At 52.5% G+C, this 91,530-nt stretch carries 83 protein-coding genes, 2 tRNA genes and 2 pseudogenes (1 of these 87 cut by a window edge); 61 read left to right on the top strand and 26 right to left on the bottom strand.

All coding sequences use genetic code 11. The features are described from left to right. Positions 1–255 carry the end of a YitT family protein gene (locus ACLTX1_RS04710; RefSeq protein WP_308448394.1) on the top strand. Its footprint begins 699 nt before the window's first position, so only the last 255 of its 954 coding nucleotides appear in the window; its start codon lies beyond the left edge, outside the window; the stop codon is at positions 253–255. 58 nt (positions 256–313) lie between these two features. Here ACLTX1_RS04710 and ACLTX1_RS04715 read toward each other — a convergent pair whose 3' ends face one another. Then, entirely contained in the window at positions 314–454 is a 141-nt protein-coding gene (locus tag ACLTX1_RS04715; protein WP_308448393.1) for a hypothetical protein, read from the bottom strand. Positions 455–540: 86 nt separating this feature from the next. Between ACLTX1_RS04715 and ACLTX1_RS04720 the strand changes: the two genes are divergently transcribed. Together ACLTX1_RS04720 and ACLTX1_RS04725 are read left to right on the top strand one after the other, a co-directional pair. After that, the gene (locus ACLTX1_RS04720) at positions 541–1,866 is read left to right on the top strand and encodes an RsmB/NOP family class I SAM-dependent RNA methyltransferase (RefSeq protein ID WP_395506371.1); all 1,326 of its coding nucleotides are present in this window, start codon (positions 541–543) and stop codon (positions 1,864–1,866) included. Between the two features lie 153 nt (positions 1,867–2,019). After that, positions 2,020–3,102, top strand: coding sequence for a branched-chain amino acid aminotransferase (locus tag ACLTX1_RS04725; RefSeq protein WP_308448495.1), 1,083 nt, complete (start codon positions 2,020–2,022; stop codon positions 3,100–3,102). A 101-nt stretch (positions 3,103–3,203) separates the two neighbouring features. Here the strand turns inward: ACLTX1_RS04725 and ACLTX1_RS04730 are convergent, their stop codons facing one another. Further along, positions 3,204–4,397: a nucleotidyltransferase family protein gene (locus ACLTX1_RS04730; RefSeq protein ID WP_308448391.1), complete on the bottom strand. Its 1,194-nt coding sequence runs from the start codon at positions 4,395–4,397 to the stop codon at positions 3,204–3,206. A gap of 178 nt (positions 4,398–4,575) precedes the next feature. Here ACLTX1_RS04730 and ACLTX1_RS04735 point away from each other — a divergent pair, with 178 nt between their 5' ends. After that, positions 4,576–5,781 (top strand): acetate kinase, encoded by a 1,206-nt coding sequence (locus ACLTX1_RS04735; RefSeq protein WP_308448390.1) that lies wholly within the window; start codon positions 4,576–4,578, stop codon positions 5,779–5,781. A gap of 249 nt (positions 5,782–6,030) precedes the next feature. Further along, positions 6,031–9,423, top strand: a complete 3,393-nt coding sequence (locus ACLTX1_RS04740) for an SH3 domain-containing protein (RefSeq protein ID WP_308448389.1) — start codon at positions 6,031–6,033, stop codon at positions 9,421–9,423. Positions 9,424–9,598: 175 nt separating this feature from the next. On the opposite strand, the gene ACLTX1_RS04745 is transcribed toward ACLTX1_RS04740, so the two are convergent. Then, positions 9,599–9,745: a hypothetical protein gene (locus ACLTX1_RS04745; protein WP_308448388.1), complete on the bottom strand. Its 147-nt coding sequence runs from the start codon at positions 9,743–9,745 to the stop codon at positions 9,599–9,601. A gap of 254 nt (positions 9,746–9,999) precedes the next feature. Here ACLTX1_RS04745 and ACLTX1_RS04750 point away from each other — a divergent pair, with 254 nt between their 5' ends. The 4 genes from ACLTX1_RS04750 to ACLTX1_RS04765 are packed head-to-tail and all read left to right on the top strand — an operon-like array spanning position 10,000 to position 14,631. Beyond that, complete coding sequence (locus tag ACLTX1_RS04750; protein ID WP_412330534.1) at positions 10,000–10,452, top strand: CtsR family transcriptional regulator; 453 nt, start codon at positions 10,000–10,002, stop codon at positions 10,450–10,452. 29 nt (positions 10,453–10,481) lie between these two features. Continuing rightward, entirely contained in the window at positions 10,482–11,018 is a 537-nt protein-coding gene (locus ACLTX1_RS04755) for a UvrB/UvrC motif-containing protein (protein WP_412330535.1), read from the top strand. After that, positions 11,011–12,051 (top strand): protein arginine kinase, encoded by a 1,041-nt coding sequence (locus ACLTX1_RS04760; RefSeq protein WP_176819978.1) that lies wholly within the window; start codon positions 11,011–11,013, stop codon positions 12,049–12,051. Before ACLTX1_RS04755 ends, ACLTX1_RS04760 begins: the two co-directional genes overlap by 8 nt. A 57-nt stretch (positions 12,052–12,108) precedes the next feature. After that, positions 12,109–14,631: an ATP-dependent Clp protease ATP-binding subunit gene (locus ACLTX1_RS04765; protein WP_176819977.1), complete on the top strand. Its 2,523-nt coding sequence runs from the start codon at positions 12,109–12,111 to the stop codon at positions 14,629–14,631. Between the two features lie 96 nt (positions 14,632–14,727). Here ACLTX1_RS04765 and ACLTX1_RS04770 read toward each other — a convergent pair whose 3' ends face one another. Beyond that, positions 14,728–15,648: a S1 RNA-binding domain-containing protein gene (locus ACLTX1_RS04770; RefSeq protein ID WP_308448385.1), complete on the bottom strand. Its 921-nt coding sequence runs from the start codon at positions 15,646–15,648 to the stop codon at positions 14,728–14,730. A 210-nt stretch (positions 15,649–15,858) separates the two neighbouring features. Between ACLTX1_RS04770 and ACLTX1_RS04775 the strand changes: the two genes are divergently transcribed. From ACLTX1_RS04775 to ACLTX1_RS04785, 3 genes are read left to right on the top strand one after another with little or no spacing between them, the layout of a single operon-like run. Continuing rightward, positions 15,859–16,695 carry a peptidylprolyl isomerase gene (locus ACLTX1_RS04775; protein ID WP_308448384.1) on the top strand — a complete coding sequence of 279 codons (837 nt, stop codon included), beginning with the start codon at positions 15,859–15,861 and terminating at the stop codon, positions 16,693–16,695. A 53-nt stretch (positions 16,696–16,748) separates the two neighbouring features. Beyond that, on the top strand, positions 16,749–17,066 hold the full coding sequence (trxA, locus tag ACLTX1_RS04780) for a thioredoxin (RefSeq protein WP_308448383.1): 318 nt from the start codon (positions 16,749–16,751) through the stop codon (positions 17,064–17,066). Between the two features lie 9 nt (positions 17,067–17,075). After that, a complete protein-coding gene (locus ACLTX1_RS04785; RefSeq protein WP_308448382.1) occupies positions 17,076–17,501 on the top strand; it encodes a thioesterase family protein in 426 nt (141 codons plus the stop codon). Between the two features lie 78 nt (positions 17,502–17,579). On the opposite strand, the gene ACLTX1_RS04790 is transcribed toward ACLTX1_RS04785, so the two are convergent. From ACLTX1_RS04790 to ACLTX1_RS04805, 4 genes and pseudogenes are all read right to left on the bottom strand, one after another. Next, positions 17,580–18,833, bottom strand: coding sequence for an ABC transporter permease (locus ACLTX1_RS04790; protein WP_308448381.1), 1,254 nt, complete (start codon positions 18,831–18,833; stop codon positions 17,580–17,582). Then, positions 18,830–20,722, bottom strand: coding sequence for a biotin/lipoyl-binding protein (locus tag ACLTX1_RS04795; protein ID WP_308448380.1), 1,893 nt, complete (start codon positions 20,720–20,722; stop codon positions 18,830–18,832). The genes ACLTX1_RS04790 and ACLTX1_RS04795 overlap by 4 nt, the downstream gene beginning before the upstream one ends. Beyond that, positions 20,719–21,416, bottom strand: a pseudogene (locus ACLTX1_RS04800) (ABC transporter ATP-binding protein). Before ACLTX1_RS04800 ends, ACLTX1_RS04795 begins: the two are co-directional and overlap by 4 nt. Then, the gene (locus ACLTX1_RS04805; RefSeq protein ID WP_412330536.1) at positions 21,413–22,861 is read right to left on the bottom strand and encodes an efflux RND transporter periplasmic adaptor subunit; all 1,449 of its coding nucleotides are present in this window, start codon (positions 22,859–22,861) and stop codon (positions 21,413–21,415) included. Before ACLTX1_RS04805 ends, ACLTX1_RS04800 begins: the two are co-directional and overlap by 4 nt. Positions 22,862–23,051: 190 nt before the next feature. Here ACLTX1_RS04805 and cysK point away from each other — a divergent pair, with 190 nt between their 5' ends. Then, the gene (cysK, locus tag ACLTX1_RS04810) at positions 23,052–23,987 is read left to right on the top strand and encodes a cysteine synthase A (RefSeq protein ID WP_412330537.1); all 936 of its coding nucleotides are present in this window, start codon (positions 23,052–23,054) and stop codon (positions 23,985–23,987) included. A 20-nt stretch (positions 23,988–24,007) separates the two neighbouring features. Next, on the top strand, positions 24,008–24,631 hold the full coding sequence (locus ACLTX1_RS04815; protein WP_412330538.1) for a viroplasmin family protein: 624 nt from the start codon (positions 24,008–24,010) through the stop codon (positions 24,629–24,631). Positions 24,632–24,711: 80 nt separating this feature from the next. Here ACLTX1_RS04815 and ACLTX1_RS04820 read toward each other — a convergent pair. The 4 genes and pseudogenes from ACLTX1_RS04820 to nth form a co-directional block, all read right to left on the bottom strand. Then, a pseudogene (locus ACLTX1_RS04820) lies at positions 24,712–25,680 on the bottom strand (MalY/PatB family protein); the annotation flags it as partial. Between the two features lie 27 nt (positions 25,681–25,707). Then, entirely contained in the window at positions 25,708–25,899 is a 192-nt protein-coding gene (locus tag ACLTX1_RS04825; RefSeq protein ID WP_412330539.1) for a hypothetical protein, read from the bottom strand. A gap of 48 nt (positions 25,900–25,947) precedes the next feature. Next, entirely contained in the window at positions 25,948–27,741 is a 1,794-nt protein-coding gene (gene ade / locus ACLTX1_RS04830; protein ID WP_395506380.1) for an adenine deaminase, read from the bottom strand. 66 nt (positions 27,742–27,807) lie between these two features. Then, positions 27,808–28,446: an endonuclease III gene (nth, locus tag ACLTX1_RS04835; protein ID WP_176819964.1), complete on the bottom strand. Its 639-nt coding sequence runs from the start codon at positions 28,444–28,446 to the stop codon at positions 27,808–27,810. 146 nt (positions 28,447–28,592) lie between these two features. On the opposite strand from nth, the gene ACLTX1_RS04840 reads away from it, so the two are divergent. The 5 genes from ACLTX1_RS04840 (at position 28,593) to ACLTX1_RS04860 (ending at position 33,834) form a co-directional block, all read left to right on the top strand. After that, entirely contained in the window at positions 28,593–29,267 is a 675-nt protein-coding gene (locus ACLTX1_RS04840) for a TraX family protein (RefSeq protein ID WP_176819963.1), read from the top strand. A gap of 80 nt (positions 29,268–29,347) precedes the next feature. Further along, complete coding sequence (gene glyA / locus ACLTX1_RS04845; RefSeq protein WP_395506381.1) at positions 29,348–30,604, top strand: serine hydroxymethyltransferase; 1,257 nt, start codon at positions 29,348–29,350, stop codon at positions 30,602–30,604. A 12-nt stretch (positions 30,605–30,616) separates the two neighbouring features. Then, positions 30,617–31,888: a replication-associated recombination protein A gene (locus tag ACLTX1_RS04850; RefSeq protein ID WP_412266185.1), complete on the top strand. Its 1,272-nt coding sequence runs from the start codon at positions 30,617–30,619 to the stop codon at positions 31,886–31,888. Between the two features lie 34 nt (positions 31,889–31,922). After that, the gene (locus tag ACLTX1_RS04855) at positions 31,923–32,585 is read left to right on the top strand and encodes a flavin reductase (protein ID WP_412266188.1); all 663 of its coding nucleotides are present in this window, start codon (positions 31,923–31,925) and stop codon (positions 32,583–32,585) included. Between the two features lie 76 nt (positions 32,586–32,661). Beyond that, positions 32,662–33,834, top strand: coding sequence for a glycosyltransferase (locus tag ACLTX1_RS04860; RefSeq protein ID WP_412266190.1), 1,173 nt, complete (start codon positions 32,662–32,664; stop codon positions 33,832–33,834). A 48-nt stretch (positions 33,835–33,882) separates the two neighbouring features. Here ACLTX1_RS04860 and ACLTX1_RS04865 read toward each other — a convergent pair whose 3' ends face one another. Continuing rightward, positions 33,883–34,182, bottom strand: coding sequence for a DUF3892 domain-containing protein (locus ACLTX1_RS04865; protein ID WP_308448368.1), 300 nt, complete (start codon positions 34,180–34,182; stop codon positions 33,883–33,885). 278 nt (positions 34,183–34,460) lie between these two features. On the opposite strand from ACLTX1_RS04865, the gene ACLTX1_RS04870 reads away from it, so the two are divergent. The 18 genes from ACLTX1_RS04870 to ACLTX1_RS04955 all read left to right on the top strand — a co-directional run bounded on the left by ACLTX1_RS04870 (position 34,461) and on the right by ACLTX1_RS04955 (position 54,318). After that, positions 34,461–35,306 carry a transketolase gene (locus tag ACLTX1_RS04870; protein WP_412330540.1) on the top strand — a complete coding sequence of 282 codons (846 nt, stop codon included), beginning with the start codon at positions 34,461–34,463 and terminating at the stop codon, positions 35,304–35,306. A gap of 1 nt (position 35,307) precedes the next feature. After that, positions 35,308–36,252: a transketolase family protein gene (locus ACLTX1_RS04875; RefSeq protein ID WP_308448366.1), complete on the top strand. Its 945-nt coding sequence runs from the start codon at positions 35,308–35,310 to the stop codon at positions 36,250–36,252. Between the two features lie 411 nt (positions 36,253–36,663). Further along, positions 36,664–37,767 (top strand): glycosyltransferase family 4 protein, encoded by a 1,104-nt coding sequence (locus ACLTX1_RS04880; protein ID WP_412330541.1) that lies wholly within the window; start codon positions 36,664–36,666, stop codon positions 37,765–37,767. A gap of 10 nt (positions 37,768–37,777) precedes the next feature. Next, positions 37,778–38,872, top strand: a complete 1,095-nt coding sequence (locus tag ACLTX1_RS04885) for an EpsG family protein (protein ID WP_412330542.1) — start codon at positions 37,778–37,780, stop codon at positions 38,870–38,872. A 15-nt stretch (positions 38,873–38,887) separates the two neighbouring features. Continuing rightward, positions 38,888–40,021 (top strand): glycosyltransferase family 1 protein, encoded by a 1,134-nt coding sequence (locus ACLTX1_RS04890; protein WP_395506385.1) that lies wholly within the window; start codon positions 38,888–38,890, stop codon positions 40,019–40,021. Next, complete coding sequence (locus ACLTX1_RS04895; protein ID WP_343284398.1) at positions 39,987–40,898, top strand: glycosyltransferase family 2 protein; 912 nt, start codon at positions 39,987–39,989, stop codon at positions 40,896–40,898. Before ACLTX1_RS04890 ends, ACLTX1_RS04895 begins: the two co-directional genes overlap by 35 nt. After that, positions 40,895–41,605 (top strand): glycosyltransferase family 32 protein, encoded by a 711-nt coding sequence (locus tag ACLTX1_RS04900; RefSeq protein WP_343284397.1) that lies wholly within the window; start codon positions 40,895–40,897, stop codon positions 41,603–41,605. Before ACLTX1_RS04895 ends, ACLTX1_RS04900 begins: the two co-directional genes overlap by 4 nt. A 28-nt stretch (positions 41,606–41,633) precedes the next feature. Then, on the top strand, positions 41,634–42,878 hold the full coding sequence (locus ACLTX1_RS04905) for a glycosyltransferase (protein ID WP_343284396.1): 1,245 nt from the start codon (positions 41,634–41,636) through the stop codon (positions 42,876–42,878). After that, positions 42,814–43,827 (top strand): glycosyltransferase family 2 protein, encoded by a 1,014-nt coding sequence (locus tag ACLTX1_RS04910; protein WP_308448359.1) that lies wholly within the window; start codon positions 42,814–42,816, stop codon positions 43,825–43,827. The genes ACLTX1_RS04905 and ACLTX1_RS04910 overlap by 65 nt, the downstream gene beginning before the upstream one ends. After that, entirely contained in the window at positions 43,820–44,839 is a 1,020-nt protein-coding gene (locus ACLTX1_RS04915; protein WP_308448358.1) for a glycosyltransferase family A protein, read from the top strand. Before ACLTX1_RS04910 ends, ACLTX1_RS04915 begins: the two co-directional genes overlap by 8 nt. Further along, positions 44,820–46,031 (top strand): polysaccharide pyruvyl transferase family protein, encoded by a 1,212-nt coding sequence (locus tag ACLTX1_RS04920; protein ID WP_412330543.1) that lies wholly within the window; start codon positions 44,820–44,822, stop codon positions 46,029–46,031. The genes ACLTX1_RS04915 and ACLTX1_RS04920 overlap by 20 nt, the downstream gene beginning before the upstream one ends. Further along, positions 45,991–47,004, top strand: a complete 1,014-nt coding sequence (locus ACLTX1_RS04925; RefSeq protein ID WP_412330544.1) for a glycosyltransferase family 2 protein — start codon at positions 45,991–45,993, stop codon at positions 47,002–47,004. Before ACLTX1_RS04920 ends, ACLTX1_RS04925 begins: the two co-directional genes overlap by 41 nt. Then, entirely contained in the window at positions 46,970–47,932 is a 963-nt protein-coding gene (locus ACLTX1_RS04930) for a glycosyltransferase family 2 protein (RefSeq protein WP_412330545.1), read from the top strand. The genes ACLTX1_RS04925 and ACLTX1_RS04930 overlap by 35 nt, the downstream gene beginning before the upstream one ends. A 2-nt stretch (positions 47,933–47,934) precedes the next feature. Further along, complete coding sequence (locus ACLTX1_RS04935; RefSeq protein ID WP_412330546.1) at positions 47,935–49,506, top strand: polysaccharide biosynthesis C-terminal domain-containing protein; 1,572 nt, start codon at positions 47,935–47,937, stop codon at positions 49,504–49,506. Positions 49,507–49,750: 244 nt separating this feature from the next. Then, positions 49,751–51,142 (top strand): MATE family efflux transporter, encoded by a 1,392-nt coding sequence (locus ACLTX1_RS04940; protein ID WP_308448353.1) that lies wholly within the window; start codon positions 49,751–49,753, stop codon positions 51,140–51,142. A gap of 476 nt (positions 51,143–51,618) precedes the next feature. Beyond that, complete coding sequence (locus ACLTX1_RS04945) at positions 51,619–53,085, top strand: alpha-N-arabinofuranosidase (RefSeq protein ID WP_308448352.1); 1,467 nt, start codon at positions 51,619–51,621, stop codon at positions 53,083–53,085. Then, on the top strand, positions 53,085–53,339 hold the full coding sequence (locus ACLTX1_RS04950) for a DUF6171 family protein (RefSeq protein WP_308448351.1): 255 nt from the start codon (positions 53,085–53,087) through the stop codon (positions 53,337–53,339). Before ACLTX1_RS04945 ends, ACLTX1_RS04950 begins: the two co-directional genes overlap by 1 nt. Positions 53,340–53,478: 139 nt before the next feature. Then, positions 53,479–54,318 (top strand): putative manganese transporter, encoded by an 840-nt coding sequence (locus ACLTX1_RS04955; RefSeq protein ID WP_308448350.1) that lies wholly within the window; start codon positions 53,479–53,481, stop codon positions 54,316–54,318. 119 nt (positions 54,319–54,437) lie between these two features. Here ACLTX1_RS04955 and mtaB read toward each other — a convergent pair whose 3' ends face one another. Both mtaB and abc-f read right to left on the bottom strand, forming a co-directional pair. Next, positions 54,438–55,730: a tRNA (N(6)-L-threonylcarbamoyladenosine(37)-C(2))-methylthiotransferase MtaB gene (mtaB, locus tag ACLTX1_RS04960; protein ID WP_308448349.1), complete on the bottom strand. Its 1,293-nt coding sequence runs from the start codon at positions 55,728–55,730 to the stop codon at positions 54,438–54,440. 19 nt (positions 55,731–55,749) lie between these two features. Beyond that, the gene (abc-f, locus tag ACLTX1_RS04965) at positions 55,750–57,678 is read right to left on the bottom strand and encodes a ribosomal protection-like ABC-F family protein (protein ID WP_308448348.1); all 1,929 of its coding nucleotides are present in this window, start codon (positions 57,676–57,678) and stop codon (positions 55,750–55,752) included. Between the two features lie 243 nt (positions 57,679–57,921). On the opposite strand from abc-f, the gene nrdR reads away from it, so the two are divergent. After that, positions 57,922–58,383, top strand: coding sequence for a transcriptional regulator NrdR (gene nrdR / locus ACLTX1_RS04970; RefSeq protein WP_176821179.1), 462 nt, complete (start codon positions 57,922–57,924; stop codon positions 58,381–58,383). A gap of 54 nt (positions 58,384–58,437) precedes the next feature. Here nrdR and ACLTX1_RS04975 read toward each other — a convergent pair whose 3' ends face one another. Both ACLTX1_RS04975 and ACLTX1_RS04980 read right to left on the bottom strand, forming a co-directional pair. Next, positions 58,438–58,818 (bottom strand): DUF4363 family protein, encoded by a 381-nt coding sequence (locus ACLTX1_RS04975; protein ID WP_343284392.1) that lies wholly within the window; start codon positions 58,816–58,818, stop codon positions 58,438–58,440. Further along, positions 58,815–59,510, bottom strand: a complete 696-nt coding sequence (locus ACLTX1_RS04980; protein WP_343284391.1) for a DUF421 domain-containing protein — start codon at positions 59,508–59,510, stop codon at positions 58,815–58,817. The genes ACLTX1_RS04975 and ACLTX1_RS04980 overlap by 4 nt, the downstream gene beginning before the upstream one ends. Positions 59,511–59,620: 110 nt before the next feature. Between ACLTX1_RS04980 and ACLTX1_RS04985 the strand changes: the two genes are divergently transcribed. The 3 genes from ACLTX1_RS04985 to ACLTX1_RS04995 are packed head-to-tail and all read left to right on the top strand — an operon-like array spanning position 59,621 to position 63,245. Further along, a complete protein-coding gene (locus ACLTX1_RS04985; protein ID WP_412330547.1) occupies positions 59,621–61,078 on the top strand; it encodes a spore germination protein in 1,458 nt (485 codons plus the stop codon). Beyond that, a complete protein-coding gene (locus ACLTX1_RS04990) occupies positions 61,075–62,178 on the top strand; it encodes a GerAB/ArcD/ProY family transporter (RefSeq protein WP_412330548.1) in 1,104 nt (367 codons plus the stop codon). The genes ACLTX1_RS04985 and ACLTX1_RS04990 overlap by 4 nt, the downstream gene beginning before the upstream one ends. Next, a complete protein-coding gene (locus ACLTX1_RS04995) occupies positions 62,175–63,245 on the top strand; it encodes a Ger(x)C family spore germination protein (protein ID WP_412330549.1) in 1,071 nt (356 codons plus the stop codon). The genes ACLTX1_RS04990 and ACLTX1_RS04995 overlap by 4 nt, the downstream gene beginning before the upstream one ends. A gap of 135 nt (positions 63,246–63,380) precedes the next feature. Here ACLTX1_RS04995 and ACLTX1_RS05000 read toward each other — a convergent pair whose 3' ends face one another. Beyond that, positions 63,381–63,908: a DUF1836 domain-containing protein gene (locus ACLTX1_RS05000; RefSeq protein WP_412330550.1), complete on the bottom strand. Its 528-nt coding sequence runs from the start codon at positions 63,906–63,908 to the stop codon at positions 63,381–63,383. Between the two features lie 244 nt (positions 63,909–64,152). Between ACLTX1_RS05000 and ACLTX1_RS05005 the strand changes: the two genes are divergently transcribed. Continuing rightward, positions 64,153–64,241 (top strand) — tRNA-Ser (locus tag ACLTX1_RS05005). 23 nt (positions 64,242–64,264) lie between these two features. Next, positions 64,265–64,354, top strand: a tRNA-Ser gene (locus ACLTX1_RS05010). A gap of 171 nt (positions 64,355–64,525) precedes the next feature. On the opposite strand, the gene ACLTX1_RS05015 is transcribed toward ACLTX1_RS05010, so the two are convergent. From ACLTX1_RS05015 to ACLTX1_RS05025, 3 genes are read right to left on the bottom strand one after another with little or no spacing between them, the layout of a single operon-like run. Then, positions 64,526–65,152, bottom strand: coding sequence for a response regulator transcription factor (locus ACLTX1_RS05015; RefSeq protein WP_308448341.1), 627 nt, complete (start codon positions 65,150–65,152; stop codon positions 64,526–64,528). Continuing rightward, the gene (locus ACLTX1_RS05020) at positions 65,133–66,101 is read right to left on the bottom strand and encodes a hypothetical protein (RefSeq protein WP_308448340.1); all 969 of its coding nucleotides are present in this window, start codon (positions 66,099–66,101) and stop codon (positions 65,133–65,135) included. Before ACLTX1_RS05020 ends, ACLTX1_RS05015 begins: the two co-directional genes overlap by 20 nt. 6 nt (positions 66,102–66,107) lie before the next feature. Further along, the gene (locus ACLTX1_RS05025; protein ID WP_412330551.1) at positions 66,108–67,718 is read right to left on the bottom strand and encodes a hypothetical protein; all 1,611 of its coding nucleotides are present in this window, start codon (positions 67,716–67,718) and stop codon (positions 66,108–66,110) included. A gap of 263 nt (positions 67,719–67,981) precedes the next feature. Here ACLTX1_RS05025 and ACLTX1_RS05030 point away from each other — a divergent pair, with 263 nt between their 5' ends. Beyond that, positions 67,982–68,365 carry a hypothetical protein gene (locus ACLTX1_RS05030; RefSeq protein WP_176821169.1) on the top strand — a complete coding sequence of 128 codons (384 nt, stop codon included), beginning with the start codon at positions 67,982–67,984 and terminating at the stop codon, positions 68,363–68,365. Positions 68,366–68,850: 485 nt separating this feature from the next. Here ACLTX1_RS05030 and ACLTX1_RS05035 read toward each other — a convergent pair whose 3' ends face one another. Beyond that, positions 68,851–69,195 (bottom strand): hypothetical protein, encoded by a 345-nt coding sequence (locus tag ACLTX1_RS05035; RefSeq protein ID WP_412330552.1) that lies wholly within the window; start codon positions 69,193–69,195, stop codon positions 68,851–68,853. A gap of 69 nt (positions 69,196–69,264) precedes the next feature. On the opposite strand from ACLTX1_RS05035, the gene ACLTX1_RS05040 reads away from it, so the two are divergent. The 15 genes from ACLTX1_RS05040 to ACLTX1_RS05110 all read left to right on the top strand — a co-directional run bounded on the left by ACLTX1_RS05040 (position 69,265) and on the right by ACLTX1_RS05110 (position 82,396). After that, positions 69,265–69,534: a hypothetical protein gene (locus tag ACLTX1_RS05040; RefSeq protein WP_412330553.1), complete on the top strand. Its 270-nt coding sequence runs from the start codon at positions 69,265–69,267 to the stop codon at positions 69,532–69,534. Between the two features lie 455 nt (positions 69,535–69,989). Next, the gene (locus tag ACLTX1_RS05045; RefSeq protein WP_412330554.1) at positions 69,990–70,484 is read left to right on the top strand and encodes a DUF6935 domain-containing protein; all 495 of its coding nucleotides are present in this window, start codon (positions 69,990–69,992) and stop codon (positions 70,482–70,484) included. A 25-nt stretch (positions 70,485–70,509) separates the two neighbouring features. Continuing rightward, the gene (locus ACLTX1_RS05050) at positions 70,510–71,928 is read left to right on the top strand and encodes an SPFH domain-containing protein (protein WP_412330555.1); all 1,419 of its coding nucleotides are present in this window, start codon (positions 70,510–70,512) and stop codon (positions 71,926–71,928) included. Then, positions 71,925–72,584 (top strand): hypothetical protein, encoded by a 660-nt coding sequence (locus tag ACLTX1_RS05055; RefSeq protein ID WP_412330556.1) that lies wholly within the window; start codon positions 71,925–71,927, stop codon positions 72,582–72,584. The genes ACLTX1_RS05050 and ACLTX1_RS05055 overlap by 4 nt, the downstream gene beginning before the upstream one ends. 14 nt (positions 72,585–72,598) lie before the next feature. After that, positions 72,599–73,006, top strand: a complete 408-nt coding sequence (locus ACLTX1_RS05060; RefSeq protein WP_412330557.1) for a hypothetical protein — start codon at positions 72,599–72,601, stop codon at positions 73,004–73,006. A 43-nt stretch (positions 73,007–73,049) separates the two neighbouring features. Beyond that, the gene (locus tag ACLTX1_RS05065) at positions 73,050–73,820 is read left to right on the top strand and encodes a DUF4428 domain-containing protein (RefSeq protein WP_412330558.1); all 771 of its coding nucleotides are present in this window, start codon (positions 73,050–73,052) and stop codon (positions 73,818–73,820) included. Between the two features lie 40 nt (positions 73,821–73,860). Then, positions 73,861–74,190, top strand: a complete 330-nt coding sequence (locus ACLTX1_RS05070) for a DUF5640 domain-containing protein (protein ID WP_308448333.1) — start codon at positions 73,861–73,863, stop codon at positions 74,188–74,190. Between the two features lie 58 nt (positions 74,191–74,248). Next, on the top strand, positions 74,249–74,905 hold the full coding sequence (locus ACLTX1_RS05075) for a TM2 domain-containing protein (protein WP_316518943.1): 657 nt from the start codon (positions 74,249–74,251) through the stop codon (positions 74,903–74,905). A 104-nt stretch (positions 74,906–75,009) separates the two neighbouring features. Beyond that, entirely contained in the window at positions 75,010–76,863 is a 1,854-nt protein-coding gene (locus ACLTX1_RS05080; protein ID WP_308448331.1) for a DUF5067 domain-containing protein, read from the top strand. A gap of 66 nt (positions 76,864–76,929) precedes the next feature. After that, positions 76,930–77,784 (top strand): hypothetical protein, encoded by an 855-nt coding sequence (locus ACLTX1_RS05085; protein ID WP_308448330.1) that lies wholly within the window; start codon positions 76,930–76,932, stop codon positions 77,782–77,784. A gap of 98 nt (positions 77,785–77,882) precedes the next feature. Beyond that, complete coding sequence (locus tag ACLTX1_RS05090; RefSeq protein ID WP_308448329.1) at positions 77,883–79,043, top strand: hypothetical protein; 1,161 nt, start codon at positions 77,883–77,885, stop codon at positions 79,041–79,043. A gap of 13 nt (positions 79,044–79,056) precedes the next feature. Then, a complete protein-coding gene (locus tag ACLTX1_RS05095) occupies positions 79,057–79,848 on the top strand; it encodes a TPM domain-containing protein (protein ID WP_412330559.1) in 792 nt (263 codons plus the stop codon). A gap of 11 nt (positions 79,849–79,859) precedes the next feature. Beyond that, positions 79,860–81,092, top strand: coding sequence for a hypothetical protein (locus ACLTX1_RS05100; protein WP_412330560.1), 1,233 nt, complete (start codon positions 79,860–79,862; stop codon positions 81,090–81,092). Between the two features lie 649 nt (positions 81,093–81,741). Further along, positions 81,742–81,909, top strand: a complete 168-nt coding sequence (locus ACLTX1_RS05105) for a hypothetical protein (RefSeq protein ID WP_176820918.1) — start codon at positions 81,742–81,744, stop codon at positions 81,907–81,909. Positions 81,910–81,919: 10 nt separating this feature from the next. Next, positions 81,920–82,396 (top strand): LURP-one-related/scramblase family protein, encoded by a 477-nt coding sequence (locus ACLTX1_RS05110; RefSeq protein WP_343284379.1) that lies wholly within the window; start codon positions 81,920–81,922, stop codon positions 82,394–82,396. Positions 82,397–82,472: 76 nt separating this feature from the next. On the opposite strand, the gene ACLTX1_RS05115 is transcribed toward ACLTX1_RS05110, so the two are convergent. From ACLTX1_RS05115 to ACLTX1_RS05130, 4 genes are all read right to left on the bottom strand, one after another. Next, positions 82,473–83,045, bottom strand: coding sequence for a chromate transporter (locus ACLTX1_RS05115; RefSeq protein ID WP_412330561.1), 573 nt, complete (start codon positions 83,043–83,045; stop codon positions 82,473–82,475). After that, complete coding sequence (locus ACLTX1_RS05120) at positions 83,042–83,617, bottom strand: chromate transporter (RefSeq protein WP_412264981.1); 576 nt, start codon at positions 83,615–83,617, stop codon at positions 83,042–83,044. The genes ACLTX1_RS05115 and ACLTX1_RS05120 overlap by 4 nt, the downstream gene beginning before the upstream one ends. A 123-nt stretch (positions 83,618–83,740) precedes the next feature. Next, positions 83,741–86,140 carry a hypothetical protein gene (locus tag ACLTX1_RS05125; protein WP_412330562.1) on the bottom strand — a complete coding sequence of 800 codons (2,400 nt, stop codon included), beginning with the start codon at positions 86,138–86,140 and terminating at the stop codon, positions 83,741–83,743. Between the two features lie 28 nt (positions 86,141–86,168). Next, complete coding sequence (locus tag ACLTX1_RS05130) at positions 86,169–88,259, bottom strand: efflux RND transporter permease subunit (RefSeq protein ID WP_308448322.1); 2,091 nt, start codon at positions 88,257–88,259, stop codon at positions 86,169–86,171. 246 nt (positions 88,260–88,505) lie between these two features. Between ACLTX1_RS05130 and ACLTX1_RS05135 the strand changes: the two genes are divergently transcribed. Beyond that, complete coding sequence (locus ACLTX1_RS05135; protein ID WP_308448321.1) at positions 88,506–89,096, top strand: TetR/AcrR family transcriptional regulator; 591 nt, start codon at positions 88,506–88,508, stop codon at positions 89,094–89,096. Positions 89,097–89,292: 196 nt separating this feature from the next. Then, a partial coding sequence (locus tag ACLTX1_RS05140; RefSeq protein ID WP_412330563.1) for an ATP-dependent helicase occupies positions 89,293–91,530 on the top strand: 2,238 nt, incomplete at its 3' end.

Raw genomic sequence — 91,530 nt, forward strand, 5'->3', positions numbered from 1 at the left:
TTTCTCAAGTCCCGCAGCGGCTATTTGAAGCAGGACGGCGAGGTGCTCTTCTGCGCCGTGCGTCGCTTCGAGGTGTTCCGTATCAGCGAGATCATCCGCGAGGAAGACCCCGATGCGTTCGTCATCGTCGGCGATGCCGGTGAAATCGCCGGTGAGGGCTTCAAACCCGTGCGCTCCGACGACCGCACGCTCGGCGAGATTATCAAAGCTATTCGCAAGACGGGCGATAAGCCGGTCAGCGAGCCGAAAGAATAAATCCGCATAGAAAAAGCAGACAAGCGCATCGCCTGCCTGCTTTTTCCGGTTTTTTGTGTTACCGGCAGCTTTTTTCACTGCGGTTTTCCGTACGATTTTCCGTGCCGTTATTCACGCGGTCGGTTGTCTGACGATCGCTCTTATTGCGGCTTTGTTTCTGGCTTTTGTTTGTGTAATTCTTGTTTTCGGAATTTGCCATGTGATTCACCCCTTCCGAAAGCTATTATGCGCACGGTACGCGCGTTTATGTACCGAATTTATGAAATTAGGAAAGGTGGGGCGGCCATGGAATTGCCCGCAGCTTTTGAAAAACGAATGCAGGATATGCTTGGGGCAGAATATACGGCGTTTCGGGCGTCTTACAACGAACCGCACAAACGCGGCATTCGTTTGAACACTGTAAAATGCACAAAAGAGCAGCTTGAACGCGCACTGCCGTTTACACTGGTTCAAACGCCGTTTTCGCCGCTCTCGTTTTATGCGCCGACAGATACCAAAATGGCGGCGCTGCCGCTCTATCATGCAGGCGCGTTTTATTCGCAGGAGCCGTCCGCGTCTTCGGCCGTCACGCTTTTGGCGCCGGAGCCGGGGGATAAGGTGCTCGACCTCTGCGCCGCACCGGGCGGTAAATCCACGCAGATTGCCGCGCTGACCGGCGACACCGGGCTTTTGTGGTCAAACGAAGTTGTGCGCAATCGCGCCGCAATTTTATCCTCCAATTTGGAGCGCATGGGCGTGCGTAATACAGTCGTTTCCAGCGTATACCCGGAGATGCTTGCGGAAAAGCTCGGCGGGTATTTTGATAAAGTGCTCGTTGATGCGCCGTGCTCCGGCGAAGGCATGTTCCGCCGCGATCCCGTTGCCGTGCAGGAATGGAGTCCTGAGCACGTGGAGACCTGCGCTGTACGTCAGCTCGCAATTTTATCCTCCGCCGCACAGTGCGTGCGCGAAGGCGGCATTTTGGTGTACTCTACCTGCACATTCTCCACGGAAGAAAATGAGGGCGTTGTGCAGAAATTTCTCGAGAGCCACCCGGAATTCGTGCTCGAAAAGCCGAATGTCACATTCGGTCGCCCGGCCTATGGCGTAGACGCTGTGCGCATTTTCCCGATGGACGGAGGTGAGGGGCACTTTGCCGCGCGCTTCCGCCGCGTTGCGCCATGTGAAGAACGTTTTGCGCCGTTTAGCTTTAAGCCCGACCGAGAGACGCAGGCGCATGCCGAAGAATTGTACACATCTCTGTTTACCGATGTACCGGGCAGATTCCAGCGCGTGCGCGACCGTGTGATCTTATTGCCAAATGAGCTGCCGGACATTGCAGGACTTTCCGTTCTGCGCGCCGGTGTGGAATTCGGCGAGGCAAAAAAGAACCGCATCGAGCCCGCGCATGGCATTTTCATGGCAAGCCGTGCGGAAAACTGCCGCAGCGTGCTGCATCTCACATCGAACGATCCTGCTTTATTCGCGTTTTTGCGCGGCGAAGAAATCCCCGCAGAGGGGCTTTCCGGTTACACCGCCGTCGCCGCAGACGGTATTGTAACGGGCTTTGGCAAGGCATCGAACGGTGTTTTGAAGAATCGTTACCCAAAGGGGCTGCGCACACACCTGTAAAGGTGCATTCGTTTATACAAAAAGAACAGAAAGCTTCGCAAAGCCAAATGGTTATTTGTGAAGCTTTTTTTGCAATTTAAACCTCGGTAACTTGCAAAAAAGGCAAATACGTGCTAAAATGTGTATAAGCAAACAGGAAAGAAGTGTTTTTTGATGCAGAAAATCCAGATTGAGCGTACCACTGCGCCTAAAGCGAAGCCGGCAGACGAAAGCAAGCTCGGTTTCGGTAAAATCTTTACAGATCACATGTATGTGATGGAATATAACCCGGAGCAGGGTTGGCACGATCCGAAGATCATGCCGTATCAGCCGATCGTCCTTGATCCGTCCGCTATGGTTTTCCACTACGGTCAGGAAATGTTCGAGGGCATGAAGGCTTATAAATGCGCAGACGGTCGCATCCGTCTGTTCCGCCCGAACAAGAACATCGAGCGTGCAAACAACTCCAACAGAAGACTTTGCATCCCGGAGATCCCGGCCGATGATTTCCTCAATGCGATCAAGACGCTCGTCGCCGTTGACGCAGATTGGATTCCGAGCCGCCCCGGCACTTCTCTTTATATTCGTCCGTTCGTCATTGCAACGGATCCGTTCCTCGGCGTACGCCCGTCGAACACCTATAAATTCATCATCATTCTTTCCCCGGTCGGCGCTTACTACGAGAGCGGCCTCGACCCGGTAAAGATTTGGATCGAAGACGACTATGTACGTGCAGTCCGCGGCGGCATCGGCGAAGCAAAGACCGGCGGCAACTACGTTGCAAGCCTCGCGGCACAGGTAAAGGCACACGACGAAGGTTACTCTCAGGTTCTGTGGCTCGACGGTGTTGAGCGCAAGTACATCGAAGAAGTCGGTGCTATGAACATCTTCTTCAAAATCAACGGCACCGTTGTCACCCCGATGCTGAACGGCAGTATTTTGCCGGGCGTTACCCGTGCATCCTGCATCGATCTCTGCAAGCACTGGGGTCTCCCGGTCGAAGAGAGAAGAATCTCCGTTGACGAACTCGTTGAGGCGGCCCGTACCGGTGCACTTGAAGAGTGCTGGGGTAGCGGTACCGCAGCCGTTATCTCCCCGGTCGGCGCACTCCGTTACGAGAACGAAGTCATGCAGATCAAGGACGGCGGCATCGGCGAATTCAGCCAGAAGCTGTACGACACCGTCACCGGCATCCAGACCGGTAAGGTAGAAGATACCCTCGGTTGGACTGTGGAAGTCACACCGCTTGAGAAGTAATTCGAATATTTGAACATTCAAAAGGCCGAGCCCGCGTGGTTCGGTCTTTTTGTATAAAAGAAGAGCTCTGCGACCGGCAAAAGCCAAATGCAGAGCTCAGTTTATATCCGAATCAGTTTTTCTGTATAATCCATGTTCGCAGGGCGGCGATGCTCTGTGCACAGGCTGTAAAGATTATCCGCGCGCGCTTCCAACGCAAACACACGTCTGGCTTCCGGCGAAAGCTTCTTCACGTCCGCAGGGCGTGCGATGATTGGCAGCATCGGCTTCGCTTTGTGCAGGATCTCCGCGCCGCGGCTCGTCATACCTAAAATGCGCAGGTAGGGAGGCAAATTGGGCAGATCGTTCGTGATGCCCAAATACGCGCTTAAAACAATACGCCGAATACGCGCGTGACTGTACCGCTTGGTTTTCACCGCATCAAACAGCCCTGTGCACGTTTCCGCCGTTTCGGCAGCCGCCAAAATGCGGTTTTCAATGCCCTCTGAAACATCCGGCACGCGGCGCAGGTCTTTGGGTGACATGGCAGAGACAGCCGCCAGTACCGCACGGTCGAGATACGAAAGGGAAGTGGGGTACTGTTTTTTGTTTTGCAGCGCGCGAATACACACCGCCGTATTTTCCGGGACATACGAGGAAATCTCTTCACCCTCGATGCTCCTGCTGCGGATCAGGCTCGCCGATGCAAACGCGCCGTGCACTTGGTCGCTGTCGTGGCCAATCGCGATACGCTGCACAGTCTGCGGCACGATATTAGAATTCAACGATAAGATCGCCTTGCAATACTCTATACCCAAAATGCAATTTGGCTTTGTGAGCAGCTCTGCGGTTTCTGCGCCGAGCGCCTTTTTCACAGCCTCCGTACGCGCCGCCGCAAACGAAACGCCTTTTGCAACCTCCGGGCGAATATCCGAATTAAACACATCGGAGTGCAAGTATTCCGCGCAGTGCATGAGGGGAGCGGTATCGCCGGTTTCGCTGCCAAACGTCAGTGTATCTACGCAACCGAGCGCATTTAATAACGAAATGCCGCCGAGCGCAAATTTTTCTGCGCCTGCTACAGCCCACGGCAAGGGCAGCTCCAGCACGAGTGCCGCGCCGTTTTGAAGTGCCAGCCGTGTGCGAGACCACTTATCGAGCACAGCCGCCTCGCCGCGCTGCACAAAATTTCCGCTCATCACACAGACAATGTCGCTGCCGAACTCCTCCGAAATGCGGGAGAGCAGTGCCGCGTGGCCGTTATGCAGCGGATTAAACTCGCAAACAACGCCCGAAATCTTGTTTTTTCCAATCATTTTATAGGAAACTCCTTGAAATTTACATGATTTTGTATTATCATAAGTATAAAGCAATGAAGATCAATTTACAAGCCGCGTTTCCTTATTTATAATTTTGGAAGTGTCGTGCTTATTTTTTGTGCGTTTGCACAGATGATCCAATTCAAATTTAACCATGATTCAGGGGGAAGACGAAATGAAAATTCTGGTCATCAACGCCGGCAGCTCCTCACTTAAGTATCAGCTGATCGATATGGACAACGAGCAAATGCTTGCAAAGGGCAACTGCGAGAAGATTGGCCTTGAAATGGGCATTTTCGGCCACAAGACGGCAGACGGCAGAGAGAAGAAGATCGAAATCCGCATGGCGAACCACACCGAAGCGTTCGAGCAGGTCAAGAACGCACTTCTCGACAGCGAAGTCGGCGTCATTAAGGATCTGAGCGAAGTCGCTGCTATCGGCCACCGTATCGTTCAGGGCGGCGCGCTCTTCAGCGAGTCCGTTCTCGTTGACGAAAAGGTCATCGAGGGCATCGAAAGCCTCATCCCGCTTGCACCGCTGCACAACAGCGCACATGTACAGGGCATTCGCGCCTGCATGAACGTTTTCGGCAAGGAAGTCCCGGAAGTTGTCGTGTTCGATACGGCTTTCCATTCCACCATGCCGCAGAAGGCTTACATGTTCGCTGTGCCGTATGAGTACTATGAGAAGTACAAGATCCGCCGCTATGGCTTCCACGGCACCTCCCACCGCTATGTCAGCCACCGCGTTGCAGAGCTCATGGGCAAGGACATCAAGGATCTGAAGCTTATCACCTGCCACATCGGCAACGGTTCCTCCATCACCGCCATCAAGAACGGCAAGGTCATCGACACCAGCATGGGTCTCACCCCGCTTGACGGCTTCATGATGGGTACCCGTACCGGCACGCTTGATCCGTCTGTTGTCACGTTCATCGCAGAGAAAGAGAACCTCACTCCGGCACAGCTTTCCGACCTCTTCAACAAGAAGTCTGGCCTGCTCGGTATCTCCGGCATCTCCAGCGATGACCGCGACATCTGCAAGGCAGAGGACGAGGGTGACGAGCGTGCACACCTCGCACATGAGATGCTCGTTTATCAGATTCAGAAGTTCATCGGCAGCTATGTCGCTGCGCTGAACGGCGTAGACGCAATCGTCTTCACCGCAGGTCTTGGCGAGAACCAGGATACCCTGCGCGAGCGCATCTGCACCAACATGGAATACCTCGGCATCAAGTTCGATCACGAAGCCAACAAGGGCGTTCGCGGCAAGGAGAAGAAGATCTCCGCGCCGGACAGCAAGGTCGCTGTTTACATCGTCCCGACCAACGAAGAACTTGTCATTGCACGCGATACGAAAGCCATCGTTGAAAAGCTGTAATTTCACCTGAAATTCGATACCGGATCCGTTTTTGCGGGTCCGGTATTTTTCATATTTAAATTTTAAGTGAAAATCGCGGGTTTATTTTCTGTTTTTGGCTTTTGAACCGCAAAAATGGTTGCAAATTTGTAACTATTGTGTTATGATTGTAACTGTATAAAACGATCTGTACCATATTCTGCCGCAACAGGACAGAAACCGGCTTTTGCTTCTACAGGTCGATGCCTTGATAAGGATAGGTGAAAACACATGCAATATAGAAAAAGAATGCTCCAAAAGAAGGGCACGGCTCTGTTGCTTTCCGCGCTGCTATTGGCTTCTGCGCTGCCGCTTGCGGCTTATGCGGAAGAAGTTTCCGCAAAAACGACCGAATACGTGAACTTCCGCTCCGGCCCCGGTACGAATTACAGCTCGCAGGGGATCATCGCTTCCGGCACGACCATCACGGTAACGGATACGAGCAATTCCGAGTGGTACGCCGTGCGTCTCTCGAACGGCTCTACAGGTTATATCTACGCCGAGTATATTTCCATGTCTACCGGCGGCAGCACAAGCAACGGGGAAGAACGCAGTGCCAAAACGACGGAATATGTGAATTTTCGTTCCGGACCGGGCACAAATTACAACTCTAAAGGCGTCATTGCATTAGGCACCACCGTTACGGTCACCGACACGAGCAATGCCCAGTGGTACGCCGTGCGTCTTTCTAACGGCTCTACAGGCTATATTTTTGCCGAATACATCAGCTTCACGGGCAGCAATACGCCGTCTGCTACGGCGGCACCTACACAGGCGCCATCCAACGGTTCCGAGCAGACCGCAAAAACGACCGAATACGTAAATTTCCGTTCCGGCCCCGGTACGAATTACAGTTCTAAAGGCGTCATTGCATTGGGCACCACCGTCACGGTCACCGACACGAGCAATTCCGAGTGGTACGCCGTGCGCCTCTCGAACGGCTCTACGGGCTACATTTTTGCACAGTATTTGAAGCTGAACAGTTCTTCCTCCGCAACGGCAACGCCCGCACCGACACAGGCACCGAGCGGTTCCGAGCAAAGCGCGAAAACGACGGAATACGTAAACTTCCGTTCCGGTCCCGGCACGAATTACAGTTCTAAAGGCGTCATTGCATTGGGCACCACCGTTACGGTCACCGACACGAGCAATTCCGAGTGGTACGCCGTGCGCCTCTCGAACGGCTCTACGGGCTACATTTTTGCACAGTATTTGAAGCTGAACAGTTCTTCCTCCGCAACGGCAACGCCCGCACCGACACAGGCACCGAGCGGTTCCGAACAAAGCGCGAAAACGACGGAATACGTAAACTTCCGTTCCGGCCCCGGCACGAATTACAGCTCTAAAGGCGTTATCGCTTCCGGCACAACCGTCACGGTCACAGATAGGAGCAACTCTCAGTGGTATGCCGTGCGCCTTGCAAACGGCTCCACGGGCTACATCTTTGCACAGTATTTGAAGGTCACCGGCACGTCGTCCGCAACGCCTACACCTACGCAGGCACCGTCCAATGATGGCACTGTGCAGGCTAAGCTCACCGCAGACGTAAACCTGCGCCGCGGTGCAGGTACGAATTACGGCGTCATCAAGGTCATCGGCACCGGCACCACCGTTACGGTCACGGACGCGTCGAACAGCCAGTGGTACAAGGTAAAGCTTTCGGACGGCACAGAGGGCTATCTGTTCTCCGAATATCTGAAAGTTACTTCCGGCAATATTGATTCTGCCAAGCCTTCCGCAACGCCCACGCCGACCCCGGCGCCGAGCAACGGAACCGTACAGGCCAAGACCACATCCGATTTAAATGTGCGCAAAGGCCCCGGCACAAGCTATGGCATCATCAAGGTTATCGATATGAACGTTAACGTTACCGTTACGGAAGCCACAAACAGCAGCTGGTACAAAGTGAAGCTTTCCGACGGTACAGAGGGCTACCTTGCTGCGCAGTACTTGAAGATTACCTCCGGCGATATCAACTCCGTAAAGCCCGGTAACAGTGGAGATGATAACACCAATAACGGCAACAACTCCAATGCACCCGCAACAGACGAATACGTCCGCGTTACGGTCGGCCTCAACCTGCGTTCCGAGCCGAACACGAGCTGTAAAGTACTCACCGTTTTGAGCACCGGCACCGTGCTGAACGTGCTTGACCGCAAAACGAGCGGCTGGGTGCATGTGCGTACGACCGGCGGCGCAGAGGGCTATGTCTCGGCAGAATATGTCACAGCATATGACCCGTCTTCGTCCAGTGCATCGATCTCTGTTTCTTCCGTCGATCTCGCACAGTATAAGACCATCTACATTCAGGCTTCTTCTTCCGGCTCTGTCACGTGGGAGAGCAGTGATGCTTCCGTTGCAACGGCAAAAGCCGGTGTTTCCGGTCAGCTCTTCATTTACGGCGCTGCGCCGGGCACGGCCAAGATCACCGCAAAGAGCGCAAATGGCACTGCACTTGCCACCGTTTCCGTCACGGTCTCCGCGCCGGAAGCTGTCCGCTTTGCGTACACAACACCGAATATTATCACAGCCGGTTCATCCTTCAATTTGAAGGCGGTTACGGATACGCAGAAATCCGCCGTGCGCTTTGAGATTGATGGCGTCGGCACCTACGATACCACGTCCTACGATTCCGAAAGTCAGGGCGACAACAACGTCCGTATTTTCTCTGCTTCGGCTACAATCAGTACACCTGGCACCTACACGGTGCGTGCGTATTCGTCTTCCGGCGGCGGTTATTCCTCCGATTACAGAGAGTTCACCATCCTCGTCGTCTCTACAACGGATTCCGATACGACAACAGGCGAGAGCCGCCGCGTAAGTGACAGTATGCTCGACAACATCGCCTCTTATGAAGGCTATGTCCCACAGGTTTCGCCGGACACGCTTGCCGGCAATATCCCGACCGTCGGCTACGGTTACGTTGTTTCCAAGAACACCACATTCTACAATAACCTGACCCGCTCGGAAGCAAAGGCCATGCTGGCCGATACCGTCAACCGCGGCTCTTACACCACAGAGATCAACCGTTTCATCTCGAGCAACGGCCTTTTGATGAGCCAGTGCCAGTTTGATGCGCTTGCAAGCTTCTCTTACAATGTCGGCGCAGGCTACTGGAACGGCTCCGGCAACTGCTACGTGCGTACAGTCATCATGAACACCGTTGTTCCGCCGCAGGATCTGTCTTCTTCCAATCCGTACGGCGGTAAGGTAACGGCTTCCACACTACCCATGTATCAGGACCACAGCGCTTCTTCCACGCAGATTACTACGCTTAAGATCAGCACAAGTGTGAACATCCTCGATTATTACCGCGACTCAAGCACGAAGCAGAGCTGGTACAAGGTCTCTGCAAGCGGCAAGAGCGGTTGGGTGCGCGCAGGCGATGTTGCTTTCAACAGCACCTCTGGTCTCACGCATGACCTGAACTATGTGGACGCCTACACATTCGGCAGCAATCTGCTGGATTGGCATGTGGCAGGCGGCAACTGCTACATCGGCCTGTATTATAGACGCCTTGCAGAAGCTAAGGTATTCTCCTACGGCAACTACGCCGAGGCATCGCCCTCTAACGGCAACTATAAGAAGAATACATACGGTTACAAAGTCCCGAGCTGTCTGTAAAGCTAAACTACTTTTCATAGTCCTAAAATTAAGCTGTGCATTCTAATGGAGTGCACAGCTTTTCTTTATATGCTCGGCAATGTGTAAAGTTTTGTCACTTTACGTGTTATTTATAAAACGGCAAGCCGACTGCTTTCACACAGTCGGCTTGCTTTTATATTATGCGATCGACCGATCAGCAGCCACAGCCGCCGCAGCCGTTGTTGCAGCCACCACAGTTGTTGCAGCCGCAATCGTTACCGCAGCCACAGCCGCCGCAGCACAAGAGGATCAGTATGATAATGATGATCCAAGAGCAACCTCCGCCAAAACCGTTACACATGATTGAACGCCTCCTTTCGTTTACAGTACAGAATATGAAAGTGGGGGAAATGTGTGATGGTCAAAACAAAACTTCAAAAACTTTTTAAGTTTAGGCGTTTCAGTTAGTATTATTGAGAAATAATTTTAAATAGAGAGATAATTTAATGTAATTCCTGAAAATCGACTAAAATCGCGCTTGACAATACATCCGTTTTGCTTATAATTAAAGTCAAAGAAAGTCAAAGACAAAGAAAGGACAAGAGGCGATCAGAAATGCGAATCAGCGACAGCGTTGCGAATTACATCTTACAAATGCTCAATGATGAAAACGGCATCGCGGAGATCCAGCGTAATGAGCTTGCAAACACGCTGGGCTGCGTACCGAGCCAAATCAACTACGTCATCACGTCCCGTTTCACACCGGAGCAGGGATATATCGTAGAGAGCAGGCGAGGCGGCGGCGGTTACATTCGCATCATTCGCCGGAGCATGACAAAATCCGATTTAATCATGCACATTGTCAATTCCATCGGGCCTAAGCTGGACGCAGCTTCTATGCGCGCCATGCTGCGGAATCTTGTGGAAACGGGCGTTGCGTCCGAATCCGACGCTCACCTGATGATGGCAGGGCTTTCGGATTCGGCACTTGCACCGGCGCCAAAAGAAATTCGAGATCAACTGCGGGCATCGATCTTCAAAAACATGTTGCTCGTACTAAATGCATAAAAAGCCATTTTGAAAGGACGGGATGACTTATGATGTGTCAGAACTGCGGAAAGAATCCGGCAACGACCCACATTAAAACCATCGTCAACGGCAAGTTGGCGGAATATGACCTTTGCTCGGAATGTGCAAGGGCAAAAGGCTACAAGAGCTTTTTTAACTTTGATGATATGGACTTTGATTTCAACAATCTGCTCGGCAGCTTCATCGGTGCGCCGACCGGGCGCAGTAATGCGGTGCGCTGCCCGAAATGCGGTGCTTCCTTTGAGGAGATTGCAGAAAGCGGCAAGATCGGCTGCGCAGAGTGTTACAATGTGTTCCGTGACCGCCTGATGCCGACTATCCACCGCATCCACGGTGCAGCAAAGCACAAGGGCAAAGTACCCGGAAGCAATGCGCTGCGCATTGTGGAACCGGCAGGTAAGATTGCCGTTGTGGAAGAACCCACGCCGATTGAAAAGAAACGTGCGGAACTGAAAGAAGCAATCGAAAAGCAGGACTTCGAGCATGCAGCTGAGCTGCGTGACGAAATCAAAGAAATGGAGAAAGGAGATGGGAAACATGCTTAACGAAGAAAAGAAATGGTATGAAAAAGCAGGTAAAGAAAGTGACGTTGTCATCAGCACGCGTGTGCGTCTGGCGAGAAACCTTGCAGATATGCCGTTCCCAAACCGCATGACGCCTGACCAGAAAGCAGCCGTAGAGCGCCGCGTACGCGATGCGATCCTCAGCGGCAACAGCGCCATCGCATCGGATTTTGACTTCGTGCAGATGGACGACCTCAGCAACGAGCAGGCGGTGTCACTTGTGGAACGCCACATCGTCAGCCCGGAGTTCATCGCAAACGCAAAGGGACGCGGATTCCTCATCTCAAAGGACGAGCGCATCTCCATTATGGTGAACGAAGAAGACCACGTGCGTATTCAAGTGCTGCATGAGGGCCTTGCGCTCAGCGAAGCTGCCGAAATGGCAGACCGCATCGATACGCTTTTAAACGAATCGTTGCGTTTTGCGTTTGATTCCGAGCTCGGCTACCTCACCCAATGCCCGACGAACCTCGGCACCGGCATGCGGGCTTCCGTAATGCTGCATCTGCCGGCGCTCACCGAAAACGGCGCAATGTCCAGAATCTCCACAAATCTTTCGAAGCTCGGCCTTGTGATCCGCGGTACATACGGAGAAGGCAGCAATGTCATCGGCGCCATGTATCAGCTTTCAAACCAGATTACACTGGGTCTCAGCGAAAAAGAGGCTGTGGAAAATTTGCAGAACATTACGATGCAGCTCATTTCCGAAGAGCGCAAAACGCGTGCTTCGCTCAGCAAGAACATCAATGTGCAGGACAAAGTAGGCCGCTCCGCCGGCGTGCTGAAAAACGCACGGTTGCTTTCCTGCGATGAATATATGAAGCTTATCTCCAATGTACGTTTCGGCATTGCAGAAAAGCTTTTAAGCGGTATAACGCTTGAAGATATTCACACACTGACCGTAGCGGTACAGCCGGCCACCATGGCAGCCGCACACGGCAGCAATCTTTCGGCGGGGCAAAGAGACATTCTCCGCGCAGACGAGGTGCGCAAAGCCCTCAAAGCGCTTCAATAACAGAAAATCAGTAAAGAGAACTGCGATACGGCAGTGATCGAAAGGACGGGAATTTATATGTATAGATTCACAGGTTTTACAGAGAAAGCAAACAATGCCATGAACCGCGCCATCGAAAAGGCGGAGGAACTTGGCCACAATTACATCGGCAGTGAGCACGTGCTCTACGGCTTGATTGCAGAGGGCAGCGGCGTTGCGTTCAACGTGCTGAATAAGCTCGGCATCACGGCAGACGATTACGAACGCCTGATGCAGGAGAAGATTGGCACTTCTTCGCCGACGAACCTCACCACCGCATATTTCACCCCGCGCACAAAGCGCATTTTGCAGATGGCAAAGCTCGCGGCCTCCAAGCTCGGCAGTAACTACGTCGGCACGGAGCACCTGCTCATCGCCATCATTGAAGACGGTGAAAGCTTTGCGGTGCGTTTCCTGCAAATGCTCGGCGTTGACCCGCAGAGCGTTGCAAATGCGTTGTCCTCGGCGCTTTCCGACGGTTATACCGTCGATAAAGCTTCCGGCAATGCGTACCCGAAGGACGAAAACGGCGAAAAGGAAGGCGGCAGTGCACTTGAAAAGTTTGGCCGCGACCTGACAAAGCTCGCAGCCGAAGGCAAGATTGACCCGGTCATCGGCCGTCATAACGAGATTGAACGTGTCATTCAGATCTTGTCTCGTCGTACGAAGAATAATCCGGTGCTCATCGGTGAACCGGGCGTCGGCAAGACCGCCGTTGCGGAAGGCTTGGCGCTGAAGATTCATGAAGGCGAGGTGCCGGAGCTGCTGAAAGGCAAGCGTCTGGTGGCGCTTGATCTTACCGGTATGGTCGCAGGCTCTAAGTACCGTGGCGATTTTGAAGAACGTATCAAGTCCGCCATCGACGAAGTGAAGAAGGACGGCAACGTCATTTTGTTCATCGATGAGCTGCACACCATCATTGGTGCAGGCTCCGCAGAGGGCTCTGCCGATGCCGCCAATATCTTAAAGCCGGCTCTGGCGCGCGGTGACTTCCAGGTCATCGGTGCGACGACCATCAACGAGTACAGAAAGTACATTGAAAAAGACGCCGCGTTGGAGCGTCGTTTCCAGCCGGTACATGTCGGTGAGCCGACCGAAGAAGAAGCGGTGCAAATCCTTGAAGGTCTGAAAGATCGCTACGAGGCGCACCATAAAGTACAGATTACCGATGAAGCCATTGAGAGCGCCGTTAAGCTCTCCTCGCGCTACATTGCAGACCGTTACCTGCCGGATAAGGCCATCGACCTCGTCGATGAAGCGGCGTCCCGTGTGCGTCTCAGAACATTCACTGCGCCGGAAGACCTGCAGGAGATGGAAAAGCGCATCAAGGAAGTCGAGATTGATAAGGCGGCTGCCGTCAACGAGCAGGACTTCGAGCGCGCGGCCGAGTTGCGTGACAAGCAGAAAGCCCTTACAGATGAGCTGGAGCAGAAAAAGAACGAGTGGGCTGCAAAGAATGAGCGCAGCAACAGCGTCGTGAAGGCAGAAGACATCGCCGAGATCGTCGCCATGTGGACCGGCATCCCGGTCGTACAGCTGACGCAGGAAGAAAGCGAGCGCCTGCTGCATCTTGAAGATACGCTGCACAAGCGTGTCATCGGTCAGGACGAAGCCGTCACGGCCATTGCAAAGGCCATCCGCCGCGGCAGAGTCGGCCTGAAAGATAAGAATCGCCCCATCGGCTCGTTCATTTTCCTCGGCCCGACCGGCGTGGGCAAGACCGAGCTGTGCAAGGCGCTTGCGGAAGCCATGTTCGGTGACGAAAAGGCCATGATCCGTCTCGATATGTCGGAGTACATGGAGAAGCACACGGTGTCTCGTCTCGTCGGTTCGCCTCCGGGATATGTAGGCTTTGATGAGGGCGGTCAGCTGACCGAGGCAGTGCGCCGCAAGCCGTATTCCGTTGTGCTGTTTGATGAGATCGAAAAGGCACACCCGGATGTCTTCAACATGCTGCTGCAAATTCTCGATGACGGCCGTCTGACGGATTCGCAGGGCAAGGTGGTCAGCTTCAAGAACACCATCATCATCATGACCTCCAACATCGGTGCGCGTCTCATTACAGAGAAGCAGCAAGAGCGTCTCGGCTTTGCCACCGCGGACAACAAGTCGACAGAAGAAGACAGCGCAGTCGCCGATTTCGAGCGCACAAAAGAGCTCGTCATGGGTGAGCTGAAGAAGGTGTTCCGTCCGGAATTCATCAACCGTGTCGATGACATTATTGTGTTCCGTAAGCTCCTGCACGACGACATTCAGAAAATCGCCGGCAAAATGCTCGAGGGTCTTAAGGGTCAGCTGCGCGACATGGACATCGCGGTCGAGTTCACCCCGGCTGCTGTGGAAGCTGTTGCAAACGCCGGTTTTGACCCGGTTTACGGTGCAAGACCGCTGCGCAGAGCGATCCGCAGCAAGATGGAAGACCCGATTTCCGAAGAGATGCTCGAGGGCAACATGAAAGCGGGCGGCTCGTATGTCTGCGACTTCAAAGACGGTAAGTACGTCATTGAAGACAAGGCAAAGAAGAGCGGCGACGAAAAGTCGAGCGAAAGCGAAGCAAAGTAATCACACCCGTTAAGGCAAATGTCCTTTAAAGGCACATAGAAAGGCGGTCTGCCGGGTAGAAAATTATCCGTGCAGACCGCCTTTTGCTGCCCTAAATCACGCAAACACCGTCTCAATGTGCTTTGCGCACTCGGGCGGAGAATACGTGAACTTATCAATATGGTCGCCCTGAAAGAAATATACAGGCGGCTCGGGTTTATAGGTGTAATCAAAGCATTCCACAAGCACGAGCTTCACCTTCATGCGGTTCGGCAGAATACTTTTGATGAACACGCTGGCCTGCTGTCCGGCATGGACGTTTTCTTTCAGCTCGGCAAGTCCTGCAAGGTTTGGGGTCAGCTCCACAAAAATGCCGTAGCTTTCCACGCTGCGCACGATACCTGCGACCGTTTCGCCGACACGAAAGCGCTCCGCGTTTTCCGTCCACGTGCCGAGCAGCTCGCGGTGGCTGAGCGTAATGCGGTTCTCGTCCTTCATGCGCACCACGGCGCGAATATCCATGCCGACCGTGAACCGCTCCTTCGGGTGGTCGATGCGCGAAACAGAAATGGCATCGATAGGCAGTAGGGAAACAATACCGCAGCCGATATCCGCAAACGCACCGAACGGCTCCAAATGCGTGATGCGCACCGGGATCACATCGCCGCAGGTAAGCCCCGCTATGTACTCTGCCATGCAGCGCTCCTGTGCTTTTCGACGCGACAACACCGCTGTGATCCTGCCGAACGCATCACGAATAAAATCCGTGATGATAAAGCACACAGGCTTATTCACACGTGAAATGATGGCGATGTCCCGCACGGTGCCCTCGCGTATGCCGAGCGCGCCTTCTTCGCGCGGGATAATGCCCCGCATACATTTGAGATCTACAATGAGGTTGTGCTCGTTGTCGCAGATGATACTGCGCGCCTCTAAGATCTTTCCGTCGCGCATTGCGTCGGAGAGGGCGGCAGGCGTCTGCATACTGGCTTTGTTTTCCGCTTTGTCGATCAAATGACCTTCCGGGTAAAATTTCATGTACTTCACTCCTTTTTAAGGCCGTGCCGCGCAAAAAACGCTTTCGGCTGCGCCTTAACTACGCCGAAGTATATGAACCTAAACTTTCATTTATGCGTTTCTGAACTTTTCATGAAGATAAACAAAAGGGCTTGCATGTTTTTACCGTGTATATTAAAATAGATATACAGATGCAAAGTATGTCTTTGCAAAAGAAAGGAAACAGAAAAAATGAAGAAAATGAAACTGCTGTGTGCGGCGTTGACCGTAATCATGCTGCTCACAGCTTGCTCCGGCAGCACCTCTTCTGCCGCAGAAAAGGTCATCGGCACTACGGATAAAGTTGTTGCGGCAGATACCTTAAAACCCTTGGCAAAGGCCGACAAAGAAAAGCTCGGCTATCAGCTCGATATGCCGGAAAAAGGCGAGGAGATTTGTGTGCTGACAACGAACTACGGCACCATTCGCATGCGCTTTTTCCCGGATGCCGCACCGAAAGCCGTGTACAGCTTTAAATCTCTGGCGCTTTCCGGCTACTATGACGGCGTCACTTTCCACCGCGTCATCGATGACTTCATGATTCAGGGCGGTGACCCGCTTGGCAACGGAACCGGCGGCGAGAGCATTTGGGGTGAGAATTATGACGACGAATTTCACGAAAACCTCGTCAACATCACCGGCGCGGTCTCTTGTGCAAACAGCGGTGCCAACACAAACGGCAGCCAGTTTTTTATAAACTGCACGGAACCGGGCAAAATAGACTGGGATACCTACGACCAGTATTATCAGGTCTATAAATCTGCACCGGAAAAGTTCACCTCCATGTACGGCGGCACGCTCGATATGGACAAAGTAACGGATGCCTACAAAGAACTTTACGATAAAAACGGCGGCAACACACACCTTGACGGTGCATATTCCACCGCAGGTACCGGACACACCGTGTTCGCACAGGTATTTGACGGCATGGACGTGGTGCGCAGCATCATGGGCGTTGAGACCGACTCGAACGATAAGCCGCTTGAAGACGTCACCATTCTCTCCGCAGAAATCGTACCCTACGAATAAATTTCTTAAACAAATTTAGTATAATCCCAAATCATTTTAAGGAGGAAGTTTCCATGGCAATCGTACATCCCACAGCTGAAAATTTCGACGCATTGATCCGCGATAACAAGCTTGTTCTTGTAGACTTTTTTGCAACATGGTGCGGCCCGTGCAAAATGATCGCACCGTTCATTGAGGAAGTTGCAGAAGAATACGAGGGCAAGGCCGTCGTCGCGAAGATCGACGTTGACGAAGCGCAGGAAATCGCCGCCGAATACGGCATCTCCAGCATTCCGACCGTCATCCTCTTTAAAGACGGCGCCCCCATCCACACCGAAGTCGGCGCACACGATAAGGCTTTTTACGCAAACCTCATCGAAATGCACCTGTGAGGCCGCGCCATGTTCACCTTTGAACGCAAAGCGAATTACTACGAGACCGACCAAATGGGCATCGTGCACCACTCGAATTACATTCGTTGGTTTGAGGAAGCCCGCTTGGAGATGCTACGCGCTATGGGATTGCCGTACAAAAAAATGGAAGATAACGGCATTCTGATCCCCGTGCTGGATGTTTCGTGCAGCTACAAGCACCCAATTCGCTTTGATGAGACGCTTGTGCTTACACTGCGCATTCAAAACTACAACGGTGTACGCTTTGAAATGGCGTATGAGGGGCACAGCAAGGAGACTGGGCTTTTGAGTTGCACCGGTACTTCGCAGCACTGCTTCACAACACCCGCGTTAAAGCCGATCCGTATGCAGAAGCATTTTCCCGCATGGCACGAAGTATTTCTTCAGGCCGCAGAGCAGGACAAAGCAGAGTAATTCAAAACACAAAAATGCCCGCCGGGCTGACCGATGTGATCGGAAAGCCCGGCGGGCATTTTTATAAATCTTTAGTTTTTATTCATGTCGCAAAGCATCGATCGGGTTCAGGTTTGCCGCCTTGAAGGAGGGGAGAAGCCCGAAGATGATGCCGATGACCATGGAGAACACAACGGCAATAATGATGGATGGCACGCTGATGGCAACCGGAGCAGACGTCACGCGCGATATGATTGCCGCAAGACCGATACCGGCACCCACGCCCACAATGCCGCCAAGGCTTGTCAGCACAGCGGCTTCCGTTAAGAACTGCCACAGAATGCGGCTCTTTTTCGCGCCGATGGCTTTTTTCAGACCGATCTCTCGCGTACGCTCCGTAACGGAAACGAGCATGATGTTCATAACGCCGATACCGCCGACGAGCAGGGAGATGCTCGCAATCCAGATGAGCTGCGAATTTGTGGAGCTGCTGAGATCCTGCAAGTCCTGCGCCTGCTTTAAAAGATCCTGTGCCTGATACTTGATCTCGCTGTTCGTTACGTTCGTGTTCATGATCTCCGCCACAGCCTTGCCGGCATCCGTCATGGCTTCCGTATTGGAAACGCGAATGGCCACGTTCTGCGGCTCATCGAACGAATAGAGCGCCGGCCACATGGAGCTTGGCACGAAAATACGAGAGGCAGAGCTATCCGAGTAATACGTATAATACTCATCGATGGAGTTGATGACGGGCTCAAACTTGCTGTCTTCATCTACAACGCCAACCACCGTAAACGGAATGCTGCTGATCTCGATCGTTTTTCCGATGGGGTTTTCGCCGTCAAACAGCGAATCCGCCGTATCGGCATCGATGATGGCTGCCGCGTGGAAATCCGTAAAATCACTGTCCACAAAGGTGCGACCGCTTTTCAGCACCAACCCATTCGTCGTGAAATAGCTGTTATCCACGCCGAAGACCTGCGAGCCGGAAATGCCGTTGTTGCCGTAGTAAACGGAGTTGTTGTAGTCGCTGCGGCTGGTATAGAACGCCGCATCTTCCACGTTTTTTACGGACTTGATTTTTTCCATCGTGGTCTCGTCACGCACAGGAATGCCGTCCGGCAAGCCGTTATACAGCATTTCGTACTGATAATCGCCCTGATACAGCTGAATCTGCACCGTGTTTGTGCCGGAGCCGATGAGGTTCTTTTTGATTTGCTCATTCGTGCCCTTGATGGTGGACACGATGGAGATGATAGAGGCGATACCGATGATGATGCCGAGCATCGTCAGGAACGAGCGCATTTTGTGCGACCAGATTCCCTGAAATGAAAGTCTGATATTTTCAATCATGCGTCAAGCCCCCTTGCGTCGATGCCGTCATTTTCGTCTGTGTTTTCTTCCATGCCGTTCGCCTTGGCACCATCAATTGCCGAAGTGCCGTAGGGGAAAGCCACATAATCTTCTTCCGTCAAAGTATCGCTCTTGATCTCCAGATACTGGTTGTAGATCGTCTTGCCGGTTTTGATATACGTTTTATGCACACGGTTATCGTCGCCGACCTTCAAAACATACTTGCCGCCGTCATCGCTGCGAATATACGCTTTAAAAAGATATATTGCATTGCTTGCGTTATCCGAGGCCGCCTGCAAAGTAATATCAAGGCCCATGCCGTTTTTCAGGCCGTCCGCATCGGCAATGCGCGCTGTAAACTGGTACGTGGAGCTGTTTGGGTTTGAGGAGCCGTCATAGTAATAATTGGAATTGTCATTCGGAAAATCGGAGATCTGTACAATCTCTGCCTCATACATTTGTCCGTTCTCCCAAGAGCTCGCCATAACCGTGTCGCCGACATGCACCTTGCCGAGCAGCGACTCGTTTAAGGATGCCGTTATATAGAAACCGTCGCCGCCCGAAACCACGAGGAACGGGGAGCTTGTGGACATCGCCGTATCGAGATCTGTGAGCGACTTCACAACGCCGTTCACGGTCGATTTTATTGTAGCGTTTTCAAGATCCAGCTTCGCTTTTTCAAGGTCATGCGCCGCTTGTTTCACATTCAGCTTTAAATCTTGAATCTGCTGCTTTTTATCGGCGATCATCTGCTGCAATTCTTCCGCCGTATACATGGAGCCTCCGGTATCGTAGCTGATGCCCGGATCGGCGTAGGAGAGATCCGGCATTTGAATGTCATCCGGCTCGCTGATAACTTCATTAAAGAAGCCCGCGGAAATCTTATCGCCGTCCATCTGCCAGCCCTTTACAAGCGGCAGATTTTCGTTATCCTGTTCATGCACTTCAAAGCGTGCGACAAACGGGCCGTCCGGCAATGTGAAATCAGGCTCCGGCGTGGGTACGCTTTCGCCGCCGGTCTCATTCGTTTTTGTGAATGTCATCTGCTTGAACCACGCCATACCGGAAACCGTTGGCGCTTCCGTGGGTTCTATGGGCGGCGCGGGAGTAGGGGCTTCCGTCGGCGCTGTGGTGGGCTCCGCAGTCGGTTCGGGGGTAACCATCGGCTGCGGCGCCGCCGTGGGCACTTCACTCGGCTGTGCCGTAGGCTCTGCGCTCGGTGTGGGGGTCGGAGTGGGGGTAGGGGTAGGGGTCGCACGCGGGTCTGTCACGCCGAGCAGCTTCAAGAGAAAGCCCTTCGTCAGCACAGCATCTTCCGTGCAAAGAAAGACATACGGGTCTTCCTCCGTACCGGCACCTTTAAACGGCTTCGAGTGCTCTGTAATCTCCGTATACAGTTCCGCCTGCGATTCCGGCACCGGCGTGGGAGTGGGTTCCGGCTCGGGCTCCGGGATAGCCGGCTCCACATACGGCGCCGTATTCTGGAGCTTCGTAAGTTCTTTTTCGGCCTGCTCCAGTTCGTATTTCTTCTTTTTTTCTTCAAGCTCCTTGCTCTCTACCTTCAGCTGGAGCTTTGTCGTATCATACTGCAAAAGCGTATCGCCAATCTTGACAGTATCGCCCTCTTTGACGAAAATCTTAGAAATAGCTTTTTCTTTATCGGGGTAAAGTTCCTGCACAAAGTCACTTGTAGCATTACCGTAGGTGCTGGACTGGTCGCCCCAATACTGCGTGGAGATATTTGAAACCTGCTCCACATCCACCGTGGCATTTGCCGCCTTGCCGTTCACCGCGACCGTCACGCCGGTGATGATCAGCGCGATCACGATCACTACGGAGACCACCGTGATAATGACTTTTTTAAGTGGGAAATTTGCCGGCAGATTCATGCTTCCGCCTCCTTTTCCTCGGGGATATGCTGTTCCGCAAACTGACCGTCGCGAATATGCAGCACACGCTTTGCGTGGTTTGCCACATCAATGTCATGCGTGATCATCACAACGGTCACACCCTCGTCGTTGAGCGTCTGGAACAGCTCCATAATCTGCGCGCCGGACTGACTGTCGAGCGCGCCGGTCGGTTCATCGGCTAAAAGAATTTTCGGATTGTTGACGATGGCGCGGGCGATCGCGACGCGCTGGCACTGACCGCCGGAAAGCTGGTTCGGCTTAAAATCCACACGGTCGCCGAGACCTACACGCTCTAAAGCACGCACGGCACGCGCACGTCGCTCTTTTTTCGGCACACCTGCGTATAAAAGGGAAGCGCCACGTTTTCCGCCGCGCTCTGGCGAGGCAAAAGATGAAAGCTCTGGAACACGAAGCCGATGGAGTTGAGGCGAATTTCCGAAAGCTTCGATTCGCTGCTGCCGATGATACTTTCGCCCGCAAGTGCATACGTGCCTGAAGTCGGCAGATCAAGGCAGCCGATGATGTTCATCAGCGTCGTTTTGCCGGAGCCGGACGGACCCATGATGGCGACATATTCTCCCTCATTCACAGAAAGAGAGATGTCTTTTAGAACCGGCACTTCCATTTTGCCTTGAATATACGTTTTATAAATGTTGTGCAGCTCTAAGATCATGCCGTAGCACCCCCGATAACGGTTCCAAGACTCGCCGCGCCGTCATTTTCATAGGTGGTCACGCCATCTGCCGTGCTTGCTTCTCCGGCTGCCGTGTCTGTTTCGCCCTCTGACTCCGTTACGGCACTTTCTGCGGGCATGGGGCTGTAGCCGTTCGGGTTGCCGTCCATATCGCTGCCGTTTTCTGCGGGCATAACACCGTTTGCATCGTCCGTTTTGGCATCGTTCATGTCACCGGAATCATTCCCCTGATTCTTATAAGAAATATCATCCGTAGCATACATGCCGCTGTGCACGCGGTCTTCCACAACGGCCAAGCGATCGTCTGCCGTCACGCCGGACGTAATCTCATATTCGGAAAGGGTATCGTCAAACTTGCCGAGCTGCACTTCACGCTTTTCGATGCGATTCTTATCGTTTACGGCCCAAACGTAGTTTTTGCTGCCTTCGTTGAGAATATAGTAGCTTGGCAGCCAAATTCCGGTCTTCACGTCTTCGGCCTCATCCGGCTCCACGTAAACGTGCTGACCGAGCATGAGACCTTTGAAATCATCGAGCACAAGGTAGAAGTTATACTTTGTCGCCTTTGTAAACGAGCTTTCGGAACCGTAGGAAACGCCGCTGTTGTTATTATCGTTTGCGGCTTCGCGTTCAATGCTCTCCACGGTGCCCGTCCAAGTCTGCTCCGGGTCTACGCGGGAGACGACCTTCATTTTCATGCCCTCCTGCAAGGAATAGACATTCAGCTCCGTTGCCGTGCCTTTTACACGGTAAGAACCCGTCGCGAGAATCGTAATATACGCGTTCGTAGAATCGCTGCCGCTTGTGTTGGTATTGGAACCGTCATTGATCTGCTTCACAACGCCGGCCATTTCTGCCATGACATCCGCATTTTCAAGCGATTTCTTGAGGTTCTCGATCTCTTTCGCCTTCGTAGACTGATCGTATTCCGTCGATTTCACTTCAAGCTGCGCAGACTGGATTTGCAGGGTATAGGAAAGCTGTTCGTCGGAAGACGCTTTGTTCTTTTCCTTCTGCAGGGAATCAATCTGCTGGTTCAGCGTGGAAATGCGGTTTTTAAGGCTTTCCAGCTGTAACTGCGCCTCTTCAAGCTGCATTTGCAGGTCGTCCGTATCGTAGCTGAATAACTTATCGCCAACTTTCACTTCCTGGCCGACCGTCACATACAGCTCTGCGATTTTCTTTGTGTCGTCCTTCTGCACGGAGAGCGTCTTTTCCGGCTCCACAACGCCGGAATATTTCGCCGTCATACCAAGTGAACCCGTGCCGGTGATGTCCGCAACGCTCGTCACATACACCATCTCATTTGGGTCGCTCGGCGCAACGCTGCCGCCGCGGAAGAAAATGAGCCAGATTACAATGCCGATCACGATCACAGCGCCGACGGCAATACCGGCGATTGTGAAAATCTTTTTCTTAGTCATAAAGTCAGTCCTTTCCTCCGCGCAAAACACCCGGCGCGGACTCTCTGATGGTTCTATTATACAGGTAAGACAAAAAATAAACAACTTAAGAAACTCTTACAAACGCAAAAGATTTGCAAAAATCGCGCTCTTGACCGCGCGTAAAATCGGGGGTACAATGGTAGCAATATAGAAAGGGAGGATCTGTCTTATGAAAAACGAACACATCGCTTCATCTGTAACCGAACTCATCGGCAAGACGCCGCTTTTGCGTGCGTCCCGCTTTGCGGCAGCTGCGGGCATTTCCAACGCGCCGCTTTTGAAGCTTGAATATTTAAACCCCGCCGGCAGCGTAAAAGACCGTGCGGCACTGAAAATGATTGAAGACGCCGAAAAAGCCGGCAAATTGAAGCCCGGCGCGGTTATTGTAGAGCCAACCTCCGGCAACACGGGCATCGGCCTCGCATCTATTGCAGCGGCGCGCGGCTACCGCGTGGTGCTCACCATGCCGGAAGCCATGAGCGCCGAGCGCCGCAAGCTGCTTTCCGTATACGGCGCGGAAATCGTACTCACACCGGGCAAAGACGGCATGCGCGGTGCGATTGAAAAGGCGGACGAGATCGCGAAAAGTACACCCGGCAGCTTCATCCCCGCGCAGTTTGAGAATCCCTCAAACCCTGCCGCACATTATGAAACGACCGGTCCGGAGCTTGTACAGCAAACAGACGGCAAACTCGACATTTTCGTTGCGGGCATCGGCACCGGCGGCACCATCACCGGCACGGCGCGCTATTTAAAAAAGCATCTGCCACAGGTACACACCGTCGGTTTGGAACCGGCGACTTCACCGCTCATCACACAGGGCAAAAGCGGTGCACACGGCTTACAGGGCATCGGCGCAAACTTCATCCCGAAGAACTACGATGCTTCCGTTGTGGACGAAGTGCTGACCGTCACGGATGAAGAAGCGTACAAAACGGCAAAATTATTGGCACGCACCGAGGGCATCCTCGTCGGCATCACGTCCGGCGCGGCACTTGCCGCAGCTGTGCGCCTGCTGCGCATGCCCGAAAATGCAGAAAAAACGCTCGTGGCACTTCTGCCCGACAGCGGCGACCGCTATTTTTCCACCCCGATCTTTGAATAAACGAAAAGGAATTTCATTTTATGGCAAAAAAATACTACGCCGTCCGCGCCGGGCGCAAAACCGGCATTTTTGAAACGTGGGACGAATGCCGTGCGCAGACGACCGGCTTTAAAGGCGCGTCGTTCAAAAGCTTTCCAACGCTTGCAGAAGCCGAAGCCTATATGCGCGGTGAAAACGATCTGACGAAAGCCACTCCGGCAGAAAACACGACCGCAGCGCCTGAAGAAGACAGCGCCGTGGCTTACGTAGACGGCAGCTACCACATCGGCACAAAGGAGTTTTCCTGCGGTGCTGTGCTGTTTTTAAACGGCGAAGAGCTGCATTTTTCCGAAAGGTTCACCGACCCCGACCTTACCGAAATGCGCAACGTGGCAGGGGAGATCAAGGGCTCCGAAACTGTTCTGCGCTACTGCATCGAGCATGATGTGCCCTTCGTGACAATCTACCATGATTACGAGGGTGTAGCAAAATGGGCAACGGGAGAATGGAAAGCAAAAAAGCCCGGCACCATCGCGTATCGCGAATTCTGCGCCGCAGCCGCAAAGCACATCCGTTTCCGCTTTGTGAAAGTCAAGGGGCACTCCGGCGACAAATACAACGACCTCGCCGACCGTTTAGCGAAAGACGCGCTCGGCATTCAGTAAAACAGCATAGCAAAAAGGCGAGCTGCACGGAGTTGTGCAGTTCGCCTTTTGTTATACATTACGGAATTTCAGGCGCAAGCTTACGCGTATTTCGCTTCGTCGTACGCGTCCTTAAAGCGCTGCATCGCGGCGTTGAGCATCTTTTCGGGACCTGCGAGGTTTACACGCGTATGCATGGTGCCGCCTTGCGAGAACAGCGTGCCGGCGTCGCAGAAAAGATCATGCTTGCGCAGGAGCTTATCGAGCGCTTCATCATCGAGACCGAACGTCGTGCAGTCGATCCACATGAGGTACGTGCCCTGCAAATCGCTGTATGTAACACCCGGGCAGTTTACGTCGATAAACTTGCAGAAGTTCTTGTAGTTTTTGTAGATAAGGTCGATGACTTCTGCAAGCCAACCTTCGCACTCCGTGTAGCCGAGACGGCAGGCCTCAAGGCCGAGCGCACCGGCGGACGGCGTGAAGTGTTGCTGTAAAATACTCTGGAATTTTGTTCTCAGTTCTTCATCGGGAATAACAATATTCGAGGTCTGGAGCGTCGCAAGGTTAAACGTCTTGCTCGGCGCGGTGCAAACAAGATACTTCGGCAGTGCATCCTTGCAGGCGTTTGCAAATGCCACGTGCTTATGACCCGGCATGATGAGGTCGGAATGGATCTCGTCGCTGACAACAATCACATTGTGCTTTGCGCAGATGGCGCCGAGCTTTGCGATTTCGTTTTCCGTCCAAACGCGGCCAACCGGGTTGTGCGGATTGCAGAAGATAAACATCTTGTTTTTTTCTTCTGCGCACAGCTTCTCAAAGAGGTCAAAGTCAATCGTGTATGTTTCGTTCGTGTTGATGAGCGGGCACTCCACGTTTTTTCTGTTATTGTGCTCAATGGTCATTCTGAACGGATAATAAACCGGCGGCATAGTGATAACGCCGTCGCCGGGATCGGTATAGGCCAGAACCGAAACAGCCAGAGCCGTTACGACGCCGTGTGTAGAAACAATTTCTTCTTTCTTAATATCCCAGTCGTTGCGACGCTTCATCCAGCCGCATACCGCATTGAAGTATTCCTCTGTGGGGCCGGTCTAGCCGAGGATATGCGTATCGATGTACTTTTTCAGACCCTCTACAATCTCCGGCGGGTTTTTCAGCTCCATATCCGCAACGGAAAGCGGTGCAACGTTTTCCGGCAGGTTCGGATGCTCTTTCGTCATCTCGTCCCATTTGCCGGAGCCAGTGTTTTTTCTGGAAACCAGCGTTTCAAAATCATAGATCATTGGTAATTCCTCCTATTCTAAAATAAGGTAATCTACTTTCAAACGGTCTTATTCAACCTCAAGGTCTGCAAAAGAGAAGGTGGTGCAGTCTACAAGACCGCGGTCGGTCAGGCGCAGCTCCGGCAGGCAGGCGAGGGGGATTAAAGCCATCGTCATAAACGGAGACTGAATGTCGCAGCCGATCGTTTCCCAAGCTTTGCCGAGGTTCTCGACGAGTTCGTCCATTTCTTCAGCGGACTTTGTGTTCATGAGACCCGCAAACGGCAGAGGAACACAGCCGAGCACCTTGCCGTTCTGCACAATACACTCACCGCCGCCGCATTGAATGAGTGTGTTTGCAGCAAGTGCCATATCTTCGTCATTCGTGCCGACAACGAGCAGGTTGTGTGCATCGTGTGCAACGGTGGAAGCCATTGCGCCGCACTTGACGTGGAATCCCTTGACAAAGCCAACGCCGTGCTTGCCGGTCTTATTGTGGCGCTCGAAGACGAATGTCTTCAAAACATCCTGCTCCACATCGCTCTTTAATTCGCCGTTTTCAACCTTGAGTTCAACGTGACGCTCATAGTCGCCGACATGTACCGGGATAATCTCGATCGCACGGACGGTTGCCGTGCCAACCTTATCGGTATGCACCTTAAAGGTTTCCGGGGTGATCGTCTCGCCGACGTGCATCGTGTCGAGCGCCCATGCGGGAAGCTCAGACTTCGGCAGGTCAATCGTCAGCTTGCCGTTTTCTGCAACAACGTCGCCGTCGATGAGCACGCGGGTGACACGGATGTCTTTTTCGTTATCAATAAATACGATGTCCGCGCACTTGCCCGGAGTGATGGAGCCGAGCTCGTGATCCATCTGGAAGCATTGTGCGCAGTTGAGCGTGACCATCTGAATGGCCGTGACAAAATCGATACCGAAGGAGACGGCACGACGCACGATGTGATCGAGATGACCGTTTGCAACCAGCGTATGCGGGTGGGTATCATCAGAAATCATGGTCGCAAATCGGCTGTCTACTTTGTGCTCCGTGATGGCCTTGGAGACCTCCTGCAGATCGTGCCAAGCGGAGCCCTCGCGCAGCATGGCATACATGCCGAGGCGCATTTTTGCGAGTGCGTCCTCCGCACGGGTGGATTCATGACAGCAGCGCACGCCGCTTGCAATGTATGCATTGAGGCCGCGACCCGTCTCCGGGATGGAATAGTGACCTGTGATGATTTTGCCGGCTTTCAACGTTTCGCCGGTAATGTTGTGCGTCGGCTCCGCGGAAGCGGTGATGCCCGGGAAGTTCATCATTTCGCCGAGACCAACGGTATAATCGTGCTTCATTTCCGAGGCAATATCCGCGGCGGTGATCTCCGCGCCGGAATCCTCAAATCCCGGAACAGCCGGAACGCAGGAGGGGGTCGTCAGCATAGCCTTCAGCGGAGTCTTTTCCGCCTCTTCCGCCATCAGGTCAACGCCTTTGAGGCCAAGCACATTGCAGACTTCGTGCGGGTCATAATAAATCCCGACGGTGCCATGGGGGATAACGGCCTTTGCATATTCAATCGGCGTCATCATGGAAGACTCAATGTGGATATGACCGTCAAGGAAACCCGGGGCGATAAGCTGACCCTCGGCATCGATGACCTTTGTGCTTTCACCGATGCAGTGTGCGGCATCGCCGACAAGTGCGATACGGCCGCAGGAAATTGCAACATCGGTGTTGTCGAGGATTTCATGCGTGCAGACGTTTACGAGACGCGCATTGCGAATGACCGTCTCTGCGGGCTTTCTGCCCATTGCAACATCGGAAAGCGTGCGGGAGCACTCCCAAAGCTGGGTCTTACAAAACTTGAACATAAAAAGTAGCTTCCTTTCTTTTATCAAGAACAACACAACGGAAAAGCGCTGCGTTTTTAGCTTTATTTACTCTATCGGGTTCACGGGATTTTTGCAGAACGAATTCATGCAGCACAAAGCACATTTCGGATTACGAGCTGTACAGACCGCTCTGCCGTGTAAAACGGTACGGTGACAAAAGTCGTTGCTTTCCTCCGGCGGCAAGACTGCGCGCAGGTCTTTTTCAACTTTGAGCGGCACGTTGCTTTCGGTCAGACCGAGTCGTCCCGTGATACGGATGCAGTGCGTATCCGTCACAACGGCAGGTTTTTTGTAAATGTCGCCCACAACGAGATTTGCGGTTTTGCGTCCCACACCGGGCAGCTTTGTCAGCTCATCCACCGTGTCCGGAATCACGCCGTTATACGAATCGCGCAGCACATGGCACATAGCAAAAATATCACGAGCCTTTGTTTTATATAACCCGCAGGAGCGGATGAGTTCCGCAATTTCTTCCTCGCTGCCCGCGCAGAAGGCTTCCAGCGTAGGGAAGCGGGCAAAAAGCGCCGGTGTAACGAGGTTCACACGGGCATCCGTACACTGTGCGGAAAGTCGCGTTGCAATAAGTAATTGCAGCGGATCCTGATATTCAAGCGAACATACCGCGCCGGGATATTCTTTTTTCAGCGCTTCCACAGCAAGAAGCGCACGTTCCTTTTTTGTCATACAGACCTCCGAAAAAGCGGCGGGCAAACCCGTCTGAATGCTTTACGTTTATTCTACAACTTTTTCATTCGGTTGACAATACCGGAAAAGGGTGGTAAATTTATTTTTATTGAAAGACTGACAAATAACCGCAAAGGGGAAAAAGAATGTCTGCGTTTACCTTAAAGCTCCTCGCGCTCGTCACCATGATCATCGACCATGTCGGGGCGATTTTCTTCCCGCAGTTTATCTGGCTGCGCTATATCGGGCGGCTTTCCATGCCGATCTACGCGTTTTTGCTCGTGCAGGGCTACATGCACACACGCAATTTTAACCGCTACGCACTGCGCATGGGTATTTTTGCTTTGCTCTCCGAAGTGCCGTATGACCTTTTATTTCAGGGTACATGGCTTGAGTTTCAGCGGCAAAATATCCTGTTCACGTTTTTAACGGCGCTTTTTGTGATGAAACTTTTAGATGCTTCCGCGAAAAGCCGCAATATTTTCATGTTCATCGGCGCAGTGATCTTGACAATCCTGCCGTATTTCCTGCATTTCAGCTATGGTGTTTACGGTGTTTTAACGGTACTTTGTTTTTATTTGTTCCAGAAGTACCGCGGTATTGATGCCGTGGCGTTTGCGGCGCTGACCTACGGGCAATATACGCAGGACGGCAACACGACACAGCTGTATGCCATCGCCGCCGCGATCCCCGTGCTGCTCTATAACGGCAAGCGCGGCGCGCTTTCGCTCAAATATTTTTTCTACATCAGTTATCCGGCACATATGTTATTGCTTTACGCCATCCACTATGTGCTTGCAAATCATCTATTGCCATTTTAAATGGAATAGGGTATAATTTAGTGAAGTACTGCGGCACATAAATCGCAGAGCATATTATTTTTAGAAGGGAAAGATGAAGTATGTACGGTGATCTTCTGAACACGATCGGTTTTGTTGAAACCGCAGACCCCGAGGTCGGCGAAGCGATGGAGCTGGAACTCAAACGCCAGCGCCGCAATCTGGAGCTGATTGCTTCCGAAAACATTGTGTCTCCTGCCGTTATGGCTGCGATGGGCACGGTACTCACAAACAAATATGCTGAGGGCTACCCGGGTCACCGCTATTACGGCGGCTGTGCAGATGTAGACATTGTGGAAAACATCGCCCGTGAGCGTGCTTGCCGTCTGTTCGGCGCAGAGCATGCCAATGTGCAGCCGCACTCCGGCGCACAGGCGAACCTTGCCGTATATTTCGCGCTGCTTCAGCCGGGCGATACCGTGCTCGGCATGAACCTTGCAGAGGGCGGCCATCTGACCCACGGTTCTCCTGTCAACATGTCCGGCGCCTACTATAATTTTGCGGCTTACGGCGTTGACCCCGTTACGCACCGCATCGATTACGATAAGCTCATGGAGCAGGCGTGCGAACTTAAACCGAAGCTCATCGTTGCCGGCGCAAGTGCATACCCGCGCGCGATCGATTTTAAGAAATTCCGCGAGATTGCCGATGCATGCGGCGCGTACCTCATGGTCGATATGGCGCACATTGCGGGTCTTGTTGCGGGCGGCTGCCACATGAACCCGGTGCCGTATGCCGATGTCGTCACCACAACAACACACAAAACGCTCCGCGGCCCGCGCGGCGGCATGATCCTCTGCCGTGAGGAGTACGCGAAAAAAATCGACAAAGCCATTTTCCCGGGCACGCAGGGCGGCCCGCTGATGCACATTATCGCCGCAAAAGCCGTGTGCCTCGGCGAAGCGCTGAAGCCGGAGTTTAAGACCTACGCCGAGCAGACCGTAAAAAACGCTAAAGCGCTTGCCGAAGGCCTTACAAAACGCGGCATGAAGCTCGTTTCCGGCGGCACGGACAACCATCTGATGCTGCTCGATCTTTCCGACGGCGAGCTGACCGGCAAAGAGCTGGAGCGCCGCCTCGACGAAGTGTATATCACCGCAAACAAGAACACGATTCCGAACGAGCAGAGAAGCCCGTTCGTCACAAGCGGCGTGCGCCTCGGCACACCGGCCGTCACCACGCGCGGCCTGAAGGAAGCCGATATGGACGTCATCGCGGAGTGCATCCACCTGTGCGCGACCGACTTTGATAGCAGTGCCGACGCCATCCGGGTAAAGGTCACGGAGCTTTTGAGCAAATATCCGCTTTATAACGACTAAAAGGAGAACACGATGAACGCACCGCTTGCAGACCGCATTCGTCCGAAAACGCTCGATGATGTGGTAGGACAACAGCATATTCTCGGCCCTAATAAGGTACTGCGGCGCATCATCGAATCCGGCACCATCCCGAATATGGTGTTTTACGGGCCGTCCGGCGTAGGGAAAACTACCGTGGCGTCCATCATTGCAAAGCAAAGCCACATGCACCTGTGCAAGTTAAACGGCACCACGGCCTCCACCGCCGATATTCGCGACGTGGTGGCGCAGGTAAACACGCTGCAAGCGGTAAACGGCGTTTTGCTGTACCTTGATGAGATCCAGTATTTCAACAAAAAGCAGCAGCAAACGCTCTTGGAGTTCATCGAAAACGGCAGCATCACGCTGATCGCTTCCACAACGGAAAACCCCTATTTTTACGTATATAACGCCATTTTGAGCCGCTCCACGGTGTTTGAGTTCAAGCCCGTGGAAAAAGAGGAGGTCGCCCGCGCCGTAGACCGCGCATTCCGCATTTTGTCGGAAGACCGCGGCGAAGAAATCCGGCTCGAAGACGGCGTGACCTCGTATATCGCTTCTGCTTGCGGCGGCGATGTACGCAAAGCAATGAACGCGGCAGAGCTTTGCACGGCTGCCGTACGAAGCGAGGACGAGCCGCGCATCACCATGGAACTTGCAGAGCAGCTTACACAGCGCAGTGCCATGCGGTATGACCGAGACAGCGACGCGCATTACGATATTCTTTCGGCGTTTCAAAAATCCATGCGCGGCTCCGACCCCGACGCGGCGCTGCATTATCTCGCACGGCTTTTGGAAGCGGGCGATCTCGCCTCTGCATGCCGCCGCTTGATGGTGTGCGCCTGCGAAGACGTGGGCCTTGCGTGGCCACAGATCATCCCCATCGTGAAAGCGGCCGTAGATGCCGCCATGATGGTCGGTCTGCCGGAAGCGCGCATCCCGCTTGCGGATGCCGTCATTTTAACGGCGACGGCGCCGAAATCGAACAGCGGTGAATCTGCCATAGATGCCGCCATGCGCGACGTGAAGGCCGGCAAACTCGGTGTGATCCCGCGCACGCTGCAAAACGTGCATTATGACGGTTCAGATGTCGCTAAAAAAGGCCAATTTTACCGCTATCCGCACGATTACCCGGATCATTGGCTCGACCAGCAGTATCTTCCGGATGCCTTGCTCGGCGCTTCGTACTATCACTACGGAGACAACAAAAACGAGCAGGCGTTTAAAGCGTATTGGGAAAACATAAAACGAAAGCACAGCTCATAAACTCTATTAACATAACGGAAGGAAGTGCACCGCCATGAACCCGGCAGTCCTTAAAAATTTGTCATACGGCATGTACGTCATCGGCACAAAATACAACGGCCGCCCGAACGCCTGTGTGGCAAACTCGGTCATCCAAATTTCCAGCAGCGACCCCGAAAAAGTGCTCATTGCGCTGACAAAAGATACGCACAGCTGCACCGCGATTCGCGAAAACGGCATTTTTACCATTTCTGTACTCTCCACAGATACACCTGCCAGCGTCATCGGCGCACTCGGTCTTGTCAGCGGTAAAAATGCAGACAAGCTGAAAAACATTCGCCACAAGGTGCTCATTGAAGGCGTGCCCGTCGTAAAGGAGAACACCTGCTGCTGGTTTTTATGCAAGGTCATCTCCGGCATGGACGTAGGGCAGGAGATGGTCTTCGCCGCCGAGATCACAGCGGGCAGCGACAGCGCCATCGGCACGCCGATGACGTATGATTTCTACCGCAGCGAAATGCACGGTCTGTCGCCGGTCGGCTCGCCGACCTATGTGCCGCCGGAAAGCACGTTTGATAAGAGCAGCGGCGAAAGCTTTGTCTGCTCCGTGTGCGGCTATGTGTACAGCGACCCGAACTTCAGCTTTGAAGAACTGCCGGACAACTGGGTGTGCCCGGTCTGCAAAATGCCGAAAAAGGCATTCGTGCGCAGAAATTAAATAGCTTTTTCCATACTACGAATGAAAGGATTTTTCGATAGACTGCGCATCGCGCGCTATCGGAACCAAAAGACTCATGCAGAAAAATTCTCCGCTTCACGTTTTGGTCATTCCCACATGGTACCCAAACGGTGAAGATAAACTGATCGGCGTTTACCACAAGCTGTTCTGCACGGCACTTGCGGAATACGGCGTAAAAACCAACATGCTCTATGTAGACCGTCAGGGACTTTCCGCACTGCCGAAGTACCCCACGATGCAGAAGGTCTACGAAGAATCGAACACCGGCTATGTGACATACTGCCGCCGTATGCTAGACATCTCCAAATTCAGCGCAGATGCACAGCTCAGCGCTTACTGCCGCACCATTGAAAAGCTCTACAAAGCCTATGTAAAGCAGCACGGCAAGCCGGACATTCTGCACGCACATGTCACCGTGCCCGCCGGATACGCCGCTGCAAAGCTCGGCGAAAAATATCATATTCCGGTCGTCATCACGGAGCACTCCTCCTATTTTGAGCGCTTCTTTGAGGGTAGCACCGCAAAATACGGACTCTATGCTGCACGGCACAGCGTGATGACCTGCGTCAGCGGCTATATGACGGACATTTTAAAAGAAAAACACAATATACCTGCCGAAGTTCTGCCGAACATCGGCAACACCAAGGCATTTCGCGGCGCAAAAAAACCGAAAGACCCGGCACATTTTCGCTTGACGACGGTTTCCGCACTGCGCCCCGGCAAATGCGTGGAAGACGCTTTGCAGGCCTTGAAGCTCTTGCGGGAGCAGTACCCGGAAAAATCGTTTTTGTATACGATTGTCGGCGACGGGCAGGAGGAAGCGCTTTATAAAAAGACCGCATCTGCGCTCGGGCTGAACGACATTGTATCCTTTGTCGGGCGCAAGACCGAAAGTGAAATTGCGGAGATTTTAAGCCAGACCGACGCCCTTTTGATGGCTTCGGATATTGAGACGTTCGGCATTCCTGCCGTGGAAGCACTCGCGGCTGGCGTGCCGGTGATTTCTACACGGTGCAAAGGCCCGGAGAGCTTTTTGAACGATGACTGCGCCGAGCTCTGCAATGTGCATGACCCGAAAGATATGGAAGATGCAATTTTACGCATGGCTGCACGGTCGGACACACTGGACGAAGCCAAAATTCGTGCTGCGGCAAAGCCGTTTGACAGCGTCGCCGTTGCCGAACACGCCGTACAAATTTACCGTGAAGCGCTCGAAAACACAAAATAAACAAAAATAGGGGAGCCTGCGTTTCAAAACGTACAGGCTCCCTTTTCTTTAGGAAAGACCGCGCAGGCCGGTGCTTGGGAGGTCACCTAAATTGTTGCTCTCCTTGCCGTCCGGTATGCTGCGCAGATATTCACTGCCGTTGCGGCTCGCAATCGCCACGCCGCGGATGCCGCCCTGCTTTGCAAGCGCCACGCCGTCCGCCTTGGAAAGCACCGTGCCATCCGAAAGCTGGTAGCCGGAGATCTTGCCATTCGTGCGGATCAGCTTCATGATGGTCTTCGCATCCTTGTTCGGTACAGGGTTCATAATGTTGATATTGGCAGGCAGGTTGCCGATCCTCTGAGACATAAAACGATGTTCCTTTCCGTTTGTAATTTTGTTTTGTCCTTTCCGTTTTTCCGGCGCAGCCAAAAGCTGTACGTACCGATTAAGGCTTTTATAAGCGCCGCTGTGCCTATTGTCTCTCCACATACGGTGAATATGCAAAAAGCACGAAAAAACGGGCGAAATTTTGGCGTGGAGCGTTGCAAAGGCCACCGAAATGCGCTATAATAAGACCATAATGACTCGCGCTGCGGTTTTTACGGGATTGCCCGTGCCGGGCGCTAAAAACACAGGAGGCTTCCATGAATTCATGCGATAAGCAGCAGCTTAAAATCACGGCTGCCAAAGTCAGACTTGGAATCATCGAAGGCGTTTACAACGCCAAATCCGGCCATCCGGGCGGTTCCCTTTCCGCTGCGGATATTTTCACCTATCTCTATTTCAAAGAACTGCACATTGACCCGCAGAACCCGAAGGATCCGGACAGAGACCGTTTTGTCCTTTCTAAGGGTCACTGCGCACCGGGTCTTTACGCTGCACTGGCACAGCGCGGCTATTTCTCTGTGGATGAGCTGAAAAAGCTCCGCCACATCGGCGCTATGCTGCAGGGTCACCCGGATATGAAGGGCATCCCCGGCATCGATATGAGCTCTGGCTCTCTCGGCCAGGGCGTTTCCGCTGCGGCAGGCATGGCGCTTGCCGGCAAGATTGATAACAAAGACTACCGTGTTTACTCTCTGCTCGGCGATGGCGAGATTGAAGAGGGTCAGGTTTGGGAAGCTGCTATGTTTGCATCCCATAACAATCTCGATAACCTCTGCCTGATTGTCGACTTCAACGGCCTGCAGATCGACGGCCCGGTCAGCGAAGTTGCCGGCCCGGAACCGATCGACAAGAAGTTCGAGGCTTTCGGCTTTGACGTACAGACCATCGACGGACACGATTTCGACGCCATCGAAGCAGCTTTTGCACATGCAAAGACCGTTAAGGGCAAGCCGAGCGTCATCATTGCCAAGACCGTAAAGGGTAAGGGTGTTTCCTTCATGGAAAATCAGGTCGGCTGGCACGGTACCGCGCCGAACAAGGAACAGTATGAGACCGCTATGCAGGAGCTCACCGCTGCACTGCATGAACTGGAGGGCTGCTGATATGGCTGAAATGGTTAAAAAGGCAACAAGAGAAAGCTTTGGCGAGACCGTTACCGCGCTCGCCGCTGAATACCCGGAGATCGTCGTTCTGGATGCAGACCTTGCTGCTGCCACCAAGACGGGCATCTTCAAAAAAGCATACCCGGAGCGTTTCTTTGACTGCGGCATCGCAGAGTGCAACATGGTCGGCGTTGCTGCCGGCCTGGCCACCTGCGGTAAAATTCCGTTTGCGGCGTCCTTTGCCATGTTCTCCGCAGGCAGAGCGTTTGAGCAGGTCCGCAACTCCGTTGGTTATCCGAAGCTGAATGTCAAGATTGTCGGCTCCCACGCCGGCATCTCTGTCGGTGAAGACGGCGCTACACATCAGTGCTGCGAGGACATCGCGCTCATGCGCACCATCCCGGGCATGGTCATTCTGAACCCCTGCGATCATTACGAAATGCAGGCCGCGGTTCGCGCTGCTGTTGAGCACAAGGGCCCGTGCTATATCCGCCTCGGCCGTCTGGCTGTGGAAAGCATCAACAACAACGACGATTACAAGTTCGAGCTTGGCAAGGGCATCACGCTGCGCGAGGGCACGGACATCACCGTTGTTGCGACCGGTCTCATGGTACAGGAAGCTGTTAAGGCTGCCGATGCGCTGAAAGAAGAAGGCATCAGCGTTGAAGTCATCAATATCCATACCATCAAGCCGCTCGATGAAGAACTTGTTATTGCTTCCGCAAAGAAGACCGGCCGTGTCATCACGGTTGAAGAGCACAACATCATCGGCGGTCTCGGCGAAGCGGTCTCCACCGCACTTTCCGAGCATTGCCCGACGCCTGTCACGCGCATCGGTGTCAACGATGTGTACGGCCACTCCGGCCCGGCTGTGGATCTGCTGAAGGAATTCGGCCTTTCCGCAGAGCATATTGCAGAGGTCATCAGAGAAAAGCTCGCAAAGTAAGCTTTTCCGCAGGCTTCCGCTTTAAAACCGCATAAAAGGAATTTTGCTCCCTTTACAGGAACTGTGTGCATCCGCACGGTTTCCCGTAAAGGGAGCTTTTTTATATTCAAAGCCCCCGCAGTAATAGTAAAACGTCTTCGCTTGACGGACACAAAGAAAAAGCAAAAATAAATGTCTGCTTTCACAAAGAATTCGACCACTTTCTTTTTTCTCGCATTGTACAATAACGGTATCAGCACCGGTACAGATACATTTCATCTTGCTATACGGAGGTTTAGAATGTGTAAAAGCAAAACACCGCGCTTTTCGGCACATCTGCTGCATTTGGCCTTATTCAGCAAATTTGTGTCAAAAAAACGTGAAAATTTCGCGATAAGCGAAGATTTTTCCGAATACAGACGCAAAAAAGTATTGATCGCGGCAAATCATTTTTATATGCTGTACCGCTTTCGACGGGAGCTGATTGAAGAGCTGCAATCCCGGTATGAGGTAATCGTTGCAGCGCCGTTTCAAACCGGTGAAGAAGTGTTTGAAAGCATAGGCATACGCTGCACGGAAACGAAAATGCAGCGGCGGCGCGTGCAGGTGCTTTCTGAATTGCGTCTTTTACAGGCGTACAAACGTGTTCTTTGTCTGGAAAAGCCGGATCTTGTGCTTACATACGCCATTAAGCCGAATGTATACATGGGTTTTCTCTGCACGTGCTACCGCATTCCGTTTTACGCCACCGTACAGGGACTCGGCAGCGCTTTTCAGCGCCCGTGGCTCAGCTGCGCTGCCACATTTCTTTACAAGCTTTCGTTTCTGCGTGTACAGAACGTATTCTTTGAAAATCAGTCCAATGCGGTAGAATTTTGCCGCAGACACATCCTGCCACCCGAAAAAGAGGTCGTTCTGCACGGTGCGGGTGTAGACCTAAACCGCTATATCTACACGCCGTACACCGCTCACGATCCGCCGCGATTCCTGTTCGTCGGCCGTTTGATGCGCGAAAAGGGGGTAGAGGAGCTGTTTTGCGCCGTGCGCAGGCTGTGGACAGAGGGCTTTCACGTGCATTTGCAGCTGCTCGGCTTTTTTGAGGAGCAGTACAGGCAGGAGGTAGACCGCCTGGTTTCCGGCGGCATGACAGAGTTTTACGGCTTTCAAAAAGAACCGCTGCCGTTTTACCAAAACTGCGACTGCGTAGTGCTGCCAAGCTACCATGAGGGCATGAGCAACGTGCTGCTGGAAGCTGCCGCCGTCGGCAGGCCCATCATCGCGTCCGATATTCCCGGGTGCAGGGAAGCCGTAGAGCACAGCAAAACCGGCCTTTTGTGCCGCGCAAAAGACGCAGACAGCCTATATGTTGCCATGCGCGCGTTTTTGGCGCTTTCCGCAGAGCAAAAAGCAGCCCTTGGGCAAAACGGCCGCCGCAAAATGGAGCGTGAATTCGATAAAGAGAGCGTTGTTGCAGAAACACTGCGCATCGTCACCGCCGAAAAAGCGGCACCGCAGCCCCGGCGCGTCACGGCATAGAGGAGAACACATGTCCGGTTATATTTGGATGCTCCTTTGGCTTCTGATTTACACGGCGCTCTCCGCCGTGTTGGAAGTACAGCAAAGCGAAACTGTCTGCGGCGTGCAGACAGTGCGGTTCACGAAGCTCTGGGCAACACTCGGCGTACTGCCGCTGCTCATCTTCTGTACGCTGCGCGGTGATATCGGCGATACCTATAACTACATGCACGCGTTTTCCGAAATGCCGAGCACATTCAGCGCACTGCCCGATTACATCCAGTCTTTACAGAAAGATCACGGCTTTTTCCTGCTTTCCGCACTCATCAAGATTTTGTGCGGCGGGCAGGTGCGCGTTTGGTTTTGCATTCTCGCCGCGCTTCAGCTCTGGCCGCTCGTTAAAAACTATCGGCTTTATTCGGAAAGCTACTGCATCAGTCTGTTTTTGTTCATCGCTTCCACGGATTACATCTCCTGGATGATGAACGGCATGCGGCAATTTTTGGCGGCGGCGCTCGTGTTCGCCTGCTGTCCGCTTTTGCTGCGCAAGAGATACGGACAAGCCACGCTCATCATTCTACTTGCCGCCACACTGCATGCCTCGGCACTGTTCGCACTACCGTTTGTTTTTCTCACACGCGGAAAAGCATGGAACCGAAAAACGCTTTTGTTTCTTCTGCTCACTGTTTTGGCCGTGCTTTTCATCGACCGCTTCACAAACATTTTGGAGCTGCTTTTGCAGGAAACGCAGTACAAAAATGTCGTCAGCGATTGGAAAGGCTTTGAGGACAACGGTACAAACCTGCTGCGCGTACTGGTCTACGCTGTGCCGACGTTGCTTTCTTTGATCGGTTTACGGTTTATCCGTGCAGAAAATGACCCACTCATCGACCTTTGCGTCAACATGTCCATTGTATCAACCGGCATTTACATTCTCTCAGCGTTCACAAGCGGCATTTTTGTCGGACGGCTGCCCATATACTTTTCACTTTATAACTACATTTTGCTGCCATGGGAGCTGCACCACATGTTTTCAAAACGCTCCGTGCGCATTTTAACCGTGATGATGCTCATTTTTTATCTGTTTTTCTATTTCTACGGGCTGAAGACCTTCGGCCTTTTATAAAAAGGGGGATCCGTTATGCTTCGTGTTTTGCAGGCTGTCACCTGCATGGACCGCGGCGGACTGGAAACGATGCTGATGAATTACTACCGTCACATAGACCGCACACGCGTGCAGTTCGATTTTCTGACGCACCGCGCACGGGAAGGCGCGTACGATAAAGAGATTTACTCTCTCGGCGGCAAAGTTTTCACCGTGCCACGGCAAAACCCGTTCAGCCCCGCATACCGCCATGCACTGCACAAATTTTTCTCCGCCCACCCGGCGTATACTGTTGTGCACGCCCATCTTGATTGTCTTTCCGGCGTTGTACTCGGTTGCGCCAAGCAGCACGGCGTGCCTGTATGCATTGCTCACGCACACACCACAAATCAGCTGCGCGACTTCAAGTATCCAATAAAAGATCTGTATAAGCGCATCATTCCACGTACCGCGACCGATCTGCTTGCCTGCGGAGAAGATGCCGGGCGCTGGATGTTCGGCAGTGCGCCGTTTTTGGTGCTGCCGGTCGCCATCGATACAGAAAAATTCCGCTTTGATAAAAACATGCGCGAAGACATGCGGCGCACACTCGGTATCACAAAAGAAGAACTTCTCATCGGGCATGTGGGGCAGTTTCGCAAAGAGAAAAACCAAGCTTTCCTCTTGGATGTCCTGCACAGTCTGCGCGCATGCGGTACAAAATCGAAGCTGCTGTTTGTTGGCGACGGTGAAAAGCGGGCAGCCGTACAAAACCGCGCCGCCGCACTCGGCCTTACACCGTATGTGCTGTTTTTAGGCGTGCGGGAAGATGTTCCGGCACTTTTGCATGCAATGGATGTATTCTGTATGCCGTCTCTGTACGAAGGCATGCCGCTCTCCGTTTTGGAAGCGCAGGCCGCAGGGCTACCGTGCCTTGTCTCCAACGGTGTACCGAAGGATTGTCTTCAAACGCCGCGTGCACGGCAGCTTCCGCTTTCCGCACCGCCTTCTAAGTGGGCGGAGGTTATTTTGGCAGAAAGTAAGGTGCTCAGCGCCGCGCCGCCTGTACTACAAAGCTTTGACATTTGTGAAAACGCACATATGCTCACTGCGTATTATCTGCAAAAGGATGCCCAAAAAAGGAGGGAAACCGCACATGGTTCTGCTGACCGTATTTACGCCGACGTATAACCGCGCACACACGCTGCCGGAAGCATATTGCTCATTAAAAGCGCAAACATCTAAAAACTTCCTATGGCTCATCGTAGATGACGGTTCCACCGACCGCACCGCCGCGTTGGTCTCCGCCTGGATGCAGGCGGAGAAAGCATTTTCCATCCGTTACCTATACCGTCCAAACGGCGGCATGCACGCTGCGCACAACACCGCTTATGCGCACATCGAGACCGAGCTGAACCTTTGCCTTGATTCCGACGACCGTTTGGCAAAGGATGCCGTAGAGCAAATTGAAAAGCGCTGGGCACAGATAAAAAGCAAGAATTGCGCCGGGCTCATCGGGCTTGATGACGACGGAAACGGCAAGCTTATTGGCACCGGCTTTCCGCCGGGCCTCACCGAAACGACGCTCAGCGGTTACTATGCGGGCGGCGGCAAAGGCGACAAAAAGCTCGTGTATCGTACCGACATCATCCGAAAATACCCGCCGTACCCGGAGTTTCCAAATGAAAAATACGTGGCGCTCGCCGCAAAATACCGGCTGATCGACCGCGATTACAAACTCGCCGTTTTAAATCGCGTGCTGTGCCACGTGACGTATTTAGAAGACGGTTCCTCGCACACCATATGGAAGCAATACGCAAAAAACCCGCGTGGCTTTCTATATTGGCGGCAGCTTTGCCTTACGTACCCGGCTGCTGCAACGCGCACGGTACTCGACAGCATCCATTACGATGCCGCGTGTTTTCTCGCGAAAGAGCCCGCACTGATGCTCCGCTCACCGAAAAAGGTGCTTACAATGCTGTGCACGCCGCTTGGCGCAGGACTTTCCGTTTTGATCCGCCTGATGGCCGCACGCACCGAACGCAAAGCACAAAAGGAGGCTGTATGATCCCGAAAATCATCCATTACTGCTGGTTTGGTCGCGCACCACTGCCGGACAAAGCCAAAAAGTGCATAGAGAGTTGGCGCAAGCACTGCCCGAACTATACGATTTTGGAATGGAACGAAGATAATTTTGACATTCACCAAAACGGTTACACCGAAATGTGCTGTAAAGAGAAAAAGTACGCGTTTCTCGCCGATTACGCCCGCTTGCAGATCATCGAAAACGAGGGCGGCTTTTACTTTGATGTAGATGTCGAGCTCGTGCGCAGTTTGGACCCGCTTTGCAGCGAGCACGCGTTTTTTGCCTTTGAGACCGACCGTATGATTGCGACCGGCCTCGGCTTCGGCGCAGAAAAACACCATCCGCTCGTGCACTTCATGCTGGAGCAATATGCACCCCTGCTCGACGGCAAGCACGGCGTCATCGGCTGCCCGCAGCTCAATACACAGGCGCTTTTAAAATGCGGCTTAAAGCCAAACGGCAAGCGACAAACCGTGCAAGGCGCAGCCGTCTTTCCCAAGGCGTATTTTAACCCCTACGAGGATGCCACGGGGCGGCTTTATATCACAGACTGCACCTACACCGTGCACTGGTATGCCAAAAGCTGGATGAACCGCCGTACCGTACTGCGCAGCAAGCTCACGCGCCCGCTGCATCGCCTGCTCGCCGACCATCCGCGTATCAAAGAAAAAGTGAAAGGCGGCGTTTAAAACGGAACCGAAAAAACTGCTTTTTATTTTGCCGTCTTTAGAGATTGGCGGGGCAGAGCGCAGCCTTATCGGACTGTTGGAAGCGCTCGAAGACAAAAGCGTGCAGGCCTCCGTTTTTCTGTACCGCCGCGAGGGAGAATTCATAAAAGACCTGCCGCAATATGTGCGTCTGCTGCCGGGAATCCCTGCATACCACGCCTATACAGAGCCGATCCTGTCGCTTGTAAAACATGGCAGACTGCGATTTGCAGCCGCACGATTACTCGCAAAGCTCGCGTTTTTTTTGTACGGTACTTTCATGCGAAAACCCACCGGCACGTGGACGCACTTGCAGTATATCTCTGCATTTTTGCAGCCGTTTTTGCCGAATATCCCGGGCGAGTATGATCTTGCCGCGCAGTACCTCGGCGTCGCCGATACGCTTGTGCACAAGGTAAACGCCAAGTACAAAGTCGCGTGGAACCACACGGATTACGCCACACAACACCCAAATCCAAAGCTCGACCGCCGTGTGTATACGAACGTAGACTATGTTGTCAGTGTTTCCGAAAGCTGCACGGAAGCCTTTCGGCGCATGTATCCCGCGTTTTCACAAAAAGCCGTCACGGTCGAAAACTGCCTTGCGCGCGAGCTCATCGAGCGCAAATCGCTGCTGCCGGCTGCCGGCATGTATCGCGAAGCGGGCGAGACCGTGCTGCTTTCCGTCGGTCGGTTTTGTGAAGCGAAAAACTTTGAAGCCATTCCGAAAATCTGCACAGTGCTTTTAAAGCGCGGCCTTTCCGTTAAGTGGTACATTTTAGGCTACGGCGACCGGGAAACCCAAATTCGCGAAGCCATTCAAGCTGTGCATATGGAAGATTTCGTCGTGCTGCTCGGCAAAAAGGAGAATCCGTACCCCTATATACGTATGTGCGACATTTACGTGCAGCCGTCCGTTTATGAGGGCAAATGCGTCGCCGTGCGGGAGGCGCAGCTGCTCGGGAAGCCTGTCATCATCACGGATTTTTCCACCGCGCACAGCCAGCTGCAAGACGGCACAGACGGCATGATCGCGCCGCTTGATTTTGACGGTTTTACAGATGCTCTCGCCGCGCTGATTCAAGATAACGAAAAACAAGAAGCACTCAAAGCCGCCTGTCGCAGCACCGATTTCACACAGTATAAAGAAGCGGAGAAAATCCTGAGATTTGCAGAAGGAAGGGAAAGTTATGCCGAAGATCAGCGTCATTGTGCCGATCTACAACGCCGAAAAATATCTCGAGCGGTGCGTTAAAAGCCTCATCGCACAGACCTTTCACGACATTGAAATCTTACTTATCGATGACGGCTCTACCGATGCAAGCTCCATACTGTGCACGCGGCTCAAAAAAGAGGACAGCCGCATACGCATTTTGCATAAGCCAAACGGCGGCCTCAGCAGTGCGCGAAACGCGGGTCTGCTTGCGGCAAGCGGAGCATTCATCGGCTTTGTCGATGCCGATGACACCGTATCGCCGACATTTTTTGAAACGCTTTTTCAGAAGATTGAGCAGTATCACTGTGATTTTGTTTTCTGCGACCTCATACGCATAGAATCCGGCAAGCCGCCCACGCTGCGCTCTGCATCGCTCCACGGCGGGTATTACGACAAACGCAAAATCAAACGCTGCGTATTTCCGCAGCTCATCATGCGCGACAATCTCGAATACGGCCCGCTTTTATCCGTGTGTGTTTGTTTATACCGTACATCGTTTTTAAAAGAATACGACCTGCGGTTCGACGAAACCGTGCGATATTCCGAAGATAATCTATTCAGCGCGTGTGCAGGATACCGCGCCGCTTCGTTCTTTTATCTTAAGGGCCAAGGGCTTTACGAGTACCACCGCAACCCCGGCAGCATCACCACAACGCACAAAGCAGATGCGTGGGAAAGCTACAAACGTATGCATCAAAAGCTGTGCGCACTGTTTCAAAACTGCCCGGAATATAATTTCAGCCGTCAACTCGATCTGCATCTCATCCACTACGCCTGCGCCGCACTCGGCGGAGCCTGTGATTTGCCAAAGGTCGAACAAAAATCGGAAATCGACCGCATTTTAAACGACGAAGCGCTGAAACGTGCGCTGCAAAACCGACCCGCGCGACATATTCCGTTTAAACTTGCCGTACAGCTTTTGTGCATGCAATACCGCTGCACGCCGCTTATGTGCCTGTGGCTGCAAAGGAGAGAGCACTATGCCTGAAGTCAGCATCATTCTGCCCGTCTATAATGAGGAAAGGCATCTGCAAAAAACGCTTTCCGCGCTGTGTACCCAAACATTTCGCGATTTTGAGCTGCTTGCCGTAGACGATGGCTCCACCGATGAAAGCCGCCGCATTTTAGAACGCTTTGCAGCTGCAGACGCGCGTATCACGGTACTCGCGCAACACCATGGCGGCGTTTCCCGCGCACGTAACCTCGCTTTGGAAGCCGCCACCGGAAAGTGGGTGTGGTTTGTAGACAGCGACGACCTGCCGTTTTCGAACTACCTCGAAAAAGCATTGCATGAGCCGCAGTCAAACGACGCAGACATTCTCATGGGCAGCTACCTAAAAATGGATTTAAACGGTGAGATTACCCGCATAACACTACCAAAATACGGTCTCATAGATTCCGAAACGCTTCCCGTTTGCTTCATGCAAGCACAGTACGAAACCGGGTATTTTGGCTATCTTTGGAACAAGCTTCTGCGTCGCGAGAAAATTCTTTCCGTCAACGCTGTATTTGATGAATCCATGACGCTTGCTGAGGATCTGCAATTTTTAGTACAGCTTTACCGCGCAAACAGCCGCGTACTCCTCACGCCACACTGTGCCATGCAATACGCCGCGCACCCGCTGCGCCGGGAAGCAGACCACTTTAAGCAGCTCCTTTTGCAAAAAGAGATTGCGCACTGGGTCATCACAGAGCAAAAGCACACGGAATTTAAGCCGTTTTTTCGCAAAAGACTCAGTGCATACACGGCATTCTCCGTTTTTTACGCGCCGGATATCGGGCTTGATCCCATCACGAAAGCCAAAGAGATTATGGAAGATGAAGCGCTTTGCGCACTGCTTTCCGAAGCGGAGCTTCACGGCGTTTTTCGGTGCATCGTGCACTGCTTAAAGCAGCAAAATCTGCCCGCATTGCAGCTGCACCTTGCCGCATACCGCGCCGCAAAACACGCAAAATCGATTTTGAAAGGGGAGAATACGCGTGCGTTACATTCTGCATGACCACATCGGCAGCGCAAACCACGGGTGCGAAGCGCTTGTGCGCACCGTTTCTAAGCTTTTAGGCCCCGGCCGCACGGTGCTGCTTTCCGAAGCGCCGGAGGAAGATGCCAGATACGGCGTAGCGCGCCCGCTCGTTGTGCAGGATGTGCGCCCCGCGCGAAGCGATGTGATCCGCAAAAGCTCGCCCGCATTTTGGAGCGCCTATCTGCGCTTAAAGCTTTTAAACGATTACACACCGCTCGATGTCTTGCCGTACCGTGCCGCGCTACAAACGCTCACGCGCGACGATATTCTCGTCTCTATCGGCGGCGATGTGTACTGCTACGAAGATATACAAAAGCGCATTCGGCTGCACAACCTCGCACGGCGCTATGCAGGCGGCAGCATACTGCTCGGCTGTTCGATTGAACCGAAGCTTCTTCGCAGTAAGGCTCTGCTACGTGACCTCACCGCATTTGACCGCATCACAGCGCGCGAGACACAAACGCTGCACGCGCTGCAAAGCGCCGGGCTGCGAAACGTCTCCTTTTGCCCGGATTCCGCTTTCTTGCTGGAGCCGCGCGGTGCGGAGATTCCGGAAGTGTTTCAGCCGCACAACACCGTCGGCATCAATGTAAGCCCGCTTTTACTGCGCCGTGCACGAAACGCAAAGCTTATTTTGGGTAACCTCATCGCGCTGATTGACACAATCCTGCGCACAACAGACAGTGCCGTGGCGCTCATCCCGCACGCCGTGCAAAACGGCAATGATGACCGCGATCCGCTTAAAGAATTATACGCTGCCTTTCAAGACAGCGGCCGCGTATGCCTCATCAAAGACCAAAGCGCGGCGCAGCTCAAATCGATCATTGCGCTGTGCTCGACGTTCATCGGCGCACGCACACATGCCGTCATCGCGGCGTATTCTTCCGGCGTACCCACGCTCGCACTCGGGTATTCTGTAAAAGCCAAAGGCCTTGCAGAAGATATTTTTGGTGTCGATACGCCCTATGTGCTGCCCATTGAAAACATTGCGGATGAAACTGCCGTCACGCGCAAGTGGATCCGCCTACGCAGCCACGCGCCGGAGATCACCGAAACGCTGCGTGCCAAAACGGCCGCCTATGAAGACGCTTTAAAAGCGTTTCGCCGCACTTTGCAGGAGGGAAAAGATGGAAAAACCGCTCGTAACGCTGCTTCTGCCGTGCTATAACTGTGAAAAAACACTTGACCGCTTCATGCGCTCCGTAATAAGCGAACCTTACCGCCCGTTGGAGCTCATCTGCATCGATGACGGTTCGACAGACGATACGGCAAAGCTGCTGAAAACCTTCGAGCCGATTTTAACAGAAAGCGGCGTGCAGTATACTGTGTTGACGCAGGAAAACATAGGACTTGGCGGCGCGATACAGACGGGGCTACTCCACGCGCACGGTGATTTTCTCTGTTGGGCAGATCCGGATGATTTTTTATTACCGGGCTCTGTTGAAAAACGCGCTACGTACCTGCTGCAGCACCCGGCGTGCGGCGCGGTGAGCAGTGATGCCTTCGTTTTTGACGAGAGCGACCTCAAAACGCCGCTCTACCGTGAAGCTGCGCGGTTTTCGCACCGTTTTGAACTCATGCAGTTTTGGTATCTTCTGCGCGGCGAAGGCATGGTGTGCGCCGGCTGCCACATGATCCGCATGCGCTGTTTTGACGAAGCTGTGCCGAACCGTATGATCTACCCTGCGCGCCGCGGGCAGAATTATCAGCTCATGCTGCCGGTGTGTTACAAATTTCCGCACGCTTTTTTAGACGAACCGCTTTACGGCTATGTAAAATATCAAAACGGCATGTCTGCGGGAGATGTGACCGAAACTGACAAGCTGCACCGCATCGCAGAGCACGAGACGATCTTGCTTCAAACCGCTAAGCAGATCAAAATGCCGGAAGCCGAGCACCAAAAGTGCTTAGATGAAATCGCAAAGCGATACGCCTTGCAGCGCTTTTACACGGCAATCGATTTTCGGAACAAAGTGCTTTTGCAGGAACAATATGCCATTTTGAAAAAGTACGGTGCCGTCACGCGCGATATTAAAAAGCTCTATCGACGAAACCGCACTGTGCTGCACAAGCTGTGCTTTAAGTTTTATGAAGGAGGGAAGAACTATGTGCAAAATTTCGGTGATCGTGCCCGTTTATAACGCGGAAGACACCCTCGAAACGGCACTTAGCAGCGTTTTCATGCAGACGCTCACGGATATAGAAATTCTCTGCATCAACGACGGCTCCACAGACCATTCCGCAGACGTTCTAACGAGCACCCAGCGCAGAGACGGCCGCGTGCGGTGCCTTACGCAGGAAAACGCCGGCGCGGGCATAGCGCGCAATGAGGGCATAGCGGAGGCAAAAGGGGAGTACATTGCATTTCTCGATGCCGATGATCTCTATCCGGGCCCGTATGCGCTCGAAACGCTTTTGGCTGCCGCCGAAAAAAGCGGTGCCATGGTCTGCGGCGGCTCTATCGAAAAAGCCAAGGGGAACGATGTGCACCCCATGTTTGTTTTCACGGAGGAGGGTTTTCATAACGCCTGCGATGAGCCGCTCGACCGTTTTTTTGCCCGCTTTATTTATAATCGCAATTTTTTGCTTGAAAACAAGCTGCAATTTCCGCCGCTGCGTGTCTATGAAGATCCTATTTTTCTTCTCTGCACGCTTTTAAAAGCCAAAGAATACTACGCCGTGCCCGACGTGGTTTACCGCTACAACGGCACGCATTCCAATAAACGTATCACGCTCGCCTGCACCAAGGATTATCTGCGCGGGCTCATCGCTGAGCTGAAGCTCTCAAAGAAAAAAGACTTGCCGGAAATTCACACGCTGTGCTGCGACCGCCTGATGCGTGAGGCGGATTTTTACGCCCAGCGCTTTTTGAAAACGGAAGACCCGGAGCTGCTCGCACTATTACTCGAGGCAAACGCCGCCGTTTCGCCGCAGCTGCTCAAGGACCTGCCGGAGAACGGCAGCGTCATCTTACCCGCTTTGCGCACCATCTGGCACGCGGGCTGCCGCTATTTGCGCTGGCGGGATCAGCGCATCATCCGCACGCTGTGCGACGTGTTTGTAAAGTAGCCATGCGTGCCAAAAGGAGCTTTTTCAATGCCTTTTCCGGGCTTTTCAGCCAGTTTGTTTCCGTCGCACTCGGCGTTATCATTCCGCGGCTCGTGCTCGTACAGCTCGGTTCCGAAGCCAACGGCCTGCTCTCCGCTACACAGCAGGCGCTCGTGTATCTTGACCTGCTTGAAAGCGGTATCGGCACGGCAGCGCTGCAGGCACTTTATAAACCCGCCGCCGAACAGGACAGAGCCGCCGTCAGCGGTATCTTCAATGCGATTCGCCGGGAATATGCCAAAGTCGGCATCGCTTACGCCGCACTCGTTTGCGGGCTTTCAGTGCTGTTTCCGTTTTTCATCAAAACCGAACTGCCGTTTTTTACCGTATTGCTCACGGTTTTGCTCGGCGGCATGGGACAAGCCGTGCGCTTTCTGTTTCAGGCAAAATACCGCGTGCTTTTGCAGGCGGAGGGCAGAGGATACGTGCTCATCAACGCCAACCTGCTTTTAACTGTTTCCATCAGCATCGGCAAAATCATACTGCTAATTTGCGGACTTTCGCTCATCGCCGTACAGCTGCTCTGCTTTTTGTGCGGCTTACTGCAAACCACACTGCTCACACTCTACGCCAAAAAACAGTATAGCTGGCTTGACCGCGCCGTGCCGCCCGATACAACCGCCACCGCGCAGCACCGTGCCGTGCTCGTACATCAGATCTCTGGGCTCATCTTTCAAAACACCGATGTTTTACTGCTCTCTGTCGTCTGCGGACTGAAAACAACGAGCGTCTACTCCATGTACGTGATGCTTTTCGGCATGGTCGGCACGGCAGTCTCCGCCATAAACGGCAGCGTGTCGTTCGTCCTGGGGCAAACCTATCACACCGACCGCGCGCATTTTTTGCGGCTTTACCGCGCATTTGAAACATACAATATGGCGCTCACATTTGCGCTGTATCTCACGGCTGATGTGTTCATTCTGCCGTTTTTGAAGCTCTACACCGCCGGTGTGACGGATATTTCGTATCTCGATCCCGTTTTGCCGCATCTTTTTGTCTGCACGTACCTGCTCTCAAACGGACGTGCAGCCGCGCAGCGCGTCATCGAATACGCCGGGCATTTTCAAAAAACGCAGAACCGTTCCGTCATCGAATCCGTCATCAATCTTCTCATATCGCTTTTGCTTGTGGTGCCGCTTGGCATGTACGGCGTGCTCATCGGGACGATTGCAGCGCTTTTATATCGCACGAACGATATGATTTTCTACGCATCCCACAAGCTGCTGCATGCACCTGCACGGCGTACTTACCGAAAATTCTTATGCAGCGGAGCGTTGTTTGTTTTGCTGTGGTTTTCCGCAAAAGCTCTGCCGCTTCCACTCAACTCATATCCCGCGCTGCTCCTATCAGCCGCCGTATTTTGCATATTCAGCCTTTTGCTGTTTACCGTGCTCGGCTCTGCGCTGGATTGTGATGCCCGCCGCGTTCTTTTCGCCATTTGGCGCAGAACGGCAATGACCGTTCTGCAAAAAAGCCAATACATTCGCCGCAAAATAGGGGAGAAGCGCATTTTCACACACCGTTCCGCGTTATGAATCTCTGACGAAATTGTTTGCTAATTTCGCTATAAATCAACCATTAAATTCGGCAAAATACCAAAATTTAATTATCTTCTTTGCATTTAATTGACCTCTTTCGCCTTTTTTGATATACTGTTAAGCGTTAAATCTTTTGGAGAATATTCGGAAGCAATAAAACACAAGTGATTTTGTAAGGCTATATGCTTGCAAAATCACCAAATTTCGAGTATATCTCAGGGCGAGGAGGATATTCTTTATTATGGCAGGAAAGCTCTCTGCATTTTTCGGAGCGCAGGATATGACGGTGGGCAACCCGGCGACAAATCTCATTCGGTTTTCCACACCGCTTCTCATCGGCAACTTGGCGCAGCAGCTGTACAGCACGGTGGACTCCATTGTGGTCGGCAATTATGTGGGTGACAGCGCGTTGGCCGCCATCGGTGCCAGCGGCCCGATCATCAACCTGCTGCTTGTACTGTTCATGGGCGTATCGGTCGGTGCCAGCATCATGGCATCGCAGTGTTTCGGTGCAAAAGACAAAAAGCGACTTTCGCATTCTGCAGGTACGGCGATCACGGCAACCTTTGCGGTTTCCATCTTCGTCATGGTCGTGGGCCCGCTCATTACACACCCGATCATGTCTGCACTGCAAACACCGCAGGATATTTACACTATGTCGTGTGATTATCTCATCATCAATTTCCTCGGTATTCTCGGCAGCGCATATTACAACATTATTTCCGGCATTCTGCGCGGCCTCGGCGATTCCGTCATGCCGCTCATTTTCCTGCTCGTGGCATGCGGCATGAACATTGGTCTGGATATCTGGTTTGTCGCGGGCTTTAAAATGGGCGTTGCGGGCGCTGCGTGGGCAACCATCATCTCGCAGGCAGTCTCCGGCATCCTGTGTCTTGTGCGTCTGCTCTTAATGCGTGACGTATTGCACATCACGTGGCGCACCCTGTGGCCGACAAAAGCGCTTTTGTTCCAGCTCATCCGTTTGGGTCTGCCCAGCGGTCTCACACAGGCGGTGTTCTCGCTCGCCATGCTGGTCGTGCAGTCCCTTACAAACAGCTTCGGTACCACGATCATCGCGGTTTCCACCGTTGTTATGCGCGTGGACGGCTTTGCCATGATGCCGAACTTCACCTTCGGTACGGCAACGACGACCTTCACCGGCCAGAACATCGGCGCAGGTCGTTTGGATCGCGTGGAAAAGGGCACAAAGGACGGCTTAAAGCTCGGCCTTTCCGTTTCCGTGGTACTTGTTGCGCTGATCCTGTTCTTCGGCCGTTATCTCATGGAAATGTTTACGAGTACGCCGGACGTCATTGATACCGGCATGCATATGATGCGCATTCTCTCCATCGGTTACATTGCAATGGCCGTCACGCAGATCCTTTCCGGCGTTATGCGCGGCGCGGGCGATACGATGACCCCAATGTGGATCTCCCTCATCACGACCATCGTTATCCGTGTGCCGATCGCATACGGCCTCGCAGCACTGATGCACTCTGCAGATGCGCTGTTCATCTCCCTGCTCATAAGCTGGGTCATGGGTGCCGTGCTTACCTCCATCGCGTTCCGCATGGGCCGTTGGAAGAAGAAGTCCATCATCAACGACGATGTGCCCGAACCGGCAGATGTGTAGGTTTAAGCCCTATTCGTATAGAAAAATGAGTAGCTTCTTTGTGTGCAGACCTATTTTTCTCTGATAGAACAAAACAGCACCGCGCTAAGAATGAACTGCACCCCATTTGTTAGACAAGTATGATATACTATACTAACAGATGGGGTGCAGTTCACTATCCGCTTGTCGGACCGAACATTAAAGCGTTTCTCTCGCTCGTAAAGAAATTCCCCAAAACGCATTTCTACGCGCTTGAGAATGACCTGAATTGTCTGCACGCGCTTCAATCCGAAGTCGCAAAACGAAACGTCGTGCTCGGCTGGTTTGGGAATTAAAGTACTCGTCGCGGAAAACCATGTCATCACAGAGCATTGGACGGTCGACGCGCGCCGATAAATATTTGTACGTACAACTCTTGACATTCGTACTCTTGTATGCTATATTGAACATACACACGGCGATGCTTATCGCCGATTTTAAGTGGAGGAATTTTTAAAATGGCAAAACTTTCCATTCATACTGACGAAAAGAAAAGCAAGATCAACCGCAATATCTACGGCAATTTTTCCGAGCACCTCGGACGCTGCATTTATAACGGCATTTATGTTGGCGAAAACAGCGACATTCCAAACGTAAACGGCATGCGAACCGATATTGTGGAAGCGCTGAAAGCTATTAAGCTGCCGGTGCTGCGCTGGCCGGGCGGCTGTTTTGCAGATGAATACCACTGGAAAGACGGCATCGGCCCCAAGGAGACACGCAAAAAGATGGTCAACACGCACTGGGGCGGTGTTGTGGAGGATAACACCTTCGGCACGCACGAATTCTTAGAATTCTGCCGTCAGGTCGGCTGCGAGCCGTACATCAACGGCAACGTAGGCTCCGGCACCGTGCAGGAAATGAGCGAGTGGATGGAGTACATGACGTTTGATGGCATTTCGCCCATGGCGGACCTGCGCGCCAAAAACGGTCATGCCGAGCCGTGGAAGGTGAAATACTTCGGTGTCGGCAATGAAAACTGGGGCTGCGGCGGCAATATGCGCCCGTCCTATTATGCCGACCTCTACCGCCGCTTCCAGACCTACGTCCGCGATTACGGCGACAACCACGTGTTCCGCATTGCCTGCGGCCCGGGCATCGCCGACGATTACAACTGGACAGAAGAGGTCATGCGCATTGCGGGCAACTACATGAACGGCCTCAGCCTGCACTATTACACCGTGCCGGGCACATGGGAGAAGAAAACAGCTGCAACAGGCTTTGATACCGACATGTATTACGAGACTGTTCGCAAGGCATTACACATGGAAGAACTTATCACACGCCACACGGAGATCATGAGCCATTACGATCCCGAGCACAAAGTCGGTCTGATCGTAGACGAGTGGGGTACATGGTACGATGTGGAACCGGGCACGAATCCGGGCTTCCTGTATCAGCAGAATACCATGCGCGACGCCATTGTCGCCGCTGTAACGCTGAACATTTTCAATGCACACAGTGACCGTGTCGTCATGGCAAACATCGCACAGCTTGTAAACGTTTTGCAGTCCGTCATCCTCACCGAGGGAGAGAAAATGGTGCTTACGCCGACATACCATGTATTCGATCTTTATAAGCACCATCACGATGCAACGCTTTTGAATAGCCACCTCGAAACGGAGGGGGTCTACGCCGGCGTACCGAACCTCACGGTTTCCGCCTCGGAAGACGAAAACGGCGTCGTGCATATCACGCTCGCGAACATTTCCGCCGACACCGCGTACCCGATCGACTGTGCGCTGACCGGCAAGAAGTACAATACGGCATCTGCACGCATTTTGACAAACTCTATCGGCGCATACAACGACTTCGACCATCCCGAAGACGTCAAGATTACGGATTTCGACGCGCTGACGCTTGAAAACAACAACCTGCACTTCAATATTCCGGCGTGTGCCGTCATGGAAATCACGGTCTCCTGATGGAACGCATTCCCTGCAGGCGGTGTTTGCTGAAAGACCTCAGCGACACAGATTATTTTCACTCGATCTACGAATATATCGAAAACATTCCCCCGGAGCAGAAAGCCCCGGATGCACTTTACAAAGACCGTTTGAAAAAATGCACATCATGCGACCACTTAGTCAACGGCATGTGTGCGCTGTGCGGCTGCTTTGTAGAGGTACGGGCAGCAAAAGTGCGCCAACATTGCGCAAAAAACGCAGAAATCTGGTAAAAATCGGCTCTGATTTTTACTTGTCAATCCGGCAAAATTGTGGTATACTGGCTCGAAGCCTGTATACCACTTTTTGTGTTTTCGGGCATCGCAATCCCGTCGTTTCGACGGGCTACCTCTACCTTGAAAGGATTTATTTATGCTGGATGTCTTTCTCGACGCACTCATCGATTCGTTAAAAACGCTGCCGTTTCTGTTTGCCGCGTACTTTCTCATTGAGTATTTAGAGCACCGTGCAAGCAGCAAAATGGAACGCGGTCTGCAAAAGCTCGGCAAATTCGGCCCCATCGGCGGCGCGCTCCTCGGCGTTGTGCCGCAGTGCGGCTTCTCCGTGGCGGCAGCAAATTTCTACGCCGGACGCATCATCACAGTCGGCACACTGCTCGCCGTGTTCCTTTCCACAAGCGATGAAGCCCTGCCGATTCTGTTCTCACACCCGGAGCAGATGCGGTACATTTTGCCGATGCTGCTCATCAAAGTCGCCTCCGGCATCGTGTTCGGCTTTCTGGCCGACCTCATTTTACAGCGCTTTTTCCACCCTAAAAAAGAGAAACCGTTTGAGGAGCTGTGCGCGGACTGCGACTGCGACCACCACAGCCTGTTGCACTCCGCCTTGCACCACACGATCAGCATTTTTCTCTTTATCCTCGTCGTAAACCTCGTGCTCGGCTATGCCATTTATTTTATCGGGGAAGACCGCATTTCCGGCTTACTTTTAAACGGCAGCGTCTTTCAGCCGTTCCTGACGGCACTCATTGGACTCATTCCGAACTGTGCGGCATCCGTGATCTTAACGGAGCTGTTCACGCTGGGCAGCCTGCAATTCGGCTCCTGCGTGGCGGGCTTATGCGCCGGTGCAGGCGTGGGCCTCGTCGTGCTGTTCCGCACAAACCACCGCGTAAAAGAGAACCTCGCCATCGTCGGTACGCTGTACGCCTGCTCCGTCGTGACCGGCATGCTTGTAAATTTGATTTTCTAAACTTAAATATACGCAAAAACGACCGAAAGCCTTTGCACCGCGCTTTCGGTCGTTTTTGTTTACATGTATTCCTCGATGAATTCCGGTAGAGAGGGAATTGCCTTCTTTCGAGGTGAATTTTACAACACGGCACCCATGCAGTGCGTATCGGTGCAGCTCTCAATGCGCACAGAGCGAATCTCGCCCGCAAGGGACGTACCGCTTGCCACCGCAACAGGTGTATAGTTCATGGAGTATCCCTCCCAAACGCCTTTTTGAATCTCACGCTCGAAAAGCACTTCCTCCGTGCGACCGATTTGCGCTTTAAAAAACGCCTGCTGCGTTGCGGTCGTCACGCGGATCATCTCGTGGCTGCGCGCTTCCTTTACGGCATTCGTCAGCTGATCGCCCATGTCATAGGCACGAGTGCCGGGGCGGCGGGAATAGGCAAACACGTGTACTTTCGCAAATGCGATCTCTTCTGCAAACGCCAAAGATTCCGCAAATTCTTCATCCGTTTCGCCCGCGAAGCCGACCATGATGTCCGTCGTGATGGCAGCATTTTCAAACGCTGCGCGCAGGTTGCGCACGATGGTGCGGTATTCGTCTGCGGTGTAGTGGCGGTTCATGCGCTTTAAAGTCGCATCGCAGCCGCTTTGCAAGGAGAGGTGGAACTGCGGGCACAGCTTTTTCTGCTTTGCCATGCGCCGGATCACGTCTTCCGAAAGCTGCTCCGGCTCCAAGGAGCCGAGGCGCACACGCTCAATACCCGGCGTAGCGCAGGCCGCTTCAATGGCGTCACACAGATGCAGACCGAACTCCTGTCCGTATGCCGAAAGGTTGATGCCCGTCAGCACCACTTCTTTGTAGCCGTTCGCGCCAAGCCCCGCAAGCTCCGCCTTGAGGTCTTCAAGCGGCTTCGAGCGCACACGGCCGCGGGCATAGGGGATGATGCAGTATGAGCAAAAGCGGTTGCACCCGTCTTCAATCTTCACAAATGCACGCGTGCGGCCTGTAAAGTTCTCCACATTGAGATTCTCAAATTTTTCGTCGTTCGTGTGCGGCGCAATGTCGATGATGCGCTGGCGTGCAGAAAGAAACGCCAGCAGATCCGGCACCAGACGCTTGCGGTTCGAGGTGCCGAGGATAATATCGGCTTCCTCCAGTCGCCTTGCGTCCTCCGGGAACGCCTGTGCCATGCAGCCCGTCAGCACCATAACGGCATCCGGGTTATCTTTTTTCGCGCGGCGAAAAATCTGCCGCACCTTGCGGTCACTTTCGGCCGTGACCGTGCAGGAGTTGAGGATTACGACGTCCGCTGTTTCCTTGTCTTCCGCTGCGGCAAAGCCGTGCTGCAAAAGGGAAGAGAGCATCGCTTCCGATTCATACTGGTTCACCTTGCAGCCGAGGGTGATGACCTTTGCTTTCATCATATATTTTAATTTCCTTTCGTCACACGTCGTTTTCTTCCAGCCAAAGCGTCAGCTCCGTCCAGTCGTTCATCAGACTGTCCGCAAGCGCCTTTTGCTCAGTGATCTTATTCGTGATTTCCATCATTTTTTCGTAATCGCTCGCCGTCTCGGGGTTGGAGAGCTGCCCGTTCAGCGTGTCAATTTCCGCTTCCGCCGCTTCGATCTCGCGCTCGCATTTCGAAAGTGCGGCACGGCGCTTCCGAATTTCAGAGGCACGCTCTTTCTTTTGTTTATAGACTGTATTGGCTTTCGGCACAGCGTTTTCATTTTCCGCTTCGGCAGCGGCTTTTGCGGCTTCCTGCTTTTGACGGGCCTCAAGATATGCGTCGTAGTTGCCGAGGTACAGCGTTGTGCCGGAAGGGGTGAGATAGTAGATTTTATCCGCAAGCTTGTTGATAAGATAACGGTCATGCGAAACGACGAACAGCGTGCCATCGTAGCCCAGAAGTGCGTTTTCAAGCGCCTCGCAGGAGCCGATATCGAGGTGGTTCGTCGGTTCGTCGAGGATCAAAAGGTTCGCTTTGGAAAGCATCAGCTTTAAAAGCAGCACGCGCGCACGCTCGCCGCCGGAAAGCCCTTTCACGGGCTTATACACGTCTTCGCCTTTAAAAAGGAACACCGCCAATGCGCTACGCACCTGCGTCTGCGTCATGTAGGGGTGCAGATCCCAGATCTCATCGATGACCGTCTTACTCTCATCTAAATTGCCTTGCGCCTGATCGTAGTAGCCGATGTCGATATTCGCGCCAAAGCGGAAATCGCCGAAGGTTTGCTTATAAATGTGCAACAGCACTTTCAGCAATGACGTTTTTCCGCAGCCGTTCGGGCCGATGAGAAACACCTTTTCGCCGCGTTTGATATCGAGATTCACATTTTTAAAGAGCCTGTGGTCGCCGAATGAGAGGGCAAGCTCTTCCGCTTCCAGAACATCATTGCCGCCGCGCTGGCTCGCCTTAAACTGAAATTTGATGGTATCCGGATCATCCTCCGGCTTTTCAAGCGCCGCCTGCAAACGGTCAATGGACTTCTGCTTGCTCGCAATCGTCACATAGTTGCGCTCCTGATTGAACCGCTTCTGCTGCTCAATGATGCCCTCAATGCGCTTGATCTCGCGCTGGGTGTTATCGTAGACGCGCTGCATCGCAAGGCGGTTTTCTTCTTTCAGCTGCAAATATTTCGTATAATTGCCCTTATATTCTGTCAAATGCGTGTTTTCAATCTCAAATGTGCGGTTCGTCACAGCATCAAGGAAATAACGGTCGTGCGAAATAACGATGTACGAGCCGTTGTAATTCTTCAGAAAATCCTCCAGCCATTCAACAGACGGAATATCAAGGTGGTTCGTCGGCTCATCCAGCAACAGCAAATTCGATTCGCCGAGCAGCATTTTTGCGAGTTGAATTTTCGCTTTCTGTCCGCCGCTCAAAACACCGATAGGAGCATAAATCTGCTCCGGCGCAAAGCCGAGGCCGATGAGTGTGCTTTTTGCACGGTTGCGGCAGGTGAGGCCGCCGTCTGCGATGAAACGATCGTTTAGCTCCGCCTGCTTTTCGATAAGCTCGTTAAGGTTTTCCGGCATTTCCGAAATTTTCGTCGTGAGCACTTCTATTTCTGCTTCCATTTTGAGCAGCGGCGCGAACACCGTCATCACTTCGTCAAACGCCGGTTTTTCCATATCGCGGCAAACATGTTGCTCCATGTAGCCGATGGACGTTTCGCGTGCCGGGGTAAAGGTGCCTTCGTCCGCCGTATATTCTCCGTTCAGTACCTTGAAAAGCGTCGTCTTTCCGGAGCCGTTAATGCCCACAAGGCCAATACGGTCGCCTTTCTGCACTTCAAATGTAATATCCTGAATGATCACATCGGTGCCGAACATCTTTTTTATGTTGTTCACCGTAAGTATTGCCATAGTTGTTCTCCTCGGTTCATATTCCGTTTTATTATACCGAAAGATAGTCTTCAAATCAAGCAAAAACCGAGACAAAATCACGCCCTGCGGGCGAAAATCGCAGAGATTTGACGTTTCTTTCCGATTTTAAGGTCAAAATAGAAAAAAGTATGCGGTTTCGCTTGATTTTTCCCCGAAAACTGTTGTATAATAACACTACTTTAAGAGACAGATTTGGTGTGTTAGAACTTTGGAGGGTTTTCCATGAAATGTCCCTATTGCGGATACAGTGAAAGTAAGGTCATCGATTCCAGGCCGACCGATGAGGGGGAGCGCATTCGCCGCCGCCGTGAGTGCTTAAACTGCGCAAAACGCTTTACGACCTATGAAGTCATTGAGACTGTGCCGGTGGTCGTTGTAAAAAAAGATAAATCCCGTGAGGCTTTTGACCGCAACAAGCTGTTGAACGGCCTTCTGCGCGCCTGCGAAAAACGCCCGGTACCGCTTGAAACACTGGAGCGCATCGTAGACGAGATTGAAACGCTCCTGCAAAACTCGCTCGACCGCGAAGTGCCATCCACGCTCATCGGCACTTATGCCATGGATAAGCTCAAGAAGGTCGACGAAGTCGCCTATGTTCGCTTTGCTTCCGTTTACCGTGAATTCAAAGACATCAATACGTTCATGGATGAGCTCAATAAGATTAAGGCCGAGCGCAACCGATAAATTCAGATTATGTAGCAGCAGTCCCAACGCGATATGGGGCTGCTGTTTTTTGCTTTAAAACACATTTTCAAATGCGATGCGCTCTGTTTTTTGAATGTGCTCCGCCGTGTTTTTCACCATCTGGCATTCGGCGCGCGCTAAGGACACCTCCTCCTGCTCAATATAATAGGGCAGCACGGCAAAAATGTTTTCCAGCGGCTCCAAATGCTCGTGCGGCAGGAAAACGCACAGTTTATCGTGTATTTTCTCCCAGTCTGCCTGCAATTTTCGGCTTTCCTCCAAGGCTTTTTCCGCTTCGCCGTCGGAAAGCAGCCGGTCGATATTTTCCGCGGACACAATCAGTGTATTCGCAGATCTTGCCGTGTTGCAGTAACCAAAGATACACACCGCCACAGCAAATACCGCCAAAACGATTGAAAAGGTCATGCGCTTCATTTTTTCACTCCCTTTTTTAGGCTGCCGTCCCGCCGAATGAGCGTATAATGGCCGGCTGTGTTTACCGTTAGAATAAACACTTCGGAAAGCGGTACGGCTTCGCTTTTTAATATGCTGTGTATCCACTCTTCATTTTTGCCGCACAAGTGCATAGAGCCCACAGAAAGGTCTCCGTCGCTCACCACAACGACTTCAAGGCCCTCGTCTTTCACTTTCACGCCCATATCGCTCGGACGCAGGTAATCGACGGCGGCTTTTTTAACGACACTCAGCGTGCCGTTCGTCTCTACAATGGCATATGCCACATCCGAAAGCACAAAAATATCCTTTTGCCGCAGTTGCTCAAAAAGGTCTTCTACGCTCATGCGCAGCTCCTGCATGTTTTCCTGAATGATACGCCCATCTTTGATGATGACGACCGGCTTGCCGCACACCAAACGGTGAAAACGGCTGCTTTTAAGCATGAAAACCGAAACGAGCACCTCGAGCGCGATGAGCACCAAAATGGGGATGAGCCCGCTGAAAAGCGGCTGTCCGCTGTCCTGCATCGGGATCGCCGCAAGGTCTGAGATGAGCAGCGTCACGACCAATTCACTCGTTTGCAGTTGATTGATCTGCCGTTTGCCCATAACGCGAACGGCCAAAATAATCATAAAATACAAGATGATTGTGCGCACAAACGAAATAAACATGGCGTTTTCCTTTCCGTATGTCTTCGTCGCTATTATGCGTCTTCGGGCGTATAAAATACGGCCTTTCTGTAAAATCTACACAGGAGAACCATGCGGAAAGGAAACTGCTGATGGAAAACTTATCTGAACACTTAAAGGAAAACGTAACATATATAAATGGATTATTTGAAAACGCCATGGATTATATCGAGCGCGAATTTATGGTCGGCACGGTACCGGCCGCGCTGCTCACCATGGACGGGCTCGTCAGCAAGCAGCACATTACTTTGAGCATTTTAAATCCGTTGATGCGCGCGAAAATTCCGACGGATAACGGCAAAGAAACACTTTTGTTTATCGAAGAAAACGTGCTGTGCGCCGTAGAGCAAGCCGAGCTTTCCACCGTCAGCGAAGTGCTCGAACGCATGATGAACGGTTTTGCGGTGCTGCTGCTCGATAACTGTCCGACAGCGCTCGCGTTCGGCACGCAGGGCTTTGCTGCGCGCGGGGTGGATGAGCCCGATACGGAAGTTATGCAGCGCGGCCCCCGCGAAGGCTTTGTGGAAACCTACCAGACAAACATTTCGCTTTTACGACGCCGTCTCAAAACGACCGAGCTCAAATTTGAAAAGGTGACGGTTGGCGAAGAGAGCCAAACACCGGCTGCGCTGTGCTATTTAAAAAACATCGCGGACCCGAAGATCATTAACACACTCAAAAAGCGGCTTTCCGCATGTAATCTAAAAGACGTGCTCGCAGCAGGATATTTGGCGGGTTACTTGGAGCGTCCCGCGATTTTTGATCGCATAGGTTTTACCGAGCGCCCCGATACCTTATGCGGCAAACTGCATGAGGGGCGCATCGGGCTGCTTATAGACGGCACGCCCACAGCGCTTTACGTGCCGTATCTCTTCGTTGAAAACTTTCAGACCGCCGACGATTATGCAAACCGTCCGTTTTACGCCACGTTCACGCGCTGGCTGAAATACATCGCGTTTTTCCTCGCGATTTTTCTGCCGGGGCTGTATGTCGGCATCGCCGCACACGACCCGGAGCTGCTGCCGGAAACACTGCTCGTTACCATTGCACAGGCAGAGCGCAGTACGCCGTTTCCCGTCATGTTAGAAGCGATTTTGCTTTACTTTATGTATGAACTGATGCGCGAAGCCGGACTGCGCGTACCGAAACCGCTCGGCAGCTCTGTCGGCATCGTGGGCGGTCTTGTCATCGGCGAGACCGCCGTTTCCGCAGGGCTCGTCAGTGCACCGTCGCTCGTCGTCATCGCCGTCACGGTCATTACCGGGTACACGGTTCCGAAATTATACGAGCCCATGGCTGTGCTGCGTCTTACTTTTATTTTGGTGGGCGGTATATGGGGTGTATGGGGCGTGCTTGCAGGCTTTACGTTTTTATTATTCGAGCTTTGCGGCAAAACAAGCTTTTCCGTGCCGTTTTTGGCCCCGGTCGCACCATTTCGGCTTTCCGCCATGCGGGATGTGCTTGTACGCGCGGGATGGAAACGATTAGTGCGTCATAACGCCTCCGTACAACACATGCCCGGCGCGGGAAAGGGGGAAAAGCACCTGTGAAAACCAAGATCAGTGCTTTGCAGCTTTACCTTATGCTGTTTCTTTCACGTGTCATCATCAGCATCACAATCAATGTGCAAACCGTCGGCGGCAGCAATTTGATTGAAAGTATTTTCTCTTCGCTCGGGCTGTTTTTATACCTTACGGTGTTTTCTCTGCCGCTTTTCGTGCTGCACAAAAGCCACCCGGAAGCATCGCTTCTGCAAATCGCAGAGAATAACTGCGGCCGCGGTGTTTCTGTACCGATGTCCGCAATTTACGCGCTTTATTTTATAGTGATGAACATTTTCAGTCTTTCGCTTTTTCTGACGCTGCTCGTCAACACTACAGACCCCGTCGCTTCGCGTTTTTCCATCGTCCTTGTCGTGCTCGGCATTGCACTTTATGGTGCCATTCGCGGTATAGAAACCGTCTCGCGCGCCTCGGTATGCATTTTCACACTGTTCATGCTCGGCATGGGGATGATTTCTCTCGCCGTCTCGCCGAACGTCACGCCGCATTATCTCATGCCGCTTTTCTATGACGGCATAGACCAAACCGTACAGGGGTTTCTTGTCTTCACGGCGCGCTGTTCTTCCCTTGCCGAGTTTGCCGTTTTGATGCCGTTTCTTACAAATACGGATACAAAAAGCGGTAAAAGCCACCGCGTGCTCGGCTTTGTCGTTTGGAACGGCGGCATCACCGTGTTTTTGGGTGTGCTTCTGTTTTTCATCGTCTCGTGTCTCGGCGAGTACGCCGCGCTGCAAGTTTTCCCCGCATACACGCTCGCTTCCATCGCGGAGATTGCCGGTATTCAGCGGCTGGACGCGCTTTTCATCGGCATCAGTATGATGGCGCTCATCGTGCGTATTGCCTGCGGATTATTCTGCATCGCCGTGTGCATGACACCTATCCCGACACGCCCGCGCGCGTGGCTGACGGCACTCATAGCCGCGCTGACAGCAGTTCTGTCCCTATGGCTCACAGACTCCGCCGCACGCGTCGGGGCCGTGTTCCGCACCGCGTATCTGCTGCCGTTTTCCGTTTTGACCGGCGCTATGCTGCCGAGTTTGCTTTGGTTTTTCGATTGCATCAAAAAGAAGAGGAGACGCGCCGCATGAAAAAAACACTCACATCCGTTTTACTTTCGCTCATTTTGACGCTCACTGCTTCAGGCTGCGCGCCGGAGCTTTACGAGCGCTTGCTCATCAGCGCAATCGGCGTAGACCGCACGGCAACCGGCTGCCGCGTGACGGTGCTCGCTTCCGAAACGACGGAGGACGAAGGGCAGAGCACCTTTTCCGGTGAGGGCGATACCGTCCCCGAAGCGCTCAGTCAAATCGCGCTCGAAAGCGGTCGCACGCCGCTGTATTCGCACAACGCCGCCATCCTTTTCGGTATGCAATGCGCAGAAAGCGGTATCGCCGAACAACTGGATTTCTTTATCCGCCACTACGATTCCCGCCCGACCGCCAAAGTTTTCCTCGCAGAAGATACCGCCGAAAGCGTCCTGTTACAGACGGATCTCACCGCCGAACGCTTCATGCAGCTTTCAAACGGCGCAAAATACAGCGGGGCCGCGGCAGACGTGAATTTGCTGCAGCTTGTAAACGGTCTTTACGGCATAAACACCACTGCCGCGCTGCCCGTTCTGCGCGCCGATGATTTGCCCACGCCCGTCGGCACAGCCCTTCTGCAAAGCAACCGCCTGTGCGCCGTGCTCACGCCGGCGGAAACACAGGGGCTTAGTGCCTTGCAGGGTACACTTTCTGGTGGCGAATTCACCGTAAAAGACGAAGCTTTCGGCACGGTATCGCTTAGAGTCCGCAGCACAAACAGCAACATTATCTTCACAGGCACAGCAGAACAGCCCAAGTTTACCGCCAGAATTCATGTTATCGCCGAAGTTTCTGCCGTCACAAATACCGCAAAGCACGTAGGGAACGAAGCCTTTCCGCGCTTTGAGACTGCCCTTGCCAACTGCACTGAGGAACGCATCGCCGCTTATCTCAAAGCCGCAAACGGAGCCGATGCCGCAGGTCTCAGCGAAGTCATTTTCCGCACCGCGCCAAATGTGTGGCGTGAAATGGGGGAAAGCCGCACAGAAAAGCTCTCAAAAGCCGAAATTACCTTTCACGTCACTGCCGAAGTACAGCGCGTGGAAGAGGAGGACATTCCGTATTTTTAGAGCAACAGCTGCACTTTATAGCAATCGGTCGCCAGAGCGCATAGGAAAAGCCTGCAAATCGCACATCATATCCCATCCTTTTTTCGAATAGAATATTCTATGCGCCATGCAGGCTTTTGTCCGTTACAAATTTGATTATTTCTTGGCTTTCTTTTTGTCGGACAGCGCCATTAAAATGCGCTGGGCAACCGCTTGTCGCGCCGTAGCTTCCGCTGCAAGCTTCAACGCCGCTGCACGCAAGGCCGCTGCGTCACTTTCCGGGTGCACGCCCGCTGCCGTCTCGTGCAAAGCGCCGCTCTGCGCCGCCGCAAAATCTTTATAAAGCTGCTCCGCGTCTTCATCGCCGGAAAACAGCACGGCAATATCCTGAATGGAAAGCACCTGCTTCAGCAAGCCCACCATCATCAGCTTAGAAAGATGCTCCTTGCTGTACTTTTTGTGCACGGGATGATCCACAACGCCGCTTTTCACGTAATTATTGATCATACTGTTCGTCAATAAACTCTGCTTTTCATCGCGTTCAAAAAGAGACAGCGCTTCACCTGTAAACATCATCACCTGATCCATATAAAGGGGAATAGAGGGTAGGGCGCTCCAATTCGGCAGCGCAAATTCTTCGGCTTCCTGCAGCCATTTACCGCAATCAAATTCAACTTTGCTCATTTTCACAACGACTCCTTTTGTTTTTCATAAACAGTATACGGCATTTTTTTTCGCATTGCAAGCGCTTTTCTTTGGCTGTTTTATTGTTTTTGGAAAAAAACGGTCAAAATCCCATTATGGGCTTGACAAACCTACTCAGTTTTTGTATAATTAATAACAGTCAAGTCGGCTCTGTAAAATGCACAAAAAGAAATATGCTTGACAAATTGTGTTTTGTGTGTTATAATACCACTTGTTCTGAAATGGAGAGGTGTCCGAGTGGTTTAAGGAGCTAGTCTTGAAAACTAGTGATCTCGTAAGGGACCAAGAGTTCGAATCTCTTCCTCTCCGCCACATTTTTCTTTTATATTCACCATGGAGAAGTACCCAAGTGGTGAAGGGGCTCCCCTGCTAAGGGAGTAGGTCGGGTAACCGGCGCATGGGTTCAAATCCCATCTTCTCCGCCAAAAGTCCACCGTAATTTTGATAGAATTACGGTGGACTTTTTCTATGCCCGAAAACCGCTTAAAACAAGGATTTTCGACCGTTTCAGCACATAAGCGAACCCCGCTGCAGAGCAATTCTGCGGCGGGGTTCGTGTTTTTTGCGTGGCTGTACAAGCAGAAAATCAAATCCCATCATTCTTCCGCCAGATCGGCAATCAACTTGACGTCGCTGACGGCCAGCGCAAGCTGAAGCTTGTTTTCCAGCCCGGTTTTTTGCAGCATATTTGACACATGGAATTTGACCGTCGACATCTCGCAGCCCATTTCTGCCGCGATGCGCGTGTAAGACAAGCCCCGCAGCAGATGCCGCAGAACCTTCAGTTCCGTCTTTGTAAATTCCGTGCTTTTTGCCATGCCGATCTCAACTGTCGGAGGTGCGTCCGGAAAAATATGTTCACCCTCCAGTGTTTGCCGGACGACATCCATCAAGCGCTTCTGCGTCGAGTCCTTGTACCACAGGCTGTCGGCCCCGGCCTTCTTTGCCTCATCCAGAACGGCGCCGTCGATCAGCGAAGTCACAACAATAATTTTACTCTTCGGCTGTATAGCTTTAATCTGGCGAACAGCAATCAACCCGTTCTCACGGTTCTCTGTCTGCACATCCATCAAAATCAGATCGACAGAATTTGTCCTGCACATCTCGACTGCTTGTTTCGCGCCCGGAATGGACGCCGTGATCCGGTATCCGTCCTCGGCGCGAAAATAGCTTTCCAACAGACTGCGAATCATGGTCTGGTCTTCAACGATCATCACCTTCATATGCTGCTTCCTCCTTTTCCTGCAAACTGAGCATCAGCTTAAAGCGAGGGACGCTCTGAATCTCCATTTTGCCGCCGGATTCTTCTATGCGTTGACGCAGCATAGAAAGGCCTCCGCCTTCTGTGATTTTTCCCTTTGGTGCCGCACCGTTGTTGGTTAGGGAGACCGCTATGCAATCCGGCTTTTGCCAAAAGCACACATACAGCTCTGTTCCGTCGGCGTGACGGACACAGTTCGATGCACATTCGCTGATTGCCAGTGCAATCAGTGCGCGCATACGCTGCGTTCGCGGCTCATCTCCTGCCAGCAGAACTCTGACGCCAAGCTTTTCCGCTCGTTCTTTTGCGGCTTCCAACGGTTCGGATTGCGCTCTCATCTGACTGGAGCGGTAAAGCACTGAAATGGACTGCTCCCACAACGCTGCGGTTGCACGAATTTCCTTCTGGTCTGTGTTTTGGAGCAGCACGCGCCGCGTCGCGAGGATGCTGTGTCCAATGTCATCGTGCACACGCAGCTTCATGGCCAGCGTTTCTTCTTCCCGGATGATCTCCGGCATCTGCGCAAGCAGCCGCCTAAGCCGCTTGTTTGTTTTCTCCAGCTTCGCATTTTCCGCTTTTAGCTGGTTCTGCTTCTGAATCAGCTCCGTAACGTCTGCGGCAGTGATTTGTGTATATCGGGCACCTGCTTTTGTTGTGATCTGCTCCTGCGCAAAGCGCAGCGCTGTTCCGTCCGGAAAGCGGTAAATCCAAAGGTGCGGATCCAGACAGCACACACTTGCCGGCGGTGCCTGCAGGGCGCTTTGCATCTCTGCCAGCGACTGTATACCGCCTTTTTGCAGCCAGTTCGTAATGGCAAGCATCCGGCGGTTGATGAGCCGCACCACGCCGTTTTTATCGAAAAAGCAGGCCGCGATGGGGAGACTGTCAAAACTTTCCTTGATCCTATCCATGCGCCTTTACCTCCTCGATCTTTCCAGCTTCCGCGTCACATATTGCAGCCCGTCCTCATCCTGCTCCCATTCCAAACCTTGAAAATGCGCGCGCAGCCCGCAGAGCGGCTCTGCCGCTGAAACACAAAAAGACACTTCTACCTGCGCACCGACATCTATGGAGATCAGCATTGCACGAAGGGATTCCAGTTCCGTTTCCACGACGGCCTCGAACAGGTCGTAGATCTGCGTCGCCTGTTCGAGGGTAAGCTGGTCTTCTCCCTTGACAATTGCCTTACAGTCGGCGCCATAAACACAGATATTCTCGGAAGATTCATTGAGGCATAACCGAAGCTCCTGCACACTGATCGCACCGCGCTGTGCGCCGACAAAAATCAGGTTGCTTCTGCGTTTGATGTAGGTTCCGATAATGATGACCTGCCCGAGCAAACGCCTGGCCCGGTTTTGGTCCTCCGTTTTCTGCAATTCAGCCAGCAGATCCCACAGCATCGCGATCTGCCGATCAATCTGCGCCTCCATCATATCATACAAGCGATTTTGCTCCGTCAGCTTCAACCATCTTGCATGCTGTGCATTCTCCGCCGCCAAAACGTCGCCGGTGTCATGCAACTCATCTCGTGTCAATTCCAGTTTCTTTTGAACCTGACTCAGCGCTGAGATGTCCTCCTTCCAGAATACCCAGCCGCGGCGCAACTTATGCCGTTTCAAAAGTGTATCGTCATCCAGATAGACGGTATCCTGCTGTATATGCCTTAGCTTACTTTGCGGCAAAGTCCCCTGCATGGCGGCAGATACATATTTGGAGCAAAACGCTTGATCAGTAATCTGAACAGGCAGGCTCGTCGCTTCAAAGAGCTCATCGTATCCGAGATTGGAATGAATCAGTCCGCTTTGAATGCAGCATTCAAGGATGCTTGCAAAAATCAGGCACTGTGACACGGTCATATCGCCCGCGAGCACCCAGACCCAATAGACATTTTTGGCATACATATAAGCATATGCCAGCGAAAGCGCAAACGGAACCAGCGGTAACCAGCGAATTCTCCTGCTATGTGGGATACGACAGTTTTTCACCATCGAAAGAAACGCAAACCCTGCGCACAGAGTCTCCCAGCCCAGCACGAAGAAAAAACCGACCTCATACCGATACTCCCGGTCCGATAAAATGCCGGACGGGAAAGAAAATACCTGCTGATGCAGATCATTGGTCAGAACGAGCAAAAGCAGCAGCAATGTCGGAAGATACAGAAGCTTTGTCCATCGCGGCAGACGAAAATCCTCTCCCTTGCCCAGAGACTGGGAAACGAAGACCGACAGCATGGGGATGAACAGCATCGGAAAATAATAGAAATACCACAGCAGGCGTTCTGCATCCGTGTTATCAATGGAAAACTTGATTGAGCGCAGCAGAATCCACAGCACCATCAGCGCCGAAATCGCCAGCATGTAGTGCCGCACCTGCACCTGTACGATGCGCGTCCAAAGAGAGTAGCACCACACGCTGAACAAAAGCAAATAGATTGCGCTTCGCAAGTAGTTGACAGCCGGAGAATGAAAATAATTCCGGCTTGCATATCGGAGCCACATGGCAAACGCAATGAGCACCAGCAAGCCCAAGGCGTACAAAAGGCTTCTTTTCGTCGTTTTGCTCATGCCGCATGCCCCCAAAAAATCAGTATATTTATATGGATAGTATATCATGCGGATAGACAAATGGCAACACGTTTTGTCCTCTTTATACAGAGAACTGTGACAAAATTTGGCTTTGCAACGGAAAATAATTACAAATCCTATCCAATTGGCGGGGGCGGAAATGGAAGATAACGGCTAAAATATAGATGAAGGATTCAAAGGAAGAGAAAGGCGGTGGAAAAGCACAGATGCGAAGAATTGTATTGGATATGAAGGGCGGACTTCTGTCGGAGGCGGTCATGCAATCACTTTCGGGATGCGACCCGGATTTCCTTATCTACCGTTCTTCAAAGCCGGAAGAAACGCTGGCGTTGTGCCGGACCTGCCGTGCCAATGTGTTGGTGATGGAGGTCATCCGACAGGGAATCTGGAAGCTGAGTGAGAGACTCAAGATCTGCAGTGCCGTAAAGCAACTCGGTTGGACGTGTAAGGTTCTGCTTTTGGTGGATGAGGACGCGGATAAACTGCTTGCCTCCGAAGTGCGGCAGGCGGTAAAGGATCAGCTGGTTGATAACTTTATTTATGCATCGGTATCGCCGACTTACCTCGCGGGCGTAATCGACACGCTTTGAAAGGATGGGTGAGAAATGAAAAAACTACTGCGATGGATTCTGATATTCCTGGTATTTGCGTTCATGGCGGCGCTGTCCGCGATTACCGCGCTTGCGTGCTCGCCGGACGACAATAATCCGGAACACCATGAAAACGTTATACAGACCGAGGAGAAAAAGCCAACCTGCCTGGAGGGAGGATACTACGTACTGGAATGTACCGTCTGCAGGTGGAGCTGCGCCTTTTCCATCGGCGACATCGTGCCCCACGAATTCGGGCCGTGGGAGATCGTTCCGGGCAAAGAGCCCACCTGCACAAAAGCCGGCGAGAAGCGAGCCTATTGCAGTACATGCAACAAGTGGTATCCAGAGCTCGCGCCGGCAACGGGCCACAGCTGGTATAAGTACTATACAAAAGAGCCTACCTGCACCACGGCAGGAGAATACTACACCTACTGCCGGAATTGCCCTGCGAGCCAGGGGCGCTCCACAGAACCTGCCACGGGTCACTTCTGGGTCGTCTGGAAGCGAGTATTTGCTACATGCACCACGCCGGGATATACCGAATTTGTCTGCGACGACTGCGGCGCGGATGGGGGGACCACCACGACGCCCGCCAAGGGGCACAGCTTCGGCGCGTGGTTTACCACGACGCAGGCCACCTGCACGGAGGAAGGCATGCAGAAGCGGGAGTGCGCAACCTGCGGTGCGACGGAGAGCCGCGGGATCCCCAAGACGGGACATAAATTCGGCGCGTGGTTCACCACGACGCAGCCTACCTGCATGGAGACCGGCATCCAAAAGCGGGAGTGTACGCAATGCAGTGTAACGGAGACAAAACCGATTGCCAAGACGGATCACAATTGGGACGCCGGGAAAGTGGTCGCACAACCGACAACAAGCCAAGAGGGAGTTATGCAATGGATGTGCAATATGTGCGGCACGATACGCACAAATCCAATTCCCAAGCTCAAACCGGGAACGACAGCGGCTCCGAGCACAACACCGACTCCGGCGCCTACGGCTCCACCACGCACATCCGCCACAGCTACACCGAAGGTTACGCCTACGCCAAAGGTTACGCCTACGCCGAAGGTTACGCCTACGCCAAAGGTTACGCCTACGCCAAAGGTTACGCCTACGGCTTCACCACACACATCCGCCACAGCCTCGCCCACGGCGTCGCCTAATGCAGCTGCCTCGGCCTCGCCGGGTATTTCGCCTACGGCTTCACCCGGCGCATCAATTTCGGGGACAGAGGATAGCGACGGAAAGAATGGAGATAGGGGCGAAAAGAGCGGATTTGGTGAGAACGCTGTCGGTAAAGATGTTCCTCAAAAGCAAGAAAAGAACAATGTGCAGGCGACAGAGTACAGCTTCTCCGTGGGAAAAATCCTTGTATTCACACTTGTGCCAACGCTTTTGATTGTTGCTGCCGTCGTTTTTCTACTCGTTTGGAGAAAGAAAAAAAGACAGGTTTAACGGATATTCTTTCCGGACAGTGAAGAGATTAGCTCATCGTACAGCGCGTCCCGCCAATGAGCGACAGTTCGTGAAAGATTGGCAGATTGATAATTTGATCTACACATTGGGATTACCGATATATTCCACAGGTGTGATTGATATATTTTAGAAAGGAGTGGTTATGTTGCAGGTTGTAATTCAGAAAATTCCGGAAAATTTGCAGGAATTTGAAATTCTTGCCGCTAAAGGGCGGCAGCCGGAACATATCTGCGCACTGTTTCTGTGTGCATTGGCGCTGTTTGACAGGGACAAAGATGCAGGCGTTGCTGCGATGAACCTTCTGCGCGGTCCTAAGCCCATGACACCGTATGACTGTCAGTTTCTGCGCGACCGACTGCGCGGCAAGGCCTATCTGCCGCTTGCATATTTTGAAGGCGCAACGCCGGGAAACGGGTATCAGCCGTGCGTGCCATACACACTGAACGTGCTGGCAGACCCCAGACCTCAGGATATAGAGCCGGGCTATATGCGCGTGTTCCTTAAAACGTCCGGCGCGGATTCACCGCGTCCCATGAAATTGCGGCAGAAGGCTTCGACCGGCGAATGGTTCCTCTGGGAATATTCCAGTATTCTCAGCGGTATCCGTATTCCCGCGGCGGAAGACCCGTGGGCATAGTAAGTAAAGAAAGGGAGTATAGACAATGGGACTCATTAAAGCAGCATTGGGTGCGGCCGGCGGCGTAATGGCCGACCAATGGAAAGAGTATTTTTACTGTGAATCAATTCCGGAAAACGTTATGGCGGTCAAGGGACAGCGGCGCGTTTCCGGACGCAGCAGCAACACAAAGGGAAGCGAAAACATCATCTCGAACGGTTCCGTCGTTGCGGTGGCGGACGGACAGTGTATGATCATTGTTGATCAGGGCAAGGTTGCGGAACTTTGCGCCGTTCCGGGTGAGTTTGTCTATGACAGCTCGACGGAGCCGACGATTTTCTCCGGTGAGTTGGGAACCAGCATCTTAGACACGTTCAAGAACATCGGCAAACGCTTTACTTTCGGCGGAGAACCGCCCAAAGATCAGCGTGTCTACTATTTTAACACGAAAGAGCTCATCGGCAATAAGTACGGCACACCCTCCCCGGTGCCGTTCCGCGTTGTCGACCAGCGCGCGGGCATTGACATTGACATCGCCATTCGTTGCTTCGGCGAGTACAGTTACCGAATCAGTGATCCGATTCTGTTCTACACGAACGTATGCGGCAACGTCAGTGAAGACTATACCCGCGACCGTCTGGACGGTCAGCTGAAAACCGAGCTTTTGACGGCGCTTCAGCCCGCGTTTGCGAAGATTTCCGACATGGGAATCCGCTATTCCGCGCTACCCGGTCATACAATGGAACTGGCCGAGGCATTGAATGAAGTTTTATCCGGAAAATGGCGCTACCTGCGTGGACTTGAGATCGTTTCCTTTGGCGTTTCGTCGGTCAAGGCGAGCGAAGAGGATGAGCAGATGATTAAGGAACTGCAGCGTAATGCGGCGTTTATGGATCCGACGAGAGCGGCAGCCTATCTTGTCGGTGCACAGGCTTCCGCGATGCAATCTGCGGCGTCGAATCAGAGTGCAGGCCCTGCAATGGCGTTTATGGGCATGAACATGGCAGGTCAGGCGGGCGGCATGAACGCGCAGAATCTCTATCAGATGGGCGCACAGCAGCAAGCAGCGCAGCCTGCTCCGGCTCCGGCAGCTGCTGAAGGATGGAACTGTTCGTGTGGACAGAGCGGTATTACCGGAAAATTCTGCCCGAACTGTGGCAGTAAAAAGCCGGAACCAAAGCCTGCTGCCGAAAGCTGGAAATGCCCGCAGTGCGGCGCGACAGCAACCGGAAAATTCTGCCCGGAATGCGGCACCAAAAAGCCGGAATCGCAGGCAAACGGCTGGACGTGTAGCTGCGGTGCGGTGAACAAAGGAAAGTTTTGCGCTGAATGCGGCAAACCGAAACCGGCCGGTGTTCCGCAGTACAAATGCGACAAATGCGGCTGGGAGCCGGCTGACCCGACACACCCGCCCAAGTTCTGCCCGGAATGTGGCGATCCGTTTGACGACGGGGATTTGAAGTGAAAAAAGCATCCATAATCGCTCTGACCATCGTGTCGGCGGTTGTGTTTATCGCACTGGCGGGCGTATCACTGTATCGGTATTTTGTCGATAACCGGATTCAAGATGGAGGTAGGATGGAAAACCCGGATACATACAGAGCAGGAAAAGATCTGGTGGAATTTGAGTGGCGACAGAACCACAGGAATTTTTACAGCTGCTTTTCACTGAAATTCTACCGGGAGAAGGATATGCCTCTGCTGACCGGCCGGTTTCCGGACCGATCCGGCGACGAGATGAGAGAAAGCGAAACGGATGCGTTTTCCAACCCAATCCCTTGGCAGCTTACGTGGGTGCAATGGTTTGAACTTCAGAATATGCTGGCAGAGTCGGATCTGCCCGCGTACCGAAAGCCGTCTCCAAATGTCCAGGACGAGACCGACAGCAAAATCCGGGTCATTTGGCGCACCGATGACGGGAACGAGATTCAAAAGCTCAGCGGTAGCCATGCAGAAGCGCTGGAGACCTTGGTACTGAGTATTGCCGAAGAAGCTTATGCCACGTCAAACCTTGAAACGGAGGAATGCGAGGTATGCCAAACGGCAGTCGTACATTTTGCGCAGAATGTGGGGCCAAACGCCCTGCGAAAGAATAAAAACAAACCATACGATTTATTGTAACAGGAGGATTTACCATGAAAGGGCATAAATTTTTGAAGGTTACCGGAATTCTGATGATCATTGCCGCAGTATTTTCCATCATTGCGGGTGTTCTTGTCGGTGGACTGGGTGTATTGGCGGCAGGACTCGGTGCGGAATCCGGTCTGACATTTCCATATTGGGCGGCGCTGTTCCTGACGCTGGTCGGAGGAATTTGCCAGATGATTGCCGGAATCAAAGGCATTAAGCACAGTAAGCGCAGCGAAAAAGCAGGTAAGCTCATCGTGTGGGGCGTGATTGTGGCCGTATTCAGCGTATTGAGCATTGTGATGAGTCTGGTCAATGGCGGCGAGTTTAATGTCATAAGCGTCCTGACAGGAATAGCTATTCCGGCCTTGTATATCTACGGTGCGGTACTCAATTCCAAGGCAGACACGCAGTAACCGTATAATTCAAGTAGCATACACAAAGGAGTTTGATACATATATGGGACTGTTTGATAAAAAATATTGCGATATTTGCGGAGAAAAAATAGGGTTACTTGGCAACCGCAAGCTTGAAAACGGCAATCTCTGCAAAAACTGCGCCCAAAAGCTTTCCCCTTGGTTCTCGGATCGACGCAACAGCACTGTTGCGGAAATCAAGGCACAGCTTGATTACAGGGAAGAAAACCAGAAAAAGGTCGCGACATTCCACACAACCAGAACGCTCGGCGCGGACACCAAGGTGCTTCTTGACGAGGACGCGGGAAAATTCATGGTGACACGTGCCAGAAATCTCGTGGAAGCCAACCCGGATGTTTTGGATTTTGCAGACGTGACCGGCTGTAATCTCGACATTGACGAGAGCCGCACGGAGCTTAAGCGTGAGGATAAGGAGGGTAGGGAGATTAGCTACAATCCCCCGCGGTATGAATACTCCTATGATTTCTACATCACCATATTCGTCAACAACGATTACTTTGACGAAATACGCTTCAAGATCAATTCCGATTCCGTAGATATTACACCGCCTCCCGCAATGCGACCGGGAATGACGACCCGATGCAATCCGGAGACTAACGTTGAGTACCGCAATTGCAAAAAGCTCGGCGAGGAAATCCGGCAGGTTCTGACGCAGGTCCGCAAGGATGTGCGCCAGCAGATTGAACAGGAGGCCGCACCCAAAACGGCAGTCACCTGTCCCTACTGCGGCGCAACGACCACACCGGACGTGAACGGTTGTTGTGAATATTGCGGTGGCGCGGTAAGAGGATAAATATCCATCAAATGATAATGAAAGAAAGAAGGACAAAATAATGAAAAAGTTTGTAGCATTGCTTCTGATTGTGGTTACGCTTTTAACACTTTCTGCCTGTGGTAGCAAGGATGCGTTAGCCGGAACATGGTCCGCCGAACTTGGCGCAGACGGTACGATCACATGGACATTCAACGGAAGCGGCAAATGCACCATGGAAAATGCTTATATGAAACAGGACGGTACGTACACCATTGAAGGTGATCAGCTTACGGTGACACTGGAGGCATGGAGTGATCCATCTACTTATACATTCTCCGTAGATGGAAACAGCCTTACCATGAATGAGAATTCCGGCTACGGCATCAGCGGCACCTTTACGAAAAAATAGCCGTGTAGCTTACCGTTAACACTATCCGCCTCTGACCTTTTAGAAAGGAGAAAAAACGATGAATAACCTTACAGGCAGCATGAAAGACGTTGCATTCGCTACCAGTCCCCGTGAATTTGATCTTCCTTATTCTACCACACTGGAAGAAATCATGCAGAAACTCAATGCGCGCAGAGCAGCGTTCCAGATGCCATTCCAGATCAAAGGCGGCGTTCCCGGACAGCGCATCTCGTTTGAGAAAGAACCAAATGTGGACGTTGGCCTCTGGCTTTACCTCAAGGATGGCACACACATTCGGATTCAGCCGGTCATTACGGAGGCCAAGATGTCGGTTGGCGGTATGCGCGTTGATAAGAACAGCGCACTGCGCAAGGGCCTCAAGGGTGCGACGGTCGGTCTTGCAACGGAGCGTGGCGCCTATATTGACACCGTAACGGAAACCGTGAAGAAGATTTTGAACGGTGAGGCAGTAGAGGACTATGTTGCGCCGGAGGTTCCGGTCGAAACGAAGGACTGGATGACCACATTCTTGCTTTGCTTCTTCCTTGGCGGTCTTGGCGTCCACCGCTACTATGTCGGTAAGATTGGCACAGGCATTCTCTACACGCTGACGGCCGGTCTGTTCGGCATCGGATACCTTGTCGACTTTATCAAGATTCTCTGCGGTAAGTTTACCGACAAGGACGGAAACCTTATCCGGCGCGAAAAGAAATAAGAAAAAATGTCTCAGGTAGGCACGGCTGCTTTTTGCCGGGATTATACGTTGTTTTCTGCTAATTGGCAGATTTGTGCAACCCTGAAGGATATTGGGAGGAAATTATGAAACAGACGAAGACCAAGCTTCTATGCCTGATTCTTGCGGCACTGATGCTGCTCAGCGGCCTCACCGCCTGCGGAAAGGATAAGGAGGGGAAAGACTCCAATTTAATCAAGCTCGGTGACTATGAGCTGCTCTACAAGGGCGCATGCATCATGGAAGATTCGGACGGAAACGACGCAATCGTTCTGACACTGGACTTCACAAACAACAGCAAGGAAAACGCCTCATATCTCTGGAGTGTCGATGAGACGGTTATGCAAAACGGTGTAGAGCTGGAAGCTGCATCTATTATCACGGACTATGAGAACCTTGAAACCGTAGTGAGCGATCAGTTTACGGATGTTGCGCCGGGTGCAACGCTGGAAGTGCGGACAGCCTTCGTGCTAAAAGACACGACCAGTGAAGTCAAAGCGACCTTTGAGGAATTTCTCGGCAGCAAAAAAGGTACAATCACCGTTGACCCGGCTACGCTCAGCCGGGAAACGGTCTCCGATACGAAACCGGAGACCACCGGTACGACCGGAGACACATTGCTCGATTGGTGGAACGGCGAATGGTACGGCTGGTGGAAGATGAGCGGTTGCTACGGCGATTATGAAAGCATGGAAGGCGACTGGTGGGATGTCTGCGGCGTCATTGATTTCGACAAGGACTACACAGGCACAATTGAGCTTTGGGATGAGGACTACACGAGATCCAAACCTATGGCTTCCGCGCAGGTCAGTCTGAGCGAAGCCGGAACCGGCGAGCACGGTACGGTGATGTCCGAAGGTGGCTGGTTTACAAACGTAACACTGGAGCATGCCGATTGGATCGTTGACCCCGGTCTTTTGGACTACGATGATATGATCTGGATCAGCGGCGACTATGAAGACGGCGATGACGAATTCCACTATGACATCTATCTGCGCCCGTGGGGCCTTTATTGGAAAGACATGGAGGAAGATGCGTATCCCTATCGGTATACCGATTGGTATCTGCCGCTGATTGACGCAGGCAAGTCTATGCCGGATGCTATCGGAGAAGGTGTTTCGGAGGGGAATGCTCCGACCAACCAGACGAATGCGGCAGCTCCCGGCGGAAACGGCATCGTGACTGAGGAGCAGGTGCAAAAGGGCTACGTTTGGATGAACGAGGTCAATAATAATATTTTTGATGCTACTTACGAGGATATTGTTGCCTACTTCGGTGTAGAAGGCGAGTTTGTCAAGGAAGAGTACAGCGACCACATGCAGTCGAACTACCGCTACTACAAGTGGATTTCGAGCGAAGACAGCTCGCATTTCATCTACGTTAACTTCCGTGAAAAGACTCCGGGCGTTTATACGGTGAGTGCGTACAACACCAGCGGCTTCTCCGGCAACGAGGCCATTGCGAAGTATCTTGACATCGTCAAAGCGGAGGCCGCCGAGGCGAACAAGGCAGCATCCGCAAACGCCGAGATGAAGGACTTCTCCGTGGAAATCGCCCAGTTTGCAAAAGACGATGTTAAGGTCAAGATCATGACGAAGATCCCGGTATCCGGCTGGTCGTTCGATGATAGTGGGCGCTGCCTGGTGGAAAACGACGATCCCACAGCGTTTGGTGCGGGCGCCATCCAGTTTGAGGTGAGGGAGAACATTGAAAAATTTGATTCCTACAAGGACAGCTTCGAAAACTACAAGGATATCGAGGACCGCGTGATCGGCGGCATCACCTTCCATGGCCGCACCTACAAAAGAATCGGCTATGATTGGATCCAGTATATCGCGCAGCTTGACGACGGCCGTGCCCTTTCCATCGGCCTTCGGGATATGGACTGTGTACCGGGAACGATGCCGGATATCATTCTCAACAATATGACGTTCCAATAAAAAACGGCTCCCGCTCCAATTTGGAGCGGGAGAATCCGGTTATTCGCGAAAAACGGAGGTAATGCGGTGAAGTTCAAAGCGCTCCTCATCGCAGCAGGTCTGGGTATGAGCCTGCTCGGTCTGACCTCCTGCGGTCAGGTCGACGGATGCACCTATCCGTACCCGGAAACATCGGTCCTTTTTGACGATTTCCACATTACAAAAACCATTTACAGCCAAGGGACGATGAGACTCTATTATCGCGGCGTACAGTTCAAAGACAATCCCATCCGCTGCTACGACACGAATTTTGAAGATTTGGGCGATCAGTTTGACTATACGTTCCGAAACGGTGTTCTGACCGTTCAGGCGGATTTTGCCGAAAAGATCAGCGGGCTGACAATCGAGGACAGGGCGCACGATATCATCTATCGTCTGCGTTATCTGGACTCCCCGCAGTTTGCATGGCTGGCAGACGTGTTTTGGTACGATGAAGGCTGGAGCGAAACGGGAGACCGCGAAGCGTATTACAGTGCGGCCGAGCTGCAAGCGGAAGCTGACAGAAAAGCCGAAAGCCAAAAGGAAGCACAGGAGGTCTTTGCGTTGCTGGAAGGCACGTGGATTACGGAGGACGGCCTGCAAAAATATGAGTTTGTCGCAAATGAGGACAAAAGCGGTATGAACTGTTGTACTATGTGGTGGAACAACGAGACACAAGAATGGTACAGCTGGAGCATTTTTGCCGAGTCCGCGTTCCGGACGAAGAGCTTTGACTTTGTTTGCGATGCAGACTGCGTTTACGACGAAATTACAGAAAAGGCTGAAAAGCTGATTACCATTATACTTGTCAACAGTGACCATACAGCGGCTGATATGCGCATCTTGTACGATTCGGAAGAAAACGTCATAAAGGACACGGATGCAATTTATCACAAACAGTGAGTTTGTGGGACACATCCGGAAAATGCGGTTATAACTGTGTTCGGCACTACGGACTGCGCTTGCGGGCTGTAACGCCAACTGGGAAGTGAGGAACTTAGATGGCAACACAAATCACAAATTATCAATGTCCCGCCTGCACGGGACCACTCCATTTTGTAGGAGAATCCGGCAGGCTGGAGTGCGATTACTGCGGCTCAAGCTTCGATGTCGCAGAAATTGAAGCGCTCTACGCGGAAAAAGAAACAAAAGCAGCGGAAGCAGCGCAGAAGCAGGAAGAAACAGAAGCGGCTCAAAAATCTGCCGAAGCGGAAAAACAAAAGACCGCCGCAGGCGGCTCTGACTGGGACACTTCCGGCCTGAACGAGGATTGGGGCGCGGACGCGGCTGACATGAAGGCTTACAGCTGCCCGTCGTGCGGTGCGGAGCTGCTCTGCGACGCGACAACTGCGGCTACGTCCTGCCCATACTGCGGAAATCCGTCGGTGCTTCCGGGTCAGTTCGCCGGCGTTTTGAAACCTGATTTTGTGCTTCCCTTTAAGCTGAGCAAGGAAGATGCCATCAAGGCGCTGAAGAAACACTATCGCAAAAAGCCGCTGTTGCCGTCAACGTTCTCCAAGTCCAATCATCTTGAGGAGGTCAAAGGCGTGTATGTACCCTTCTGGATGTATGACGGTGCGGCCAGCGGAAGCGTGCAGTTCCATGCTACCACTGTACATAAATACACCTCGGGAGATTATGAAATCACGGAGACAAGCCACTACGATGTGCGCCGCGCCGGTTCTATTGGCTTTGAGAAAATCCCGGTGGACGCGTCAAGCAAAATGCCGGACGACTACATGGATTCCATCGAACCGTATGACTATACAGACTTAAAGCCGTTTTCCACGGCGTATCTGCCCGGATTTTTGGCAGACAAATATGATGTGAGCGTTGAAAACAGCCGGGAGCGGGCAGACAAGCGCTGCGCGGGTTCGCTGGTGTCTGCGCTGGAAAGCACGGTTTCGAATTACACCACCTGCAATGAAACGAGCCGAGACATCTGTTTGAAGCGCGGCAAAGTGCATTACGCGTTGCTTCCCGTCTGGATCTTGAATACAAAGTGGGAAGGAAAAGATTTCCTTTTTGCCATGAATGGTCAGACAGGTAAGTTGGTAGGCAACCTTCCTGTCAGCACGAAGCGGGTTGTCGGTTTGTTTGCAGCAATCGCGGCGTCACTCAGCGCCATCGGCGTGACTGCGCTGCTGCTTTTGGCACACTAGGGAGGGCGGAAAAATGAAAGAGAGAATACGCTGTCTCCTGCTGACGTTTATAATCGCACTTGTATTCTGCGTGAATGTATCCGCAACCGAGCAGACAGGTGCACAGCTTTATTATGTGACGGATGAGGCCGGACTTCTCAGCGAAAACGAAAATATGATGCTGGAAAAGATGACGGAAACCGTCTCCCAAAAATACGGCATCGGTGTATATATCGTAACCGTGGAGGATTATCGTGACTTCCATTCTGAAGGTGTTTATAAGGCAACCTATACCATCTATCACGAATACACGATGGGCGAAGGACCGGACCGCGACGGGATCATGCTCCTGCTCAGCATGGATGATCGCGACTGGGCGATGTTCTGCTATGGCTCACGCTGCGAGTATGCGTTCAACAGCTATGGTCAGCAGAAACTGGAAAAGGTATTCCTCGATAACTTCGGTGAAAATGACTGGTACGGCGGCTTTGAGGATTACATCAAAGAATGCAGCGTCTATCTGGAAAAAGCAGCCTCAGGAAAGCCGGTTCGAGCGAGTTTGTTTTTTCCGATCCTTATCGTGATCGGTCTTTCCCTACTGGCAGCAGCCGTGATCGTCGCTGTGATATGGCAGAAAATGGAAAATGTATCAAAAAAAGCAACCGCTAACGCCTATGTTTCCGCGGGACTTCAGCTTACAGAGCAAACAGATCATTTTACCCATAAGACGACCTCCAGCCGGAAAATTGAGCGCAGCTCTTCCGGCGGCGGAAGCAGCCAAAGCGAATCCGGCGGAGGCGGTTCCGGCCGAAGCGGAAAATTCTGAAAGGAGTGGCTATGAAAACAACACCCAGATGCATGTTCGCGCTATTGCTGGCACTGGTTCTGTTATTGTCGCTCTGCGCCTGTACACAGAAGACGCAAACGGAGCCTGACGAACCCAAAATAAATACTGCCCACAAAAAAACTCCGGAAAGCCAACAGGAGGAAGCTGTATTACAGAGCAACGGGAACGATTTTGTATCACAGGATACGACCGTAGACACGCCGCCGGTGCAATGCGCGTTTTCACAGGAGGCAGAGACATCGCTTGGATGGTTGCGCGACAGGATTGATTTTCCGACGACAATGTTTGGTGCGGCGTATCTCGGCTATGTCGGCGGTCTGTTTGATGAGGGTTTCGAGGCGGGTTTCCCTGCGTGGTTGCAGGAAACCAATGAGGCAATGCTCCTCGAATACCCCTTTATCGCAGAGATCAACGATGAGCACATCATCGGCGGCGCGGGGCATCTGTACTGCATTGTGCCGGTCGACGAGAACGCGACGGTTGCAATCAACCGTGTGCAGTGGAACGAAAAAACACAGACCGATGAGGTCACAGAGGTTCTCTACCGGTCAGAGAGCGGCGAACCGGTGCTGCTCTTTGCGAATCTTGACGGCATTGCGCATGAGGCCGACACCCAGGTCTTTATCACCGACAACAGCGGGAACACCTGCGAATGGTATCCCTCGCTTGATGCGACGAGCCATCTTGCACCGTGTACATCGGAAGCCGGTGACTATCTTTCGTTCGATTTTACGGAATATGCCTGGTATGACATCCCATCCGAATTTTCCGATTGGCTTTCTGACGGCTGGGCAGGCATGACCGCGCTTGGCCTTGCCGGATCGCAGAGTACAGGCATGGGCTGGATCACAGAAACCATGGTAGAGGAAACCGGCCGCTATGCCTATTTCTCGCTGCGCTTCTATCTCGAGGATGAGACGGGGGGTACAGTTGATCTAGAGTGGACATACGAAGACAGCGACGACATTGAGGAGATGTGGAGCGGCATCTGGGCGATTCAAACGATTCCGGACGGGCCGAGCTATGTGACGCTCAGCTTGTCGCTTGTGGGCGGTAACAGCTACGGTGTCACGGACGGCCCGGTGTATCTGTGTGAGAAGTATCCTCTCCTGATCAGCCCGAGCGGCACGGAACTGCTGGTCGGCGCAGGTGAGAGCGGCATTTGCCTGCCGTTCATGTCGCAAAGCACAACAGCATGTGTGCTGACACAGGCCGCAGGATAGAAAGCATGCAGGAAGCAAACTGCTTTGAGATTTGCATTCACAAATTTTGTTTGGTAGCAATCTACCGTCCAAGTCCATGTCCGGGGCAATAACCTATTCGGCTCACAGTATCAATGTAAGCTACCGCTCAAGACACAGCTTCCCTCGGAGATCGCCGCTGCCGCATTTCGGAGTTTTAAAGAGCGGTCTTCTTGGAATACGAAGGTCAGAAGAGATAAAGTCAAAATGCCGGGGCTAATGTATCAATAAACGATGTTTTTCAAATATTTTCTGCTTTATGTCCGTGCTATGAAGCGCTGAAAGCGAAAGCGGCGAAGTTTGACGAGGCGGAAGAAGCCGGGAAGACCGAGCTGCAAAAGGCGCAGGGCTGCCGGGATTTCCGAGCGGGCTCTGCGCCTTTTTTATTTTCAGAAAAATAGCACCCCGGGCCGAAGGATGGGTGACCGCGGGGCGCTTGACAGATTTACAATTGAATTATATAAAACCGCAAAGGAAATGTCAATAGAAAATTCGAAAAAATGTGGATATTTTTCATGTTTTTAACCCGATTTTAACGTATTCTTTTCTTTTACCTTTGCAGAAGTCTATTGCAAACCGACACGCAGCGTGGTACAATCGACTTAAAGAAGTACGTGGAGGAGATTTTGTCGTGAACATGAAAACAATCGGTTCCGCCGTTGTAATCATCTTGGCCGCCATAGTCGGGCTATTCCTCGGCGCTGCCATGAACGACGGGTTAAGCGGCTCCATACTGCTCGCGGTCATCGCAGGGTTCGTCTGTGTGATCTATACGATTGAAAACAGTGGCAAGAAGTAGAGGATTTTTTATGATTTTACGGTTTAAACAGCGCTTTTTTTCATGGTTCGACAGCTACGATATTTACGATGAGAACGGCAACACGGTGTATGTCGTCAAAGGGCAGCTCTCCTGGGGACACTGCCTGAAAATTTTTGACGCTTACGGCGAAGAGGTCGGCACGGTAAAAGAACGCATCTTCACGTTCATGCCGAAATTCGAAATGTATTTTAAAAACCAATATGTCGGTTGCATCAGCCGCGAATTTGCACTTTTTAAGCCGAAATACAACGTAGAATGCAACGGCTGGCATGTGGAGGGCAACGTTTTGGAGTGGGATTATACCGTTGTTTCCGGAAGCGGTCACGATGTGGCAAGCATCTCCAAAGAGCTGTTCAACTGGACGGACACGTACCTTTTGAACATATACGACCCCGCAGACGCACTGTGCGTTTTGATGATTGTGCTTGCAATCGACGCCGAAAAGTGCAGCCGAAATAACGGCTAAACGCTATTTTCTGTACAGAAAAGACCTCCGCTCAAGACTGTTTGGCCCGAGCAGAGGTCTTTTCTTTTCCCAAAATTTAAAATGCGTAGAACAAAATGCCGAGACCGGCGGAAAGCACGATCATCAAAATGGGCGAGGGTGCTTTCTTTTTAAAGTGCTTATAGCCAAAGTGCAGAATAATCAGCAGCAGCAAAATCACAACACCGCGCAGATCAACCTCGGGGGCGCTTCGTATGGTTGTAAAGCTGAATAGCGTGCTAAGACCCATCGTCAGCGCCGTAGCCAAAATGAGCGCCACCACGCACGGACGCACGCCGGAGAGAAACGCCTGTACACCGGCGTATTTCAGCAGATTACTCAACACTGCCGCAATGAGCAAAATAATGACGAACGAGGGGAGCACCACGCCCAAAGTCGCGAGCAGACTGCCCAACACGCCGCCTTGCGAAGATCCGATGAACGTCGCCATGTTGACGGCAAGCGGGCCGGGGGTCGATTCGGACACCGCAATGAAGTTGATGAACTCGCTTTCCGTAAGCCAGTGATTCGAGAGCACGGCTTCGCGGATGAGGGAGATCATGCCGTAGCCGCCACCGAACGACACTGCGCCAATCTCAAGGAAAGTCAGGAATAATTTAAAATAGATCATTTCACGTCACCGCCTTTTCCACGCAGGCGCTGTATGAAGTAGGCCGCAAGACCAACCACACCGCTAAGCAAAATAAAGTAGATGGACGAAAACGAAACAGCGAAAACGGAAAACGCTATCATGCAAACCGCTACGCCTGTGACAAGCACGGTATTGAACGCCGTCTTTTCAAGACTTTTCAGCATGCGCACACCGGCGGAAAAGATGAGGTACACAACACACACCTGAATTCCGCGGAACGCGCAGGAAACGAATTTCAAGCTCAAAAACTGGTCAAAGAATAGGGAAATGAGGTAGATGATGACAAACGAAGGGATACACACCCCAAGCGTGGCCGTCGCCGCGCCGGGCACACCGGCAATGTGATAACCGATATACGTTGCGCTGTTAATAGCTATCGGGCCCGGCGTAGACTCCGCAATCGCGATCATGTCGAGGAACTCTTTTTTGTCGATCCACTTTTTCTTTGCGATAAACTCATTTTCCAGCAAGGCAACCATCGCATAGCCGCCGCCGAACGTGAAAGCGCCGATCTTCAAAAATGTGAGGAACAGCGTGCATAGTTTTTTCATTTTTCAACCCCATTTTCTGCTAATTTAAACACGATAATCATACACCGTTTCACCGAAAAAAGCAATAAAAAAGAAGCAGGCGCACCTTTCGATGTGTTCCTGCTTCCTTTGCTTTATTTTAAATTACTTAGAGAAGAGGTTTGCCACACGGTTCCAGAAGCTGTCTTTGGTTTCAGTCTCGGTCGTGGTTTCTTCCGTGGTGCTCGTGCTGTTGCTGCTCGAGTCCGTTGCGGTGCGCATTACGTAGCTTACGGTCATATCCGTACCGTCTGCGCGGCCGGAGCCCTTGAAGCTGTCCGCACGATCCTTCATGATGTCAATCACGCGTGCCAGCGTGGAATCCGGGTCGGTAATTTCGCTGAGGCCGTCGAGCTTATCATTGATTGTATCGGAGAACTCCGTCATGCCGTCGCTGAGTTCAGACGTGCCGTCTTTAAGTTCTGCGCCGCCGGTCTGGAACTGACCGATCGCATTCGATACGGTCTTGCTGGAGGAAGAGAGCGTCTCCATGCCGCTGAGCAGTTGGTTGGTGCCTGCATCGAGCGTGCCTACGCCGGTTGCGAATGCAGAGGTGCCGGTTGCAAGCTGAGAAGCACCGCTGCCAAGCTTTGCAGCACCGTCGGAAATCGCGTTAGCCGCACCGACAACCGTGTCGGTATCTGCCGGATTCTCTGCGTTATACAGCGCGCCGGTCAGCGTATCAACACTGTCCATCATTTCGCCTGCCTGCGAGGAGAGGTCTTTGAATTCACCCATCAAACTCTTGAGCTCATCGGTGTTAATGTCCGGAATTGCCGCTGCAACCTGCTGCACAGCGCTCTGCTTTGCCGCCGCAAGGTCATCGGAAGACGTTACTTCTTCTGTAACAATCGGGGCAACCTGTTCAGCAACCTTCGGGCCAACGGCCGATGCGATGGCGTTGGGATCGATGTCGGAAGCAATCTTCTCAACCATGCCAGAAACCTGCGCGGTTCCGTTACTGATGACTTCGGCGCTCGGGGTAGAGGTAGAAGGCTGTGCTGCAAGAGCATTTAAAATAGCCTCTTTCTGCGCGTCATCGAGGCCAAGTTCATTTAAAGCCATCTCCACACAAGTTTTTGAAGCCTGATAACCTGCGGAATAACCGTCCTGATAAAGCTGTGTCGTAAGGGCTGCGGCTGCATTTGTGACATCTTCAGAGGAAGAAGCCGCCTGCACGTTGCCCTTGATCTCTTCCGCCGTCTTCTGGGAAGCCGCTGTTGCCGCATTGCTTGCAGCAGCTTCGGAAGCCGCTTTCGCTGCGCCGCTCGCCGCGCCATCGAAAACCTGTTCAGCGCCTGCGCCGAGCTGTGCTTTGAGTGCTGTCATATCCGGGATTTCAACGGTCTCCAGCTTGCCGGAAAGCTCGGTCATTTTGTCTTCAAGCGCGGTCTTCTTTTCGGAAGCATCTACAAGGCCCGGGACAAGCTGCTGATTCATGACGCCCGCAAGCTGTGCGGTACTGTTCTGCAGCTGAATAGCGCCGAGGGAAAGCTCGCCGGTCTTCGTTGCCAAGAGTTGTGCGTTTTCAAGCAGGTTTTCCGTGCCGTTTGCAAGGGTCTGTGTGCCGTTCAAAGCGCTGTCCACGCCGGCATCGAACTGGCTGTAACTCGAAGCAAACGTGTCAAGGCTTTCGACAAGTGTGCCCACAGCGTCATCCAGTGCGCCGGAACCATCCTTCAGCTGATCGATTGCATCGGTCAACTCATTCATCGTGTCGCCAAGCTCGTCGGAAGCCTCATCGAGGTCGAGGTCGGAAAGGTTCGGAGCCGCGGCGAAGAGAAACGTCGGGACGGTGCAGTCCGTAACATCCGCTTCGAGGGTAAGGGTATCGAGCATCAGGTCGTCGAGCTTATCAAAGCTGTCGGGGAGCAGGTCGCTGACGGCTTCCTTCATGCCCGGCATCGCAAGGTAGCAGGCAACCTGCGTTTTGGAATCAGACTCCACAAGACCGTGCTCTGTCGTGATGTTCTTGAAGTTTTCGCTCGGCAGCACAGCCGCCGCAACGGTGAAGAACGGGGTATAGACGGTGCGCTTTTTACCGTTTACGGTCACTTCTTCGCCGGTGTTGTTCGTCAGCTTAACGGTTGCGACAAGGTGGCCGCTCTGACCCTTGAGTTCATCGGCCGTAACCGTCTTTCCGTCCAGCGTATACTCGATGGAAACGCCGACAGGCGCCTGTGCGCTGTTCTTGCCCTGATAATAAATATCGGTTTCGTCCGTCGTCCACTTGAGCGTATTGCCGGACTGTTCCGGCATCACGTCGCTCTTGAGATTCTGGATATCGGAAAGGTCGCTTTCGTCGGTAACGGCATCAAAACCGTCATCGCTGTGCAGCCAATCGCTGGTGACCTGCTCCTGCACGGAACCGTCTGCGTTCAGGATGAGATAAGAGGTTTCTTTTTTCTCAACGGTAGCATCCGCCGCGAAGGCCGGGGCAGCGCAGCCGAGGAGGAGAAGTGCGGAAATCGTAGCCGCAACGGATTTTGTAAGATACTTACTCATATTGATCGAGATCCTTTCTCTGAATCGATTATGCCTTTTTCTCGGTGATTTCGGGCTTTTTCAGCCAATGGAACGTGGTCTTTCTGAGGATTGGCTCCGTGATGACGAGCAGTGCCGGCAACACAAGCAGGATAACTGCCATACTGATGAGTGCGCCGCGGCTGATGAGCTTGCACAACACGCCGATAAGCTCCATACGGGAGACGAGGGACACGCTGAACGTTGCCGCGAAGAAGGTGAGACCGCTTGTTAAAATGCTCTGACTGCACTGTTCAACGGCAATTTGAGCCGCTTCCTTTGCAGTGTGACCCGCGTTACGCTCTTCGCGGAAACGCGTGGTCATGAGGATCGCATAGTCGACCGTTGCACCGAGCTGAATGGTGCCGATAACGATGCTTGTGATAAACGGCAGCGTCGTGCCGGTGAAGTACGGAATGCCGAGGTTGATCATGATGGCGCTTTCAATCGCCGCAACGAGCAGCACCGGAACAGAAGCGGAGCGGAACACGATGGCGATAATGACGAACACGACGATGATACTTGTGATGTTGACGTTATTGAAGTCGACATCCGCAACCTCGATCAAATCTTTCGTCATCGCGCCTTCGCCGGTGATGACGCCGTTCGGGTCGTACTTTTTCACAATATCGATCATTTCGGAGAGCTGGTTATTTTGCTCGTCACTGCCGCTCTTATAGGAGGAGTTTGCAAGGATCATCTTGTGGCCGTCGGCCTCAAAGATGTCGCGCACGTCGTCAGGAATAAACATTTCCGGGATCGCGCCGCCGACGAACTTTTCATAGCTCAAAACCTGGTGAATGCCGTCCACGTCGCTCAACTCATCGGAAAGATCGGAGAGATTTTTTTCGGAAAGGGTATCGTCCACAATGATGAAGTGGGACGTTGTCATATCGAAGTCTTCCTTCAAGCGGTTCGTACCCGCAATGCCGGGAAGGTCCTGCGGAAGCGCATCAAAGATCGTGTAGTAAACGGAAGTCTTTGATTGTGCAATGAAGAACGGAATGAAGATCATGATAAACGCAATCAAAATCGGCACACGGTGCTTCACGACGAAGTTCGAGGTACGCTTGAGCTTCGGGATGAACGTGCGGTGCGTGTGCTTTTCAATGGCACGACGGAACGTCATGATAAGGGACGGTAAAACCGTGATGGTGCAGATAACGCCGAGCAGAACACCCTTTGCCATGACGACGCCGATGTCTTCGCCGAGCGTAAGCTGCATGGTGCACATGGCAAGGAAGCCCGCAATCGTTGTAAGGGAGCTGCCGGTAATGGAGGAAAACGTCTTTTTAATAGCCGCCACCATGGCGTCCTCATCGGATGCCGCCGTCAGCTTTTCTTCTTCGTAACGGTGCAGCAGGAAGATGGAGAAGTCCATCGTAACACCAAGCTGCAGGACCGTTGCCAATGCTTCCGTAATGTAGCTGATTTGGCCGAGGAAAATGTTCGTGCCGAAGTTATAGACGATTGGGAACAGCATGCCGAGCATGAAGATAAGCGGCACAATCGTTTCTTTCAGGCTGAGGAACAGAATCAGCAACGAAGCGCCCACAGCGCAAAGGATATACAAGGGCATTTCTTTATTGATGAGGCTCTTGGTATCTTCCAAAATAGCCGACATACCACCGATGAAGCAATCTTTATTCAAGATGTTCTTGATTTGCTTCTGCGCGTTCATCGTTCTGGCATCTGCGCTCGGGGCATCGAACTGAACGATGAGCATCGTTGCGCCGGAATCGTTATAGAAGAACTTCTGAATATCGCTCGGAAGCATTTCCTTCGGCGTCGTCACATCGATAAAATCGCTCGTCCACATGACCTTCTGTACGCCTTCGACCCCTTCAAGATCGCTTTTCAGTTTTAAGGTATCAGGCGTAGACATGTTTTCAACCGTAATCATGGAAACCGATGCCATATTGAAGTCATCCTCCAAATACGTCTCGCCGATCATGGAATCCAGATTTTTCGGCAGGTAGGTCAAAATATCGTAGTTAATGTAGGTGCCGAGCGCACCGAACACCGAGGGGATCAAAAGCAGAACCGCTAAAACAAGAATCAGCTTTCTGCGCTTCACGATCCATCGTGCAAAGTGCTCCATTTAGCACCGCTCCTTTCATTCGGGAACCATCCCGTTTATTTCGTTATGTAGTTTAGTCCAAAAATGACCAATAGTCAATATTAAAAGTGACGAACTGTGTAGGCAAAATAAATTGACTATTAGTCATTTTATTCAAATCTGTACAAAATGTTGTTTTTGGCTTGCTTTTTACGGTGTATCCGCCTTATACTATAAAACAAATGAAGTGATTACACAGTTAGATTTGAATGTTGGGAGGCCACAGCCATGCGCGGCGGTGTTGAACAGAAAAAAGAACAGAAAAAGGAGGGGCTGCTCGAGGCGGCCTATCAGCTTTTCCTTGAAAAGGGCGTTAACAAGACCTCGGTCGATGAGATCGTAAAGAAAGCGAACGTCGCAAAGGGTACGTTTTATCTGTATTTTCACGATAAAACCCAGCTTCTGCAGCAGCTCACATACCGCATTTCTGCGCGTGTTTTGAGTGAGGCCTATGAATATGCGGAAGAGCATAAGACTGGCGTTTTTGTAGAAGACATCATCCTCATGGTCGATTACATCGTGGAATACTTTAAAAGAAGCCGTCTGACACTGCGGCTTTTGGAGCGCAATTTCTCCTGGCCGATGATTGAAAAGCAGCTTGATCTAAGAGAAGACCCGTTGTGGGACAAGCTTGTCACTGCCATTGAGAGCAGCTCGCTCGCCGTGGGCTGCACAGAAGATGTCTTATATAAGCGCGTGTTTTTGGTGGTTGAGCTCATTGGTTCCACTTGCTTTGCCACGATGATTGAAAATAAGCCGGATACAATAGACAATATGAAACCCGTGCTTTACGACATGGTGCGTAAGATGCTTGCGTAATGTAAAGCGTATCGACTTTGCAAAGTTGAGTTGCTTTGTAAAGTCATATTAACTTACACATAAACCTCTCGGGGCTGATTTAAAGCTCGTCCCGGGAATTTTCTATGTTCGATTGAACTTTTTTGCAAGATATAGTAAAATAGAAACCGAAAAACGAGAAGACACAGAACCAACAGAACGGAGATCATTTGAACCTATGGATAAATCGGAAATTCTTGCACTGCGCCGTGCGGTGCTGGAAAAAGACTTTGCACGCATGAATGACCGCCAAAAGCAGGCCGTGTTCACCGTAAACGGCCCGCTGCTCATTTTAGCGGGCGCAGGCAGCGGAAAAACAACGGTGCTCATCAACCGCATCGCGAATATCCTACGCTACGGCGACGCGTACAACAGCACCTATCTGCATGACGATCTCGATGAAAATGATATTGCCGCGTGCAAAGCTTATATTGAAAACGGCACGCCGCTCACAACGGAAACACAGGAGCATTTGAGTGTTTCTGCCTGCGCGCCGTGGCGCATCATGGCTATTACCTTTACAAATAAGGCTGCAGGCGAGCTGAAAGACCGCCTGTGTGCCATGCTGGGCGAGACCGCCAACGACATTTGGGCATCGACGTTCCACTCCACCTGCGCGCGTATTTTGCGCCGTGACGGCGAGCGCATCGGGTATTCCTCGCACTTTACGGTGTACGATACCGACGACCAGCGCCGCTTGATGAAAAACATCTTAAAAGAGCTCGATATTTCGGAAAAAAACATCACGCCAAAATCGATTTTGAACGAGATTTCCCGGGCAAAGGATTCTTTAATCTCGCCTGCTGAGTACGCCCTCACGGTCGGCGACGATTTCAGATTAAAGATTATCTCCCGCGCGTATACAACGTACCAAAAGCGTTTGGAAGACGCCGATGCTATGGACTTTGACGACCTCATCAACAAAATAGTGGAGCTCTTCAAAAAGTGCCCGGACGTTCTGGAATACTACCAGAACCGTTTCCGCTACCTAATGGTTGACGAGTATCAGGACACAAACCATGCGCAGTACACATTTGTGCGCATGCTGGCCGAAAAAAGCGGTAACCTCTGCGTGGTCGGCGACGACGACCAGAGCATCTACAAATTCCGCGGTGCGACGATCGAAAACATTCTAAGCTTTGAAAATACGTTTCAGAATGCGACGGTCATTCGTTTGGAGCAGAATTATCGCTCGACGCAGAACATTTTGGACGCTGCGAACGCCGTCATTGAGCATAACACCGAGCGAAAAGGCAAAACGCTGTGGACGCAGAACGGCACCGGCGCCATGATCCACCTGCACACGGCGGAAAACGAAACGGACGAAGCCGAGCGTATCACGAAGATCATCTTAGACGGCGTTGCTGCGGGGCGGAAATTCTCCGATTACGCTGTTTTGTACCGCATGAACTCACAGTCGCTGACATTTGAACGCAATTTTGCAAAATCCGGCGTACCGCATAGAATTATAGGCGGCACGCGCTTCTACGAGCGCCGTGAGATCCGCGAGATGATCGCATATTTGAGCGTTATCAACAATCCGAGTGATGAAATGCGCCTGCGCCGCATCATCAACACGCCGAAGCGCAGCATTGGCGACCGCTCGGTCGAAGTCGCGGCGCAGATCGGTCAGCAGACGGGTGAGACACTGTTTGAGGTCGTCTCGCACGCGAAAGGCTATCCCGCACTGTCCCGTGCCGCAAACAAAATGACGCTTTTCGCCGCACAGATGCAGGGACTCATCGAGCTCAACAACGACGAAAAAGTCACGCTCGGCGAGCTTTATGACGAGCTTGTGGAGCGCATCGATTACCTGAATTTTCTTAAGACCGACGACCCGGAATCCGCAGAAGACCGCGCCGCGAACGTGCAGGAGCTTGCTTCCAACCTACGCCGTTTTGAGGAGGAAAACCCAGAAGGCACGCTTTCGGATTTTCTCGAAGAAGTTTCGCTCATCACGGACATCGATAATTACGATAATAACGCCGATTCCGTCGTGCTCATGACGGTGCACTCCGCAAAAGGTCTCGAATTCCCGGTGGTGTTCCTGCCGGGCATGGAGGAAAACATTTTCCCGGGCATGGCGAGCGTATATGTACCGTCCGAAGTGGAGGAGGAACGCCGTTTAGCGTATGTTGCCATCACGCGCGCAAAAGAGGAGCTGTACATTTTCCACGCGGAATCCCGCATGATCTTCGGCATGACGAACCGCAACCGCGTTTCACGCTTTGTGGAAGAAATCCCGGAAACGCTCGTCGAGCACACCCGCTCCCGCGATTACAGCGCGCGCCCGGTCTCTATGCCGAACTTCGGCGGCGCGAAGCCGTTCGGGGAAGCACCGAAAACAAAATCTGTTGCGGAAGCCGGCGGATTCACGCCGAAGCCGCGCGTAAAGCCCGCGCCTGCCGGTACATAC

This window comes from Hominenteromicrobium sp. (assembly GCF_046974225.1).
In the GTDB taxonomy this organism is placed as follows: Bacteria; Bacillota; Clostridia; order Oscillospirales; family Acutalibacteraceae; genus Hominenteromicrobium; species Hominenteromicrobium mulieris.

What these genes read in the sequence shown, in the direction of transcription:
- ACLTX1_RS04750 (WP_412330534.1), top strand. Translation starts at nt 10,000, where the DNA reads ATGCGAATCAGCGACAGCGTTGCGAATTACATCTTACAAATGCTCAAT.
- ACLTX1_RS05070 (WP_308448333.1), top strand. Translation starts at nt 73,861, where the DNA reads ATGAAAAAGTTTGTAGCATTGCTTCTGATTGTGGTTACGCTTTTAACA.
- glyA (WP_395506381.1), top strand. Translation starts at nt 29,348, where the DNA reads ATGTACGGTGATCTTCTGAACACGATCGGTTTTGTTGAAACCGCAGAC.
- ACLTX1_RS04940 (WP_308448353.1), top strand. Translation starts at nt 49,751, where the DNA reads ATGGCAGGAAAGCTCTCTGCATTTTTCGGAGCGCAGGATATGACGGTG.
- ACLTX1_RS05125 (WP_412330562.1), bottom strand. Translation starts at nt 86,140, where the DNA reads ATGAGTAAGTATCTTACAAAATCCGTTGCGGCTACGATTTCCGCACTT.
- ACLTX1_RS04995 (WP_412330549.1), top strand. Translation starts at nt 62,175, where the DNA reads ATGAAAAAAACACTCACATCCGTTTTACTTTCGCTCATTTTGACGCTC.
- nrdR (WP_176821179.1), top strand. Translation starts at nt 57,922, where the DNA reads ATGAAATGTCCCTATTGCGGATACAGTGAAAGTAAGGTCATCGATTCC.
- ACLTX1_RS04735 (WP_308448390.1), top strand. Translation starts at nt 4,576, where the DNA reads ATGAAAATTCTGGTCATCAACGCCGGCAGCTCCTCACTTAAGTATCAG.
- ACLTX1_RS04785 (WP_308448382.1), top strand. Translation starts at nt 17,076, where the DNA reads ATGTTCACCTTTGAACGCAAAGCGAATTACTACGAGACCGACCAAATG.
- ACLTX1_RS04900 (WP_343284397.1), top strand. Translation starts at nt 40,895, where the DNA reads ATGATCCCGAAAATCATCCATTACTGCTGGTTTGGTCGCGCACCACTG.
- ACLTX1_RS05110 (WP_343284379.1), top strand. Translation starts at nt 81,920, where the DNA reads ATGATTTTACGGTTTAAACAGCGCTTTTTTTCATGGTTCGACAGCTAC.
- ACLTX1_RS04935 (WP_412330546.1), top strand. Translation starts at nt 47,935, where the DNA reads ATGCGTGCCAAAAGGAGCTTTTTCAATGCCTTTTCCGGGCTTTTCAGC.
- cysK (WP_412330537.1), top strand. Translation starts at nt 23,052, where the DNA reads ATGAAAAACGAACACATCGCTTCATCTGTAACCGAACTCATCGGCAAG.
- mtaB (WP_308448349.1), bottom strand. Translation starts at nt 55,730, where the DNA reads ATGATGAAAGCAAAGGTCATCACCCTCGGCTGCAAGGTGAACCAGTAT.
- ade (WP_395506380.1), bottom strand. Translation starts at nt 27,741, where the DNA reads ATGTTCAAGTTTTGTAAGACCCAGCTTTGGGAGTGCTCCCGCACGCTT.
- ACLTX1_RS04770 (WP_308448385.1), bottom strand. Translation starts at nt 15,648, where the DNA reads ATGAAATTTTACCCGGAAGGTCATTTGATCGACAAAGCGGAAAACAAA.
- ACLTX1_RS04730 (WP_308448391.1), bottom strand. Translation starts at nt 4,397, where the DNA reads ATGATTGGAAAAAACAAGATTTCGGGCGTTGTTTGCGAGTTTAATCCG.
- ACLTX1_RS05020 (WP_308448340.1), bottom strand. Translation starts at nt 66,101, where the DNA reads ATGGATAGGATCAAGGAAAGTTTTGACAGTCTCCCCATCGCGGCCTGC.
- ACLTX1_RS05065 (WP_412330558.1), top strand. Translation starts at nt 73,050, where the DNA reads ATGGGACTGTTTGATAAAAAATATTGCGATATTTGCGGAGAAAAAATA.
- ACLTX1_RS05015 (WP_308448341.1), bottom strand. Translation starts at nt 65,152, where the DNA reads ATGAAGGTGATGATCGTTGAAGACCAGACCATGATTCGCAGTCTGTTG.
- ACLTX1_RS04855 (WP_412266188.1), top strand. Translation starts at nt 31,923, where the DNA reads ATGAACCCGGCAGTCCTTAAAAATTTGTCATACGGCATGTACGTCATC.
- ACLTX1_RS05030 (WP_176821169.1), top strand. Translation starts at nt 67,982, where the DNA reads ATGCGAAGAATTGTATTGGATATGAAGGGCGGACTTCTGTCGGAGGCG.
- ACLTX1_RS05115 (WP_412330561.1), bottom strand. Translation starts at nt 83,045, where the DNA reads ATGATCTATTTTAAATTATTCCTGACTTTCCTTGAGATTGGCGCAGTG.
- ACLTX1_RS04865 (WP_308448368.1), bottom strand. Translation starts at nt 34,182, where the DNA reads ATGTCTCAGAGGATCGGCAACCTGCCTGCCAATATCAACATTATGAAC.
- ACLTX1_RS04760 (WP_176819978.1), top strand. Translation starts at nt 11,011, where the DNA reads ATGCTTAACGAAGAAAAGAAATGGTATGAAAAAGCAGGTAAAGAAAGT.
- ACLTX1_RS04755 (WP_412330535.1), top strand. Translation starts at nt 10,482, where the DNA reads ATGATGTGTCAGAACTGCGGAAAGAATCCGGCAACGACCCACATTAAA.
- ACLTX1_RS04945 (WP_308448352.1), top strand. Translation starts at nt 51,619, where the DNA reads ATGGCAAAACTTTCCATTCATACTGACGAAAAGAAAAGCAAGATCAAC.
- ACLTX1_RS05095 (WP_412330559.1), top strand. Translation starts at nt 79,057, where the DNA reads ATGAAAGAGAGAATACGCTGTCTCCTGCTGACGTTTATAATCGCACTT.
- ACLTX1_RS04890 (WP_395506385.1), top strand. Translation starts at nt 38,888, where the DNA reads ATGCTTCGTGTTTTGCAGGCTGTCACCTGCATGGACCGCGGCGGACTG.
- ACLTX1_RS05050 (WP_412330555.1), top strand. Translation starts at nt 70,510, where the DNA reads ATGGGACTCATTAAAGCAGCATTGGGTGCGGCCGGCGGCGTAATGGCC.
- ACLTX1_RS04765 (WP_176819977.1), top strand. Translation starts at nt 12,109, where the DNA reads ATGTATAGATTCACAGGTTTTACAGAGAAAGCAAACAATGCCATGAAC.
- ACLTX1_RS05120 (WP_412264981.1), bottom strand. Translation starts at nt 83,617, where the DNA reads ATGAAAAAACTATGCACGCTGTTCCTCACATTTTTGAAGATCGGCGCT.
- ACLTX1_RS04925 (WP_412330544.1), top strand. Translation starts at nt 45,991, where the DNA reads ATGGAAAAACCGCTCGTAACGCTGCTTCTGCCGTGCTATAACTGTGAA.
- ACLTX1_RS04815 (WP_412330538.1), top strand. Translation starts at nt 24,008, where the DNA reads ATGGCAAAAAAATACTACGCCGTCCGCGCCGGGCGCAAAACCGGCATT.
- ACLTX1_RS04790 (WP_308448381.1), bottom strand. Translation starts at nt 18,833, where the DNA reads ATGATTGAAAATATCAGACTTTCATTTCAGGGAATCTGGTCGCACAAA.
- ACLTX1_RS04745 (WP_308448388.1), bottom strand. Translation starts at nt 9,745, where the DNA reads ATGTGTAACGGTTTTGGCGGAGGTTGCTCTTGGATCATCATTATCATA.
- ACLTX1_RS05090 (WP_308448329.1), top strand. Translation starts at nt 77,883, where the DNA reads ATGGCAACACAAATCACAAATTATCAATGTCCCGCCTGCACGGGACCA.
- ACLTX1_RS04885 (WP_412330542.1), top strand. Translation starts at nt 37,778, where the DNA reads ATGTCCGGTTATATTTGGATGCTCCTTTGGCTTCTGATTTACACGGCG.
- trxA (WP_308448383.1), top strand. Translation starts at nt 16,749, where the DNA reads ATGGCAATCGTACATCCCACAGCTGAAAATTTCGACGCATTGATCCGC.
- ACLTX1_RS05045 (WP_412330554.1), top strand. Translation starts at nt 69,990, where the DNA reads ATGTTGCAGGTTGTAATTCAGAAAATTCCGGAAAATTTGCAGGAATTT.
- ACLTX1_RS04715 (WP_308448393.1), bottom strand. Translation starts at nt 454, where the DNA reads ATGGCAAATTCCGAAAACAAGAATTACACAAACAAAAGCCAGAAACAA.
- ACLTX1_RS04725 (WP_308448495.1), top strand. Translation starts at nt 2,020, where the DNA reads ATGCAGAAAATCCAGATTGAGCGTACCACTGCGCCTAAAGCGAAGCCG.
- ACLTX1_RS04860 (WP_412266190.1), top strand. Translation starts at nt 32,662, where the DNA reads ATGCAGAAAAATTCTCCGCTTCACGTTTTGGTCATTCCCACATGGTAC.
- ACLTX1_RS04930 (WP_412330545.1), top strand. Translation starts at nt 46,970, where the DNA reads ATGTGCAAAATTTCGGTGATCGTGCCCGTTTATAACGCGGAAGACACC.
- ACLTX1_RS04980 (WP_343284391.1), bottom strand. Translation starts at nt 59,510, where the DNA reads ATGTTTATTTCGTTTGTGCGCACAATCATCTTGTATTTTATGATTATT.
- ACLTX1_RS04720 (WP_395506371.1), top strand. Translation starts at nt 541, where the DNA reads ATGGAATTGCCCGCAGCTTTTGAAAAACGAATGCAGGATATGCTTGGG.
- ACLTX1_RS05000 (WP_412330550.1), bottom strand. Translation starts at nt 63,908, where the DNA reads ATGAGCAAAGTTGAATTTGATTGCGGTAAATGGCTGCAGGAAGCCGAA.
- ACLTX1_RS04955 (WP_308448350.1), top strand. Translation starts at nt 53,479, where the DNA reads ATGCTGGATGTCTTTCTCGACGCACTCATCGATTCGTTAAAAACGCTG.
- ACLTX1_RS04825 (WP_412330539.1), bottom strand. Translation starts at nt 25,899, where the DNA reads ATGATCTATGATTTTGAAACGCTGGTTTCCAGAAAAAACACTGGCTCC.
- ACLTX1_RS05135 (WP_308448321.1), top strand. Translation starts at nt 88,506, where the DNA reads ATGCGCGGCGGTGTTGAACAGAAAAAAGAACAGAAAAAGGAGGGGCTG.
- ACLTX1_RS04915 (WP_308448358.1), top strand. Translation starts at nt 43,820, where the DNA reads ATGCCTGAAGTCAGCATCATTCTGCCCGTCTATAATGAGGAAAGGCAT.
- ACLTX1_RS04805 (WP_412330536.1), bottom strand. Translation starts at nt 22,861, where the DNA reads ATGACTAAGAAAAAGATTTTCACAATCGCCGGTATTGCCGTCGGCGCT.
- ACLTX1_RS05075 (WP_316518943.1), top strand. Translation starts at nt 74,249, where the DNA reads ATGAATAACCTTACAGGCAGCATGAAAGACGTTGCATTCGCTACCAGT.
- ACLTX1_RS04895 (WP_343284398.1), top strand. Translation starts at nt 39,987, where the DNA reads ATGGTTCTGCTGACCGTATTTACGCCGACGTATAACCGCGCACACACG.
- ACLTX1_RS05060 (WP_412330557.1), top strand. Translation starts at nt 72,599, where the DNA reads ATGAAAGGGCATAAATTTTTGAAGGTTACCGGAATTCTGATGATCATT.
- ACLTX1_RS04795 (WP_308448380.1), bottom strand. Translation starts at nt 20,722, where the DNA reads ATGAATCTGCCGGCAAATTTCCCACTTAAAAAAGTCATTATCACGGTG.
- ACLTX1_RS04840 (WP_176819963.1), top strand. Translation starts at nt 28,593, where the DNA reads ATGTCTGCGTTTACCTTAAAGCTCCTCGCGCTCGTCACCATGATCATC.
- ACLTX1_RS05040 (WP_412330553.1), top strand. Translation starts at nt 69,265, where the DNA reads ATGGATGTGCAATATGTGCGGCACGATACGCACAAATCCAATTCCCAA.
- ACLTX1_RS05100 (WP_412330560.1), top strand. Translation starts at nt 79,860, where the DNA reads ATGAAAACAACACCCAGATGCATGTTCGCGCTATTGCTGGCACTGGTT.
- nth (WP_176819964.1), bottom strand. Translation starts at nt 28,446, where the DNA reads ATGACAAAAAAGGAACGTGCGCTTCTTGCTGTGGAAGCGCTGAAAAAA.
- ACLTX1_RS04985 (WP_412330547.1), top strand. Translation starts at nt 59,621, where the DNA reads ATGGAAAACTTATCTGAACACTTAAAGGAAAACGTAACATATATAAAT.
- ACLTX1_RS04975 (WP_343284392.1), bottom strand. Translation starts at nt 58,818, where the DNA reads ATGAAGCGCATGACCTTTTCAATCGTTTTGGCGGTATTTGCTGTGGCG.
- ACLTX1_RS05130 (WP_308448322.1), bottom strand. Translation starts at nt 88,259, where the DNA reads ATGGAGCACTTTGCACGATGGATCGTGAAGCGCAGAAAGCTGATTCTT.
- ACLTX1_RS04850 (WP_412266185.1), top strand. Translation starts at nt 30,617, where the DNA reads ATGAACGCACCGCTTGCAGACCGCATTCGTCCGAAAACGCTCGATGAT.
- abc-f (WP_308448348.1), bottom strand. Translation starts at nt 57,678, where the DNA reads ATGGCAATACTTACGGTGAACAACATAAAAAAGATGTTCGGCACCGAT.
- ACLTX1_RS04910 (WP_308448359.1), top strand. Translation starts at nt 42,814, where the DNA reads ATGCCGAAGATCAGCGTCATTGTGCCGATCTACAACGCCGAAAAATAT.
- ACLTX1_RS04950 (WP_308448351.1), top strand. Translation starts at nt 53,085, where the DNA reads ATGGAACGCATTCCCTGCAGGCGGTGTTTGCTGAAAGACCTCAGCGAC.
- ACLTX1_RS04775 (WP_308448384.1), top strand. Translation starts at nt 15,859, where the DNA reads ATGAAGAAAATGAAACTGCTGTGTGCGGCGTTGACCGTAATCATGCTG.
- ACLTX1_RS05080 (WP_308448331.1), top strand. Translation starts at nt 75,010, where the DNA reads ATGAAACAGACGAAGACCAAGCTTCTATGCCTGATTCTTGCGGCACTG.
- ACLTX1_RS04875 (WP_308448366.1), top strand. Translation starts at nt 35,308, where the DNA reads ATGGCTGAAATGGTTAAAAAGGCAACAAGAGAAAGCTTTGGCGAGACC.
- ACLTX1_RS04870 (WP_412330540.1), top strand. Translation starts at nt 34,461, where the DNA reads ATGAATTCATGCGATAAGCAGCAGCTTAAAATCACGGCTGCCAAAGTC.
- ACLTX1_RS04740 (WP_308448389.1), top strand. Translation starts at nt 6,031, where the DNA reads ATGCAATATAGAAAAAGAATGCTCCAAAAGAAGGGCACGGCTCTGTTG.